This is a genomic window from Methylobacterium sp. D53M, from assembly GCF_053345625.1.
Genome location: NZ_JBKFAL010000006.1, coordinates 1 through 113,426, shown reverse-complemented (window position 1 = coordinate 113,426; position 113,426 = coordinate 1). Strand labels below are relative to the sequence as shown.

Here is a 113,426-nt window from a genome sequence, read left to right as displayed (position 1 = left end):
GCCGAGCCTTAGCAAGCCGTGTCACCGGAGCGCGGGATTCAACCTAGATTACGCCTCGTCGGCTCGCCGCGGCGGACGCCGCCGGCGCCCGCGCCTCAGCCGGCGACGAGCGCCCGCGCCCGGCGCAGCCACCGCAGGGACGCCTCGACCAGGGTCGGGCTGCGGTGCTTGAGGATCGCCGATTTCAGCAGCGTCCTCGGCACCTCCCAGAGCTGGACGGACCCGACCGGGAAATGCGCCACGTCGCCCGGCGTCAGGTGGTGGCGGCTGCCGTCGGCGTCGGTGACGAAGACCTCGCCGTCGAGGATGGTGATGATCTCGTCAGCGTGGTGGGTCCAGCGGAACGTGCTGGCCGTGGTGCGCCACAGGTAGACCTGCGCGCTGCCGTCATGGGTCTGCGAGACCTCCGCGACCTCGGTGACGGGGTCGCCGGAGACGACCCAGTCCGCCGGGATCGGCGCCGGGGCGAAGGCGGCGCCGCCGGACCGGACCGCCGTGCTGGCGACGGGACGACCCCGCTCGTGCAGCCGGATCTCCGCCGCGAGGCCGACCAGGGCGAGGCCGACGAGGAGGGCGGCGGCGGTGAGCGGCTTCTTCACGTTGGGCTCCCCACCCCGGCGCGGACGGTTCCGTCCGCGCATCCGCCACGATGGGTAGAGGCTCGGACTGCCCCGTTCCAGGCCGCCGCGCCGAACTTCGCGCGTTTAGCTTAACCCGGGCGCGCCGGATCCGGGGGCGCTCAGGCGGCGTCCGCCCGGCGCTCCGCGATCCAGCGCGTCGCGTCGGCCCGCGGGGCGACCACGTCGGTGTCGATGCGCAGCTGCGGGCTGTAGGCCGGATCCTCCGCGATGACGTCACCCCAGCGGCGCAGGAAGCGGGCGATCTGCGAGCCCGGCGCGAAGCTGGTCTGCCGCGAGGCGCTCTCGTGGTGCGCCAGCTCGGCGAAGGGCGTGTAGACGATGCGGTAGCCGAGCTGCCGCATCTTCAGGCACAGGTCGACGTCGTTGAAGTCGAGGGCGAAGCCCTCGTCGAAGCCGTTGACCGCCTCGAGCACCGCCTTGCGGGTGGCGAAGAGCGCCCCGGTCACCGCCGAGCAGTCGCGCTGCGTCAGGGCCCAGTCGCCGTAGGTCGGCTCGGCCGCGTCCCGGTTGTACCAGGGGTGGGCGAACACGTCGAAGATGCCGCCGGTCATGCCGGCATGCTGGATCTTGCCCGTGGGGAACAGCAGCCGGCCGCCGGCGCCGCCGACGCCGCGGTCCAGCGCGAAGGTCAGGAGCGCCTCGATCCAGCCGGGGCGGCGCACGACGAGGTCATCATTCATCAGGATGACGAGGTCGGTCTCGGCCGCGCGCCAGAGCGTGTTCATCTTGGCCGCGTAGTTGAACCGCTCGCCCGGAGCCCGGGTCGTCAGCAGGCGGGTCACGGTGAAGCGGTCGGAGCGGCCGCGGTAGATCGCGTCGTCGGCCACGTCGTCGCCGATCAGCACGCGGATCCTGTCGGCCGGGTAGGTGCTGCGGCCGAGACTGTCGAGCAGGTTGATCACGTGGGGCTTGGCGCCCTCCACGGCGCGGCCCTGGTCGTCCTTCGGGCGGCTCTGGTTGGTCGGCACGACCAGGGTCACGGCCGGCCGCGCGTCGAAGCTCCGGCGGATCTCCAGCGTGTCCGGGGTCAGCCCCGGGGCGGTGCGCAGCGGCATGCCGGAGGTCTCGAACCAGCGGTCGAGGGCGTGGGCGCGCGCCGTGCGCGTCGCCTTCGGGCGCTCCAGCGGCGAGGCGATCAGGGTCTGGGGGATCCGGTCGATGCCGATCCCCGCGGAGATCGCGCCGAGCAGGAAGCGGAACCACGCGGCGCTGCCGTGGCGCAGGCCGAAATCGGGGCTCAGGCCGGCTAGGGCCGAGACGCGGATCAGCAGCGGGAAGCCGATATAGTCGTCGGCCATCAGGAGGGCCGGGTTGAAGGCCGGCTTGCAGTGGACACTGCGGACCTGACCGGCGCCGTCCACCACGGCGTCGTCGCCGTAGAAGATGCCGATATCGGGCCGCTCCGCCAGCGCGCGCGTCAGGTGCGCCGCGAGGTCGGGGCGCAGCTCGGAGGCCGTGGGCGCGACGAAGATCGCCCGGCAGGCGGGGAACTGGCCGGAAGCGACCTGGGCGAGCCGGCGCTCGTCGAGGGGGCGGAACTGCCCGTCGAGGGGCAGCGGCAGGATCGCGTCCGGCCACGGGAGCGTGCCCCACGAGGCCGACGGGGCCGGAACCGGCTTCTTCTTCAACACGGGTCGCGTCTCCGGGGATTCAGGACCGTTCGGCGGCCAGGAGGCGGGTCAGGCTCGCCTCCATGGCCCGCGCCACCGCGCCGATGGACAGCCGCTCGCGGATGCGCGCCCGGGCGGCGGCGCCGATCCGGGCCGCGTCGCCGCCGGTCACCGCCCGGGCCGCGTCGTTGAGGGCCCGGGTCAGGTCCGCCTCGTCCACCTGGCCCCACTCGGCGCCGCGCAGGTACGGGCCGTAGGTCTGGTCGAGGGCCGTGACCTCGGCCTTCACGGGGAAGCCGCAGGTGGCGTCGAGGAAGTCGCGGCAGCCGCCGTAATCGGTGGCGACCACGACCTTGCCCATCTCCATCGCCTCGGCGATCGTCAGGCCGAAGCCCTCCGAGGAGTGCGACGACGCGTAGACCGCGCAGAGATCGAACAGCGCGCCGAGCTCGTTCTGAGAGAGCGGCTGGTCGATCACCACGACGTCGCCGGACGTGCCCACGAGGTCGAGGAGCTTCTTGCCCTCCTCGGGCAGGTCGAACACGTGCTTGGTCTTGAGCACGAGCTGCCAGCCGGCCTGCCCGAGACCCGCCGCCCGGAAGGCCCGGATCAGCGCGTGCGGATTCTTGCGGGCGAGGTAGCTGGAGCCGTCGAAGGCGTAGAGGATCACCCGCTTGGACGGGTCGATCGCGAAGGCCTTGCGCAGGTTCGCCTTGGCGGCAGCGCTCACCGGCTCGCCGGCCTCGTTCTCGACCACGTAGGGAACGACGTCGACCGGGATGTCGGTGATCTGCCGGAAGATCGCCGCGCAGAACTCCGTGGGCGCCCAGATCGCGTCGAGGCCGTCGACGGTCGGCAGCCAGCCCCCGGGCACGTGCGAGGTCTCCCAGACGAACAGCCCGATCTTCAGCCGCGCCTCTGCGGCGATCGCCCGCTGCCGGTCACTCATCAGCGAGTGCCAGCTGTCGCCGTTGAAATGCACCAGCGCGACGTCGGCGGGGCCCGAGAAGGTCCGGGCCTGCCACGCGGGCGCCACCCGTGCGTGGACGTGGAACGGCCGCTCCATCGGGTGGACGTTCAGCGCGAAGGGGGTCCGATGCAGGGCGCGGGCGTAGCTCCGGGCCGCGACGCCGAGGCCGTTGGCGTAGTTCATCGGCGAGACGTAGGCGACGCGCAGCGGCCGCTCCGGCGCCCGGGGCCGGCGCAGGTCAGCCCAGATCTTGGCGCCCGGATACGTGTAGGTCACGTCGAGCCGGTCGAGGTCGAAGCCGCGCTCGGCGATCGCCTCCCGCACCGCCGCCCCGCCGATCGCGGCGTGCTCGCCCAGCAGCGAGCGCTTCACGAACGGGAAGCCCTGGCTGAGCATGTTCTCCCAGTCGAACAGGGTGCGATTGTTGCGCGGGTCGTTGACCAGCGACATGTGCTTGTTCTGGGCCGAGAACAGGCTGCGCATGCCGAGCCCGGCCGCCCGCATCCGCTGCGAGAAGGTCAGCTCGTACTCGGTAATGACCGCGTTCTTGTCCGGCCAGTTCGCCACCGACAGGAGGAAGTGGTTGAACGCGTACGAGGACAGGCAGCGCCGCTTCAGGGCCAGGAAGAAGCTCTGGAGGTGGTGGCTGTAGTAGAAATTGTCGGCGAGGCCGATCACCGCCTCCGGGAAGGCGTCGATCTTGGCGAGCAGGCCGGCGAAGTCGTCGCGGTCGAGGGGCCCGACGAGGCTGTCGTTGGCGAGGTAGAGCGTCTCGGAATCGAGGAGGTCGGTGTCCTCCAGGAGGACATGCGCCCAGGCGGCGAAGTCGAAGCCGCTGTTCTCACGCAGGTAGACCGAGGCGCAGAGATCCAGGATCGCCTGCGGCACGGCGTTCTTGTGCTGGTCGGCGGCGATGATCAGGACGAGGTCGGTCCCGTTCTCCGCGAACGCCCGCAGGTACGGCTCGACGTGGCCGCGGATCCGCCCCTCGGGGCAGTGGGTGATGAACAGGGCGGTGCGGCCGTGCCGCCGGGGCTCGCGCTTCAGGCAGGAGAGGCGTGCGTCGGAGGCTTCCGGCACCGCGGCCCCGGGGACGCGGCGGGTCAGGCGGCCCGCCTCCAGGCCGGTCGTGACGTAGTCGATCAGCGGGTTGAGGCCGAGCGCCGCGACCTTCGGGTAGCGGGCGCGGTACCAGGGCGCGTCGAAGCGCGGCGACGGGCTCGTCGTGCGGCCCCCGTCGGCGAGGAAATGCGCCAGCGGGTTCTGCCCCGCTGCGCCGTCGGCCGCGTCGTCTTCAAGGTAGGTCTCGGTGTACCAGCGCGTGGCGAACCAGGGCCCCGGGTCGAGGTTCTCGGCGGCGCCGTGCTCCAGGTAATGGACCAGCGGGTTGAGGCTGTCGGCCCGCACCGCGGCGGACTGGGCCGCGTACCAGTCGGGATCGAACAGCGGGTGGGGCGCGTAGCGGCGGTAGCCGCCGGCCATCACGTAGTGCTCCAGGGGCTCGAGCCCGCTGGTCTCGGCCTCGGGGCAGCGCTCGCGGTAGAACGCGGCGTCGAACAGGCCCGACCGCCGGATCAGGTCGACGTGCCGCGACAGGCCGGCGAACTCCTCCGGGTTGCGCAGGTAGCCCTGCTTCCGGCCGGTCTCGAAGAAGTGGCTCAGCGCGTTGCCGCCGGCCGCGCGGGCATCCGGATAGCGCGACAGGTACCAGGCGGTGTCGAACTCAGGCGACGGGTCGGTGTCGCTGCGCGACAGGAAGTCGGAGAACGCCCGGGCGCGGTGCTCCGCGCCGCCGAGGTAGCGCGTCGCGTACCAGTCCGGATCGAACAGCGGGTTGGGGCGGATGCCCGCCGCGGCGCCGCGGTCGAGGTAGTGGAGCAGCGGGTTGGTGCCCTCGGCCCGGAGGCCCGGGACGGAATCGAGGTAGAGGTCGCCGTGGAAGAGCGGGTGCGGCCAGCGCCCCTCGCGCCCGCCGTGGACCGCGTAGTGCACCGCCGGATCGATCCCCTCGCCGACCACGTCGGGGTAGCGCCTCGCGTACCAGGCCGGGTCGAACAGGCCGGATTCCTTGACCACGCGGACGAGGTCCGCCTGGCGGGGTTCGGTGCGGCGGCGGCCCTTGAGGCGCCGGGTCAGCGGGCGCGCGAGGGACTGCGCCGCGCCGGCGAGGCCGGCCTTCTCCGACGATCCGACGACGAACACATCTCGAAGGCGCATGGTCAGGTCCGGATACGCGGGAAGCCCGCAAAGCTGCCCACGCCGCGATCCGCGAGAGACATCAGAGGGTTCGGCCGGTCCGGCGGTCGCGGGTGAGGATCGCCCCGGCTTGGGCGCCTTCCTAAAGGTCCGGGTCGCCCACGCCAAGAGCGGGGCGGGATCGGCGTCCGACCGATCGCGAGCGGCTCCGGTCTCGGCGAGGGCGTACGGACGTCGCGAACGCGGCCGCGAACGGGCGTGCGGCGATCCCGACCTTGCCAGCCCGGCACCTGAAGCCCCACACTTGCGGGATTGGCCGGCGGGTCCCGCGGGGCCCGGGCAGGAGATGGATATCGGCATGACGCAGGGGATCAGCCCGGCCACCACCCTGGACGACGGCATCGTGGCGACGGCGGAGAGCTGCCTCGCCGATGTCGGCGCGGCGCGGGAGGCGATTCACGGGGTGATCTTCGGCCAGGAGAAAGTGGTCGATCTCGCACTCGTGACCATCCTGGCCGGCGGCCACGGCCTGCTGGTCGGCCTGCCGGGCCTCGCCAAGACCAAGCTGGTCGAGACGCTGGGCACGGTGCTGGGCCTCGACGCGCGGCGCGTGCAGTTCACGCCAGACCTGATGCCCTCCGACATCCTCGGCACCGAGATCCTAGAGGAGGACGCCGAGCGCCGCCGGGCCTTCCGGTTCGTGCAGGGGCCGGTCTTCACTCAGCTCCTGATGGCCGACGAGATCAACCGCGCGAGCCCGCGCACACAGTCGGCGCTGCTGCAGGCCATGCAGGAGGGCCACGTTTCGGTGGCGGGCGCCCGCCACGACCTGCCGCGGCCGTTCCACGTGCTCGCCACCCAGAACCCGATCGAGCAGGAGGGCACCTATCCCCTGCCCGAGGCGCAGCTCGACCGCTTCCTCCTGGAGATCGACGTCGGCTACCCCGACCGCGCCGCCGAGCGGCGGATCCTGATCGAGACCACCGGCATGGACGAGGCGCGCCCGCGGGCCGTGATGTCCACCGAGCAGCTGCTCACCGCCCAGCGCCTCGTGCGCCGGCTGCCGGTGGGCGAGGCCGTGGTCGAGGCGATCCTCGACCTCGTGCGCGCCGCCCGGCCGGACAGCGGCGACGCCATCGTGAAGGACAAGCTCCTCTGGGGGCCCGGCCCCCGCGCCAGCCAGGCGCTGACGCTCGCAGCCCGCGCCCGGGCGCTGATCGAGGGCCGGGTCGCGCCGTCGGTGGCCGACGTGAAGGCGCTCGCCGAGCCGGTGCTCAAGCACCGGATGGCGCTGAGCTACACCGCCCGCGCCGACGGCGAGACCATCGAGGGCCTGATCGCCAAGCTCGCGGAGAAGCTCTGACTTTGGTCGCGACGAACGCCCTCGACGCCGGCAGGCGCACCCCCGGCCGGCGCGAGAGCGAGGGCGCGACCGCCCTCTCCGACAAGATGCCCCGCCTCGTCCTGGAGGCGCGCCGCGTGTCGAGCCTGCTGGCCCACGGCCTCCACGGCCGCCGCCGCGCCGGGCCGGGCGAGAGCTTCTGGCAGTTCCGCCCCTTCGTCACCGGCGAGGCCGCGGCCCGCGTCGACTGGCGCCGCTCGGCCCGGGACGACCGGCTCTACGTCCGCGAGCGCGAATGGGAGGCCGCCCACAACATCTGGCTGTGGATCGACCGCTCGGCCTCGATGGGCTTCGTGTCGGACCTCGCCTCGGCCCCGAAGATCGAGCGCGCGCTGATCCTGGGCCTCGCCCTGGCGGACGCCTTCGTGGAGGGCGGCGAGCGGGTGGGCCTGCTCGGCCTGACCCGCGCGAGCGCCTCCCGCGGGATCGTCGAGCGCCTGGCCCAGGCCCTCGTGGCCGACACGGCCGGCCTCACCCAGGACCTGCCGCCCCGGGCCAGCCCCGCCCGCTTCGACGAGGTGGTGCTGATCGGCGACTTCCTCACCGAGCCCGACCGGATCGCCGCCGCGGTGCAGGGTCTCGCCGGCCGCGGCAGCCGCGGCCACCTCCTCATGGTGGTGGACCCGATCGAGGAGACCTTCCCGTTCACCGGCCAGGCCGTCCTGCACGATCTCGAGGGCGGCCTCAGCCTCGACATCGGCGACGCCGACGCCTGGGGCGCGCGCTACCGCGCCCGGATCGCCGAGCACCGGGCGGCGCTCGCGTCCATCGCCCGCGGCCAGGGCTGGACGCTGACGATCCACCGCACGGACCGGCCGGCCAGCGAGGCGGCCCTGCGGCTCGCCACGTTGATCGCCGCCCGCGGCACGGAGTGAGGCCGCCATGCTGGGTCTGACCTTCGCGGCGCCGCTGGCGCTCGCCGCCCTGATCGGCCTGCCGGCCCTGTGGTTCCTGCTGCGGGTGACCCCGCCGCGCCCGCGCCGGATCAACTTCCCGCCGCTGAAGCTCGTCGCCGACCTGATCCCGCAGCGGCAGACCCCGGCGCGCACGCCGCCCTGGCTGCTGATCCTCCGGCTCCTGATCGCCGCCGCCCTGATCCTCGCGGTGGCCGGCCCGGTCTGGAACGCCGGCGGCGTGGGGGCCGGGGGCGGCCGCAGCGCGCTCCTCGTGCTCCTCGACAACGGCTTCCCGGCCGCCCACGACTGGCGCGACCGCCTGCGCGTCGCCACCGACGCGGTGGAGGGCGCCGCCCGGGACGGACGGCCCGTCGCGGTGATCGGCCTCGCCGACGCCCCCGCGGCCTTCGAGGCGAAGACGCCGGCCGCCGCCCTGGAGCGCCTGCGCGCCCTCGCGCCGCGCCCGATCCTCCCCGCCCGCGACGCGCATCTCGCGACGATCGAGACCTTCCTCGACAAGAACCGCGGCGCCGGGCTCGTCTGGATCAGCGACGGCGTCGCCGGCGCGGGCGACACGCGCTTCGCCAAGGGGCTCGCCGACCTCGCGGGCGACAGGGGCGCGGCCCTCACGGTGCTGCGGGCCGACAGGCCGCCGGCCCTCGCCCTCACCGCCACCGAGAACGCCGGCAAGCTCGTGACGCACGCCCTGCGGGCCGCGCCGAACGGGCGCGACGCCGGGGTGATCCGGGCGCTCGACCAGAAGGGCCTGCCGCTCGCCGAGCGCGACTTCGCTTTCGGAGCCGACGCCACCGAGGCGGACGCGGCCTTCGAGATGCCGGTGGAGCTGCGCAACAGCATCAGCCGGCTGGAGATCGCGGGCGAGCGCTCGGCCGGCGCCGTGGTGCTGCAGGACGAGCGCGGCAAGCGCCGCCGGGTCGGGCTCGTGTTCGGCGGCACCCTCGACCAGGCGCAGCCGCTCCTGGCGCCGACCTACTACCTGTCGCGGGCGCTCCAGCCCTTCGCGGACGTGCAGGAGCCCCGAGGCGCCAAGGGCACGGCGGACTCGATCAACCAGCTCCTCGACAATCAGGTCTCGGTCCTCGTGCTGGCCGATGTCGGCGCGCTCGACGAGAAGACCACCGCGCGGATCGAGAGCTTCGTGAAGGACGGCGGGATGCTGCTGCGCTTCGCCGGCCCGCGGCTCGCCGCCGGCAACGACCCGCTGGTGCCGGTGCGGCTGCGGCGGGGCGGCCGGACCCTCGGCGGCACACTCTCCTGGGACAGCCCCAAGACCCTGGCCCCGTTCCCGCTCGAGAGCCCCTTCGCGGGCCTGACGCCGCCGGCCGATATCGGCGTGCGCCGCCAGATCCTGGCCGAGCCGGACGGCGACCTGCCGAGCCGGACCTGGGCGTCGCTCCAGGACGGCACGCCGATCGTCACCGCGCAGAAGCGCGGCCAGGGCACGATCGTGCTGTTCCACGTCACCGCCGACACCACGTGGTCGAACCTGCCGCTCTCCGGCCTGTTCATCGACATGCTCCGGCGCGTCGTGGCGCTGGCCGGCGCCGCGGCGCCGGTCCAGGGGGACGCGACGCGGGCCGCCGCCCCGGTGCTCGCGCCGCGGGTGACCCTCGATGGCTTCGGCGCGCTGGGATCGCCGCCGGCCTCGGCCACCGCGGTGTCGGCCGACTACGCCGACCGGGCGAACCTCGAACATCCGCCGGGCTTCTACGGCCCGCCGGACGGAGGCATCAGCGTGAACGCCCTGAAACCGGATGACCAGCTGAAGCCCCTCGACACCGCCGCGCTCGAGGGCGCTCGGTTCGGGTCCCTCGCCGGCGCCGAGACCCTGGACCTGCGGCCGAGCCTGTTCACCCTGGCGCTGCTGCTGCTGGCGCTCGACACCCTGGCGGGGCTGTGGCTCGGCGGCTTCCTGCGCCGCGGCGGTCTGGCGGCCCGCCTGCGCGGCCGACCGGCCGTGCTGGCCCTCGCCGGCCTCGTCCTGCTCGCCGCCCTGCCGGCGCGCCCGGTCCGCGCGGAGGAGCCGCCGGCCAACCGGCCGAACGGCATCGAGTCGGCGCTGGTCACGCGTCTCGCCTACGTGATCACGGGCGACGCCGCCGTCGACGAGGCGAGCCGCACCGGCCTCACGGGCCTGACCCAGATGCTGGCCGCGCGCACCGCGCTGGAGCCGGGCGAGCCGGCCGGGATCGATCCGGCGAAGGACGAGCTGGCCTTCTACCCGCTGATCTACTGGCCGATCGCCCCGAACCGGCCGCAGCCCTCGGACGTCGCGATCCGCAAGATCGACGCGTTCATGCGCAACGGTGGCACGGTCCTGTTCGACACCCGCGACGCGCTCACCGCGCGGCCGGGCGGGCCGCCCACCCCGGAAGGAGCCTATCTCCGGAAGATGCTGGCGACGCTCGAGGTGCCGGAACTGGAGCCGGTGCCCCTCGACCACGTGCTGACCAAGGCCTTCTACCTCGTGGACAGCTTCCCCGGCCGCTACGCCACGGGCCAGACCTGGGTGGAGGCTTTGCCGCCGGCCGCGGAAGGCGCCGAGCGCCGCCCAGCCCGCGCCGGCGACGGCGTGAGCCCGATCATCATCACCGGCAACGACCTCGCCGCCGCCTGGGCGGTGGGGCGCCGGGGCGAGCCGCTCTACCCGGTCGTGGGCGGCGACCAGCGCCAGCGCGAGATGGCGTTCCGGGGCGGCGTGAACATCGTGATGTACACGCTCACCGGGAACTACAAGGCGGACCAGGTCCACGTGCCCGCGCTGCTGGAGCGGCTGGGGCAGTGATGGGTTCGGACACACGGCGCGCGGCCGCCTCCCCTCCCTCCTCTGCATGCCTGCAGATTCGAAGCGTGCGCGCGGCGCCGCGTCGGCAGGACGGGGCGCGGGTCCCCTCTCCCGTGCGGGAGAGGGACAGGGTGAGGGATCAAGTCTCCCCGGACGCAGCGCTCCCTCCCGGCACATCGACGGCGTGCTCGAGCCTGTACCTTCCCGACCCTCACCCCAGCCCTCTCCCGCGCGGGAGAAGGAGCCCGTCGCGCCTGCCCGCGCCGCCGCGTGAGCGTGGCGGTTCATGGAATGAGGCGCGGCGCAGTTTGACGGATCCGGAGCGCTCCGCCCCATGCTGAGCCTCAGCTTCACGCCCCTCCTGCCCTGGCCGGCCATCGCCGTCCTCGGAGCGATCGTCGCCGTCCTGGCGGTGTTCGCCGTTCTGGCCCGGGGCCGCACCGCGCTGCTGCGCGTCCTCGTCCTCGCCCTGGTTCTGGCGGCGCTCACCAACCCGGCGCTGGTGCGCGAGGACCGCGAGCCCGTGAAGGACGTCGCCGCCATCGTGGTCGACCGGTCCGGGTCCCAGCAGCTCGGCGACCGGCCGCAGATGACTGACGCGGTCCGCGCCGAGTTGCAGCGCCGGTTCGGTGCGCTCACCGATATCGAGCCCCGCTTCATCGACGTGCCCGATTCCAAGGACGGCGACGACGGCACCAAGCTGTTCACGGCCCTGAGCCAGGCGCTGACCGACGTCCCGCCGGAGCGCCTCGCCGGGATCGTGATGCTCACCGACGGCGTGGTGCACGACATCCCGTCCTCGCTGGCGCAGCTCGGCATCAAGGCGCCGCTCCACGTCCTCGTCACGGGACACCCGGACGAGCGCGACCGGCAGATCAAGCTCCTGGAAGCGCCGCGCTTCGGCATCGTCGGCAAGGACCTGACGATCCGCGCCGAGGTCATGGAGCGCGGCGGGACCGGCCACGCGGTCGTCACCGTGCGCCGCGACGGCGAGGAGATCGGCCGGCGGGACGTCGCCACCGACAAGCCGTTCTCCCTGAACCTGCGCATCGAGCACGGCGGCCCGAACGTGGTGGAGATCGAGGTCGAGCCGCTGCCGGGCGAGCTCACCACGGTCAACAACCGGGCGGTCCTGCCGATCGAGGGCATCCGCGAGAAGCTCCGGGTGCTGCTCGTCTCCGGCGAGCCGCACCAGGGCGAGCGCACGTGGCGCAACCTGCTGAAGTCCGACGCCAACGTCGACCTCGTCCACTTCACCATCCTGCGCCCCCCGGAGAAGCAGGACGGCACGCCGATCTCGGAACTCTCCCTGATCGCCTTCCCGACGCGCGAGCTGTTCGTCCAGAAGATCAAGGACTTCGACCTGATCATCTTCGACCGCTACGCCAACCAGAGCGTGCTGCCGCAGGCCTATTTCGACAACATCGTCCGCTACGTCCGCGAGGGCGGCGCCCTGCTGATCGCCGCCGGCCCCGAATTTGCCGGACCGGCCAGCCTCGCCCGCACGCGGCTCGCCGGCATCCTGCCCGGCGACCCCGACGGCCGGGTCGTCGAGAAGCCCTACAAGGCGACGCCGACGCAGGTCGGCCAGCGCCATCCGGTCACCCGCGCCCTGCCGGGCTCGGACGCGAACCCGCCCGCCTGGGGCGACTGGCTGCGCATCGTCGAGGCCCGGACCCGACCGGGGATCCAGCCGATCCTGTCGGGGGCCGAGGGCCTGCCGCTGCTGGCGCTGTCGCGCGAGGACAAGGGCCGCGTCGCCCTGCTCCTGTCCGATCACGCCTGGCTCTGGGCGCGGGGCTACCAAGAGGGCGGCCCCTATCTCGACCTGCTGCGCCGCCTCGGCCACTGGCTGATGAAGGAGCCAGCCCTGGAGGAGGAGGCGCTGCGCGCCCAGACCACCGGGCGCGGCCGCGAGGTGCGGGTCGAGCGCCAGACGATGGCGGATCAGGCCGAGCCGGTCACAGTGACGGGCCCCACCGGCAAGGTGACGACGCTGACGCTCAAGCCCCAGGAGCCCGGCCTGTTCACCGCGACCTTCGACGCGGAGACCCTGGGCCTGCACACCCTGCGGTCGGGCAACCTCGTGGCCTTCGTCAGCGTCGGGCCGGCCAACCCACGCGAGCTCGCCGACGTGTTCAGCGACACCGAGCGCCTGAAGGCCGCGGCCGACGGGTCGGGCGGCTCGGTCCGCCGGGTCGCCGAGTCGGGCGGCATCCAGGTGCCGCGCCTCGCGCTGGTGCGCGGCGGCCGCCTCGCCGGCAGCGACTGGATCGGATTCCGTCCGAGCGACAGCGCCAACATCCGCGGCGTCGAGGTCTACCCGCTGGCGCTCGGCTTGGCGGCGCTCGCCGCACTCGCCGCCGCCCTGCTCGCCATGTGGCTGGTCGAGGGCCGGCGGGGGCGGGCGGCGTGACGCGGACTTGCGGCTGGGCGCGCCTTCGGACCCGCGCGACCCTGTGCGTTCCCGCATGGTCGACGGGCGGCGGTCCGCGTCCTATGACCCCCTGACATGTCGAGAGAGTCCGCGTCCGGCGCGGGCTCGAACCAACGGAGACAGCCTGCCCGTGACAGCGCAGACCGTGACTGGACGCCTCCTCGCCGCGACACTCCTCGTCGCCTGCCTCCAGCTCGCCCCGGCCCGTGCGCAGGAACCGGCCGCGATGCCGTCGACGCCGCCTGCCGTGCCGGCCACCCTGCCGGCCGCAAACGGTCAGTGGACCCACGCGATCACGCTGATGGGCCAGCCGAAATACGGCCCGGACTTCAAGCATTTCGACTACGTCGACCCGGCAGCCCCCAAGGGCGGCATGGTCCGGTTCGGGGCCCAGGGCGGGTTCGACAATTTCAACATCGTCGTCGCCGGCCTGAAGGGCGACCTCGAGAACGGCATCCAGCAGATCTACGATCCGCTGATGACCGAGTCGTCGGACGAGCCGTTCACCTCCTACGGCCTGCTCGCCGAGGCGGTGCGGATCGCCCCCGATCTCGGTTCGGTCTCGTACCGGCTGCGCGAGAACGCCCGCTGGCACGACGGCAAGCCGATCACGCCCGAGGACGTGGTCTGGTCCTTCGACGTGCTGAAGGCCAACAGCCCGTTCTACGCCGCCTACTACCAGACCGTGGCCAAGGCCGAGGTGACCGGGCCGCACGAGGTGACCTTCACCTTCACCGAGACCGGCAACCGCGAGCTGCCGCAGGTGATCGGCCAGCTCCGCGTCCTGCCCAAGCACTGGTGGACCGCCAAGGATTCCAACGGCAAGGCGCGCAGCGTCACCGAGACGACCCTGGAGCCGCCGCTGGGCTCGGGCCCCTACCGCCTCGCGAAGTTCGAGCCGGGCCGCACCACCACCTACACCCGCGTGCCCGATTACTGGGGCAAGGACCTGCCGGTGAATGCCGGGCGCTACAACTTCGACACGGAGCGCTACGAGTATTTCCGCGACGGCACCGTGCTGGTCGAGGCGCTGAAGGGCGATCTCTACGATTTCCGGATCGAGAACATCGCCCGGAACTGGGCGACCGCCTACGAGGATTTCCCCGCCGTGAAGGAGGGCCGCCTGATCAAGGAGGCGTTCCCCGAGCGCGGCATGGGCATCATGCAGGCCTTCGCGTTCAACACGCGCCGGGACAAGTTCAAGGATCCGCGCGTCCGCCGGGCCTTCAACCTGGCGATGAACTACGAGGAGATGAACAAGGCGCTGTTCTACGGCCTCTACAAGCGCATCAACTCCTACTTCTTCGGCTCGGAGCTGGCCTCCTCGGGCCTGCCGGAGGGCGAGGAGAAGGCGATCCTCGAGAGCGTCAGGGACAAGGTCCCGGCCTCGGTCTTCACCACCCCCTACGCCAACCCGGTCAACGACGGCCCCGAGGCGGTGCGCAGGAACCTCCGCGAGGCCGTCGGCCTGCTGCGCGAGGCCGGCTACGAGCTGCGCGGCGGCAAGATGGTCAGCAAGGCCACCGGCGAGCCGCTGACCGTCGAGTTCCTGGAGTTCCAGAACACCTTCGAGCGGGTCATCCTGCCGTTCTCGGCGCAGCTGAAGCTGATCGGCATCGACGCCACCCTGCGGGTCATCGACCAGGCGCAGTACCAGAACCGCATCCGCAACTTCGACTTCGACGTCACCACGGCGTCGTGGGGCGAGTCGCTCTCGCCGGGCAACGAGCAGCGCGAGTACTGGGGCTCGGCCGCGGCCGACAAGCCCGGCTCGCGCAACCTGATCGGGATCAAGGATCCCGGCATCGACGCCCTGATCGAGACGGTGATCTTCGCCAAGGACCGGCACACCGTGATCGCGGCGACCCGGGCCCTGGACCGGGTGCTCCTCGCCCACGACTACGTCGTCCCGCAATGGTCCTCCGACCAGCAGCGGACGCTGCGCTGGAACCGGTTCGGCCACCCGGCGATCCTGCCGCTCTACGCCAGCTCGGGCTTCCCGACGACGTGGTGGTACGACGAGACGCTCGCCGCCAAGACCGGGGCGCCCCGTTGACGGGGGCGCCCGGGATGCCGACCCGGCGCGGGCTGGTCCTCGGGGCCGGCGCGCTCGCGGCGCTGCCGCCGTGGCGCCCGGTCCGGGCCGCCGACGCGCAGGAGCGCCACGGCCTGTCCAGCTTCGGCGAGCTGAAATACGGCCCGGACTTCGCGCATTTCGACTACGTGAACCCGATGGCGCCCCGCGGCGGGCGCTTCTCGGCGCAACTCGCCGCGACGACCGGCAACCAGTCGCTCAACACCTTCAACACGCTCAACGTCTACGTGCTGCGCGGCGACGGGGCCGCCGGCATGCCTCTGACCTTCGACAGCCTGATGGTCCGCGCCCTCGACGAGCCGGACGCCCTCTACGGGCTGGTGGCGCGCGCCGTCACGGTCAGCCCGGACGGCCTGACCTACACCTTCGCGCTGCGCCCGCAGGCGCGGTTCCACGACGGCTCGCCGCTGACCGCGCGGGACGCGGCCTTCAGCCTCAAGCTCCTGCGCGACAAGGGCCACCCCGAGATCGCCGAGGTGATCCGGCCCATGACCGACGCCCGGGCCGAGGGCGACGGGCGGCTCGTGGTGACCTTCGAGCCGGGCCGCGCCCGGGACCTGCCGCTGTTCGTCGCGCAGCTGCCGCTCTTCTCCGCCGCCTACTACGCCAGCCGGGACTTCGAGGCCTCGACCTTGGAGGCGCCGCTCGGCTCCGGTCCCTACCGGGTCGGCACCGTCGATCCGGGCCGGTCCATCGGCCTGGAGCGCGTCCCGGATTACTGGGCCGCCGAGCTGCCGGTGAATGTCGGCCAGAACAACTTCGACGCGATCCGCTACGAGTATTTCCGCGACCGCACCGTGGCGTTCGAGGCGTTCAAGAGCGGTGCCTTCACGTTCCGCGAGGAGTTCACCGCCCGGGTCTGGGCGACCGGCTACGACTTCCCGGCGATGACCGAGGGCCGCGTCGTCCGCGAGACGGTGCCGGACGCGCGGCCGAGCGGCACGCAGGGCTGGTGGATCAATATCCGCCGCGCGGCGTTCCGCGACCCGCGGGTGCGCGAGGCTATCGGCCTGTGCTTCGATTTCGAGTGGTCGAACCGCAACCTGATGTACGGCGCCTACGCGCGCACGGCCTCGTTCTTCGAGAATTCCGACCTCAAGGCGACCGGCAAGCCCTCGGCCGAGGAGCTCGCCCTGCTGGAGCCGTTCAAGGACCTGCCGCCCGAGGTGTTCGGCGAGGCCTGGGCGCCGCCGGTCTCCGACGGGTCCGGCCAGGACCGGGCGCTGCTGAAGCGCGCCGACGCGCTCCTGCGGGAGGCCGGCTGCACCCGCCAGGGCGGCAACCTGCTGCTGCCCGGCGGCCAGCCCCTGACCCTCGAGTTCCTCGACGAGGATCCGGTCTTCCAGGCGGTCACGCAGCCCTTCATCCGCAACCTGGGGCTGCTCGGCATCAAGGCGAGCCTGCGCACGGTCGACCCGTCTCAGTACCAGGCGCGGCTGAAGGATTTCGACTTCGACGTCACACCGCGCCGCTACAGCAGCGGGCTCACCCCCGGCGCGGAGCTGCGCGAGACCTACGGGTCCCGCTCCGCCGGGACCGCGGGCTCCAACAACCTGTCGGGGATCGCGAGCCCGGCGATCGACGCGCTGCTCACCGCCGTCGCCGACGCGACGTCGCGGGCGGACCTGACCACCGCCTGCCGGGCGCTGGACCGGGTCCTGCGGGCCGGGCGCTACTGGGTGCCGATGTGGTACGCCTCGACCCACCGCCTCGCCCTCTGGGACGTGTACGGCCGCCCGGCGACCCCGCCGAAATACGACCTCGGCGCCCCCGGGACGTGGTGGTTCGACGCCGACAAGGCCAAGCGGATCGGGCGGGACTGACGCCATGCTCGCCTACATCCTGCGCCGCATCGGCCTGATGATCCCGACCCTGTTCGGGATCATGCTGATCACCTTCACCATCGTGCAATTCGCCCCCGGCGGACCGGTGGAGCGGGTGCTGTCGCAGCTCCAGGGCCAGCGCGACGGGGCCATGTCCCGCGTCACCGGCGGCTCGGGCGACCTCGGCGGCGCCAGCCGGCCGTCGGGCGGCGGTGGCGACGCCAGTTCCCGCTACCGCGGCGCCCAGGGGTTGAGCCCGGAATTCATCGCCAAGCTCGAGAAGCAGTTCGGCTTCGACAAGCCGGCGCCCGAGCGCTTCGCCAAGATGCTCTGGGACTACGTCCGGTTCGATTTCGGCCGCAGCTACTTCCGCGACGTCACGGTCATCCAGCTGATCAAGGAGCGGCTGCCGGTCTCGATCTCGCTGGGCCTGTGGATGACGCTGCTGTCCTACGCGATCTCGATCCCGCTCGGCATCCGCAAGGCCGTGGCGGACGGCACGCGCTTCGACCGCGCGACCTCCTTCGTGGTGATCATCGGCTACGCGATCCCGGGCTTCATGTTCGGGCTGATGCTCATCATCCTGTTCGCCGGCGGCTCGTTCTACCAGTGGTTCCCGCTGCGCGGCCTGACCAGCGAGGGTTGGGAGAGCTTCTCGCCCTGGCACAAGGTGACCGATTACGCGTGGCACATGGTGCTGCCGCTGACCGCCCTGGTGATAGGCGCCTTCGCCACCTCGACCCTGCTGACCAAGAACTCGTTCCTCGACGAGATCCGCAAGCAGTACGTGCTGACCGCGCGGATGAAGGGGCTCTCCGAGCGGCGCGTGCTCTACGGGCACGTGTTCCGCAACGCGATGCTGATCGTGATCGCGGGCTTTCCGGGCGCCTTCATCTCTGCCTTCTTCACCGGCTCGCTGCTCATCGAGACGATCTTCTCCCTCGACGGCCTGGGCGAGCTGTCGTTCCGGGCTATCGTCGGGCGCGACTATCCGGTGGTATTCGCAACGCTCTACATCTTCTCGCTGCTCGGGCTCGCGGTGAACCTGCTGTCCGACCTGATCTACGTCTGGATTGACCCGCGGATCGATTTCTCGGCGCGGGCGACCTGACCGCGCGGCGCGCGGATCCTCAGGCCTCCGGGAGGCTCGCGGCGCCGGCCGGCACCGGCGGCTCGTCGCGCGGGGGGCCGGCCAGGCCCAGCAGCGCCGCGATGGCGTCGCCGTCCGGCGCGCCGAGGAGGTCCGCCAGGGTGTAGCGGTCGAGGACGGCGAGGAACGCCGCCAGGGCCTCGCCCAGCACCCGCCGGAGCCGGCACGGAGCCGTGATGGCGCAGGCGCCGCCGCCGAAACACTCTACCAGCGCCAGGTCGTCCTCGGTCTGGCGCACCACCGCACCGACGACGATCTCCTCCGGCGGCTTCGCCAGCCGAAGACCGCCGCCCCGGCCGCGGATCGTCCGGATCAGGCCGAGCCGACCCAGCTGGTGGACCACCTTGGTCAGGTGATTTTCCGAGATGCCGTAGGCGCGCGCGATCCCGGCGATCGAACTCTGCTCGGGCTCGTGGAGCCCGACGTAGATCAGCGTGCGCAACGCGTAATCCGTGTAGCGGGTCAGGCGCATCTCAACTCCAGAAGACGATCCCTGCCGTGGGGCGATGCGATGTCCGCCGCGGTCCGAGTCCGTACGCGCAGCCGCGGACCGGCACCACCGCTGGCAGGCGAACAGGCATCGTCCCTATAAGATGTATTTCCCTTGCATCTTTTCGAGGGGGCGCTAAAAGAAGCATGTCGTATGCACCTTTTGGGCTGTGCCATGCCCGCGCCCCTCTCCCCCGCCACCGTCGCTCTCATCAATGCCACCGTGCCGGCCCTGGAGGCCCACGGCCTCACCATCACGAAGCGCATGTACGAGCGCCTCTTCGAGAACGCCGAGATCCGCGACCTCTTCAACCAGTCCCATCACGGCGAGACCGGCTCTCAGCCGAAGGCCCTGGCCCAGGTCGTGCTCGCCTACGCCCGCAACATCGACAATCTCGGCGTCCTGGCGGGCGCGGTCGAGCGCATCGCGCAGAAGCACGTCGCCCTGAACATCCTGCCGGAGCACTACCCGCACGTGGCCGACGCCCTCCTCGGCGCGATCGGGGATGTCCTCGGCGAGGCCGCCACGCCGGAGATCGCCACGGCCTGGGGCGAGGCCTACTGGTTCCTGGCGGAACTGCTGATCGGCCGGGAGGCCGCGATCTACCGCGACCATGCCTCCAAGCCGGGCGGCTGGAACGGCTGGCGCGACTTCGTGGTCGACAGCGTGACCCAGGAGAGCGAGACGATCCGCTCCTTCGTCCTCGTGCCGGCCGACGGTGGCCCGGTGCTGCGGCATCGGCCGGGCCAGTATCTCGGCTTCCTCCTGGACCTGCCGGGCCGCGGCGTGCTGAAGCGGAACTACTCGGTGTCCTGCGCGCCGAGCGACCGGGCCTACCGCATCACCGTCAAGCGCGAGGCGGCGCCGGGCCGTCCGGCCGGGATCGCCTCGAACTGGCTGCACGACCACGCGCGGCCCGGCACCGTGCTGAAGGTCGCCGCACCGGCGAGCGACTTCAGCTTCGACGCCGAGAGCGACGCGCCCGTGGTGCTGGTCAGCGGCGGCGTCGGGCTGACCCCGATGATCAGCATGCTCGAGACCATCGCGGCGGACAGCCCGGACCGGCCGACCTGGTACGTCCACGGCGCCCTGTTCGGCCGCGTCCACGCCCTGCGCGACCACGCCCGGGCGCTCGCGGCGCGGGCCCGCGCCGCGACGCTCGTGACGTTCTACGCGGAGCCCGAAGCCGCGGACCGGCCGGGTGAGCACTACGACGTCCAGGGCCTGATCACGGCGGACTGGCTCGCGGAGCACACGCCACACGACCGCGCGACCTACTACCTGTGCGGTCCCAAGCCGTTCCTGCGGGATCTCGCCACCGGCCTGCTGCGCCGCGGCGTCCCGGCCGAGCGGGTGAAGTTCGAGTTCTTCGGCCCGGCCGACGAGCTCTTCGAGGAGCCCCGGCAGGCAGCCTAGGCGGCGCTCAGGGCGTCCCGCCGCGGAGCGGACGCGCGGCGCCGAGCACCCGCGCCACGGTCGTGCGCAGCGCCTGCGCGCTCCGGTAGCCCACGGCCGCCGCGACCGCCCGCGGCGGCCGCCCCTCGGCCGCGAGCGCCAGCGCCCGGATCACGCGGGCCCGCGCCCGCCAGTCGCCGAAGCTGAGACCGGTCTCCGCGCGGAACCCGCGCGTGAGCGTGCGCCGACTCGCGCCGGCACGGTCGGCCCAGGCGTCGAGATCGGCCTCCGAGGCCGGATCCTCGATCAGCGCGAGGCAGACGCGGCGCAGGCGCGGGTCGCGGGGGAGCGGCAGAGCGAGCGGCGTCGCGGGGGCCCGGCCGATCTCGTCGAGCACGAGGGCGGCGAGGTGGCCGCCGCGACCCGCCTCCGCGTAGAGCACCGGCTCCTCCGCCAGGGCGGTGAGCGCGGCGGCGAGGAGCCGCGACACCGCGATCACCCGGCAACTCGCCGGGAAGGACCGGACCGCGGCGGGATCGAGATAGGCGGAGCACATCGCGACAGCCCCGTGGGTCGCGACCGCGTGCGGCAGAAGCGGCGGGATCCAGAGGGCGTGCCCCTCGGGAACCACCCAGGTGCCGTCCTCCGCGAACGCCATCATCAGCCCGGACGTGGCGTAGAGCAGCTGCGCGCGGGGATGGAAGTGCCGTGCGAGGTGCATCCCGGCCGCGTAGGTCTTGGGCATCACCGCGACCGGGCGGGGCACGTCCTGATAGTCGGCCGCCTCGGTCGACCGCCCCGCGGCGCCGCGCGCCTCCGTCGAGATTGGCCCGTTCGCGTACATATCCGGCCCAACACCGCCATCGGGTCAGGCTATCAGGGTGCCGTCCCGGAGGATACGCCGCGATGGATTCCGAAACGCTGTCCCGCCGCACCCTGCGCTTCATCAACGTCGCGCACGCCCTCGACCATTTCGTGCTGCTGATCTACCCGACCGCGGTGATCGCCATCGCGGCCCAGACCGGGCTCGGCTACGGCGAGCTGATCGGGCTCGCCACCGGCGCCTTCGTGGCCTTCGGCCTGTGCTCGCTGCCGATGGGCTCGCTGGCCGACCGCTTCGGGCGGCGCAACATGCTGGCGGTGTTCTTCTTCGGCTACGGCCTGTCCTGCCTGGGCGTGGCGAGCGCCTCGACGCCGCTGGGCTTCGCCCTCTGGCTCTGCGTCCTCGGGCTCGCCTCGGCGATCTACCACCCGGTCGGCTCGGCCATGCTGGTCACCCATGCGCGCCGGCTCGGGCACGATCTCGGCATCAACGGCGTCTGGGGCAATCTCGGCGCGGCCTCGGCCTCCGGCCTGACCGCGCTGCTCGCCGCCACGGTCAGCTGGCGCGCGGCCTTCATCGTTCCCGGCCTCGTCTGCCTCGCCTGCGGGGCCGCCTTCGTGGCCCTGGTCCCGGGGGACGGCGACGCCGCGGGCCGGAAGGCCGGCGGCGCGGCGGTGATCCCGGTGACCCGGCCCTGGGCACTCATGGCGATGTTCGCCCTGTCGATCTTCGCGGGCGGCCTGACCTTCAACCTGACGACGATCAGCCTGCCCAAGGTGATCGACGAGGGCGTCGGGCAGGCGCTGCCCCTGGCGCTGACCGGCTCGATCGCCACCGGCGTCTTCCTGTTCGGCGCGCTGATGCAGCTCGCCATGGGCCGGCTGATCGACCGCTACAGCCTGCCGTCCCTGTTCGTGGCGCTCTCGGTGCTGCAGCCGCTCGGGCTCGGGATCGCGGCCGTCTCGACCGGCCTGCCGCTGCTCGCCGGGCTCGTCCTCGCCATGACGGCGATCTACGGGCAGGTGGTGATCAACGACGCGATGATCGCCCGCTACGTGCCGCCCGCCTACCGGGCCCGCGCCTACAGCGTGCGCTACTTCGTCGGCTTCACGGCGAGCGGCTTCGTGGTGCCGGCGATCGCCCTGCTGCACGACCGCGGCGGCTTCGCGCTGGTCCTCGGCGCCGCCTCCGCCTGCGGCGCGGTGATCTGGCTCGCGGCCCTGGGCTTCCTGAAGCTGACGCAGGGCGGCGCGCGGCCCGCGCTGGCCGCCGCCGAGTAGCGCGACGGTTTGCGGGTCCGGCCCGGCGCTGCTACGCGGCGCCCGTCCGACCCGCGAGCACCCCGTGACCGATCTGTCCCTCGTCATCCGGCCGGAGCGGCCGGAGGATGCCCCCGCCATCGAGCGCCTCCACGCCCGGGCCTTCGGGCCCGGCCGCTTCGCCCGCACCGCCTACCGCCTCCGCGAGGGCGCGGCCGAGCGGATCGACCTCGGCATCACCGCCTCGGTCGGCAGCTTCCTCGTCGGCTCGGTCCGGATGGGGCCGGTGCGGACCGGGGCGACGCCCTTCGTGATGCTCGGCCCCCTGGCGGTCGATCCGAGCTTCGAGGGTCGCGGCATCGGCGGCACCCTGACCCGCGCGGCGATCGAGGGGGCGCGGCGGGCGGGCGAGGGTCTGGTGATCCTCGTCGGCGACGCGCCCTACTACGCCCGTTTCGGGTTCACGCCGGTTCCGCCCGGGCGCCTGACCCTGCCGGGGCCGGTCGACCCGGCGCGCCTGCTGTGGCTGGAACTGGCCGAGAAGTTCCGTGCGGGCGTGTCGGGCCCGATCGAGGCGGTCAGGACCTGAAACGGGGCCCGACGGGCGTGCCTCAGCTCTCTGACGGTGATTTCGATCCGCACCGGGCTGGTCTTCTGCATGCGCGTGAATGGCTCAGCTCAACCCACACGCAGCCGCCGTCATTGCGAGCGGAGCGAAGCAATCCAGTCGCGCCACACTTACGGAGGGCACGCTGACCCTGGGTCGCTTCGCTGCGCTCGCGATGACGGAGGGGGCCGACGGGTCCGCCGAGCAGAGAGCGCCGCCAGGGCCGGCGCTCGACCGTTCGAAACCCCGCTCAGGCCCGCCGGAGCGCCAGCGCGGCGATCAGCCCGGCCGCGAGCAGCGCCAGCGCCACCGGCGTCGCCGAGGTCGCCGGCCACGCCGAGGCGGCGGCCGTGAACAGCGCCCCGAACGTCATCTGGGTGAAGCCGTAGAGGCTGGAGGCCGACCCGGCGGCGTGCGGGTCGACGTTCATCAGCCCCGCCACCGCGTTGGGGCTGAGCAGACCGACGCCCACCGCGTAGACGAAGAGCGGCACGATCAGGCTGACCACGCCGAGCATGCCGGTGCGGTCCACGACCAGCAGCGACAGCGCCGCCCCGATGCAGAGGAGATTGCCGCTCCGCGCCGCCTTGCGGATCGGCACCCGGGCGGCGAGCCGGCTCGCCAGGACGGCGCCGCCGACCATGCCGAACACGACGATCAGGCAGTCGAAGCCCACCTCCTGCGAGGAGCGCCCGAGCCGGTCCACGAGGAGGAACGGCGCCACCGCCAGGAACGCGTACAGGCTGGTGCCGCCGCAGGCCCCCGCCACCAGATAGGCCCGGAACACCGGGACCCGCACCAGCCGCAGGTAGCCGGACAGGACGGCGACAAAGCCCGGCAGCGCCACCTTGTGGCGGTTGGTCTCGGGCAGGGTGAAGACCACGAGCGCACCCAGCACGGCGACGAGGCCGGCCAGCACCACGAACACCGCGCGCCAGCCGAAGGCCTCGTTCACCACGCCGCCGATCGCCGGGGCCAGCGCGGGCGTGAGCGTCATCGCGGTGGTGAGGATCGCGAGCTTCCGGGCGGCGTCCTCGCGGGTCGAGACGTCGCGGACCATCGCCCGGCCGATCACCAGCGAGCCGCAGGCGCCGAGGGACTGCAGGACGCGGGCGACGAGCAGGACCCCGATATTCGGCGCGGGGATCGCGAGCAACAGGCCGGCGAGGTAGAGGCCGAGTCCCCCGATCAGGATCGGGCGCCGCCCGTACCGATCCGAGAGCGGCCCGTAGAGGAGCTGACCGCCCGCGAGCCCGATCAGGTAGACGGTGATCGTCAGCTGCGCGCCGGCGGCGTTGGTGCCGAGGTCGACGGCCGCCGCCGCCAGCGCCGGCACGAAGATGTGCAGCGCCACCGTTCCGGTCATGGTCACGGCGACGAGGAGCGGCAGGGGGGCCCGGCGCTCCGGCACGGCGGGACGTCGATCAGTCAAGGGGCCCTACGCGGTTCTCGATCCGGCCGGATGCCGGGGCGCAGCCCCCTTAGAGCAAGGGCCACGCCCGGAGCCATGCCGGCGGAACGCGCCAGGCACGCGAGGGGCGGGACCGTGCCCGGCCCCGCACCCGGCCGTGCCGCCTACTCCTTCGGCAGCGGCTGCGGGGTCGGCAGCGGCGCGTTCAGATCCTTGGTCGGGCCGCCGACCTCCAGATCCTTCGCCCGCTCGACGGCCTCGGGATTGGCCTTCGCGGCCGGCTCCTTGGCGGCCGGCGCCGTCGGCGCGGTCGGCTCGGCGGGGATCAGGCTCGAGGGCTGGCCCTGCTGGTCGCTATCGTGGGCGCTGGCCGGGGGAGCCGGCGCGTTGCGGTCGCTCGACTCGCCGGTCGTGCGCGGGCTGCCGGGCGACTTCGCCTCGACCGGCTTGGCGGTGCCGGTATCGGCGGGCTTGGCCGGGCTGTCCTTACCCTCGGACGCCTTGTTGGCGGCGGGCTTGTCGGCGGACGGCTTGTCGGCGGCGGGCTTGTCCTCGGGCTTGGCCGCGGCGGGCGCGGCCGCCGGCGCGGCGTCGGTCTTCTCGACGGCCGGCAGCGGCTTCGGCGATTCGGCGAGCGTCCGCAGGTAGGCGATGACGTTGGCCCGCTCCTGCGGCGCCGCGATGCCCGCGTAGGCCATCTTGGTGCCCTTCACGTAGGCCTTCGGGTTCGTCAGGAACTCGTCGAGGTCGGCGTAGGTCCAGGTGCCGCCCTTCTCCTTCATGGCCGCCGAGTAGTCGAAGCCCGCATGCGCGCCCTTCGGCCGCTCGACGATGCCGTACAGGTCGGGGCCGACCTTGTTCGGGCCGCCCTTCTCGAAGCTGTGGCAGGCGTGACAGGCCTTGGTGCCGGCCTCGCCCTTCTCGGCATTGGCGCTGGCGAGGCGGACGGCGATCGGCTCGACCTTGGCCTCGGGCGCCGCCGCGGCGGTCTCGGGCTGCGGCTCGGGCAGGTCGTAGCCGGCATTGCCCGCCGGCTTCGGGTGGTAGATCAATTCGGCGACGAAACCCGATCCGGCCGCGAACAGAAGGGCGCCGAGGACCGCACCCAGGACCTTGTTCACCTCGAACGAGTTCATGCTCTTCTCGCAACTCGGCCGTGCCGAACGCGCGCCTGACACGGGCGAGCGGGCTCGGACACCGGACATTGGAAGATTTCGAGGTTGCCTTAGCGGTTCCGGGCGGCTCCTGACAATGCCGCAGGGGCGTTCCGCGTCGCTCCGGCGCAGGATTGTTCCACCGAATTGTCCAGCTTGTCACCGGGTGGCACCTTTTCTCCACCGCGGCCCGGCCCGTTTCCGCAGGCCCGTTCCCGGGGGACGACAACCGGGGGCCGGCCTGTTAAGCAGCCGGCCGCCTCCCGTCGCGGCCGCTCGATCCGCGCATCCGGATCCGAATCTCGATGTCCGATCCCCTTGTCCTGATCCCGGCGCGCCTCGCCGCGACCCGCCTGCCGAACAAGCCGCTGGCCGACATCGCCGGCGAGGCCATGATCGTCCACGTTTGGCGCCGCGCCGTCGAGGCCGGGATCGGCCCGGTGGTGGTCGCCACCGACACGGCGGAGATCGCCCGCACGGTCGAGGCCGCGGGCGGCCTCGCGGTGATGACCCGGGCCGACCACCCGTCGGGCTCCGATCGCCTCGCCGAGGCCCTGGAGATCGTCGATCCGGAAGGCCGCCACGACGTGGTCGTCAACGTGCAGGGCGACCTGCCGACCATCGACCCGGCGATCATCGGCGCCTCCGTCGCGCCGCTCGCCGACCGCACCGTCGACATCGTCACCCTCTGCGCGCCGATCACCGATCCGCACGAGGCCGACAACCCCAACGTGGTCAAGCTCGTCGGCCACGCGGTCGGTCCCGGGCGCCTGCGCGCCCTCTACTTCACCCGCGCCCGCGCGCCCTGGGGCGACGGGCCCCTCTGGCACCATATCGGCCTGTACGCCTACCGGCGCACGGCGCTCAGCCGGTTCGTGGCCCTGCCGCCCGGCGAGCTGGAGGTGCGGGAGAAGCTGGAGCAGTTGCGGGCCCTCGAGGCCGGCATGCGCATCGATGCCGCCATCGTCGACGACCTGCCGCTGGGCGTCGACACCCCCGCCGACCTGGAACGGGCCCGCGCCCTGCTGCAGGGCCGGCGCCTGAACTGACCGACGAACGAATCCGCGCCGCCATGACCGACCGCACCATCGCCTACCAGGGTGAGCCCGGGGCCAACTCGCACATCATCTGCGCGGAGGCCTATCCGGACTGGACGCCGCTGCCCTGCCCGACCTTCGAGGACGCCTTCGCGGCGGTGACGGAGGGGCGCGCGCAGCGGGCGATGATCCCGATCGAGAACTCGATCGCGGGCCGCGTCGCCGACATCCACCACCTGATCCCGATCTCGCCGCTGCACATCGTGGCCGAGCACTTCCTGCCGATCCACTTCCAGCTGATGGTCCTGCCGGGCACGAAGCTCGAGGCGCTGAGGAGCGTCCACAGCCACGTCCACGCGCTGGGCCAGTGCCGCCGCATCATCCGCCGGCTGGGCCTGAAGGCCGTGGTCGCCGGCGACACCGCCGGGGCGGCCCGCGAGATCGCCGAGATCGGCGATCCGAGCCGGGCGGCCCTGGCGCCCGCGCTCGCCGCCGAGGTCTACGGCCTCGACATGCTGGAGCGCGACGTCGAGGACGAGGCGCACAACACCACCCGGTTCGTGGTGTTCTCCCCCGAGCCCGAGCCGGTCGCCCAGGGCGCCGAGCCCTGCGTGACGAGCTTCGTGTTCCGCGTCCGCAACATCCCGGCCGCCCTCTACAAGGCGCTCGGCGGCTTCGCGACCAACGGCGTCAACATGTCGAAGCTCGAGAGCTACATGGTCGACGGCGAGTTCACCGCCACGCAGTTCTACGCCGAGGTCGACGGCCATCCGGAGGATACGGGCCTCCGCCGCGCGCTGGACGAGCTCGGCTTCTTCTCGCGCGAGCTGCGGGTGATCGGGACCTACCCGGCCCACCCGTTCCGCGAGGCGGCGCGGCCGCCCGCGGAGTGATCCTCACTCCCGCCGCAGGATGCGGTCGGCGGCCAGATCCGACCAGAAGCCCGGCCGGAAATCCCGCTTGAGCGCCTCGGGATCGTAGACGGTCTCGACCCAGGTCAGGAAGTCGAGGCCCTGCGCCTCGCCCTCGACGCGGTAGCGGGCGAAGAACGCGTCGAGGATCCCGGTCTTGGCGAAGCGGAGATGGCCGTAGCGGGCGGAGAGCTGCCGGGCGGCCTCGGCCACCGGGCGGCCCTCGTGCAGGATCAGGTACAGGGCCGAGGCGAGGCCGGCCCGGTCGGCGCCGGACTTGCAGTGCATCACGGCCGGGTACTCGATGCCGGCGAAGAACGCCTTGGCGCCGAGGATGGTGGCGCGGTCCGGCGCCTCCCGCGAGCGGAGCACGAACTCGACGAGCTTGAGGCCGTGGCGCTCGCAGGCCTCGCGCTGCAGCGGCCAGGACCCGTGCTCGCGCCCGCCGCGCAGGGAGATGATCGTCCGCACGCCCTCGGCCCGGAAGCGGGCGAGCTGGTGGGGACCGGGCTGGGCCGAGCGCCAGACGGCGCCGGTGCCGACCCGGTGCCGGTTGAGGTAGGCGAGCCGGAACACGCCGTGGTCCATCAGCAGCATGCTGGCCCAGGCCATCAGCCGGTCGCCGGGGCCGGCGATCGGCCGCTCGAAGCGGGCGATCCGGGCCATGCGGCGCGCGTAGCGCGTCTCGGGCTTGAGGAAGCGGTTGAACAAGGCCGGGCTGCCGAGGGAACGAGCCCGGGCTCTACCAGCCACCCGGCGGCCCGGCAATTCGCGGGCCCGGCACTGGACCGGCACGCGGTCGACCACACACCGACGCGATCCGGCGCCGTTCTTGCCTTCACTCCGCCCGGATCGGCATCGAACCTGCGCGGACCGCGCGAGTTATCCGCCGGTCGGACGATGGGAGGCCCGAGGCCCATGAGCACGCGCACCACGAGCATCCGCCGGGCCCGCGAGGCCGACCTCGGCGGCTTGTCCAAGGTGTTCGACGCGTCGTGGCGCGAGGCCTATCGCGGCATCATCCCGGGCGTCGCCCTGGAGCGGCTGATCTCGACCCGGGACCGGGCGTGGTGGCGGGGCGCCCTGCGCCGCGGCCGGCCGATCGCGGTGGTCGAGACGGGCGAGCTCGTCGTCGGCTACGCGGCCTACGGGCGGACGCGCAGCCGGTCCCTCGGCACCGAGGCGGAGATCGACGAACTCTACCTGCTGCCGGAGTACCAGGGCGTCGGCCTGGGCCGGCGCCTGTTCCGGGCGGTGCGCAACGACCTCGCGGATCACGGCCTCGCGCGGCTCGGCGTGTGGAGCCTGGAGGACAACGCCCGCGCCAGCGCCTTCTACGAGGGGCTCGGCGGCGTCGCCGGCCCGCGGGTGCTGGACCGCGTGGCGGGCCTCCCGCTCCCGAAGGTCGGGTTTCTCTTCGGCTAACGTTTTCCAGCGCTCGTTGCCGGGCCGTACCATCGACTGATTTGCTTTGCCAGGCGGCGCCTCTAAGAGATCCGGGAAGCGGACGAGACCGCATTCCGGAAGCGACAGGCCATGAAGATCGACGCCATCCCGCTCGGCAAGAAGCCGCCGCACGACGTCAACGTGATCGTCGAGGTGCCGCTCGGCGGCGAGCCGATCAAGTACGAGATGGACAAGGAATCCGGCGCTCTGGTCGTCGACCGGTTCCTGTACACGCCGATGTTCTACCCGGGCAATTACGGCTTCATCCCCCACACGCTGTCGGGCGACGGGGACCCCTGCGACGTGCTGGTGGCCAACACCCGCGCGGTGCTGCCGGGCGCGATCATCAGCGCGCGTCCCGTGGGCGTGATGGTGATGCAGGACGAGGGCGGCGAGGACGAGAAGATCATCGCGGTGCCCTCGCGCCACCTGACCAAGCGCTACGACCGGGTCGAGAACTACACCGACCTGCCCGACATCACGATCCAGCAGATCCAGCACTTCTTCGAGCACTACAAGGATCTGGAGCCCGGCAAGTGGGTCAAGTTCGTCCGCTGGGGCGACAAGGAGGAGGCCCACCGGCTGATCGAGGAAGCGATCGAGCGCGGCAAGGCCAAGAAGTAAGGGTGTTGCGGCCGCTCCTCCGGGGAGCGGCCCGTACCCGTCAGCCGTCGATGCGGCGCAGCCCGGCCCGGTAGCGCCGGGCATTCTCCACGTAGCGGAGGGCGGCCTGCCGCAGACCCTCGATCGCGGCCTCGTCGAGGGTGCGCACGGCCTTGGCCGGCGCCCCGACGATCAGGCTGTGATCCGGGAACTCCTTGCCCTCGGTGACCAGCGCGTTGGCGCCAACGAGGCAGCCGCGGCCGATCCGGGCCCCGTTCAGAACCGTCGCACCCATGCCGACGAGGCTGCCGTCCCCGATGGTGCAGCCGTGCACGATCGCGCCGTGCCCGATCGTGACGTCGGTCCCGATCACGAGGGGGAAGCCGGGATCGACGTGCATGATCACGCCTTCCTGGACGTTGGTGCGGTCGCCGATGCGGATCGGCTCATTGTCGCCGCGCAGGGCCGCGCCGAACCAGATGCCGACATCGAGGCCGAGATGCACCCGGCCGATCACCTGCGCGTCGGGCGCGATCCAGACCCGGGCCGGGTCGGCGAGGTCGGGGACGTGCTCGTCGAGGGCGTAGAGCGGCATGGCGGCCTTTCACGGAGGAGCGGTGGTATCGGCCGCGCGGCGCGGCCGGGATCGCGACAGATGACGCGCGGCACGTGTCGCGGGAATGGTACGGCGCGTCCAGGCTGCCAATGCTAGGCTGGCTCGGCAAGCGGTCGTGACCCGGATCGGAGACAGAGATGGCACGCCTCCCGGCCCTCATCGGTCTGACGCTTCTCCTGCTGACGCAGGGGGCCGGGGCCGCGGACCTGCGGGGGCCGGCGGCGCCGGGCCGGTTCCGGGCGACGTGCGAGGATCTCGGGACCTTCTGCTTCGCCGACGCCTGCGGCGGCGATCAGATCGCGGCGGCCGAGGGCTGCCGGGCGCGCTGCCCGAGCGCGTCGATCGTCGAGGTCGTCCCGGCCGCCTGCCCGCTGCCGGACGGTCGGTCCGTGCCGATCCTCCGGCACCGCGGCTGAGAATCGGCCGCGATCGAGGGCCGGGAGAAATATCGGACGTCCGCGGCAACGAAACGCGGCACGCGGCATTGACCGTTTCGAACACGCGAACAACGGAGACGCGGACAGATGCTCGCGAACGCGCGCGATGCCCGCCGGCGCACGAAGCTGACCAGCGATCTCCGTCCGCCCGAAGCGGGAGCGAACGCCGATCCCGTCCTGTACGGCGTGGCCGCGGGTCTGGCGGCCCTGTTCCCGCCCGTGATGCTGCGCTCGGAGGCCGCGCTCGAGACGCACCGCGCCTCCGAGACCTCGCGGGCGCCGGACGCGACCGGCACCCGCTGAGGCTAGGACCGGTCGGCGCAGGCTCCCCTCAGGCCGCGAGCCGGACGAGGAGGAGGAGGGTCGCCAGGAGCGGCGCCGCCGCGGCGAGCCAGAGGGCGCCCGGATGGAAGCCCTCGGGTCCCGAGAAGCGCGCGGTCCGCGTCACCGCGGGACGCAGAGGATCCCCGCGTCCGATCCCGATCCCGACTGGCATCCGCGCACTCCTCGATACAGGAGGAGTGAGCGCCGACGTCCCTCAAGAGCGTCTGAATCGGCGGCCGTCGTCGTTCGGCGTGGTGAACCGGCCCTTAAAGGGCCCGGTCGAACTTCAGCTCGCCGTTCGGGCTCTTCAGAACGAGCTGCGAGCCGACCATGTCCCACGCGGCCGAGGTGCGCAGGGCGATGAAGAACGCCTGCTCGGCGGCCGCGAGGCCCTTGTCGCAGCTCTTCTTGGTGAGCGCGAGCGGGCCGACGGCGATGTGCTGCTCCTTGAGCGGGAAGGCGGTCGCCGCGAAGGTGTTGCAGCCGCCGTAGCCGCGCGCGCGGTACTGCTTGTCGATGATGAAGCTCGGCCGGTCGCCGCCCGTGAACGGCTTGCCGTTCAGGCTCACGGCGGTCCAGGTCGAGTCCAGCGGGAACATCTTCTCGCTGGCCTTGGTCCCCGGCACGTACTGGGGCTTTTTCTCCTCCTCGCCGCCCGGCCGGCGGTTGCCCCGGCCGAAGCCCGTGGGCGAGCCGCCCATCTGCGCCTGCGCCTGCGTCGCCGCGGTCAGGTCCATGGCCAGCACGGCACAGGCCAAGCTCGCGATCAGCACCCCTCTCATCGTCCAGTCCCCATGTCGCGCGCGCCGCGCGCAGGTCATCCCGGTCCGGAAGCGCCGCGCGGGCCGCGCGGTCCGGCCCCTCGCGTGGGCCGCTCCGAATCCTTGCGCCTTGCCGGATGCGACAGGATTTCAGCACAATTATGGTCGCGCTCGGCCGAAGACCGCCCGGAAACGATCCGGGACCGCGATCGTTGTTGATCAGTGCGAAGCAGGAGGATCACCTTGGCAGGATCGGACGAGGGCGCGCAGAGCGGGACCCGGGCGCTCGCCATGACCCCGGCGCAGTCGCGGGCGGCCCGCGGGCTGCTCGGCTGGTCGGAGGCCGATCTCGCCGGCAAGGTCGGCCTGGACGAGCGATTCGTGCGGGATTTCGAGGGCGGCTACAGCGACGCGCCCAGCGGCCAGGTCGAGGCCCTGCGCAGCGCCCTCAGCGCCGCCGGGGCGGTCTTCCGCGACGCGCCGACGCCCGGCGTCCATCTCGCGGCGGGCCGGGGCGTCGACGAGGGCACCCGCGCCGACGCGCTCACCACCGAGAACGATCGCTGACACCCGCCGGCCGGCCCGAACGCGCCGCTCATGGCGCGTTCATGCGCCGCGCCTGACAACCCGGGACGCCACAACCCGCGCACCGTCCGTGGAGCGTCCCGTGATCGATCCCGTCAGCAGCCCGTCGCGGTGCGACCGGCGCTTCCTCTTGGCCTCCGACCTCTCGGCCTCTGACCGGATCGGAGGCCGCTGATGCGCGCCGACGCCTTCCTCGCCGCCGCCGACGCGCTGCCCGTGGCGAGCCTCGACGCCCTCCTGGGCAGCCGGGGGCTCGTGGTGGTCGCGCCCCATCCCGACGACGAGAGCCTCGGATGCGGCGGGCTGATCGCCGCCGCCCGGGCGTCGGGACGGCCCGTGCATCTCGTCGTGGTCAGCGACGGCTGCGGGTCGCACACGCATTCCCGTCTCTACCCGCCCGAGAAACTGCGCGCCCTGCGCGAGGCGGAGACCCGGCGGGCCGTGGCGGTCCTCGGCCTCGGGCCCGAGGCCGTCACCTTCCTGCGCCTCCCGGACGCGCACGTCCCGAGCGACGGCCCCGAAGCCGAGGCCGCCGCGTCCGCGGTCGCCCGCGCGGCCGCGGCGATCGGGGCCGGCGCGGTCTTCGTCACGTGGCGCCACGATCCCCACTGCGACCACAAGGCGGCCGCGGCGCTCGTCGCCCTCGCGCGGCCGCAGATGCCGGGGGTCCGCGTCTACGAGTACCCCGTCTGGGGCTGGACCCTGCCGCCCGAGACCGAGGTCGGGCCGAGCCCCGCCGGCCTGCGCCTCGACGTCTCCGCCTATCGCGAGACCAAGGCGCGCGCCGTCGCCGCCCACGAATCGCAGACCACCGACCTGATCGCGGACGATCCCCAGGGCTTCCGGCTCGAGCCCGCCATGATCGACCGGCTCTGCGGTCCCTACGAGCGCTTCGTCGCGGTCCCCGCATGAGCCGCCGGACGCAGACCCTGCCGGAAGACTACTTCCTCGGCATGTACGCCAGCGACCCGGATCCCTGGCGCTTCACCTCGTCGTCCTACGAGCGCGACAAGTACGCGGCGACGCTGGCGGCCCTGCCGCGGGCGCGCTACCGGGCCGCGTTCGAGCCGGCCTGCTCCATCGGCGTCTTCACCCACGCCCTGTCCGAGCGCTGCGAGCGTCTGCTCGCTACGGATCTGGTCCCGGCCGCCCTGGAGGACGCCCGGGCGCGCTGCGCGGATCGCCCCCACGTCGAGATCCGGCAGGGCACGATGCCGGCGGACTGGCCCGAGGAGCGGTTCGACCTGATCGTCCTCTCCGAGTTCCTGTACTTCCTGGCCCCGGAGGATTTCGCCGCGCTCGTGCGCCGGGCCGGCGCGACGATTGCGCCCGGCGGCGACATCGTGCTGGTGCACTGGCTGGGCGAGACCGACTACCCGCTCTCGGGTGACGGCGCCGCCGAGGGCTTCATCCGGCTGTCGGCGCCCTTCGCACAGGTCCTGAGTCAGGCGCGGACGGACAAGTACCGCATCGACGTCCTGCGCGCCGGAACCGCCCCGTGAGCGTCGCGGTCATCACCCTCAACAAGGGCCGGCGCGCGCACCTGACCCGTCTGCTCGAAGGCCTCGGCCGCGGCGACCCGCCCGACCGCTGCGTCGTCGTCGAGATCGGCGACGACGCGGCGCCCTACCCGGCCCTGCCCTTCTCGGTGGAGCGCGTGCCGTTCCCGCGTGCCGGCCTGCCGCTCGCCGCGGCGCGCAATGCCGGGCGCCGGGCCGCCGGTGCCGACACGCTGATCTTCCTCGACGTGGACTGCATCCCCTCGGCGGAGCTCGTCGCGGGCCTGTCGCGGGCGGTGGCCGAGCGGGACGGCCTGATCTGCTGCGAGATCGGCTACCTGCCGGCCGGCGCGGTCGTGGACGGGTGGCGCGAGACGGATCTGGCGCGTCTCAGCGCGCCGCACCCGGTGCGGGCCTTCCCGCCCGCCGGCACGGTGGCGCCGGCCCCGCAGCCCGGCCTGTTCTGGTCCCTCGCCTTCGCGGTGCGGGCCGCGACCTACGACCGCCTCGGCGGCTTCGACGAGACCTTCTCGGGCTACGGCGCGGAGGACACCGACCTCGCCTTCCGGGCCGAGCGGGCCGGCGTGCCGATCCTGTTCCTCGGCGGCCCCCGGGCCTACCACCAGCATCATCCGGGCTACGACCCGCCGCTTCAGCATTTCCGCGACATCGTCGCCAACGCGGCGCGCTTCCACGACCGGCACGGGATCTGGCCGATGGACGGCTGGCTCGACGGGTTCGCCCGGCTCGGGCTGATCGCGGCGGACCGCTCCACCGGGATCGTGGTTCACCGGGACCCGACGCCGGGCGAGATGGCAGCGGCGCGGCTGCCCGACGATCGGCCGTTCTGACGGGACTTCGGGCCACGCGGCGCCGCCGTCCTCGCGAGCGCAGCGAGGCAACCCGGCAGGCGACACGCATGTCGCCGTAGCCGCGACCCTGGATTGCTTCGCTGCGCTCGCAAGGACGAGACGTTCCTCGCAGTGCGGAGGGCGGATCCCGGCCAGGGGGCCGGGATCCGCCCGCGCCGGAGCGGTCTTCAGCCCTTCATGGCGTTCGCCTTCTCGATCAGCGCCTCGGCCATGCGGATCGAGGCGATGTCGATGAGGCGGCCGTCCAGGGAGACGGCGCCGCGGCCGGCCTTGGCGGCCTCTTCCATGGCCTCGAGGATGCGGCGCGCCTTGGTGACCTCGGCCTCCGACGGGGTGAACACCTCGTTGGCGAGCTCGATCTGGCTCGGGTGGATCGCCCACTTGCCCTCGAAGCCGAGAGCGGCGCAGCGGCGGGCCGCCGAGCGGTAGCCGTCCGGATCCGAGAAGTCGCCGAACGGTCCGTCGATCGGGCGCAGGCCGTAGGCGCGGCAGGCCACCAGCATGCGGTTCTGGGCGAACAGCCACGGATCCTGCCAGTGGGTCTGGCGGTTGCCGGACTCGTCCTTGTCGGTCAGCACCGAGAAGTCGGGGTTCACGCCGCCGATGACGGTGGAGCGGGCGCGGGTCGAGGCGGCGTAGTCGGCGACGCCGAACGACATCGCCTCCAGGCGCTTCGACGACTGGGCGATCGCCTCGACGTTGGCCATGCCGAGGGCCGTCTCGATCAGCACCTCGAAGCCGATCTGCTTCTCGCGCTTCTTGGCCTGCTCGATCTGCGTGACCAGCACGTCGATGGCGTAGACGTCGGCCGGCACGCCGACCTTGGGGATCAGCACCATGTCGAGCCGCGGGCAGGCTTCGACGATGTCTACCACGTCGCGGTACATGTAGTGGGTGTCGAGACCGTTGATGCGGATCATCATGGTCTTGTTGCCCCAATCCAGGTCGTTCAGCGCCTGGATGATGTTGGTGCGGGCCTTCTCCTTGTCGTCCGGGGCGACCGCGTCCTCGAGATCGAGGAAGATCACGTCCGCCGCCGAGGAGGCCGACTTCTCCATGAAGGTCGGGTTGGAGCCGGGCACGGCGAGTTCGGAGCGGTGCAGGCGCGGCTTGGCCTGCTGGATCAGGGTGAAGCTCATCTTGGGTTCTCTCTCCTGGTGACGGTTCTGGTGCCGTTGCGGGATGCGGTCCCGTTCATCGGCGGCAAATGGCGCGCGCGTGGATCGCTGACAGGGCGCGGCTGCACGAATGGACCGGGTCCCCGGTACGGGATCGCGGCACGGGTCCCGTCTCCCGCGCGGGAGAGGGAGCCCGCTGGACCCTCCCCTATCCGGTCGCCCCGAAGCCGACCGCGATGCAGTTGATGGACAGGAGCAGGGCCGACTTCACCGCCTCGCGCCGGTCCTCGTCGGTCTCGGCGCGATAGCGGGCGAGCAGCTCGACCTGCTCGCGGCTGACCTGGTTGATCGTCGGGAGCCGGCCCTTCAGGCGGTCCCGGAACAGGGGGAAGCGCTCGGCCAGCTCCGTGCCGCCGCTCACCCGCAGCACCATCTCGCGGGTGAGCGCGTACTCGGCCTCGATCATCGAGAAGATCCGGTCCCGCACGCCCGCGTCCTGGACGAGGCCCGCGTAGGCGCGGGCGATGTCGAGATCGACCATCATCAGCGTCTTCTCGACCTCGTCGAGGACGAGGCGGAGGATGCGGGACTCGTTGAACAGCCGCTTGAGGGTCGCCTCGCCGTCGCGGCCGCGCACGTCGATGAAGCTCGCCAGCCCCGAGCCGACGCCGTACCAGCCGGTGATCACGTGCCGGTTCTGCGACCACGCGAACACCCAGGGGATCGCGCGGAGGTCCGAGAGCGCGCGCGCGCCGAAGCGGCGGGCCGGACGCGAGCCGATGTTGAGAAGGGAGATCTCGTCCAGCGGGCTCGCCGCCTGGAAGTAATCGACCAAGCCGTCGGTCTGGAGCAGCTGGACGTAGGCCGCCCGCGAGGCCCCGGCGAGCGCCTCGAGGGCGTCGTCGTGGCCGGGGCCCGCCCGCTCGCCGTCGCCGGCGAGCGCGTGCTCGAACACCGAGGCCGCCAGCAGCTCCATCTGGTAGGCGGCCGTGCCGCGGTTGGCGTACTTGAACGAGACGACCTCGCCCTGCTCGGTGGTCCGGAACCGGCCGCGGATGGAGCCCGGCGGCTGGGCCATGATGCCCTTCTGGGTCGGCACGCCGCCGCGGCTCACCGAGCCGCCGCGCCCGTGGAAGAAGGCGATCCCGACGCCGAGCTCCTCGCCGAGCCGGGTCAGCTTGCTCTGCGCCTTGTAGAGCTCCCAGTTGGCGGCGACGAAGCCGCCGTCCTTGTTGGAGTCGGAGTAGCCGATCATCACCTCCTGCACGCCGCCCTGCCAGCGGGTGGAGCGGCGGACCACCGGCACGTTGAGCAGCGCCCGCATGATCGCCGGGGCGGCGCGCAGGTCGTCGATGGTCTCGAACAGGGGCACGATCGGCAGGGGGCAGATCTCCGTCCCGGCGGCGTCGAGGAACACCCCCGCCTCCTTGGCCAGCAGGTACGCGCCGAGCACGTCCTCCACCGAGCGGGTCATCGACAGCACGAAGGCGCCGAACGCCTCGCGATCGAGGGCCTCGCGCATCTCGGCGACGAGGGCGAAGGTGGCCAGCGTCTCGCGGGCGGCGTCGGGCAGGTCCTCGAAGGACCGCTCGGGATCGCGCGGCCGGGCGAGCTCCGTGTCGAGCCACTGGCGCCACGCGGCCGAGCCGAGGGCCGGCGGCTCGCCGTCGCCGTGGCGCTGGCGCCAGAGGGCGTGGAGCGTGTCGGTGGTCCGGGTGGTGTTCTCGCGCAGGTCGAGGCGGACCGTCGAGAAGCGGAAGATCTCGACCATGCGCCGGACCGGACGCACGAGGTCCCGCGCCAGTGCCCCGCACTTGGCCTCGGTCAGGCCGCGCTCCAGGGTGCGCAGGTCCTCGATCAGCCCGTCCGCGCTCGCGTAGTCGGGGCCGGACGGGTGCTCGCCCTCGTTGCGGGCGATCGTCGCCTCGATCTTGCGCAGGACGCAGGAGAGGTACTGGCGATAGGGCTCGCCCGGGTTGCGCCGGGTGATGGCGCGGGCCTGGCCGCTCTCGGCGAGATTCCGGTCGAGCTCCGCGCGGAAGCTCTCGGGCAGCGGCAGCGAGCGCTCGGTGAGCGAGAGGGTCCGCCCCAGCTCGCGGACGCCGTCGCGGTAGCGCGTGAGCGAGGCGAGCGCGTTCCGGTGCAGAGTCTGCCGGGTGACGGCCGCCGTGACGTAGGGATTGCCGTCCCGGTCGCCGCCGATCCAGGAGCCGAACTGGAAGAACGGCGGCACCCTGAACTCCGTGCCCGGATAGGTCTCGGCCAGCGCCTCGTGGAGGGTCTCCAGGGTCTCGGGCAGCATCTCGAACAGGGTCTCGTCGAAGAAGTGCAGCCCCCAGGCCACCTCGCGCTCGACGGTGGCCTTCTCCAGGTGCAGCTCGCCGGTCATCCAGACCAGTTCGATCTGGTCGCGCAGCTCGTTCATGAGCCCGTTGCGCTCACGGTCGGTCCAGCGCGGCATCTCCAGCTCGCGCAGGACGAGGTAGATCCGGCGGAACTTCTCCAGCACCGTCACCCGCTTGCCCTCGGTCGGGTGGGCGGTGAGCGTCGGGCGGATGCGCAGGTCGCTCAGCAGCGCCTGGATCTTCTCCGGCGGCACCCCCTGCTTGCGCGCGTCGGAAAAAACCTTGGCGAAGGAGCCGCCGAGCGCGGCCCGCCCCTCCGTGCGCTCCACGTGCCGGCGTCGGCGCATCGCGGCGTTCTGCTCGGCGATGGAGATCAGCTGGAACCAGATGCCCTGCACCTGCAGCGCGCGCGCCAGCATCTGCGGCGAGAAACGCGAGATGTCGGCCGTCCCGTGCAGGACCGCCTCGAGGTCGGGGTCGTGCCGGCGGGCGACGTCGAGCAGCGCCTGGAACAGGATGTCCAGCGCCTGCTCCGACGACGTGCCGACGATCACCGGCGGCGCGAAGGCCGTGGCATCGACGAGACCGGGGGTTGCGTGAAGGGTGCGGGTCATGGAGCCACCTCGTGGCGCACGGTCTTTCTCGAGGATGTTCAGCGCGATGCGCCGTCACCTCCGCGAGGGAGGCGCGCATCGGCCGGTGCCCAGCGCGACGCGCGCCCTCTCCCGCTCGGGAGAGAGGACCCGCGCCGCGTTCCGGGACGTAAGGCGGCCCGGCCGCGCTACGCGGCCCGGGCCAGCACGTCGGCCACCGTCTGCCCGAAGGAGCCCGGATCCGGCGCCACCGTCAGCCCGTAGGAGCGCATGATCTCGGCCTTCTCGGCGGCGCTGTCGCCGGCCGCCGAGATGATCGCGCCGGCATGGCCCATGCGGCGACCCTTCGGGGCGGTCAGCCCGGCCACGAAGCCGATCACCGGCTTCGACATGTTCTCGCGGATCCAGGCCGAGGCCTCGGCCTCCTGCGGGCCGCCGATCTCGCCGATCATCAGGACCGCGTCGGTGTCCGGGTCGGTCTCGAACAGGGCGAGGTGGTCGAGGAAGGACGAGCCATTGATCGGGTCGCCGCCGATGCCCACCGAGGTCGAGATCCCGAGCCCGAGTTCCTTGAGTTGCGAGGCGGCCTCGTAGCCCAGCGTCCCGGAGCGGGAGATCACCCCGACATTGCCCGGAAGGTAGATGTGGCCGGGCATGATGCCGAGCATCGCCTTGCCGGGCGAGATGATGCCGGCGCAGTTCGGGCCGACCACCATGGTCCGCTTCTCTTTCGGGTAGCGGTACAGGTAGCGCTTCACCCGCATCATGTCCTGGGCCGGGATGCCGTCGGTGATCGAGCAGACCAGCCGCAGGCCGGCATCGGCCGCCTCCATGATGGCGTCCGCCGCGAAGGGGGGCGCCACGAAGGTGATCGACGTGGTGGCGCCGGTCGCCGCCACCGCCTCCTTGACGGTGTTGAACACCGGCAGGCCGAGATGGGTGCGCCCGCCCTTGCCCGGGGTGACGCCGCCGACGACGTTCGTGCCGTAATCCAGCATCTCCTTGGCGTGGAAGGTGCCCTTGTCGCCCGTGATGCCCTGGACGATGATCGGGGTGGTCTCGTCGATGAGGATGCTCATGGCGCGGTCTCCCCTCTCAGTGCTGCGTCTTGGCGGCGGAGCAGGCGTCGACCGCCTTCTTGGCCGCCTCAGCCAGCGTGTCGGCGGTGATGAGATCGAGGCCGCTCTCGGCCAGGATCTTCTTGCCGGCCTCGACGTTCGTGCCGGCGAGCCGGACCACGAGCGGCACGTCGATCTTCACCTCGCGGGCGGCCTGGACGACGCCCTCGGCGACCCAGTCGCAGCGGTTGATGCCGGCGAAGATGTTGACCAGGATCGCCTTCACGTTGCGGTCCGAGAGCACGAGCCGGAAGGCCGTGGCGACCCGCTCCGGAGACGCGCCGCCGCCGACGTCCAGAAAGTTCGCCGGCTCGCCGCCCGCGTGCTTGATCATGTCCATGGTGGCCATGGCGAGGCCCGCGCCGTTGACGATGCAGCCGATCTCGCCCTCGAGGCCGATGTAGCTGAGGTTGTGCTCGGCGGCCTGCGCCTCGCGGGGATCGCCCTGGGACGGGTCGTGCATGTCGGCGATGCCCGGCCGGCGGAACATCGCGTTGTCGTCGAAGCTCATCTTGGCGTCGAGCGCCAGCACCCGGTCGTCCTTGGTCACGACGAGCGGGTTGATCTCCAGCATGGTGCCGTCGCAGTCGCGGAACGCCCGGTAGGCGTTCATGATCGTCTTCACCGCGGCCGAGACCTGCTTGATGTTGAGCCCGAGCTGGAAGGCGATCTCCCGCGCCTGGAACTGCTGCAGGCCGACCGCCGGCTCGACCACCACCTGGATGAGGGAGTCCGGCTCCTTGGCGGCGATCTCCTCGATGTCCATGCCGCCGCGCTGGCTGGCGATGACCCGCACGCGCTCGGCCTTCCGGTCCAGCACGTAGCCGAGGTAGAGCTCGCGCTCGAACGGGTCGGCGGTCTCGACGTAGACCCGCTGCACCGGCTTGCCCTCGGGGCCGGTCTGGTGCGTGACGAGGCGCTTGCCGAGGAGGTCCTTGGCGGCGTCGCGGACCTCGTTGTAGGTCCGGCACAGCTTGATGCCGCCGGCCTTGCCGCGGGCGCCGGCGTGGATCTGCGCCTTCACGGCCCAGAACGAGCCGCCGAGCTCGGTGGCCGCGTAGACCGCCTGGTCCGGGCTGAAGGCGATCGCGCCTTTCGGGACGGCCACGCCGAAGCTCGCGAGCAGCTCCTTGGCCTGATACTCGTGGACGTCCATTCGGCGCCTCCTCCGCGGTTCGTTGCCGCCGTTGACGCCCTCTACTTTAGTTGAGTCGAAAGATTACGCCCGTCAAATTTTTTAAGCTCCTGATTGACCGCGACTTTTTCGCGGTCGCAACACAGATCGTATTTCATATTGCAACGCAGCATACAGGAAAACAGCGAGGCCGGGAGCACGATGCACCCGGCCTCGACTGTTGAATCGCTACAAAGTACGTCGGAACGCTTCGTTCAGGACGCTCTGTCCGTCATCGCGAGCGCAGCGAAGCGACCCAGGGCAGCGCGACGCCTGCGAGGGTGGCGCCGACTGGATTGCTTCACTCGCTCGCAGAGACGGCGGCGTCGACGGCGCCGACCGGACACGCTGTGACGCGTGGTGGTGACCCAAGTCGCCGGTTCAGTTCACCTTGTCCTTGACGACCGCGTAGACCTTCTCGGTGAGTGCGCCGGCCTCGCCGAGCAGATCCTCCAGCTCCTTCAGCCGCTCCTCGGCGAACGCGCGGTCCTCGAGGCCCTTGGCGTTCACGTAGACGTTCAGCGCCGCGCTGCGCAGGCCGGCATAGGCGGAGAGCACCGCCACGCCGGCATCCGACACGACGTTGAGGTTGCCCTTGTCGGCGGTGATGGCCGCGAGGTCGATCACCGCGCGGCAGGCCCGGCAGCAGGCGAGCGGCACGTCGCAGGCGGTCTTGAGCGCCGCCTGGATCTTCTCGGCGCGGGCCGCCTTCTCGTCGTCGGTGGCCTTGGGCAGGCCGTAGGCGCCCATGACGGCGTCGAAGGCCTGGACGTCCTCGCCGATCATGCCGGTGAGCACGACCCGCAGGCCCTCGGACTTGGCCAGGACCTCCTTCAGCTCGGCCTCGACCTCGACGTACTTCTTCTTGCCGATGGTGAGGTTGCAGACCATCGACACCAGGGCCGCGCCCATGGCGCCGGAGATCGCCGCCGCGCCGCCGCCCCCGGGGGTGGGGGCAGCGCTCGCCAGCTCCGTCAGGAATTTCTCGATGCTGTCGGTCTCGGGGCGATGCGTCTCGGTCACCGGCGCCTCCTCAGGCCATCGTCTTGGCGAGGGCGTAGATCTCCTCGGCGTCGAGCACCTTGTCGGTGCTCTCGAAGAGCTGGCCGACGCAGGCCCGGTGCAGCTTGAGCTTCAGGCCGCCGATGCCCAGCGCCCCGAAGGCCTGCTTGCCGTTGCGCTCCTTGCCCTTGTCCATCACGTCGATGCCGCCGATGCCCGTCGGGGGCTGGGCGTTGTAGTCGGCGACGAACTCGATCGACGATTCCTGCGCCCAGGCGGCTTCCGGCAGCAGCTCGACGCCGATGGCGCCGGCCGTGAACACGAGGTTCGTGCCCTTCACCAGAGCGACGCGGGAGGCCTCGTCGGGGGTCGCGGCGGCCTTCACGTTGACCTTGAAGCGCGTGTTGATCTGGTCCGCGGCGGCCTGGGTCTTGTCGAGGGCGCGGCCCGCGATCGTCACCTCGGCGCCCTCGCCGGCGAGCAGAGCGGCCGAGCGCATGCCGACCGGACCGGTGCCCGCCAGCACGACGGCCTTCTTGCCCTGGAGCGAGCCGGCGGCCTTGGCCACCAGCGCGACGCCCGCGGCGGCAGTGGTGTTGGAGCCGTTGGAATCGAGCATCACCGAGACCCGGAACGGGCCGAAGAAGCGCTTCTTGACGGCGGTGAACAGCGCCTCGCCCGCCGCCATGCTGCCGCCGCCGACGAAGATCGCCGTCGACTTCTTCTCGGAGCCGCCGCGGGTGTAGATCGTGCCGTCGACCAGGGCGCCGACATTGTCGGGATTCACGCCGCCGTAGCCAGTGATGTGGTCGGCGCCGCCGTCGTAGCCAACGACCGTGTCGAACACGTTCGGCACGGCATCGGTGTCGAACAGGAACAGCAGCTTCTTCGTCATTTTCCTGGGACCTTTCCGTCGCGCCCGTGGGGCGCCGGCGCTGATGTTGGTTGGGTCGGTGCGTGGACGCATCCCCCTCTCCTCCCCCTTGCGGGGAGGAGCCGGAGGTGGGGGTTGGTGCAGAATTGAGCGGAGCAGTGCCTCCTGCACCACCCCCACCCCTGGCCCCTCCCCCCAAAGGGGAGGGGAACGCCCGTCGCAGATCTTGAGCTTAGGCTTCCACCACGTTCTGCGGCTTGCCCGCCACGAAGGCCTCGACGTTGTCGACGAGCTGATCGGCCAGGATCTGCATCGCCTCCTTGCTCGCCCAGGCGACGTGCGGCGTGACGATCAGGTTCGGCAGGTCGGCCTCGCACAGGATGTTGCCGTCCTTGGGCGGCTCCTGCGCCACCACGTCGAACCCGGCGCCCGCGATGGTGCCGTCCTTGAGCGCCTCGAGAAGGGCCGCCTCGTCCACGAGCCCGCCGCGGGCCGTGTTGATGAGGATGGCACTCTTCTTCATCTTCTTGAGCTCGGCGGCGCCGATCATCCCCTTGGTGTCGGGGGTCAGCGGCACGTGCAGCGTGATCACGTCGGACTGCGTCAGGATCGTCTCGAAATCGACCAGCCCGTCCTGCGGGAACACGTCGTAGGCGATGACCTTCATGCCCAGCGCCTCGGCGCGCTTGGCGATCGACTTGCCCAGCGCCCCGTAGCCGACGATGCCGAGCGTCGAGCCGGCGATGTCGTAGATCGGGTAGTCGAAGTAGCAGAACTGCTTGGACTTCGCCCAGTCGCCGCGCCGCACCGAGTTGGCGTAGGGCACGATCGCCCGGCGCAGGGCGAACATCAGCCCGACCACGTGCTCCGGCACGGTGTTGAACGCGTAGTTGCGGATGTTGACGACCGTGACCCCCTGGGCCTTGGCCTGGGCCTTGTCGACCACGTCGGTGCCGGTGGCGGCGACCGCGATCAGCCTCAGGTCGGGGAGCTGCTTCAGCGTCTCGGCCCGCATCGGGACCTTGTTGATCAGCGCGATCTCCGCGCCCTGGAGGCGGGAGACGATCTCCTCCGGCGTCCAGGTCGACTCGTGCTCGACGTATTCGTGGGGGAAATTGAACGGTCGGACCCTGGCATCGAGGGATTCACGATCCAGGAACACGATCTTCTTGGTCATAGGACCCCTCTCGTACGACGGGCGGTTTCCTCGATAGTCTTGTTCTTACTTGCGCGTCGGGGCGGGCCCGGCAACCCGGTCCCGCCCCGATCGCGGGCGCAAATCACGCCTTATGCAGCGGATTCTCGCGCAGGTAGCTGGAGGCGGCGGCGACGCCCGAGCCCGGCGTGACCTTGATGCCGCAATCGAGCATGGCCATCTCGGCGCCCGCGATGGCGCCCAGCAGCGACAGCTCGTTCAGGTCGCCCAGGTGGCCGATGCGGAACACCTTGCCGGCGACTTTCGACAGGCCGGCGCCGAGCGAGAGGTTGTAGCGCTCGTAGGCGTGGGTGATCACCTTGGCGGCGTCGGCGCCCTCCGGCACCACGATCGCCGTGACCGTGTCGGAGTTCCACTTCGGCTCCTTGGCGCAGGGCTTGAGGCCCCAGGCCGCGACCGCCTGGCGGGTCGCCTCGGCGAGGACGTGGTGGCGGTGGTAGACGTTCTCCAGCCCCTCCTCCTTCACGATCTCCAGGGCCTCGCGGAGGCCGTAGAGCAGCGGCAGGACGGGGGTGTAGGGGAAGTAGCCGGTGGCGTTGGCGGCCAGCTGGTCCTTCCAGGCGAAGTAGGCGTGGCCGAGCCGGTCGTTGCGGCCGGTGCCGCCCTCGGCGATCTTGAGCGCCTTCGGGCTGATGCAGATCAGGCCGAGGCCGGCCGGCAGCATGAAGCCCTTCTGCGAGCCCGCGATGGCGCAGTCGACGCCCCACTCGTCCATGTAGAACGGCAGCGAGCCGATCGACGAGATGCCGTCCACGAACAGCAGGGCCGGGTGGCCGGCGGCGTCGATCGCCTTGCGCACCGCGCCAATGTCGCTGGTGACGCCCGTGGCGGTCTCGTTGTGGACGACCATCACGGCCTTGATGGCGTGATCCTTGTCGGCGCGCAGCGCCTCCTCGATCTTCTGCGGATCGGCGCCGGCGCCCCACTCCTCGTCCTGGACGATCACGTCGAGGCCGAGGCGCTGGGCCATGTCGACCCAGAGGTGGCTGAACTGGCCGTAGCGGGCAGTGAGCACCTTGTCGCCGCGGCAGAGGGTGTTGGACAGGGCCGATTCCCAGATGCCGGTGCCCGAGGACGGGAACAGGATGACCGTCCCGTTGGTCGAGCCGAACACCATCTTGGAGTCCTGCAGGAGCGGCTTCACCAGCTCGGGGAAGCTCGGCGAGCGGTGATCCTCCGACGGCACGTGCATGGCGCGCAGGACGCGCTCCGGGATGTTGGTGGGGCCCGGGATGAAGAGGTGGTTGCGACCGGGGCGCCGGGTTGCGGCCATGATGTTTCCTCCGAAAAGTCCATTGCGCGCGGGCGTGAACCCGCGCCGGGTTGTCCAAGCGTCCTCAGGGAGTCGGTCCGGCGCCGTCGAGAGCGGCTCGCGCCGCACCCCCTCGAACGCCATCCTCTGCCGTGATCGGGGGGTCTCCGCGGAGCGGCAGGCGGCCTCACGCCGCTCGCGTCGCGGCGCGCCCCCGCGCGCCGGTCGCCTCCGAATTGCCGTCCCGTCCAACGGCTCCAGGGCCGTCCTCGCCGCCTTCCTGTCAAGGTCCGGCCGTGCTCGTGCCGAGCGGCCGGTTCTTGGTATTATGAGGCGGTGAAGCTCGAAAGGAAAACCGGAAAAACTTCCGGAACTTGCCAAAAAAATTTTTTGTGCGGCGCAACGAAGTCGCACTCCGGTTGAGAGGCTTCGCGGCACCGCACACCGAAGTCTTTCCGCCCCGTCGGAACCCGCGTCATCAAACTGAGATCGGATCGCGCTCTGGATCCCGGCACCGTACAGCCGCCGGGAGAGGATGCCGTGGCCGAGGTTGAGGAGATGCCGGTCCGCGTGCGGACGCTGTTCCTGTCCGACCTGCATCTCGGCACGCGCGGCTGCCAGGCCGGCCTGCTGCTGTCGTTCCTGAAGGACTACGACGCCGACACGATCTACCTCGTCGGCGACATCGTGGACGGCTGGCAGCTGCGCTCGGGCTGGTACTGGCCGCAGGAGCACAACGACGTGGTGCAGAAGCTCCTGCGCAAGGTCCGCAAGGGCGCGCGGATCGTCTACCTGCCCGGCAACCACGACGAGTTCCTGCGCGACTATGTGGGCACGAGCTTCGGCGGCATCGAGCTCGCCGAGACCGCGATCCACGAGGCGGCCGACGGCAAGCGCTACCTCGTCATCCACGGCGACCAGTTCGACATGGTCGTGCGCCACTCGCCGTGGCTCGCCCATCTGGGCGACGGCGCCTACACGCTGGCGCTCTCCCTCAACACGCTGATCAACAAGGTGCGGCGGCGGCTCGGCCTGTCCTACTGGTCGCTGTCGGCCTGGGCGAAGCTGCGCGTGAAGAACGCCGTGAGCTTCATCGGCCGCTTCGAGACGATCCTGGCCGAGGAGGCCCGCCGCCAGGGCGCCGACGGGGTGATCTGCGGCCACATCCACCACGCCGCGGACCGGCCGATCGGCGACCTGCGCTACCTCAACACCGGCGACTGGGTGGAATCCTGCACCGGGCTCGTGGAGCACTACGACGGCCGCATCGAGGTGCTGCACTACCCGAGCCTCCTGCGGGCGCGGGAGGCCGAGGTCGTGCCGCAGCCCCTGCCGGGCCGGCGCGCGGTGGCGTGAGGGCGGCGCCGTGAAGCTCCTGATCGCCAGCGACGCGTGGCACCCCCAGGTGAACGGCGTCGTGCGCTCCCTCGAGCAGATGGTCCGGCGCGCGCCGGAGCACGGCTTCGCCACGACGCTGCTGTCCGTGGCGGATTTCCGCTCGCTGCCGCTGCCGGGCTACCCGGAGATCCGCCTCGCCTATGCCGGGCGCGAGCGGGTGGCGGCGCGCTGGCGGGCCGAGCGGCCGAGCCACGTGCACATCGCCACGGAGGGACCGGTCGGCCTCGCGGCGCGCCGGCACTGCCTCGCGCACGACCTGCCCTTCACGACGAGCTACCACACGCGCTTCCCGGAATACCTCGCCGCCCGCGCCCCGGTGCCGGAGGCGTGGTCCTACGCGTACCTGCGCCGGTTCCACGGCGCCGCCCGCGGGACGATGGTCAGCACCGCCTCGCTCCAGGGCGAGCTCGCGGCGCGGGGTTTCGGCCGGCTGATGCGCTGGACCCGGGGCGTGGACACGGAGCGGTTCCGGCCGGCCGAGCCCGGGACGCCCCGGCCGGCGGAACTGGCCGGCCTGCCGGGGCCGCTGTTCCTCTACGTCGGGCGGCTGGCGGTGGAGAAGAACGTCGCGGCCTTCCTCGCCCTCGACCTGCCCGGCACCAAGGTGGTGGTCGGCGACGGCCCGGACCGCGCGCGGCTGCAGGCGCTCGCCCCGGCGGCGCACTTCCTCGGCACCCGCACCGGCGCGGACCTCTCGGCGGTCTACGCGGCCTGCGACGTCTTCGTCTTCCCGAGCCTCACCGACACGTTCGGCATCGTCCTCCTGGAGGCCCTGGCCAGCGGGCTCCCGGTGGCGGCCTTCCCGGTTCCGGGTCCCAACGACGTCGTCGGCGGCACGCGGGTCGGCGTGCTCGACCCGGATCTGCGGGTCGCCGCGCTGGCGGCCCTGCGCCTGTCCCGCGCCGAGTGCCGGGCCGAGGCCCTGCGCTGCGGCTGGGACGTGAGCGCGCGGCAGTTCTTCGGCAACATCGTCGAGGCGCATGGCGGCGCCCGGAGCACCCGCGACGCCGCCTGACGCGTGACGGCGTCCGCGCGGAATGGCAGGAGGGCGCGATGCCGCCCGCCAAGCCGCCAGCCAAGCCGCCCGCCAAGCCGCCAGCCGGATCGCCCGCCCGACCGACCGGGTCCGTCAGAGCCCGCCCCCCGGTCGCCGGACCGTTCGACCCCGCCCGGGCCGCCGCGTATCCGGCGGCGATCGGCTGCGACGAGGTCGGGCGCGGCGCGCTCTGCGGACCCGTGGTGGTGGCCGCGGTCTGGTTCGATCCGGCGGCGATCCCGGCCGACCTGCTCGCGGCCCTCGACGACAGCAAGCGCGTCCCCGAGCCCGTGCGCGACCGGCTGGCCCCCCTGATCCGCGCCCACGCGCGGGTCGCGGTGGCGGCGGGGTCGCGCGCCCTGATCGACCGGATCAACATCCGCGGCGCGACCCTCGACGCCATGGCGCGGGCGGTGGCGCGGCTCGGCCTCGCCGCGCCCGTGCTGGTCGACGGGCGCGACGCCCTGCCGGGCTTGCCCGGCCGCGCCGTCGTCGGCGGCGACCACTTGGTGCCCCAGATCGCCGCCGCGTCGATCGTCGCCAAGGTGCTCCGGGACCAGCTGATGCGGCGGCTCGCCCGGCGCCATCCCGGCTACGGCTGGGAGCGCAACGTCGGCTACGGGACGGCCGTCCACCGCGCCGGCCTGACGCAGCTCGGGCGCAGCCCCCACCACCGGCTCAGCTTCACCCGTTGTTTCGACTGAGCCGGGCGACGGGTCACGCGGCCCGGACGCCCGTGAGGAAGCGCTCGACCTCCGCGGCGAGCTCCTCCGACTGACGCGTGAGCGCGGTGGCGGCCGTCAGCACGTGGTCGGCCGCGCGGCCGGTCCGGTCGGCCGCCTGCGCCACGCCGGCGATGTTGCCGGTGACCTCCTGCGTGCCGGCATTGGCCTGGGCGACGTTGCGGACGATCTCCTGCGTCGCCGCCCCCTGCTGCTCCACCGCGGCCGCGATGGCGGCGGCCACGGCGTCGATCTCCCCGATCCGGCCGGTGATCGTCCCGATCGCCCGCACCGCCTGACCGGTCACGGTCCGGATCTCGCCGATCTGCCGGCCGACCTCGTCGGTGGCCCGACCGGTCTGGGCGGCCAGTTCCTTGACCTCGGTTGCGACGACCGCGAAGCCGCGCCCGGCCTCGCCGGCCCGCGCCGCCTCGATCGTGGCGTTGAGCGCCAGCAGGTTCGTCTGCGCGGCGATGCGGGCGATCAGCTCGACGACGGCGTCGACCCGGGCGACGGACGCGTTCAGCGCCGCCACCAGGGCGGCCGTCTGGTCGGCCTCGCCGACCGCGCTCCGGGCCAGCTCGGACGAGCCCTGGACCTGCCGCCCGATCTCCTGGACGGAGGTGCCGAGTTCCTCCACCGCGGCGGCCACCGTCCTGACGCCGGCGGACGCCTCCTCGGCGGCCGCGGCCACGGTATCGGACTGGCTGGCCGTCTCCTGGGCTGTGGTGGTCATCTCCCAGGCCGTGGTCTGCAGTTCGGCCGCGGCGGCGGAGACCTGCCCGACGATGCCGGCCACCGCCGCCTCGAAGGTCTGCGCCATCGTGTGCGTCATGGTCCGGCGCTGCGCCTCCGCGGCGCGCGCCGCCTCGTCCGCCTCTGCCTCCAGGGCGCGGGTGCGGACGAGGTTGTCCCGGAAGACCTCCACGGCCGCCGCCATCGCGCCGATCTCGTCCCGCCGCCCGCGGGCCGGGATCTCCACGGCGACGTCGCCGGAGGCGAGCGCCCGCATCGCCTGGATCATGGCCCGGAGCGGCCCGAGCACGCGGCGGACGACGACGACGGCGCCGGCACCGGCGAGCAGCACCGATGCGGCCAGGAACAGGCCGGTGTGCAGCAGCGTCGCCCCCGCCTCAGCGAAGAGTGCCTGCGCGCGGGCCACCATCGCGTTCAGCGCCGCCTCGGCGAGGTCGGCGATGGTGTTGACCTCCCGCGTGTTGCGGTCGCGCAGGTCCTGGATCGCGACGCCCGGCGGCTGGCCCCGGCTCAGGGCCGCCCGCAAGGCCTGCCGCCGCGCCGCGACCTCGCCCTCGAAGTTGCTGCTGCCCGCCCTCACGAAGGCGTCCTGGACCGCCCGCGGCAGCGTGTCGTCCATGTGATCGACGAGATTCGCCCAGCTCGCCGCGACGCGGCCGCGCTCCTCGGCCTCCGCGAGGCGCTCCTCCTCGGACCAGCCCGTGCCCCGCGTCACGGCCGTCTCGGCCCGCGCCACGTTGCCGCCGATCGCGACCCGCGTGATCCAGGCGGCGCGCTTGATGTCCAGGGCGCGGGCCAGCGCCGCGTCCCGGCGCGGGATCGTGACGTCGACGGCCCCGCTGGTCACCGTGAGGGCGTCGAGCAGATCCCGGAAGGCGGTCGCGGCGACCTCCGCGGTCGCGGCGTCGCGCTCCGCGACCGGGACCGCGAGGGCCGCGTCGATCCGCGACGTCAGGCCGGTGACGGCCTCGTACGCCCGTCGGAGCGGATCGACCGTCTTCGCCACCGCGGCGGTGTCGACCGCGCGCACCAGCCTCAGGAGCGCTTCCAGACGATCGATCCGGGTCGCGCGCTGTCAGGCGATCAGGGCCGCGTCGGCGGGCGGGATCCTGCCCGCGGCGATCAGCGCCTGCAGGGTCCGCCCCCGCTCGAGGCGCACGGCGAGCAGGATCTCGAGGAGGATCCGGCTGCCTTCCGTGAGCGCGACGACGCGGCGGCTCTCCCGCTCCTGCGCCCCGGCCTCCAGCGCCGTCCGGGCGCCCGCGGCCAGCAGCATGGCGCTGAGTGAGAACAGGATCGCGCACAGGATCGTGCCGATGGACGGACGCGGAAGACGCAGCATGAGGGTCGGGATCTCTCTTCGCGGTGCGTCGAGGCGCGCGGCCCGCCGCCGGGCTGCCCGGTTCGAGCAGGGCGGCCGGTCGGCCTCGGTCGACGGAAAGGCTGAGCGACGCGACAGGCACCCCGACGCGGCGCCGGCCCGGATCGCTCGAAGGGCGCGGCGAGGGCGCGGCGAGTCCTGGGGCCCACCGGCGCTCCCGGTCCGGTCATCGGACCGGGAGTTCGCCCGGTCGGCATCGGAGGTCGAAACCCCGACACGCTACCGTCTCAAGGAAGGACGACAGTCGCGACCGGCAGAACCGAGCCGGGCCGCGGGGCGCGGCTCGCCCGCGACCGGATCACGGCGCACAGCGTCCATTGGCGGGATCTGCGGACACGGACGCCGGACAAAATCGCGCTCTTACGCACAGAACGACCCTCAATATAGAACTGAAATTCGATAACTCAATCAAACCTGGTCAAAATCTCGCAACAAACCTCGCGATCTCAGGCATTTGAACCACAATGGCACAGATGTCAATCTTACGTTCTGCGATTTTCCTCACGCCTTAGACATCCGATCATCGACTTTGGGAGCAACATTTGAGCTGTTTTCAATCTTTGGGATTATCTTTTTACGCCATTTCTGGCCAAAATGACTGGAATTTTCGCTGAACCGTACTGTGGGACAGGTCCGCCGCGTCGCGCGCGCCGCCGCGTCGGTCGCGTGTCAGAACAGCGCCAGCTGCGCGCCGGGCTTCCGGAAGGCGTCGCGATTCAGCGCGATGCGCCCGAAGGCGAAACCGAGACGCGTGCCGGCGAGCCGGACCCGCTGGCCGATCATCGCCGCGTAGGCGCCCTCCCCGCGGAAGCGGTGGCCGAAGCGCGGGTCGTTCTCGCGCCCGCCCCGGGCTTCCCGCAGGAGTGCGAAGGCCCGCGCCCTGCGTTCGGGATAGTGCTCGGTGAACCAGTCCGCCACGAGGTCCGCGACTTCGCCCGGGAGGCGCAGCAGCGCGTGGCCGATCCGGCTCGCCCCGTGCGCGCGCGCTTCGGCCAGGATCGATTCGATCTCGTGGTCCGTCAGGCCGGGGATGATCGGCGAGACGTTGACCATGACGGGCACGCCCGCCGCGCTCAGGCCCCGCATCGCCGCGAGCCGCTTGCCCGGCCGCGGCGCCCGCGGGTCGAGGCGGCGGGCGAGGTCCGGATCCAGCGTCGGCAGCGAGATCGCCGCCAGCACGAGGTTCTCCGCCGCCATCTCGGCCAGGAGGTCGAGGTCGCGCAGCACGAGGTCCGACTTGGTGGTGATGCTGACGGGGTGGCGGGCCTCCCGCAGCACCTCCAGAACTGCGCGGGTGAGCCGGTGCTCCCGCTCGACCGGCTGGTAGGGATCCGTGGCGGTGCCGAGGGCGATCGTGTCGGGCCTGTAGCCCGGCGCGGCGATCTCGCGGGCGAGGAGCCGGGCGGCGTCCGGCTTGGTGAAGATCCGCGACTCGAAGTCGAGCCCCGGCGACAGGCCGAGCCAGGCATGGGTCGGGCGCGCGTAGCAGTAGATGCAGCCGTGCTCGCAGCCCCGGTACGGGTTGATCGACCGGTCGAACGGGATGTCGGGCGAGCTGTTGTGCGCGATGATCCGGGCGGCCCGCTCCGGCGTGACCTGCGTGCGCAGGGGTGCCGGAGCGTCCGCCGTCCAGGTCTCGTCGTGGAACGCCTCGCGCCGGGCGGATTCGTACCGGCCCGTCGGGTTGGCCGTCGCGCCGCGCCCGCGCCGGGCGGCCGGTTCCGCGACGCTCGGCCCGAGTCGCGGCGCGGCCCCGGATGCGGTCCCGTCGCGCGTGTCCCCCATGACGACTCGCCTCCCTCACGCATCCATGTGAGAACATAGAGCGAACGCGACGGCGAAGGGCGCCTTTTTTTCAGGCAAATGCGGCTCTGCAGCCCGTCCGGGCGACGGCGCGTCGCCGCGCGGGCCGCGGGGCAGTTTACGGCGCCGCAGAATCGTCTATGCGCGCGCTCATGCTCTCCGCCGTGACCTATCTGGCCGAACCGGCCGATCCGGACGCGATCGATCGCCTGGCCGACACGCTCAGCGTGCTCGTCTCCGGCGTGGCCGGCGGCCTCGTCGGCGACGCGGTGATCGTCGCGGGCCGCGAGAGCGAGGCCGTGGCGGCCGTCGCGGAGGCCACGGGCGCGACCCTCGTGCTGCACCGGGGCGGCAATCCCTACGCGGCCGGCGCCGCCGCGGCCCGGCGGGACTGGATCCTGTGCCTGGAGGCCGGCGACGTCCCGGCCGAGGGCTGGATCCGCACCCTCGACCGCTTCGTCGGGACCGCGCGGCCGGACACGGCGCTCGGCCGCCTGCACCGCCCGGCCGGGCGCTGGCTCGGCCGGCTCGTCAGACGGGCGGAGACCGTCGTCGGCGCCCGGCAGGCCCGGGCCGGCGACGTCGTCCGGCGCGAGGCCCTGCGTGCCGAGGGCGCGTTCACGGGTCGCCTCAAGGTCAGGCCGCTGATCGCTCGGATCGAGCGCGCCTGACCGGAAAGATCTTGCTCGGGAGAATCTTGCTCGGAAGAATCTTGCGTCCGCTCACGTTGTTGTCGGTCGATCCGCCTCTACAACTCTGAAAGCGCGGCAGGATCGTCGCCGTCTCCGGACATGATGACGCGCGCTGAGCCACCCCGATCTGGAAGGATGGTGCCATGGATTCGTCGGGCCTGATGGGGCGCAAGTCGGTCGAGGACATCGTCGAGAGCGGCGAGGGCGAGCAGCAGCTCTCGAAGTCGCTGGGCGCCCTCTCGATCACCGCGATGGGCATCGGGGCGATCATCGGCGCCGGCATCTTCGTCCTGACCGGCACGGCCGCGGCCCAGTATGCCGGGCCGGGGATCATGCTGTCCTTCGTGCTCGGCGGCATCGCCTGCGCCTTCGTCGGCCTCTGCTACTCGGAGATGGCCGCGCTGATCCCGGTCGCCGGATCGAGCTACACCTACACCTACGCGACGCTCGGCGAGTTCTTCGCGTGGCTGATCGGCTGGGACCTGATCCTCGAATACGCCATGGGCGCCGCCACCGTGGCGGTCGGCTGGTCGGGCTACGTGACCAGCATCCTGAAGAGCGTCGGCATCGTGATCCCGGCGCAGTTCGCCAACGCGCCGGGCACGCCGATCGAGGGCGGCGGGACCGCGCTGCTCAACCTGCCGGCGGTCCTGATCGTGGCGCTGATCACGATCCTGCTGATGCGGGGCACGAAGGAATCGGCGCTCTTCAACAACATCATGGTCGCGGTGAAGCTCACCGTCGTGGTCGCCTTCATCGCCCTGGGCTGGGGCCACGTGAACGCCGCGAACTGGAGCCCGCTCATCCCGGACAACGACGGGACCTTCGGACATTTCGGCTACAGCGGCGTCCTGCGCGGCGCGGGCGTGGTGTTCTTCGCCTTCATCGGCTTCGACGCGGTCTCCACCGCCGCCCAGGAGGCGCGCAAGCCCCAGAAGGACATGCCCATCGGCATCCTGGGCTCGCTCGCGGTCTGCACGATCCTGTACGTGCTGGTCGCAGCCGTGCTCACCGGTCTCGTGCCCTACAAGGACCTCAACGTCCCGGACCCGATCGCCAAGGGCGTCGACGTGATCGGCATCGGCTGGTTCGCGCTCTTGATCAAGCTCGGGGCGCTGACCGGGCTGACGACGGTGATCCTCGTCCTGCTCTACGGCCAGAGCCGAATCTTCTTCACCATGGCGCAGGACGGCCTGCTGCCGAAGATGTTCTCCCACGTCCACCCGACCTACCAGACGCCGTATCGCAGCCAGGCGATGATCGGGGCCGCGGTCGCCGTGGTGGCGGCCCTGGTGCCGATCCACATCCTCGGCGAGATGGTGAGCATCGGCACGCTGGCCGCCTTCATCCTCGTCTGCGGCTCGGTGCTCTACCTCCGGCGGGCCGAGCGCACCATGAAGCGGCCGTTCCGGGCGCCCGCCGTGCCGGTCGTGCCGATCCTCGGCATCCTGTCCTGCCTGCTCCTGATGATCGGCCTGCCCCTCGACACGTGGCTGCGGCTGGTGATCTGGATGGCGATCGGCCTCGTCGTGTACTTCTTCTACGGCCGCAAGCACTCGGTCCTGCGCCGCAAGGAGGGGAACCTCGCGTAGCGCGCGGCCTCACACCGTGAGGCTCGCGCCGCGCCGCAGGTGCTCGTCGAGGCGCGGCATGATCTCCACGAAGTTGCAGGGCCGGTGCCGGTAATCGAGCTGCTGGGCCAGGATCCCGTCCCAGGCGTCGCGGCAGGCGCCGGGCGAGCCCGGCAGCACGAACACGTAGGTCGCCCGCGCGACCCCCGCGGTGGCGCGGGACTGCAGGGTCGAGGTGCCGATCTTGTCGTACGAGATACGGTGGAACACGGCCGAGAAGCCGTCCATGCGCTTCTCGAACAGCGGCTCCAGCGCCTCGGGGGTGACGTCGCGGCCGGTGAAGCCGGTCCCGCCGGTGGTGATCACCACGTCGACGCCGGGGTCGCGCAGCCACGCCTCCACCCGCGCGCGGATCGCCGGGACCTCGTCCGGAACGATCGCGCGGGCCGCCAGGATGTGCCCCGCCGCGGTGAGGCGCTGGGTCAGGGTGTCGCCCGACCGGTCGTCCTCCGGGCGGCGCGTGTCGGAGACGGTCAGGACCGCGATGTTCAGGGGGATGAAGCGGCGGGCGTCGGTCTGATCGGCCATCGTGCGGGCTCTCCGGGGCGGGAGACCGATATGGGCCCGGCGGGACCGCTTGTCGCCCCCGGGCCGCGCGCGCGCGCCTCTTGCGGCCCGCCGCGAAGTCGGCTGTGCTCGCGCGCGTCCGTCGGAGACCGCTGACCCATGCACATGTACGGCAACTGGCGCTCGGCCGCCGCCTTCCGGGTGCGGATCGCCCTGAAGCTGAAGGGCATCGCCTACGAGGAGACCTTCATCGACCTCGACGCGGGCGACCAGCACGAGCCGGCGTTCCGGAAGATCAACCCGCAGGGCGCGGTGCCGGCGCTGTTCGACGGCGACGGGCCGCCGCTCACCCAGTCGCTGGCGATCCTCGACTACCTGGAGGAGACCCGGGGCGGCGTCCGCCTGCTGCCCGAGGAGCCCCGGGCGCGGGCCAGGGCCCGCTCGCTGGCGCAGGTGGTCGCGTGCGACACCCACCCGCTCTACGTGCCCCGGGTGCGCACCTTCCTGATGGAGCATTACGGCCTGCCCCGGGAGCGCATGCTGGATTTCCTGCGCAACGCCTTCGAGACCGGCCTCCGGACCCTGGAGACGCGCCTCGCCACCGAGCCGGGGACGGGCCGGTTCTGCCAGGGCGATTCGGTGAGCCACGCCGACCTCTGCCTCGTCAGCCTCTGGGTCGGGACGGGCATCTTCGGCATCGACACGGCGGCCTACCCGACGGTCGCGCGAATCGCCGAGGCCTGCCTCGCCCTGCCGGCGGTCGCGGAGGCACACCCGCTGCGCCAGCCAGGCGCCCCGCCGGCGTGACCGGGCTCCGCGCGCCGCCCGTCCGGTGCGCGACGTCGCACTCGTGACCGGGGGTCGCGGCCGGCGATGTGGTATTCGGCAACCCAGGCCGTGTAAGGAGGCCGGCGACTGATCCCGGTCCGGGAGGAGAAAGAGTGTCGATGGCATCCGTCGAGAACGAGTCGGGCCTTCATCGCGTCGTGGTGGTCGGCGGCGGCGCCGCCGGACTGCAGCTGGTCACGAAGCTCGGCGACAAGCTCGGGCGCGGCAAGCGCGCGCACGTCACCCTCGTGGACCGCGCCCGGACGCATATCTGGAAGCCGCTGCTCCACGAGGTGGCGGCCGGCAGCCTCGACGTCGGCCACCACGCGGTGGATTACCTGCACCACGCCCACATGCACGGCTTCCGCTACCGGATCGGGCGGATGACCGGGCTCGACCGGGAGGCGCGCACGATCCAGCTCGCCGCGAGCTACGACGCGGAAGGGCGCGAGGTCACGCCCGAGCGCGCCGTCCCCTACGACACGCTGGTGATGGCGGTGGGCTCCACCACCAACGATTTCGGCACGCCGGGCGTCGCCGAGCACGCCATCGCTCTCGACACCCAGGACCAGGCGGTGCGCTTCCACCAGCGCCTCGTGAACGCCTCGCTGCGGGCGCACACGCAGGCCGGCCCGGTCCGGCCCGGCCAGCTCCACGTCACGGTGATCGGCGCGGGCGCGACCGGGACGGAACTCGCCGCCGAGCTCCACCGGACCCTGCGCCACGTCGTCTCGACCGGGCTCGACAAGATCGACCCGGGCAAGGACATCCGCATCACCCTGGTCGAGGCCGCCGACCGGATCCTGCCGGCGGTGCCGCAGCGCCTCTCGGCCGAGGTGATGCAGCTCCTCAGCAAGATCGGCGTCGACGTGCGCGTGAAGGCGCGGGTCACCGAGGTGCGCGCCGACGGCGTGCAGCTCGCCGACGGCACCTTCATCCCGTCCGAGCTGGTCGTCTGGGCGGCGGGCGTGAAGGCGCCGCCCTTCCTGCAGGGCATCGGCGGCCTGGAGACGACGCGGACCAACCAGCTGGTGGTGACGCCGACGCTGCAGACCACCCGCGACCCCGACATCTTCGCCATCGGCGACTGCGCCTACCTGGTCGAGGCCGGCTCCGACACGCCGGTGCCGCCGCGCGCGCAGGCGGCCCACCAGCAGGCGAGCCACCTGATCGCCCAGATCCCGGCCAAGATCGACGGCAAGCCGCTGAAGCCGTTCCGGTACAAGGATTTCGGCTCGCTGGTCTCGCTGGGCGAGTACTCGACCGTGGGCAGCCTGATGGGGTTCGTGCGCGGCAAGAACATGCTCATCGCCGGTCTGTTCGCCCGGATGATGTACCGCTCGCTCTACAAGATGCACGAGCGGGCGCTGCACGGCACGGCCAAGACCGCCCTCGACACCCTGGCCCGCGCGCTGACCCGGCGCACCGAGCCGCGGGTGAAGCTGCACTGACCGTCGCCGTACGACCCGAGGACGGGCGCCCGGATCGACCGGGCGCGACACAGGAAGGAACCGCCATGATCCTGGTAAGCGTGATGTACCCGGCCGGCCCGAGCTTCGACATGGGCTACTACCTCGGCCACCACATGCCGCTGGTGCGCGAGCGCTGGTCGTCCCTCGGCCTCCACGACGCGAAGGTCGTCAAGGGCGCCGGCACGCCGGACGGCGGCGCCGCCCCGTTCCAGGTGATGGCCCTCCTGACCTTCGAGTCGGTCGACGCCTTCAAGAAGGCCGTCGCCGCCCACGGCGAGGAGATCTTCGCCGACATCCCGAACTTCACTGCGGCGCAGGCCCAGGTGCAGATCAACGACTTCGCGGAAAACCCGTGATCGACATCGTCAAGGCAGTGCAGGAGGCCGATCCGAGCCTCGGCACCTACGTGGTCGTGCTGCGCACCGACGCCCGGGCCCTCGACGGCCCGGAGCGGTTCACCCCGGAGGCGCAGGCCTGGATCGCCGAGAAGGCGCCCAGCGGCCGGCTCGCCCGGGTGCGCGTCCTGCTCGCCCCCTATCCGGGGGCGGAGCCGGCCGCGCGCGAGGTCACCGTGGCGGCCTTCGCCGACGCGCGGGAGCTCGCCGCCTTCGCGACGACCTGGACCGGCGACCCGCTGCCGGAGGAGCCGGGGGACTCTCTTCCCGATTGACGGCTCCGGGGCCGCCGTCTCTGCGAGCGGAGTAGGCGATCCAGGGCAGCGCGGCGCTCACCGGCGGCGCGCCGACCCTGGGTCACTTCGCTCCGCCCGCGACGACGGAAACGATCCTCGATACCGCGCGCGGACTCACGCCGCGCGCAGCTGCCGGATGGCGCGGAGCGCGGTCGCCCGCTGGATCTCCAGGCGCCGGATCAGCGGCATCAGGTCGGCGCCCGCGTGGGCGGCGGCCTCGACCTCCCGGCACAGACTCGACAGGCCGACAAAGCCCAGCAGCCCGGCCGCCGCCACCAGGGCGTGCGCGTCGTGGGCGATCTGCAGGCGGTCGGTCTCGCTCGGCCGGAACCGCTCGGACAGCTCGTTCGCCAGGAGATCGAGCAGCGCCCCGACGCGATCGGTGCCGAAGCTCGCCTCCATCTCTGTCAGGACCGCCGCGTCGAGCACGGCCGAATCGACCTGCGGCAGGCGGCGCGGCACCTCGGCCCGCGCCGGCCGCCGCGCGCCCGGCGCCGTCCAGCGGCTGATCGTGGCGAAGAGGTCGGCCCGCCGGAACGGCTTGCCCACATGGTCGTCCATCCCGGCCTCGCGCAGCTCCTCGATCTGCGACGGCAGGACGTTGGCGGTCATGGCGACGATCGGGATGTCGCAGGCGGGCGGCGCGAGGGCGCGGATGCGGCGCGTGGCCGTGAGCCCGTCGACGCGGGGCATCTGGACGTCCATCAGCACGAGATCGTAGGCCCGGCCGGCCGCGACGGACGACCCGACCGCCGTGATCGCCTCGGCGCCGTCCCCGGCCACGTCCACCGCGTAGCCCTGGGATTCGAGCACCGCGCAGGCGAGTTCCTGGTTGAGCGGCACGTCCTCGACGAGGAGCAGCCGCAGCGGCGCGCCCGGGACCTCGCCGGCCGCCGGAGCCGCGGCCGGGGGCGGCCGCGACGGCCCACCCGCGTCGGCCGCGGCGCCCGGGGCCGCGGTGTCCCGCTCGCCGCGGGGCAGCACCAGCCGGAACCAGAAGGTCGAGCCCGCCCCCTCGCGGCTCTCGACCCCGATCTCGCCGCCCATCAGCGACACGAGGTGCCGGGAGATCGCCAGCCCGAGGCCGGTGCCGCCGAAGCGCCGGCTGATCGAGCCGTCGACCTGGCTGAACCGCTTGAACAGCCGGTCCTGCTGCGCCGGCGCGATGCCGATGCCGGTATCGACCACGGAGAACCGGACCGCGTCGCCGGGGCGCCCGTCGGGGGCGACGCCGTCGCCCTCCCGCTCCGCGGTCACCGTGACCGAGCCCTCGGGCGTGAACTTCACGGCGTTGTTCAGCAGGTTGAGCAGCACCTGTCGCAGGCGCCCGGCATCGCCGACCACGAAGGTCGGCAGGGCCGGGTCGATCCGGGCCTCGATGGCGAGTCCGCTGCGGAGCGCGCTGCCCCGCACGATCGAGACCGTGCTGTCGACGGTCGAGGCCAGCGGGAAGGTGACCGGATCGAGGGTCAGCTCGCCGGCCTCGATCTTCGAGAAGTCGAGGATGTCGTTGACGACCGTGAGCAGGGCCGCGCCGGAACTCTGGATCAGCTCGAGGCGCCGCCGGTCCTCGTTCTGGATCGCGTCGCCGTCGAGGAGCAGCTCGGCGTAGCCCAGGATGCCGTTCAGCGGGGTGCGGATCTCGTGGCTCATGGCGGCCAGGAACTCGCTCTTGGCCGCGCTCGCCCGCTCCGCCTCGGTGCGGGCCGCCTCGGCGTCGCGCGTGGCGGTGCGCAGGGCCGCCTCGACCGCCTTGCGCTCGGTGATGTCGAGGTGGAGGCCGACCATCCGCTGGGGCTGCCCGTCGGCGCCGCCGAGCGTCCGGCCCCGGGCGTAGAGCCAGCGCGCGCCGACCCGGAACTCGGCCGCGTAGGGGGTGCCGGACTCGACCGCCCGCCGGATCTCGTTCCAGACATCGGAGACGTCGTCCGGATCGATCAGCGCCGTCCACGCGGAGGCCGAGATCGTGTGGGCGCCGCCGGTCTCCGGCAGGCCGTGCATCCGCGCGCTCTCCGGGCTGAGGACGGCGAGCCCCGTGCGCATGTCCCAGTCCCAGGTGCCGGCCTCCGCAGCGTCGAGGGCGATGTCGAGCAGGCCGCTCGCCTCCTCGACGGCGAGCCGCGCCGTGACGATGTCGTCGACGTCGAGGGCGGTCCCGAGCCACTCCGCCACCGCGCCGTCCGCCGGGTCGAGGCGGATCGGGATCAGCGAGAGCTTGTGCCACCGGTAGACGCCGTCCTGGCGCCGGATCCGCCACTGGCCGCTGTAGCCCGTGCCGGTCTCGACCGCCCGGATCCAGGCCGCCTCCATGGCGGCGGCATCCTCGGGGTGGTTCCGGACGAGGCGCTCCGCGCGCTCGGGCCCGATCGGCCCGTAATAGGACTGGAACTGCGCGTTGGCGTAGGTCGCCTGACCGTCCCCGACCCGCATGGTCCAGACCAGGAGCGGCAGCGCCTCGGCGAGGCCCCGGTAGCGCAGCTCGCTGCGGCGAACCTCGTCCTCGGCGCGCCGGCGCTCGGTCACGTCGATCAGGACGCCGAACAGGCCGGCGCCCGCCCCCTCCCCCCGGGCCATGCCGCGCACGACCACGTCGCGCAGCGCGCCGTCCGGCCGCAGCAGCCGGGCCTCGAAATCGAACCGGCCCCCGCGGGCGATCGCGTCGGCGACGATCGCCTCGAGCCGGGCGCGGTCGTCAGGATGGTAGATCTGCGAGAAGGCGTCGAGGTGCGGCGGCGGGGTTGCCGGGTCGCGGCCCGCGATGGCGTAGAGGCTCGCCGACCAGACCGGCTGCCCGTCCGCGAGCTCCACGCGCCAGTTCCCGACGCTGGCGAGCTGCTCGGCCATGGTGAGCTGGTGGTTCGCCGCCTCCTGGGCGCGGGCCCGGGCGTTGATCTCCCGGTGCTGCTCGCGGATCAGCGCCTCGCGGATCGCCGCCTGCGCGATCTCCCGGTCGCGCCGCGCGTTGGCCTCCGTGAGGCGCAGATGCGCCACGACGATCTCGGCGAGGTCGCGGAAGGCGGCCGCGTCCTCGGGCGAGAAGTCGGAGCGGGGCTCGGGATCGGCGAGGCAGAGGGTTCCGACCCGCAGGCCCGGCTGGAGGCTCAGGGCGATGCCCGCGTAGAACCGGATCCCGTCCGGCGCCGCGGCCACGGGCAGGTCGCGGAAGCGCGCGTCGAGCCGCGCGTCGGGGACGACCACGAGGGCGTCGCTGCGGATCGTGTGCTGGCAGAAGCTCTCGTCCCGCCGCATCGTGGTCGGCACCCCGGCACAGGGCGTCTTCAGCCACTGGTGCGTGTCGCCCAGGAAGGCCACGAACGCGCTGCGCACGCCGAACAGGCGCCGGGCGGTCCGGCAGACGGCCTCGAAATGCGGTTCCGGCGGTGTCCCGAGGATCGCCAGGGCCTCGAGGGCCGCGAGCCGGTCGCGCTCGTTGTCCGGCTGTGTGCTCACGTACCGTCTCCGGGTGCCGATCGGCCGCGACCGAGCGATGCCGCGCCTAGCGCCGCGTTTCAAGCGCGCCCGCCTGCGGCCGCGTGCCCATGCGCAACCGCGCGGCCTCCAGCGCCCAGACCATGCCCAGCATCATGTAGACGTGGCGCCACTTCTCGATGTCGATCTGGACGGCCTGCAGGAAGAACATCAGCAGCGCCGGCCAGACGATCTGGGCGTGCGCCCGGACCGGCGACGGCCGCGCCAGGAGCCGGAAGCCGACGAGGCCGGTCGCCACCACGAGGCCGATGAACACGGCCCCGCCGAGCCAGCCGCCGTTGGCGAAGGAGCCGATGTAGGAATTGTGCGGTTCGAGCCCGAAGATCAGCCGCCAGTGCATCGGCCCCATCCCGAACGGCCGCTCCAGCAGCATGGCGAAGCCGCGGATCTGGTTGCCGAAGCGGCCGGTCTCGCCCTGGTCGTAATCCTGGGTCAGGGCCGCCCGGGTCTCGAACATCTTGTGGACGTGGTCGACCGAGAGCAGCCCGATCACCGCGACGGTGCCGAGAACGATGGTCGCCAGGGTCAGGAGCACGATGCGGCGGCGCAGGCGCGGGGAGTCGCTGCCGGCGTAGACCGATCCCACCATCAGCAGCACCGCGACGGCGCTCCCGCCCCAGGACCCGCGCGAGAACGACAGGAAGATGCCGGCCACGATGATCAGCAGGCCGGCGAGGGACACGAGCGGCCGGCGCGTGGAGCCGGTGAGCAGGCCGTGCATCAGGTAGAGCGCGCCGAGCGTCAGGAACGAGCCGAAGACGTTCGGGTCCTGGAACGTGCCCGAGGCCCGGTCGTACTTGTAGAACAGGTCCTCGATCCCGAGCCATTGCAGGTAGCCGACGATGCCCAGCGCCGCCGAGAACACGCAGCTCGCCGTGTAGGCCTTGAGCGCCAGCTCCATCCGGGCGTGCGTGTCGTCCGCGAAGAACATGGCGAAGAAGATGCAGGTGATCGAGAGATAGACCAGCTGCACCGTCCAGGTGACCGGGAACTCCTCGTTCAGGTAGGGCAGCAGCGCGGTGACGATGCCCGCGAGGTAGACGAGCAGGAGCGCCACCAGGGGCACCGCCCCGCGGTGCAGCCGGACGCCGAGGCACAGCCAGAGCAGGATCGTGGGGATCGCGACCGCGTCGTAGGGCGAGGTCTCCGAGAAGGCGAAGCAGGCGAAGAAGACGAACGCCGCGAACAGCGCCTTGGCCAGCCCCTCGACGGCCGCGATGAGCGGGATTCCGCCCGCCGACCCGGACGGGACCGGGCCTGCGGGCGCTGCGGTGTGGGCCATGGATACGCGGGCTCCGCGGGCCGGTTACGCGGGCCCGCGCCGTCCGTGATGCCACGGAAACGTTGAGAATCGCCTTCCCGGCGCGGGGCGCCGGGGAGGCGGCGCCCGTTCAAGCGCGGCAGGCCTCGAACCCCTCCTTGATCGCCGCCGGATCGAGGTTGCGGCCGATGAACACCACCCGCGAGACCCGCTCCTCGTCCTTGCCCCAGTCGCCCTGCACGTCGCCGTCGAGGATCATGTGCACGCCCTGGAAGACGAAGCGCTTCGGCTCGTCGGGGAAGGCCACGATCCCCTTGCACCGCAGGATGTCCGGACCCTGCGACTGGGTGAGGTTCGAGATCCACGGCATGAACTTGTCCGGGTCGACCGCGCCCTCGATCTTGGCCGAGATCGAGCGGATGTCGGAATCGTGATGGTGGTGGTGCCCCGCCTCGAGGAAGTCGGGCTCGACGTCGAGGATGCGGTCGAGGTCGAAGGCGTTGCGCTCGAGGACCGCGTCGAGGGGCACGGCGCAGTTCTGCGTGCGGTGGAGCTTGGCCAGCGGGTTGATCGTGCGGATCTCGGCCTCGACGCGGTCGAGGTCGGCCGGGGAGACGAGGTCGCTCTTGTTGAGCAGGATCACGTCCGCGAAGGCGATCTGGTTCTTCGCCTCCGGCGCGTCCTTCAGGCGGTCGGACAGCCACTTGGCGTCGGCCACCGTCACCACGGCGTCGAGGCGGGCGGCCTCGCCGACATCCTGGTCGACGAAGAAGGTCTGCGCCACGGGGGCCGGGTCGGCGAGGCCGGTCGTCTCGACGATGATCGCGTCGAACTTGCCCCGGCGCTTCACCAGCCCGTCCATGATCCGGATCAGGTCGCCGCGCACCGTGCAGCAGACGCAGCCGTTGTTCATCTCGAACACCTCCTCGTCCGCGCCGACGACGAGGTCGTTGTCGATGCCGATCTCGCCGAACTCGTTGACGATCACGGCGTAGCGCTTGCCGTGGTTCTCGGTGAGGATCCGGTTGAGGAGCGTGGTCTTGCCCGCGCCGAGGTAGCCGGTGAGCACGGTGACCGGGATCTTGCCGGCGGCGGAACCGGGAGCGGCCGGGGCGGAAGCGTTGCTCGTATCGGACATGACGGCTTCTTCGGTGACGGGTGCGGGATCGCGCGGGCCTGGACCCGCGAGCGTTGTCATATTGTAACAAATCCCGTCAAAGGAAGACGGGGCCACACGGTTTCGCGACCGGGGCGCCGGATCGATTGCCTGTCGGACAAGCTTTGCTCTAGGCACGCCGTACCGCCCGAATCTTCCCGCGGCGCGCCATAGAAAAGCACCAGCGACCGCATTGATGTAGGCGTCGTCCGGGCACGTATCGTACTCTCGTCACCCAGCCCGGACTCTCGGTCCGGACCTAGAAGATCATCCGCATGGACGCCCGAAATCCGCTGGACCAGGACGAGGCCGTCGCCGTCCCCGCGCGCGGGCGCCGGTGGCCCGGCCTGCTGATCGCCGCCGTCCTGCTCGCGGCCGCCCTGGGCGCCGCCATCGCGTTTCCCGACCGGACCCGCGAGGCCGCCGCGCACCTCGTCGCGGCCGTGACCGGGCTGGTCGCCCCGGGCAACCCCGACCCGGGCATCGACGTGGAGAAGGCCGGCCCGGTGGAGCGGGTGTTCCGGCCCTCCAAGGAGCAGCGCGCCGCCTTCGAGATCCTGCCGGTCGCCAACCTCGTGTTCCGGCCCGAGGGCTCGGCCGAGGGACGGATCGCCCTCAACGAGGACGACAACGTCCCGGTGGTCTCGCCCTATGCCGGCCGGGTGACGAAGGTCCTGGTCCGGGCCGGCGACGACGTGAAGGCCGGCGACGTGCTGCTGACGCTCGAGGCCACCGACATGGTCCAGGCGCAGAACGACTATCAGGCGGCCGTGAACAACCTCCAGAAGCAGCAGGCGCTCCTGAAGCTCGACCAGACCATCGCGCAGCGCCAGCAGGAGCTGTTCCAGGCCCGCGCGACGGCGCTGAAGGACTACCAGTCGGCCCAGAACGACGTCATCGCCGCCCAGAGCGACCTGAAGACCGCCGAGGGCGCCCTCGACGCGGTGCGGAGCCGCCTGCGCCTGCTCGGCAAGACGGACGCCGAGATCGCCGCTTTCGAGAAGAACGGCACGATGAGCGCCGAGACGCAGATCCGGGCGCCGATCGCCGGCACGATCGTCCAGCGCAAGGTCGGCATCGGGCAGTACCTCTCGGCCTCCAGCGACCCGGTCTTCGTGATCGGCAACCTGTCGACGGTCTGGCTCGTGGCCAACGTCCGCGAGAGCGAGATCCCCAAGATCCGCATCGGCCAGGAGGTCGAGGCGAAGGTGGCGGGCTTCGGCGCGCGGGTGTTCAAGGCCCGGGTGAACTACATGGCCTCCAGCCTCGACCCGGCGACGCGGCGCCTCGCGGTGCGCAGCGAGGTCGACAACCCGGACCGCGTACTGCGCCCGGAGATGTTCGCCACCTACACGATCATCACCGGCAAGGGTGAGCCGAGCCCGAGCGTGCCGGTGGCCGCCATCGTGTACGAGGGCGACCGCACCCACGTCTGGGTGGCGCGGCCCGACGGCGCCGTGGAGGCGCGCGACATCAAGCTCGGCCTGATCAACGGCGACAACGCCCAGGTCGTCCAGGGCCTGAGCGCGGGCGAGCAGGTCGTCACCCGCGGCGCCCTGTTCATCGACCGGGCGGCCACCGGCGACAAGGCGTCCTGAGCGGGGATCCGATGAACGCCCTGATCGCCTTCTCGCTGCGCCAGCGCGTGCTGGTGGTGCTGCTGTTCGTCGTGATGCTCGGCGTCGGCTACGGCGCCTACACGCAGCTCAACATCGAGGCCTACCCGGATCCGGTCCCGCCGCTCGTCGACGTGATCACCCAGAATCCGGGCCAGTCGGCCGACGAGATCGAGCGCTACATCACCATCCCCCTGGAGGTGGCGCTCGCCGGCATCCCGAACGCCCAGGTGGTCCGGACGATCTCGCTGTTCGGCCTCTCGGACGTGAAGGTCCAGTTCAACTACGAGTACACGTACGAGCAGGCGCTGCAGCGGGTGCTCAACCGCCTGTCGCAGGCGCCGACCCTGCCCAACGGCGCCACGCCGCAGATCTCGCCGACGAGCCCTGTGGGCGAGATCATGCGCTACAAGCTCGTCGGCCCGGCGGGCTACTCGCCCATGGACATGAAGACCCTGCAGGACTGGGTGCTGCAGCGCCGATTCAAGGCGATCCCCGGCGTCGTCGACGTCACGGCCTTCGGCGGCAAGGCCAAGGAGTACGAGGTCGCGGTCGACCTGAACCGCCTCCAGGCCCAGGGCCTGACCCTGGTGCAGCTGACCAACGCGCTGAACAACGCCTCGATCAACGTCGGCGGCCAGACGCTGAACGTCGGGCAGCAATCGGCGGTGGTGCGCGGCATCGGCCTGATCCGCGACATGGACGACATTCGCGACACGATGATCAGCCTCGTCAACGGCACCCCGGTGCTCGTTCGGGACGTGGCGGAGGTGCGCGTGTCGAACGCCCCGCGCCTCGGCATCGTCGGGCACGACAACCAGCCCGACATCGTCGAGGGCATCGTGCTCATGACCCGCGGCGGCAAGAGCCTGCCGACGCTGGAGCGGGTCGAGGCCGAGATCGACAAGATCAACAGCTCCACGATCCTGCCGCCCGACGTGAAGATCGAGCGGATCTACGACCGCTCGGGCCTGATCCACACCACCACCCACACGGTGATGCACAACCTCGTCTTCGGCGTGGTGCTGGTGTTCGTGGTGCAGTGGCTGTTCCTCGGCTCGCTCACGAGCGCGATCATCGTGGCGGCCACGATCCCGTTCGCGCTCGGCTTCGCGATCCTGATCCTCGTGGTGCGCGGCGACTCGGCCAACCTGCTGTCGCTCGGCGCGATCGATTTCGGCCTGATCGTCGACGCGACCGTGATCATGGTGGAGAACGTCTTCCGCCACATCGCCGAGCCCGATCACGTGAAGGGCGAGGATCCGCCCGACGGCCTCACCGGGCGGCTCGGCACGATCGCGATCGCCGGGCGCGAGGTGAACCGGGCGATCTTCTTCTCGGCGACGATCATCATCGTCGGCTTCCTGCCGCTGTTCACGATGACCGGCGTCGAGGGCCACATCTTCGGCCCGATGGCCAAGACCTACGCGTACGCGCTGCTCGGCGGCCTGCTGGCGACCTTCACCGTCTCGCCCGCGCTCTCGGCCCTGATGCTGCCGAAGAAGCTCGAGGAGCGCGACACCCTGATCGTGCGGGTGCTGCGCGTCGGCCACGAGGCGGCCCTGCGCTTCGGCCTGCGCAACCGGATCCTGGCGGTCGCCGTGATGCTGGCGGTGCTGCTGGTCTCGGGCCTCACGGCCCGCAATCTCGGCCTCGAGTTCCTGCCGCGCCTCGAGGAGGGCAACCTCTACGTGCGCGGCACGATGCCGTCCTCGATCTCGCTGGAGGCCGGCAACGGCTACGTCCAGCGCATGCGCAAGATCTTCCAGGAGGTTCCGGAGGTCACCACCGTCCTGTCGCACCAGGGCCGCCCGAACGACGGCACCGACGCCACCGGCTTCTTCAACGTCGAGATCCTGGCGCCGCTCAAGCCGATCGACCAGTGGCGCAAGGGCCTCGACAAGGAGACCCTGATCCAGGACCTCAGCAAGAAACTGGAGGCCGAATTCCCCGGTATCGAGTTCAACTTCTCGCAGTATATCGAGGACAACGTCCAGGAGGCGGCCTCGGGCGTGAAGGGCGAGAACTCGGTCAAGATCTACGGCAACGACCTCGCGCAGCTCACCAAGACCGCCAACGCCGTCAAGGCCGCGCTCGCCACCGTCCCGGGCGTCACCGACCTGTCGGTGTTCGAATCCCTCGGCCAGCCGACGGTGCGGATCGACGTCGACCGCCACAAGGCCGCCCGCTACGGCCTCTCGATCGGCGACGTGAACACCACGATCCAGGCGGCGATCGGCGGCCAGACCGCGGGCGACCTCTACGAGTACGGCTCCGATCGCCACTTCCCGATGCGGGTGCGGCTCGCCAAGGAGTACCGCTCCTCGCTCGCCGGCATCCGCAACATCGCGGTCGGCGCCCAGAACCCCAACGGCGGCGTGATCCAGGTGCCGCTCTCCGAGATCGCCGACGTCGACCTCGTCTCCGGCGCCTCGTTCATCTACCGCGAGGACCAGCAGCGCTACATCCCGGTGAAGTTCTCGGTGCGCGGCCGCGACCTCGGCAGCGCCGTGCTCGAGGCCCAGCGCAAGGTCGCCGACGCGGTCGACCTCCCGCCGGGCTACCGGCTGGAATGGGTCGGCCAGTTCACCAACCTCAAGGAGGCGGCCGCCCGCCTCAGCCTCGTGGTGCCGATCACGCTGCTGCTGATCGCGCTGCTCCTCTACATCAACTTCTCATCGGTGGCCGACATGCTGCTGACCCTGTCGGTCATCCCGATGGCGATGATCGGCGGCATTTTCGCCCTGGCGCTGACCGGCACGCCGTTCTCGATCTCGGCGGCGATCGGCTTCATCGCGCTGTTCGGGATCTCGACCATGGAGGGCGTGATCCTGCTCGCCTACTACAACCAGCTGCTCGACGAGGGTTGGAAGCGGCAGGAGGCGGTCTGGCACGCCGCCGTGGTCCGCATGCGCCCGGTGATGATGACCTGCGTGGCGGCCTGCGTCGGCCTGCTGCCGGCCGCGGTCTCCACCGGCATCGGCTCGCAGGTGCAGAAGCCGCTGGCGCTCGTGGTGGTGGGCGGCATCATCCTGGCGCCGAACCTGATCCTCGTGATCGTCCCGGTGCTGATCTCGCTGTTCTCCCGCCGCCGCCCGAACCCGGACGCCCGGGCGCGGCCCGCGCACCGGGCCGCCGCGTGAGCCGGCTCACGACCCCGCGGGCCGGCGCGCGGCCCGTTGCAGGGGGGCCACAACGGCCACACCGCGCGCGCCGCCCGGGGATGGTCGGATTGACTTGGCAGCGGGTCGCGCCGCTCTACCGAGGTGAGGTTTTCGGGGGCGGGATGGTGAGCTTTGCGCCGAGACGGTGCGGACGGGCGACCGCGTGGCTGGCGGCCTCCCTGGGCCTGTCGGCCTGCGCGGTCGGCCCGAACTTCGTGGCGCCCGAGGCTCCGCCGGTCGGCCGCTACACCAAGGAACCGCTGCAGAATCCCTCCGCGGCCGACAACATCCGGACCCGGCAGGGCGGCTCGGCCGACCAGAGCTTCGTGTCCGGCGCCGACATCCCGGGCGAGTGGTGGAGGCTGTTCCACTCGAAGGCCCTGAACCGCGTCGTCGAGCAGGCGCTCGCCAACAACCCGACGCTGGAGGCCGCGCAGGCCTCCCTGCGGGTGGCGCAGCAGAACGTGCTGGCCCAGAAGGGCACCCTCTACCCGAGCCTGACCGCGACGCCGCAGGTCCAGGGGGCGCTGGCGCCCGGCCTCGACCTGCAATCGCCCCTCAACAATCAGAGCCGGTACCTCTACAGCCTGTCCACGCCGCAGGCGGTGGTCTCGTACAATCCCGACGTGTTCGGCGGGAATCGCCGGCAGATCGAGTCGCTGGAGGCCACCACCGAGAACCAGCGCTTCCAGCTGGAGGCGGCCTACCTGAGCCTGACCGCCAACGTCGTCGCCGCCGCGATCCAGGAAGCGTCCTTGCGGGCGCAGATCGACGCGACCCGCAAGGTGATCCAGGCGCAGACCGAGGTCCTGCAGCTCTACAACAAGCAGCTCTCGCTGGGTCAGATCGCCGGGGCCGACGTGGTGCAGCAGCAGGCCGCGCTGGCGCTGTCGCAGCAGCTCCTGCCGCCGCTGGAGAAGGCGCTCGCTCAGCAGCGCAACCTGCTGACCGCCCTGGCGGGGCGCCTGCCCTCCGACGAGGTCTCCGAGACCTTCGACCTCGCCGCCCTGCGCCTGCCGACTCGGCTCCCGGTGAGCCTGCCCTCGCGGCTCGTGCAGCAGCGCCCCGACGTGAAGGCGGCGGAGGCCCTGGTGCAGCAGGCGAGCGCCAATGTCGGCGTCGCGGTGGCGAACCGCCTGCCGCAGTTCAGCCTGACCGCCACGGGCGGCTCCAGCGCCACGCGGATCGCCCAGATCGCCAACCCGGGGGCGGCGTTCTTCACGATCATCGGGCAGGCGACGGCGCCGATCTTCGATGCCGGCACCCTGTTCCGGCGCCAGCGGGCCGCCGAGGAATCGCTGACGGAGGCGCAGGCGCAGTACAAGGCGACGGTGATCACCGCCTTCCAGAACGTCGCGGACGCGCTGCGCGCGCTCCAGGCCGACGCCAAGGCCGTGGCCGCCGCCGACGCCGCGGTGAGCGCCACGAACCAGAGCCTCGCGCTGATCCGCAAGCAGTACACGGCCGGGGCGATCACCTCCTCGCAGGTGCTGATCGCCCAGCAGGGTTACCTCTCGGCGCTGGTGACCTCGGCGGCGGCGCGCGCGACCCAGTACGCCGACACCGCCGCGCTGTTCGTGGCCCTCGGCGGCGGCTGGTGGAACCGCGCCGACGTGGCGCCGCCCCCACCCGAGAAGGACCCGCTGAAGTTCCTCTGACGGGGCCGCCTCAGGTGTACATCGCGATGGCGTCCTGCAGCATCTGGTCGGTGGTGCTCATGACCTTGGTGTTGGCCGTGTAGGCCTGCTGGGTCTCGATCATCTTCGAGAACTGATCCGAGATCCCGGCATTCGACTGCTCCACCGAGCCGGCCGTGATGGTCGCGCCGTTGAGGCCGTAGCTCGGCGTACCGGACTGGCCGGTGGCCACGTAGGTGCCGCCATCGAGCGAGGCGAGGTTGTCCTGCATGCCGAACTGCGCCAGCTGCAGCGTGCCGAGGGCCAGGGTGCTGCCGTCCGCGGCCGTGCCCGTGAGGGTGCCGGCGGGCGAGACCGCGAGGCTCGCCAGGGTGCTCGCCCCGGTCGGAACCTGGACGGGGGTTGTCGCCGAGGGGCCGGCGAACAGGTAGTAGCCCGCGCCGTTGGAGAGGTAGCCGCTGGCGTCCGGCGCGAAGTCGCCGCGCCGCGTGTAGCCGGTGTCGCCGGCGAAGGCCGGGCTGTCCGGCGTCCCGGTGTTCTTCTTGACGACGAAGTAGCCGTTGCCCGAGATCGCGAGGTTGGTCGCCACACCGGTCGACTGCATCGTGCCCTGGATGTTGAGGCTGTTGCGCGTGCTCGGCAGCACGCCGCCGGTCAGCTGCGTGCCGTCCCGGGTCTCGGCCAGCATGTCGGCGAACCGCGTCTCGGTGGACTTGAAGCCCACCGTCTGGGTGTTGGCGATGTTCCCCGAGATGTTGTTCAGGGCTAGCGACTGCGCCGAGGCGCCGGAAATCGAGTTCGAGAGCGCGGTGTAAAGGCCCATCGGGGTCTCCGTTCGCCGGAGCGGCACGGTCCCCGATCCGACGGAGGCCGATAAGGACCCACTATGGTTAACCGACGGTGTGTGACCGCGTGTTGCTGAGCCGGCCCGCGCCGCGCGCGCCATGCCGGCGGACCCGTCACGCCCCGAGGACGCTCAGCACGATCTCCCGCCGGTGCGGCCGGTCGCGGTGCTCGATCAGGTAGATCCCCTGCCACGTGCCGAGCGCCAGCGCCCCGCCGACCAGCGGGATGGCCAGGGCCGAATCGGTGACCAGGGTGCGGATATGGGCCGGCATGTCGTCGGGCCCCTCGGCGCCGTGGACGTAGCCGGCGTGGCGCGGCGCGAAGCCGTCGAGCGCGGTCATCAGGTCGGTCTGGACGTCGGGATCGGCATTCTCCTGGATGGTGAGCGAGGCCGAGGTGTGCCGGCAGAACACCGTGACGAGACCGTCCCGGACGCCGCTGCCGCGCACGAACTGCGCCACCGCGGCGGTGAAATCCGTGAAGCCCGGACCCGGGGTCGCGATGGTGAGGCGCGCGCTGGCGTGGCGCTCCACCGGACCGGAGGCCAGCGCCTCGACCGACCCGATCCTGCCGTGTCCCTGCCTCATGCGGTCTTCTCCATCAGGGCCGCGCCCGGCGCGATCTCGCGCTCGCCGCGGGCGAGGATCCGTTCCAGCACGTCGATCCGGTCGGCCTCCGCGGGCGGCTTGTCCCAGCGGATGCGGCTGACCCGGGGGAAGCGCATCGCCACCCCCGACTTGTGCCGGGTCGAGCGCTGCACGCCTTCGAAGGCGATCTCGAGCACGAGCCCGGCCTCACGGCCGTGGGCGACCTCGCGCACCGGGCCGAAGCGCTTGGTGGTGTTGTTGCGGACGTAGCGGTCGAGCTTGGCGAGCTCGGCGTCGGTGAAGCCGTGATAGGCCTTGCCCACCGGCACCAGCTCGTCGCCGCCCTCGGGGACCTCCCGCCAGACGCCGAACGTGTAGTCCGAGTAGAAGGACGAGCGCTTCCCGTGCCCGCGCTGGGCATACATCATCACGGCGTCGACGATGTGCGGCTCGCGCTTCCACTTCCACCACGGCCCCTTGGGGCGTCCCGGCAGGTAGGGGCTGTTGAGGCGCTTGAGCATCACGCCCTCGATGGCGTCGGCATCCGCGCCGGCGCCCACCGAGGCCGGGTCCGCACGGGCGGCCGCCAGGGCCTCCCAGTCCGCGAAGGGCACGAGCGGCGAAATGTCGATCCGCGCGTGGTCGAGGCGCGTGACCAGCGCCTCCAGCTTCTGCCGCCGCTCCGCGAAGGGTTCTGCCCGAAGGTCGTCGCCCTCCAGGGTGAGGAGGTCGTAGGCCCGCACGTGGGCCGGGAACTCCTCCAGGAGCTTGCCCGTCACGGCCTTCCGGTTCAGGCGCTGCTGCAGCACGTTGAAGCTCTGCACCCGCCGCTCGCGGAGGATCAGCAGCTCGCCGTCGAGGGCGCCCGCGAAGGTGATGGCTTCGGCGAGGTCCGGGAACGCCCCGGTGATGTCCTCGCCGGTGCGGGAGTAGACCTTCCCGACCTGCTGGCCGCTCCGGTCAAGGCCGCCGACGAGCTGGACGCGGATGCCGTCCCACTTCCACTCGGCCGAGAACGCCCCGGCCTCCAGCTTCTCGAGGTCGGCCTCCTCCTCGATCGGGTGCGACAGCATCGGCGGCCGGAACGGCGCGGGGTTCAGCGTCTCGGGCCGCTCGGCCCGGCCCTCGACCCAGGCGAACAGGGTCTCGAAGGGTGGGGTCAGCCCGTGCCAGACCTCCTCGACGGCGTCGGCGTCGTAGTTGCCCAGCGCGCCCACCGCCGTCTTGGCGAGCCGCGCCGAGACGCCGACCCGCAGGTTGCCGGTGACCAGCTTCAGGAGCGCCCAGCGCCCGGTCTCGTCGAGGGCGTCGAGCCAGTCGGCGAGATGGCGGGGCAGATCGCGCTTGGGGATGGTCGCGAGGGTTTCCACAACCTCGGCCAGGGTCGGGACATGCGGCGGCGGGTTGTTGTGGCCGGGGCCCGGTTTCCGCGGCGCCTCCGCCGGTCCCGGCCAGATCAGCGCCGTCGTCTCCGCGAGGTCGCCCACGTAATTGTGCGACAGCCGGAACAGCACCGGGTCGATCCGCTCCTCGACCAGTCCCCGGATCAGGGCCGGCTTGGCCTCGCGGAAGCTCAGCGTGCCGGTCATGGCGCCGAGCGCGTAGCCGCGCTCGGGATCGGGCGTGCGCGCGAAGTAGTCCTGGAGCATGCGCAGCTTGGCGTTGCGGCGCGGCTCGTAGGCGAGGCGGTCGAGCAGGTGGGCGAAGTCGTTCACGCCGCCGCCTCCGCCCCGGAGCCCGCCTCCGAGGTCTCCTCGACCTCGCCGTCATCGCCGTAGCCGAGCAGGTGGAGCGGCTTCGCCCGGATCCCCTGGGTCCCGCACCAGTGGACCAGCGCGTCCTCTTGGCCGTGCGTCACCCAGACCTCCCCGGCGCCGGTGTCGCGGATGGTGCGGCACAGGTCCGGCCAGTCGGAATGGTCGGAGATCACTAGCGGCAGCTCGACGCCCTTCTGGCGGGCGCGGGCGCGCACCCGCATCCAGCCCGAGGCGAAGCAGGTCACCGGGTCGGGGAACTTGCGGGACCACAGATCCTGGATCGACGAGGGCGGGCAGAGCACGATCGCCCCGTGCAGGTCCTTCCGCTCGGCGGCCACGACCTTGGGCGTGTCGCCGAGCGGCACGCCCTCCTCCTTGTAGAGCGTCGTCAGCTTCTCCATGGCGCCGTGCAGGTGGATCGGGCGGTCCCAGCCCTCCTCGCGCAGGAGCGCCATCACCCGCTGCGCCTTGCCGAGCGCGTAGGCGCCCACGATGTGAGCGCGCTCCGGGAACAGCTTCACCGATTCGAGGAGCTTGCGGACCTCGCCCCGCGTGTCGGGATGAGTGAAGACCGGCAGTCCGAAGGTCGCCTCGGTGATGAACACGTCGCAGGGCACGACCTCGAAGGGCAGGCACGTCGGGTCCGGCGCGCGCTTGTAGTCGCCCGACACCACGACGCGGACGCCGTCCCGCTCGATGGCGATCTGCGCCGACCCGAGGACGTGGCCGGCCGGGGCGAAGCGCACGGTCACGTCGCCGACGCGGAGCGCCGCGCCGAGCTGCGCCTCCTGCCGCTGGCGGCAGAAATCCGCGCCGTAGCGCACCGCCATGATCCGCAGGGTCTCGGGCGTCGCCAGCACCTGGCCGTGGCCCGCGCGGGCGTGGTCGGCATGCCCGTGCGTGATCAGCGCGCGCTCCACGGGCCAGGTCGGATCGACGTGGAAGCGTCCGAGGGGGCAGTAGAGACCCTCGCGGGTCAGGGTGAGGAGATCGCTGGCGCGTATCGGCATCGGGTCCGTGCTGCCGGTGGAGTCCGCCGGTGGCCCCGGTATATAGGCGCCCCCGACCCGGCAGACGCATGGCCTCGCAGCTCAGTTCCGGCGACCTCCTCGCCGATCGCCGCTACCGCTACGCCGAGGCCTGCCTCGCCGACGGCGACCACGCGGCCGCCGCCGACCTCGCCGAGCAGGTCCTGGAACGCGCCCCGCGCTACGCGCCGGCCTGGCTCCTGCTGGGCCGGGCGCGCGCGGGTCTGGCCGCCGCCGGCCCCGATCCGGCCCTGCGCGACGCGGCGGCGCAGGCCTATGCCCGCGCCCTCGCCATCGATCCCGAGGACAGGCTGGGCGTGCGCGCGCACCTCGCCCGCCTGGGCGGCGGCGACACCCTCCCGGTCCTGTCGCCGGCCTATGTCCGCGCCCTGTTCGACGGCTACGCGCCGCGCTTCGAGCGCCACCTCGTGGACGGCCTCGGCTATGTCGGCCCGCAACTCGTCCGCGACGCCCTGCCGTGTATTCCGGAGCGCTTCGCGGTCGGTCTCGATCTCGGCTGCGGCACGGGGCTGATGGGCGAGGTCGTGCGCGACCGGGTCGACCATCTCACCGGAATCGACCTCTCCCCCGGGATGCTGGCGCTGGCGCGGGCCAAGACGGCGCGGGGTCGGCCGCTCTACGAGCGCCTCGTCGAGGGCGACATCGGCGCCGCCCTGACCGACCTGCCGGAGGCGTCGGCCGACCTCTGCCTCGCCGCGGACGTCCTGATCTACGTCGCGGATCTCGCGACGTTCCTGGCGCGGGTGGGGCGGGTCCTGCGGCCGGGCGGGCTCGGTGCCGTCACGGTGCAATCCCACGACGGCCCCGGTTCCGTCCTGGGCGAGGACGGCCGCTACGCCCACGCGGAGGCCCACATCGCGGCGACGGCAGCCGCGTCCAGATTGGAGCTGCTGACGACGAGACCGGCGGAAGTCCGTCGCGAGGGCGGACGGCCGGTGCCGGGGCGCGTCGTTGTGTTGCGGCGCACATCGGCATGAAACCGCTCCGCTATTCGTCCATTGTCAGTCGACCGCGACTAGGCGCGGCGGCTCGATCGGGGGATCAGCATGGCGGAATACGGAAGTCGGACAGGTGGTGCAGCACCGGAGCGGAAACCTGAGCCACCGGCCGACAAGTCGTTTCCCGCCGATCCGCGAACCCGCATCCCTTTCGCGATCGCCCTCGCGGCGCTCGCGGGCTGCGCTGACTCCATCGGCTTTCTGGAATTCTCGCAGCTCTTCATGTCGTTCATGTCGGGCAACACCACCCGCTTCGGCGTGGCGGTGGCCAACGCCGACTGGGAGAACGTCAGCCGCGTCGCCAGCACGATCTGCATGTTCTGCTTCGGCGCCTTCCTGGGAACGCTGATCGCCGCCTGGGTCGGGCGCTGGCGCCTCGCCGTCCTGCTGACGCTCCAGGCCCTGCTGCTCGCCGGAGGCCTGCTGATGCCCTGGGGTACCTTCGCGTATCCGCTCCACGCCTACCCGATCGTCCTGGCGCTGGGCCTCCAGAACGCGACGCTGCAGGACGAGGGCGGCCGCTCCCTGGCGCTCACCTACGTCACGGGCGCCGTGGTGCGTTTCGGCACGGGCTGCGCCAACCTGCTGCTCGGCACGGTGGCGCCGTCCTTCTGGATCCAGGCACCGCTCTGGGCCGGGCTGAGCACCGGCGCGGTCGTGGGCGGCCTGCTCGACATGCGCTACGGCGAGTCGGCCTTCCTGTTCCCGGCGGCCCTGGCCGCCATCCTGGCGATGATCGCGATCGTCCTGACCATCGCCAAGCCGGGCAGCACCCTGGTGGCGGGCTCCTCCCCGGCGCCCGACGCCAGCCCGAAGGCCGAGGTCATCGACGCGATCCACTGAGACCCGGCCGCGGCGGCGGGATCGGGGTCAGCCGTCCGAATCCCGGACGCTGCCCCGGCCCTGCTTGATCGCGGCGCGGCTCTTCTTCGCGCCGATGCGCCGCTCCTGCGAGCCCCGGGTCGGCTTCGTGGGCCGGCGGATCGGCGGCGGCGGCTTGGCCGCCTCCGCCACCAGATCGACGAGCCGCTGCAGCACGTCGGCCCGGTTGCGCTCTTGCGTCCGGTGCCGCTGCCCGGCGAGGACGAGAACGCCGTCCTTGGTCATCCGCCGCCCGGCGAGCCGCACGAGATTGGTCCGCACCCGCTCGTCGAGGGCGGGCGAGGCCAGCGCCGCCCAGCGCAGCTGGACCGCGGTCTCGACCTTGTTGACGTTCTGTCCGCCGGCGCCCGAGGCGCGCATGAAGGACAGCTCGATCTCGTCCTCGTCGATGGCGATGCGCGGCGTCACCCGCAGGGGCATGGCACCCTCCCAGGCCGCACGCCGACGGCGCGCCGCGCGCCCGCGTCGGGTGCGCAGCCCACGGGCGGGCGGATGCGGATCGGCGGCCCCGTCACCATATCTGTCTCGTGCCTCCCGTCCCGTACACCGCGCCCCGTCGGAGCGATCCCGCCCTCGTCCTACGCGGAGCCCCGATTCAGGCCGCCTCGGCCGGCGTGCGGGCGCGGAGCGCGAGGGCGTGCAGCCCCCGCTTGAACGCGTCGTCGAGCAGCGCGTTCACCAAGCGGTGCCGCTCGACGCGGCTCTTGCCCTCGAACGCCGACGCGACGATGTCGAGCCGGTAATGGGTCTCGCCCCCCGGCCGCGCTCCGGCGTGGCCGGCATGCAGATGCGACTCGTCGATCACGTCGAGCCGCGCCGGCGCGAGTTGCTCCCGCAGCCGCGCCTCCATCCAGTCCCGCAGGGTGCCGCCCGCGCCCGCACCGTCCGTCATCGTGCCCTCGCGTCGTGTCCGTGGGCGCCGTCAAGCCCGATCCCGCGCATGCGTCATCAGGCCCGGTGCCCTTGTGTCTCAGGTCCGCCCCCTCATAATCGGCCCGTCATGGATCTCAACTCGCGCCTGTTCGACAGCATCCGGATCAAGCCGACCTGCGACGAGCCGAAGCCCGCCGCGGAAGCCGGCTGCGAGAGCCCCGGCTGCACCCATCCGGGCCTGTACCGGGCGCCGAAGGGGCGGAAGGCGGAGGGTCAGTACTGGCGCTTCTGCATCGACCATGTCCGCGCCTACAACGCCACCTACAATTACTTCGATGGCATGAACGACGCCGCCGTTCAGGCCTACCAGAAGGACGCGATCATCGGTCATCGCCCAACCTGGGCGATGGGCGTGAACCGGACCGGCGAGGCCAAGCCGGCGGACGAGCCGGTTCGGGACTGGGCCTACGTCGATCCCCTCGGCATCCTGCGCGGCGAGGGCGTCGGCGACGCGCGCCGGCGTGCCCGCCAGCCCGAGGAGCCGCGCAAGCCCAAGCACTCGGCGACGGTGCGCCGCGCCCTCGACGTGATGGGCCTCGAGGAGGGCGCGGACGCGGCCGCCATCAAGGCGCAGTACAAGGTGCTGGTGAAGCGCTTCCACCCGGACGCCAACGGCGGCGACCGCTCCTTCGAGGAGCGCCTGCGCGACATCATCCGCGCCCACGACGTGCTCCGCGCGGCCGGTCTCTGCTGAGCGGCACGAACGATGCACGCCGGTTCGCACCCAGGATAGGGCAAACCGCGCGGGGCGGCCCTATATGGGATCCATGCCGGTCGGTGGCGCGCGAGCGCGCCGCCGTCTAAGGATGGCTCCGCCCCGCCGCGGAGGCCCGGCTCGACGTCCTTCCGCGCGGATGCTTCACTGTTTGGGAGTGGAGCGCCCGCGCCTCACGAGGTTCCGAATGCTCTCTGACGCTACGCCCGCCGCGCTGCCCGACCGCACCGTCTCCGTCCGCGATGTCTTCGGCATCGACCTCGACCTCAAGGTGCCGGCCTTCGCCGAGCCCGAGGAGCACGTGCCGGATGTCGACCCGGACTACATCTTCGACCGGGAGACGACGCTCGCGATCCTGGCCGGCTTCGCCCGCAACCGCCGCGTGATGGTCACCGGCTATCACGGCACCGGCAAGTCGACCCATATCGAGCAGGTCGCCGCCCGGCTGAACTGGCCGTGCATCCGGATCAACCTCGACAGCCACGTCTCGCGCATCGACCTCGTCGGCAAGGACGCCATCGTCCTGCAGGACGGCAAGCAGGTCACCGCCTTCCAGGACGGCATCCTGCCCTGGGCGCTGCAGAACAACGTCGCGCTCGTGTTCGACGAGTACGACGCCGGCCGCCCGGACGTGATGTTCGTGATCCAGCGCGTGCTGGAGCTCTCGGGGCGGCTGACGCTCCTCGACCAGAAGCGCGTGATCCGCCCGCACCCGGCCTTCCGGCTGTTCGCCACCGCCAATACGGTGGGCCTCGGCGACACGTCGGGCCTCTATCACGGCACGCAGCAGATCAACCAGGGCCAGATGGATCGCTGGTCGATCGTCACCACGCTGAACTACCTGCCGCACGACCGCGAGGTCGACATCGTGCTCTCGAAGGCGACGCATTACCGGGGCGACCAGGGCCGCGACATCGTCAACCGGATGGTGCGCGTGGCGGATCTTACCCGCAACGCCTTCATGAACGGCGACCTCTCCACCGTCATGAGCCCGCGCACGGTGATCACCTGGGCCGAGAACGCCGACATCTTCAAGGATATCGGCTTCGCCTTCCGGGTGACGTTCCTCAACAAGTGCGACGAGCTGGAGCGGACGCTGGTGGCCGAGTTCTATCAGCGCGCCTTCGGCAAGGAGCTGCCCGAGAGCGCGGTGAACGTCGCGCTGAGCTGACCCGCATGGAGGACGCGATGGCGCATCCGGCCCCGACGCGCGAGGACGCCCCGGCGACTGCGCACGCGCGGGGACGGACTCGCCACGCGGACGATCTCTACACCTGGGTTCAGGAGCAGGTGGCACTGCTCCGCGCCGGCCGGGTGGACGCGCTCGACCTCGACAACATCGCCGAGGAGCTGAGCGATGTGGGTTCGGAGCAGTACGATAAGCTCGAGAGCGCGATCGAGGTGCTTCTCGCCCACGCCCTCAAATGGGATCACCAGCCCGAGCGGCGCAGCCGAAGCTGGTCGCTGACGATTGCGGAACAGCGCGTACGGATCGACAGGCAGGTGCGCAAAAATTCAGGTCTCAAGCCGCGCATCGCCGAAGCCGCCAGCGAAGGCTACCGGATCGGTCGGATCCGAGCCGCTCGCGAGATGAAGCGATCGCCCGAAACCCTGCCCGCGGACTGTCCCTACAGCTGGGACGAGATCCTGAACCGCCCCTTCGCGTTCGAGGACGACCGGTAGCGCTGATGTCTATCTCCAACCGCAAGCCCGGCGAGCGCCGCGAACCCGTGGCCGAGCCCCTGAAGCGCTCGGTGGCCGGGTGCCTGCGCGCCATCGCCCGGCGCTCCGAGGTCGAGGTCACCTACGCGACCGACCGGCCGGCGCTCACCGGCGACAAGGCCCGCCTACCTGAGCCCCCGCGCAAGCTCTCGGCGCAGGACGTCGCGGTGCTGCGCGGCAACGCCGACGCCATGGCGCTGCGGCTGGGCTGCCACGACGTGGCCGTCCACCGCCGTCTCGCCCCCGAGAACGCACCCGCGCGCGCCGTGTACGACGCGGTCGAGCAGGCCCGGGTCGAGGCGATCGGGTCGCGCCGGATGGCGGGCGTGGCCAGCAACATCTCGGCGATGCTGGAGGACCGCTACCATCGCGGCGGCAAGTACGAGTCCATCACCGACCGGGCCGACGCTCCGATGGAGGATGCCGTCGCCCTGATGGTGCGCGAGCGCCTGACCGGCCAGAAGCCGCCCGAGGCCGCGACCAAGATCGTCGAGCTGTGGCGCGAGCATATCGAGGCCAAGGCCGGCCCGAACCTCGACGGGCTGCTCGGCTCGATCGAGGATCAGCGCAAGTTCGCCCGCTCGGTGCGCGACCTCCTCACCTCCCTCGACATGTCGGACGAGACGCCGTTCGACGCGGAGGACGACGAGAACGACGACGAGAACGACGCCCAGGACGACGAGCAGAGCCCCAGCGAGGGCGATTCGGAGGAGAAGAGCCAGGGCGAGCGCGCCGAGATCGAGACCTCCGAGGAGGCCTCCGACGAGATCGAGGAGGGCGCCCAGGAATCCGCCGACGCACCGTCCGGTGAGTTGCCCGAGGAGGCCGAGGACGCGGAGTCGGAGGAGGCCTCGGAGGCCTCGCGCCCGCCGCAGCGGCAGGGCAACGAGGCGCGCGGGCCCGAGTACAAAGTGTTTAATCCGCGGTTCGACGAGGTCATCCACGCCGAGGAGCTGTGCGACGCCGACGAGCTGTCGCGCCTGCGCTCCTACCTCGACAAGCAGCTCTCGCACCTGCAGGGCGTGGTCGGCCGCCTCGCCAACCGGCTCCAGCGCCGCCTCCTCGCCCAGCAGAACCGCGCCTGGGAGTTCGACCTGGAGGAGGGTCAGCTCGACCCGGCGCGGCTCGTGCGCGTGGTCATCGACCCGTACCAGCCGCTCTCCTTCAAGCAGGAGAAGGATACCAACTTCCGCGACACGGTTGTCACGCTGCTCCTCGACAATTCGGGCTCGATGCGCGGCCGGCCGATCACCGTGGCGGCGACCTGCGCCGACATCCTGGCGCGGACGCTGGAGCGCTGCGGCGTGAAGGTGGAGATCCTGGGCTTCACCACCCGTGCCTGGAAGGGTGGCCAGAGCCGCGAGGCGTGGCTCGCCGCCGGCAAGCCGCCGAATCCCGGCCGCCTGAACGACCTGCGCCACATCGTCTACAAGTCGGCCGACGCGCCCTGGCGGCGCGCGCGGAAGAACCTCGGGCTGATGATGCGCGAGGGGCTGCTCAAGGAGAACATCGACGGCGAGGCCCTGGACTGGGCGCACAAGCGCCTGCTCGGACGGCCGGAGCAGCGCAAGATCCTGATGGTGATCTCCGACGGCGCGCCGGTGGACGATTCGACCCTGTCGGTGAATGCCGGCAACTACCTGGAGCGGCACCTGCGCTGGATGATCGAGGAGATCGAGACGCGCTCGCCGGTGGAACTGCTGGCCATTGGCATCGGCCACGACGTGACCCGGTACTATCGCCGCGCCGTGACGATCATCGACGCCGAGGAGCTCGGCGGGGCGATGACCGAGAAGCTCGCCGAGCTGTTCGAGGAGGACGGCGCGGCGCCAACGGGGCGGATGCTGCGTGCAGCGGGCGGGCGGCGGTAATCACGCCCCGCGCTGCCGCGCGCAACAGACGATCCGCGTCGAGGAAGCCGGCAGATCCGGACCGAACCTCGACACGGTTCATGTTCGCAACTTGGACGGCGAAGCCCCCTCCGTCATCACGAGCGCAGCGAAGTGACCTAGGGCAGCGCGGGGCTTGTCCACGTGGCGCCGCCTGGATTGCTTCGCTCCGCTCGCAAAGACGGCGCCGGGGCATCGGCCGGACATTGACGGCAGCCTGCGGCCGAGCTCTGGATTGCTTGGAGTGGCATGCCAGCCGCAAACAAGCGGAAACCGCCGCGGCCTCGACGGCCACGGCGGTTCAAACCGTCCGATAGGGGCGTGAAGCCCGACGACTCAGGCCGCGGCGGCCGGGGTCTCGGCGAGCTTCTTGTGGATCTCGCGCTTCAGGAGGCGGGCAGTCTGCGACAGGTCACCCTCGCCGGCCTTGATCAGGAAGGCGTCGAGGCCGCCGCGGTGCTCCACCGAGCGCAGGGCGTGCGCCGTGACCCGCAGGCGGACGCGCTTGCCCAGCGCGTCGGACTGGAGTGTGACGTTGCACAGGTTCGGCAGGAACCGGCACTTGGTCTTGCGGTTCGAGTGGCTCACGAGGTGGCCGACCTGAACGGCCTTGCCGGTGAGTTCGCAGCGGCGCGCCATGATAAAAAACGATCCCGTCTCGTTCCGCCCGGTGAAGACCCGATCGCGGCCGGCGCGATCATCGTCGCAGCGGGCGGCGCCCATTGCGTGTTCCAGGTCCGGCGGAGTCCTGTTGAAGGCGCGAGCCTATAGGCGACGAAGGCGCGGTGCGTCAAGGTGCCGGCGGGGTTCAGCATCGCGCCGGACGACCAACGGTCTGTTAACCACGATGCCGGGATATAGCCTTCTTCCACCTGCAGGAAGGCGCCTCTCCCCGCTCCGTGCGTCGCAGAGGACGTCGGCGAGCGGGTGTGTTCGAGAGGGTGCGTTCGAGCGAGTGTCTTGGCCCGCCCGCCCTGGGATGCGATCCGGATCATGAGCGCCACGCCAATCCGTCGAATGATCAAGCCGTCGAAGAAGCACGCTGCCGGGCGCCTCGCGGGCAGCCTCCTCGCGGTCGCGGCCTTCGCGACCCCGACCGATGCCGGCGCGCGGACGTCGCGGGCCAAGCGGGCCGCGCCCGCCGCCGCGACCGTGGCGGTCGATTACGGCATCAACCTCGCCGGTCTCCCGATCGGCACGGCGCGCCTCGCCGGCTCCTTCGACCGCGACCGCTACCTGATGGACGTGTCGGCCGTGCTCACCGGCCTCGTCGGCGCGATCACCGGCGGCAAGGGCTCCGCCCGGGCCTCCGGAAGCTTCTCGGCCGCGCCGCAGCCCGGCGCCTTCGCCATCGCGACGCAGACGGCGAGCTCCGGCATCGCGGTGCGCATGGCCCTGGCGCGCGGCAACGTCGTCCAGGCCGAGATCACGCCGCCGCTCGTCGACATGCAGGACCGCGTGCCGGTCACCCCGGCCAACAAGCGCGGCATCATCGACCCGGTGAGCGCGCTGCTGATGCCGACCCAGGGGCGCGGCGAGCCCCTCGACCCGGAGAATTGCAACCGGACCCTGCCGGTCTTCGACGGCGCCACCCGCTTCAACGTGGTGCTGAGCTACGCCGAGACCCGCCCGGTGCAGAAGCCCGGCTATGCGGGGCAAGTCCTCGTATGCAACGCCCGCTACCAGGCGGTCGCCGGCCACCGGCCGGACCGGCCGGGCGTCAAGTTCATGGAGGAGAACCGCGAGATGTCGGTCTGGCTCGCCCCCGTCGAGGGGACGCGCGTCCTGATCCCGCTGCGCATCTCGGTGCTCACCACGATCGGCACCAACATCATCGAGGCCACGCGCTGGAGCCAGAGCGGCACGCCGACGACCACCGGCACGGCCGGCAACAGTACGACCACCGGCACGGCCGGCAACAGTGTCGCGCAGGCGAGCCTGTCCGGGCAGTAGCGGCGCCGCAGAGGGCTGCGCAGGGAGCGTTTGACCGGCGGCCGGTTTCCCGGCACCTCGGCGCGGCGCGGCAGCCGCGCGGGGAGGTCAGCAGTGCCGAAGGGCTACATCATCGTCCGGATGACGGTCACCGACCCGGACACCTACAAGGACTACGCCGCCATGGCCTCCGAGGCGATGCGCAAGTACGGCTGCAAGCCGCTGGTGCGCGGCGGCCGCTGCGAGGCGCTGGAGGGCGAGGGCCGTCCGCGCAACGTCGTGCTGGAATTCGAGTCCTACGAGGCGGCGCGCACCTACTACTTCTCGCCCGAGTACCAGGCTGCCGTAGCCAAGCGCCGGCCCGCGGGCATCGGCGAGGTGGTGCTCGTCGAGGGCGTCGACTGATCGCCGGCCCGGTCACAACCGGACCTGACGCGGCCCGCGCCTTCCGCGCCCAAGCCGCGAAATGACCCGGCAAGGGCGCGGGGACGGACAGAGTCGCGCGCCCGCGGTGCCCCGCATTCCGTGCCGGCGGGCGCGATCGCGGCGGGGACCGCGGCCGCGCGGGTGGAGGGAATCTTCACGTTCCCGGCGATAATGCCCGGATGTGCTCGCCTGCCCTCCGAATCGCCCTCGCCCTCGCCCTGGTCGCGCTCGCGGGGCCGGCCGCGGCGCAGTCCCTCAGTGCCGGGTCCGCCGATCCGGGGTGCGGCGGTGACGCCTTCTCGTCGGCCGAGGTCGTCGAGAACAGGCCGCCCCGCCGCGGCCCCCTCGTCGCGACACCCGACACGCTCTGCGCCGACCTCGCGCCGCAGCCGGGCGCGACGACGACGCAGATCGACGTCTACCCGATGATCACGCCGCAGATTGGACCTGGCGGCGGCGGCATCCCATATGGGGGAGGACCGTACCGGCCCTAGCGTTCCTGACGCGGCCGGCCGGTCGAACCCGCCTCCCCGCCCGCGCCGCGACGGCGCCGCGACGGCCTTCCCGCTCGAAGGAACCGCCGACCATCGACGCGCTGCTCCGCCCCACGCCCAGCCGCTCGCTGTCCCGCGAGGCCCGCGCCCGCGGCGTCACCGCGGTCCTCGGGCCGACCAACACCGGCAAGACGCATCTCGCCATCGAGCGGATGCTCGCCCACCCGACCGGCATGATCGGGCTGCCCCTGCGGCTGCTCGCCCGCGAGGTCTACCTGCGCGTCGTCGCGAAGGTCGGCCCCGAGAAGGTCGCCCTCGTCACCGGCGAGGAGAAGATCAAGCCGGACCGGCCGCGCTATTGGATCTGCACCATCGAGGCGATGCCGCGTGACCTCGACGTGGCGTACGTCGCCATCGACGAGATCCAGCTCGCCGCCGACATGGATCGCGGCCACGTCTTCACCGACCGCCTGCTCTACGTGCGCGGCCGGGAGGAGACCCTGCTGATCGGCTCCTCGACCATGCTGCCGCTGGTCCAGGACCTCATTCCCAACGTCCACACGACGACCCGGCCGCGGCTCTCGCAACTCACCTTCGCGGGAGAGAAGCGGCTGTCGCGCCTGCCCCGGCGCACCGCCATCGTGGCATTCTCGGCCGAGGAGGTCTACGCGATCGCCGAGCTGATCCGCCGCCAGCGCGGGGGCGCCGCGGTGGTGCTGGGCGCACTCTCGCCGCGGACCCGCAATGCCCAGGTCGAGATGTACCAGGCGGGCGACGTCGACTACCTCGTGGCCACCGACGCGGTCGGGATGGGCCTCAACCTCGACGTCGATCACGTCGCGTTCGCGGCCAACTGGAAGTACGACGGCACCCGCTTCCGCAAGCTCACCCCCGCCGAGATGGGCCAGATCGCGGGGCGCGCCGGCCGCCACCTCGCGGACGGTACCTTCGGCTCGACCGGACGCTGCCCGCCCTTCGAGGCCGAGTTGGTGGAGCGGCTGGAGAGCCACGACTTCGATCCCCTGCGCATCCTGCAGTGGCGCAATCCGGATCTCAGCTTCGGCAGCCTGGAGGGCCTGCAGGCGAGCCTCGACGAGCACCCGCGCGAATCGGGCCTGACGCGCGCGCCCATGGGGGAGGACCAGCAGGCCCTCGAGATCCTCATGAAGGAGGACGACATCCGCGACATGGCGCGGAGCGCCGCTACGGTGCGCCGCCTGTGGGACGTCTGCGGCGTGCCGGATTACCGCAAGGTCCACCCGCAGGTGCACGCCGACCTCGTGGCGCAGCTCTACCGATTCCTCATGAAGGGCATGGCGGGCCGCATCCCCGACACGTGGTTCGCCGAGCAGGTCGCGATGATCGACCGGACCGACGGCGACATCGACACGCTGTCCCGCCGGATTGCCCAGGGACGCACCTGGACCTTCGTGGCGAACCGTCCCGACTGGCTGCGCGACCCAGAACATTGGCAGGGCGAGACTCGTCGGGTAGAGGACAGGCTGTCCGACGCCCTGCACGAACGCCTCGCGAGCCGCTTCGTCGACCGGCGCACAAGCGTCCTGATGCGGCGCCTGAGAGAGAACACGATGCTCGAAGCCCAGATCACCGCCGACGGTGACGTCACCGTCGAGGGTCAGCATGTCGGCCACCTTCACGGATTCCTGTTCGTTCCCGATGCCAGCGCCGAGGGGCACGAGGCCAAAACCCTGAGGAGCGCCGCCGAGAAGGCGCTCGCCGGGGAGATCGAGTCCCGGGCCGAGCGGTTTTCGGCAACGGCCGATTCGACCCTCGTGCTCTCGCACGACGGCACGATCCGCTGGACCGGCGCGCCCGTCGCCAAGCTCACCCCCGGCGAGAAGCTGTTCGCCCCGCAGATCCGTCTGCTGGCGGACGACAGCCTGACCGGCGCGCATCGCGAGAAGGTCGAGGCGCGCCTCGACGCGTGGTTGAAGGCCTACATCGTGCGGCTGCTCGGGCCGTTGATGGAGATCGAGACCGCGGCCGACCTCACCGGCCTCGCCAAGGGGATCGGCTACCAAGTCGTCGAGGCGCTCGGCGTGCTGGAGCGCTCGAAGGTGGCGCACGAGATGCGCAGCCTCGACCAGGAGGGCCGCGGCGCCCTGCGCCGCCACGGCGTCCGGTTCGGCGCCTACCACATCTTCCTGCCGGCGCTGCTGAAGCCGGCGCCCCGCACGCTCGCGGCCCAGCTCTGGGCCCTGCGCAACGGCGGCCTCGACCAGCGCGGCCTCGACGAGATCGCGCATCTCGCCGGCTCCGGCCGCACCTCGATCAAGGTCGACCGCGAGATCGCCAAGGGACTCTACCGCGCGGCCGGCTTCCGGGTCAGCGGAGAGCGGGCGGTGCGCGTCGACATCCTGGAGCGGCTCGCCGACCTGATCCGCCCGGCGATCGCCTACCGGCCCGGCACCACCCCGGGCGCCCCGCCGGACGGCACCGCCGACGGCGACAGCTTCGTGGCCACCGTCGGCATGACCTCGCTGGTCGGCTGCTCGGGCGAGGATTTCGCCTCGATCCTGAAGTCGCTCGGCTACAATTCCGAGGCGCGCCCCGGCCCGGCCATCACGGTGCCGCTCGTCCCCGCTGCCGCCACCGCGCCGGCGGCGCCGACCGCCGCCGAGGCTTCCTCCGAGGAGGCTGTCGCCGCGCAGGCTGATGCCGCCGAGCCGGTCGGCGACGAGGCCCCGGCCGCCGAGGGTGTCGAGACCACCGCCGATCACGCTGACGCGGCCGAGGAAGCCCCGGCCGCCCTCGAGGCGGAGCCCGCCGAGGGCGAGACTGCGGACGAGTCGGCCGGCACGCCGGTCGACGCGGCCACCGAGGCGCCCGCGACCGAGGCGCTCGCGACCGAGACATCTGCGACCGAGTCGCCCCACGCCGAGGCGGAGCAGCCGGCCGAGGCGGACGCCGCGCCGGCGGCCGAACCCATCGCCGAGGAGACCGCGCCCGACGCGGCCGCCGAGGCGAAGCCCGACGCGGCCGAGACGGCCGAGGCCGTTGGTGCCGAGGGCGAGGGCGCAGCCGAGATCCCGCAGATCGAGGTCTGGCGCCTGCAGCGCCACCAGCGCCCGGCCCACCAGCGCCCGCAGAACCGTCCCCGCGGGGCTGGTCGGGGGCGCGACGGCGGCCAGCAGGGCCAGCATGCGGGACAGGGGCGTCCCGACGGTGGCCGGCCGGAGCAGCGCCGGGCCGAGGGCGACGGTGGCCCGCGCCCCGGCCGGGACCGCGGCCCGCGCCGCGACCGCTTCGAGGGCGGCCGTCCGGAACGCCGCGACGACCAGCGCGGCGCCGAGCAGCGGCATTCCGGCCCGCGGCCCGACCAGCGGCCGCCGCGGCGCGAGCGGGCGCCCGATCCGGACTCGCCCTTCGCCAAGCTCGCGGCCCTGAAGGCGCAGCTCGAGGCCGGCGACGGCGGGAAGCGCTGATCCGCGGCGGATGCGCGAGGACCGGCAGCGCCTCGACAAGTGGCTGTGGTTCGCGCGCTTCGCGCGGACCCGGTCGCTCGCGGCGCGGCTGGCCTCCGACGGCTTCGTGCGGGTGAACGGCAGCCGGGCCGAGAACCCCGCGAAGGCCATCGGCATCGGTGACGTGGTCACGGTGGCGGCGCCCCACGCGACCCTGGCCGTGCGGATCCTCGGTCTCGGCCTGCGCCGCGGCCCGGCGTCGGAGGCGCGGCTCCTCTACGACGACCTGTCGGGCGGCACCCTGTCGGTCGAGGACGGTCCGGACGGGCCGTCCGAGTGATGAGGTCGCGCCACAGCGGCCGCGCGAGCGACCCGACGCGAACCCTTGCGGCGCCCGCACGCTTGTCAGTCTGGGAGGCAGCGTCTAGAGCCGTGGGCCTCCGGGATCCGTCCCCGTGTCGGGTCTCACCGGCGTTCCCCTCGCAGCACCCTCCGGGCGCGCGGGCCGTCTCCAGGCTCCGCCCGGGCCAAGTCGAGTTTTAGGACGAAGACATCCGATGACCTACGTCGTCACCGACAATTGCATCAAGTGCAAGTACACGGACTGCGTCGAGGTCTGTCCGGTGGACTGCTTCTACGAAGGCGAGAACATGCTCGTCATCCATCCGGACGAGTGCATCGATTGCGGCGTCTGCGAGCCGGAATGCCCCGCCGAGGCGATCAAGCCCGACACCGAGTCGAATCTCGACACGTGGCTGAAGCTGAACGCCGACTACGCCAAGTCCTGGCCCAACATCACGCAGAAGAAGGAAGCGCCGGCCGACGCCAAGGATTGGGACGGCAAGAGCGGGAAGCTCGAGGCGCATTTCTCGCCCAACCCCGGCTCGGGCGACTGACCCCGCGCCGGCCCCGCAGGTTCTGACGCCGGCCCGCGGCCCGCTTCCCAGATTGCGGGAAGATCTGTCGGGCCCCTGCCGCCGCTGAACCCCGCGGCGGGGCTGCGTCATACGAGGGCCTGATACGCGGCCAGGTCATTCCTGTCCCGCCGCACCAGTGTAAAACTCTTTGGCGCCGCGCTTGGTCCGCGCGTGCGTCTTCAGGGATGCTTTGATCTGCGCGCCGGATTGTGGTAGACAATCCGCCTGCCGTCGCTCGCGCCTGACGTGCTCCCTCCGGCTGAAACGCCTTCGCTTTTCGTGGGTTAGGAGTAGTACGCGCTCGACCGCTGGAGGCGACTTCGGCGGGCGGGCCAGGCGTTCGCACGGCCGCGCCGGGGAACGCCCGGATTCGTGCGCTCGGCGCCGGGTCCGGGAGCGGCGAGGCAGACCGGGTGTCCCGCCCGGAAGAACACGGTTTCGCGCGGCGCCGAACGCTGCGCGCCAGTGGAGGCCCTTCTCGCATGACCACAGCCAAGAAGACGACGACCGCAGGCCGGCAGGGCTTCAAGACCGGCGAGGCTGTCGTGTATCCGGCCCACGGCGTCGGTCGCATCACCGCGATCGAGGAGCAGGAGATCGCCGGCTACAAGCTTGAGCTGTTCGTCGTATCGTTCGAGAAGGACAAGATGGTCCTGCGCGTCCCCACCGCGAAGGCCAACAGCGTGGGCATGCGCAAGCTCGCCGAGCCGGAGCTGGTTAAGAAGGCGCTCGACCTGCTGACCGGCCGCGCCCGGATCAAGCGCACCATGTGGTCGCGCCGCGCGCAGGAATACGAGGCCAAGATCAACTCGGGCGACCTGCTCGCCGTCACCGAAGTCGTGCGCGACCTCTTCCGGTCCGAGGCTCAGCCGGAGCAGTCCTACTCCGAGCGCCAGCTCTACGAGGCCGCCCTGGACCGGATCGTGCGCGAGATCTCGTCGGTGAACCGCATCACCGAGACCGAGGCCCTGAAGCTGATCGAGCAGAGCCTCGCCAAGTCGCCCCGTCGGGCGAAGAACGAGGCGGAGCCCGAGGCCGAGGCCGACGGTGACAGCGAGGGCGACGACATTCAGGAGGAGGCCGCCTGAGGCGCGCTTCCCCCCGCGGACGACATCTAACCCGGCCCCTGTGGCCGGGTTTTTTGTGCCCGGACCGGTCCGAACCGGCGCGCCGGCCCGGTCGTTTCGGGACATCCGGGCTGGACGGCGCGCGGCCGGATCCCATGTGATCGGAACAGAACACGATTTCGTGGCCGCCCGGTTGTCGCATTGTGGTGCATCGGGACGGAACTTTCGCGTTTTGCCTTCCGTTGTCGGTTGCCTGGCGTCGCCTCCCGGTGGCGCCTGCGCGTCGGGCTATCGGCTCGACGCCGCAACAGCACTCGACAACAAGAGGCAGGCGGATGGCTGAGATCGCGGGAATTCGACGGCAGTTCATACGGACTGCCATGGAGGCACCCTTCCTAGCCCGGGAAGAAGAGCGCGGCCTCGCCGTCCGCTGGAAGGACGAGCGCGACGAGCGGGCCCTCCACCGTCTGATCTCCGCCCATATGCGCCTCGTCATCGCCCTGGCGGGGCGTTTTCGTCACTACGGCCTGCCCATGGCCGACCTCGTCCAGGAAGGGCATGTCGGCCTGATGGAGGCCGCAGCCCGGTTCGAGCCCGAGCGGGACGTCCGCTTCTCGACCTACGCGACGTGGTGGATCCGCGCGTCGATCCAGGATTACATCCTGCGCAACTGGTCGATCGTGCGGGGCGGCACCTCCTCGGCGCAGAAGGCTCTGTTCTTCAACCTGCGGCGGCTTCGCGCCCGGCTTATGCAATCCACCGAGGAGCATGTCGGCGACGAGATCCACCGCCGCATCGCCAGCGCCATCGGCGTGTCGCGGGACGACGTCGCCCTGATGGACGCGCGCCTGTCCGGTCCCGACATGTCGCTCAACGCCCCGGTGGGCGAGGACAGCGACGCCTCCTCGGAGCGGATGGACTTCCTCGTCGACGGCGCCGACCTGCCGGATGAGACCGTGAGCGCCACGGTCGACGGCGAGCGTCGGTTGAGCTGGCTCCAGCAGGCCCTGACCGTGCTGTCGGAGCGCGAGCTGCGCATCCTGCGCGAGCGCCGCCTCGCCGAGGATCAGGCAACCCTGGAGGCCCTGGGCCAGCGGCTCGGCATCTCCAAGGAGCGCGTCCGCCAGATCGAGAACCGGGCCCTGGAGAAGCTGCGCCGCGCCCTGGCCGACCGCTTCCCCGCCGCCACCGGCAGCCCGCATATCGGCTGAGCCCACGGGAGCGACACCGACGCGAAGCCCGGCCCCGAGGCCGGGTTTTCGCGTTTCAGAGGGCCCCGCGTCCCATACCCCGGATTGCCGCGCGGCGATCCGGGGTATGGGACGGCAGTCGGCGCGGCGTCGTCGGGCGGCACCGCAACGCGCGGGGGCGGCCGCGATCGGGTCCTATAGCGGGTCGACTCGGGTTTCGGTCGCGCGGCCGGTTCAGGCTCCCTGAGCGGCGGTGCTCCGCCGCTCCCGCCGGCGACTGCGCCGGCCGGGCTCCGGCGTCGCGTCGAGCCAGATCACCAGCGCGAGGGCGATGAGCGCCGGCAGGCCGAGAGCCAGGAAGGCGCCGGTCCAGCCGAACATCCCGTAGGACAGGCCGCCGTACCAGCCCGACAGGGCGCCGCCGACGCCCTGCACGGCGTTGACGCTGCCGATGGCCGTCTGGGTCCGGCCGGATCCCCAGGTCAGGTCGGCGACGATGACCGGCACCGCCACCCCGACGATGCCGGAGGCGACGCCGTCCAGCACCTCGGCGGCGATCAGCCAGACCGGATCGTCGATGAGGCCGGACAGGAGCGCCCGCACCGGCAGGACCGCGAAAGCGACCATCAGCAGTTGGCGGCGGCCGCGCTTGTCGGCGAGCGATCCGGCGAACAGCGCCACCGGGACCATCACCAGCTGGGCCACCATGACGTAGCGGGCCGTCCAGGTCGTAGCGTCGGCCGCGGTCGCGACCAGCTTCTGGCCGAGCAGCGAGAGCATGCCGCCGTTCCCGAGATTGAACAGGGTCAGCGCCACGGTCAGCACCAGCAGGCGACGATTTCCCAGGACCTGTCGGAGGCCGCTGCGCTCCGGCTCGTCCGAGTCGTCCTCCTTCCAGCCGACGGCGCGGCGGCGGCTCCACGCCTTGGCCGGCATCGTCGCCGTCGCGGCGATCGCCGCCAGCGCCATGCCGCCGAGAACCCAGAAGGCGATCGCCGGGCCGAAATAGCCGGTGCCGAGACTGATGGCGCCCGCGGCGATCAGGATACCGACGTGATTGAAGGCCTGGTTGCGCCCCTGCTGCGCGGGGAACCGGTCCTTGCCGACGATACCCAGGGTCAGCGCCGCGACGGCCGGCAGCAGCAGGGTGCCGCCGGCCGCTGCGAAGAGCTGCGCGCACAGCACCGCCGGGAAGCTGCGGGCCGGCAGGAGCAGCAGCGTCCCCACCAGGATCGCCCCGCAGGCCAGCGCGATCAGCAGGCGCGGGCGCGGGAACCGGTCGACCAGGGCGCCGAACGGTCCGCTCAGGAACAGCGTGCCGATGCCAACCAGCGTGATGACGAACCCGACCCGCGCGGGGCTCCACGAGGCCGATTCTGCCAGCCAGGTCCCGAGAAAGGGTCCGAGGCCGCCCTGGATGTCCCCGATGAACAGGTTGATCAGGGCGAGGTTTGCGGTGGGGGCCATGCGATCCTGGAGCCGTTTCGGGCCCCGGACCTGTACTCCCCCCCCGGAACGGTCAAGCCCGGATCGCCGCCATCATCGCCGCACCGCTCCAGCGGCAGACTCGCTGCACCGGCCTCACGGCTCCGGCGGGCCGTACTGCATCAACCCGTCCCCGAACGACCAGTTCTCCGGGTTGACCTCGACGAGGTTGATGAAGACGTCCCCCGGCGCCACGCCGGGATCGCGGGCGAGGTTGCGGGTCACGGCGGCGTAGAGGGCGCGCTTCTGCGCGGTGCCGCGCGTCGCGTTGGCGGTGATCTGGACGATCACGAGGCGGTCGCTGCGCCGGATCCCGAGATAGTCGGGACCGTAGACGAAGTCCGACGCGTCGTGCTGGTGCACCAGGGCGAACAGGTCGCCCTCCGGCACCGCGAAGGTCTCGCGCATGGCGTCGTAGACACCCGCGACGAGGGCGGCTCTGTAGGATTCGGTCGTCCCGGCACGCAGGGAGATGCGGGTCAGAGGCATGGTCTCACTCCTCGATCGGTCCGAGATCAGCGGCCGCGCGCCGCGGCGAGGCCGGGCGCGGCGAGGTGGACGATCGCGGTTCCGGACAGCCCGGCGGCCGGCTCGGCGCGGAGGGTGAAGCGGGTGAGGCGCCATCCGTCGGGATCGAGCCCGGCCACGGTGGCGAGGACGTCGCGCCCGGCCGCGATGTCGTGCCCGCGTCCCCGCTCGTCGTCGCGCAGGGCGGCGAGATCCTCCGCCGGCCCGACGATACGCGTCTCCTCCGAGAGGGCGCCCGCGGCGTCGCCCGGCCCGAACGCGGCGGCGACCGCCAGCCACGTCTCGATGCGCGGCCGGCCGAAGCTCGCAATCACGGCGCCGAACCCGGCCCCGGCCAGGAACGCGGCGGCGGCGCCGGCATCCTGCCACAGATAGAGAGAGCTGTAGGCGTTGGCGGCGGCCCCGCGAGCCCGGTCCTCGACCGTGAAGGCCTTGAAGACGAGGCCTGGCACGGCGTCCCAGGCCGGTGCGCGGGTGGCGACGCGCGCGCGGATCCTGTCCATGGCGTAGTCGGCCGGCAGACGATGCCGGTAGCGGGTGATCAGCATGGGGCACTCCCGAAGAGGCCCACAGGCTTGCACGCCGCCTCGATAACGGCGACATATCGGCACCGATATCTACGATAAGGGTGCGTTATGGTCGCCGACCGTCCCCTCGACCTCGAAGGCGTCCTGGCCTTCGTGCGCGTGGTCGATCTCGGCAGCTTCACCCGTGCCGCCGAGGCGCTCGCCACGTCGCAGGCGGCGATCAGCCTGCGGCTGAAGCGGCTCGAGGACCGGCTCGGCACGCGCCTCCTAGACCGGACCCCGCGGCACGTCGACCTGACGCGCCAGGGCGCCCTGTTCCTGCCGGCCGCTCGGCGCCTCCTGGACGCCCATGACAGCGCCGTGGCCGACGCGGCGACGGCGCAGCCCGCCCGGCTCAGCCTCGGGATCAGCGACCACGTCGCCGGCCCCGACCTCCCGGTGCTGCTGCGGTGCCTGGGCCTGGATCGGGCCGGGCTGATCACGGAGGTGCGGATCGTCCCGTCGCGCGACCTCGCGGCCGCGTTCGGATCCTCCGGCGAGGGCGGCTACGACGCGGTGATCTTCCGGACGGAGGACGAGGCCGGCCACGGCGGCGCGGTCCTGGCGGAGGAGCGGCTGGGCTGGTTCGCCGCACCGGATTTCCCGGCGCCCCGGCCGGGCGAGACGCTGCGGCTGGCGGGACTCGCGGGTCCGTGCACGGTCCGGGGCGCCGCGACGCGGGTTCTCGACGCGGCCGGGCTCCCCTGGACCGAGGTTTTCGTCGGCGGCGGCGTGCTGGCGGTGGGGGCGGCCGTGATGGCGGGGCTGGCGGTGGCGGCCCTGGCGCCGAGCACGGCCCCGGCCGGCGCCGTGGAGGTCGGCGGCCGGTTCGGGCTACCCGAACTGCCGCGCACCTTCGTGGTCCTGCGCGCCCGCCGCCTGGCCGGGCGCCCCGCCGAGGCGCTGCGCGCCCTGGCGGCGGCCTATCGCGGTCCCGGCGGCCGCTGACCGGCCGCCGGCTCGTCCGGTCCTCAGGAGGCGAGCGGGCCCTGGGCGCCCTGCTGCTCCATCACCTTCTGCCGGTAGAGGCCGACGAAATCGATCGGGTCGATGTACAGCGGCGGGAAGCCGCCGTTGCGCACCGCCTCGGCCACGATCTGGCGGGCAAAGGGGAAGAGCAGGCGCGGGCACTCGATCATCACCGCCGGATGGATCTGGTCGGCCGGGATGTTGAGGAGCCGGAACACGCCGGCATAGGTCACCTCGAAGGCGAACAGCACCTCGTTCTGGATCTTGGCGTCGCCCTCGAGCTTCAGCTCGACCTCGAAATCGGTCTCGGAGAGCTGCTGCGCGTTGACGTTCACCTGGATGTTGATCTGCGGCCCCTGGCCCTCCTTGGGCTGGAGCGAGCGCGGTGCGTTCGGATTCTCGAAGGAGAGGTCCTTCGTGTACTGCGCCAGGGCGTTGATGGTCGGCGCATCGCCCTGCGGCATGCCGCCGCCGTTGCCGTTCGCTGCCGGGGAATCGGCCATGCGGATCATCCTTCTCGATCGACCGGCAGGGCCGGCGCGGGTTGTTGTCGCGGCGGGAGCGGCTGGATCACGCCGCGGAACTGCCCAAACGGCAGGGCCGCTAACACGCGGACCGGGCCTGGACAAGCGAGCGGGCGCGGCGCTGGCGCCGGCGGCCCCCACGACCCATATCGACCGGATCGCAATTGACGCGTGGGTTCGATCGTCCGGCCGACACAACCGGCTCGCTCCCGACGCGTTGGTCGGATATGAGTCGGCCAGACCTCTGCGCGCTTAGCCGGCGCCGCACCGCGCGCGACCTGAGCAAGGGGCACAGGGTCTCGCCGCGGCCACCATCGGATCGGTGATGCAGGACAGTTTCGACGTTACGACGATCATCTTCCTCGCGCTGGCCGTCTTCGTGATCTGGCGTCTGCGCTCGGTGCTCGGTCAGAAGACGGGGGCCGAGCGCTCGCCGTTCAAGCCGGTCGACCGCAGCCGGACTGAGCCACAGGCGCGCTCCGACGGCGACAACGTCGTTCGCCTGCCCGGCGCCGACCGGGTCCAGGCCGCGCCGCAGCCCGCCGCCGCCCCGCGGGACTGGCGCGGGATCGCCGAGCCGGGATCCGAGGTCGCGCGCGGCCTGGAGGCCTGCATCCAGGCGGAGCCCAGCTTCGACCCCCGCGCCTTCATCGAGGGCGCCAAGTCGGCCTACGAAGCCATCATGATCGCCTTCGCCAAGGGCGACCGGAAGACCCTGCGCGGCCTCCTCTCGAAAGAGGTCGGCGAGGCGTTCGAGCGGGCGATCGCGGAGCGCGAGCGCAACCGGCAGACGCTCGAGACCACCTTCGTGTCGATCGACAAGGCCGAGATTGTCGCCGTCGAGGTGCGCAACCGCGTGGCGCACGTCACCGTCCGCTTCCTGTCGAACTTGATCACCGCCACCCGCGACGCCGACGGCAAGGTGGTGGACGGCAGCGCCGAGACGGTGGTCGAGGTGCCGGATGTCTGGACCTTCGCCCGCACGCTCGGCTCGCGGGACCCGAACTGGCAGCTCGTGGCCACCGAGGCCGGCGCCTGAGTCCGTGACCGGCGTTCCGTGACGATCTTGCCGTGCCGATGTCCCGCGCCCGGTCCGGAGCAGTCCCGGCCGCCCTCCTCGCGTCCCTCCTGAGTCAGGCCGTGTCCGCCGCGCCGACGGCGGTCGGCGGCGCGGTGCTGACCCCCGTGGCCGCGGCCGACCTGCCGGGCTTCCCCGGTGCGGAAACGGAGGCGGCGCTCGACGCCTTCCGCCGCGTCTGCGCGGCCCCGCCGCCCGCCCTGCCCCAGCCCGACGGCGTCGTGGGAGATCCGGCCGCCCTCGCCGAGGCCTGCGCGGCCGCCGCCGGCCCCGTGCCCGACGCCGCCGCCTTCTTCCGCGAGCGGTTCGAGGCGTTCCGCGTCGCGCGGACCGGCGCGGACCGGCCCGGCTTCCTGACCGGCTATTTCGAGCCGGAACTCACCGGCTCCCTGGAGCCCGGCCCGGATTTCCCGACGCCGGTCCTGGCCCGCCCCGACGACCTGATCTCCCTCGGCCCCGGCGAGACCCGCCCGGGGCTCGACCCGGGCCTGCGCGCCGCCCGCGCCACCGCGGACGGCTTCGCCCCCTACCCCGACCGCGCCGCGATCGACGACGGCGCCCTCGGCGCGCGGGCGAAGCCGATCCTGTGGCTGCGCGACGCGGTCGACCTGCTGGTCCTGCAGGTCCAGGGTTCCGGGCGCGTCCGGCTGCCGGACGGGCGCGCGGTGCGGGTGCTCTACGACGGCCGCAACGGCCGCCCCTACACGGCGGTGGCCAAGCTGATCGTCCAGGAGGGCCACCTGCCCCTGGAGGGCCTGACGCTCGCCCGCTGGACCGGCTGGCTGCGCGCCCATCCCGAGACCGCCAAGCGCCTGATCCGCGCCAACGCCTCCTACATCTTCTTCCGCCTCGCTCCGGTCGCGGATCCGGCCCTCGGGCCGCCGGGCGCCGCGAACGCCCCGCTCAGCCCGGGCCGCAGCCTGGCGGTGGATTCGAACCTCTGGCGGTACGGCCTGCCGTTCTGGCTCGCCGGCCCCCTCCCCGGCGCGACTCCAGGTGAGGCCGGGCGCCTCGTCATCGCCGCCGATACCGGCTCGGCGATCGTCGGCCCCGCCCGCGGCGACCTCTTCGTCGGTACCGGTGCGGAGGCCGGCGTGGCCGCCGGCAACCTCCGCGACGCGATCGGCTTCGTGGTCCTGCTGCCGCGCCGCGCGGCGGTGCCCGGAGCCGCGCCGTGAGAGCCCCGCGCCGCGGGCGTCGCCTCACCGCGGTAGAGACCCGCCTCTGGGACGCGATCGCCAAGCTGGTCACGCCGCTTCCGGGCCGCGCCGCCCCGGTGCCCGAGACGCCTCCGCCGCCGGGCCCGACCGCCACCATGCCGGCCCTCTCGGCGCCGATCCTGAAGCCCAGCGCGCCGCCGGCCGCCAAGAGGCCGCGGGCGAAGCACCCGCCGAAGCCGGCCCCTGAGCCGGCGCGCCCGGCCACCGCCGCTCCCTACCAGGCGCCGCCCCAGCGGCATGCGCCGAGTGCCGGGCTGGAGCGGAACGCCAAGCTCGGCCTGCGCCGGGGGCGGCTCGCGATCGAGGCGCGGATCGACCTGCACGGGATGGTGCAGGCCGAGGCCCACGCCGCGCTGACGGGCTTCCTGCTCCGCGCCCGGGCCGCCGGGCATTCCTACGTGCTGGTCGTCACCGGCAAGGGCGGCCCGGGCCACGCGGACGCCTTCTCCGAGCGGGGCGTCCTCCGCCGCAGCGTGCCGCACTGGCTGCGGGGGCCGGATCTGCGCGGCATCGTCCTCGGCTTCGAGGAGGCCGCCCGCCACCACGGCGGCGGCGGCGCCCTCTACGTGCGCCTGCGCCGGCGGTAGGGCGGGTCCGAGCGCGGGACGCGCGGCAACCCGTCCGGATCCCCGCGGTTGCGGCGAGGTCCGATACCGATGATATCCGGGACGGCGCACGGGGCGCCGCGGACGCAGAAATCGCGAGAGAGATGCCGGAGCTTCCCGAGGTCGAGACCGTGCGGCGGGGATTGGCGCCCGCCCTGGTCGGCGCGCGGTTCAGCCGCGTCACCCTGCGCCGGCCCAACCTGCGCTTCCCGTTCCCCGAGCGCTTCGCCGCCCGCCTCGAGGGGCGGACCGTCACGGGCCTCGCGCGCCGGGCGAAGTACCTCACAGCCGCCCTCGACTCGGGCGAGACGCTGGTCATGCATCTCGGCATGAGCGGGCGGTTCGACGTGGCTCTGCCCGACGGCAGCAACCTGTCCCCAGGAGACTTCTACCTCGAGGGCGCCCAGGGCACGCCCCGGCACGACCACGTGGTCATGGCGATGAGCACCGGCGCCACGGTGACCTACAACGACGCCCGCCGCTTCGGCTTCATGGATCTGGTCCCGAGCGCGGAGCTCGCGGCCTGCCGCCACTTCGCCCGGATGGGCGTGGAGCCCCTCGACGGGCTGACCGGGGCTGTGATCGCGCAGCTCTTCCGCCACAAGATCGCGCCGCTGAAGGCCGCCCTGCTCGACCAGCGCCTGATCGCGGGCCTCGGCAACATCTACGTGTGCGAGGCGCTGCACCGGGCGCGCCTGCATCCGGAGGCGCCGGCCGGGAGCCTCGCCCGGCCGGACGGGCGCCCGACGCCCAAAGCCAATGCCCTGGCCAAGGCGATCGTGCAGGTCCTCGAGGAGGCCGTGAAGGCCGGCGGCTCGACCCTGCGCGACTACGCCCACACGGACGGCAGCGCGGGCGCGTTCCAGCACGCCTTCCGGGTCTACGACCGGGTCGGCCTGCCCTGCAGCCGGCCCGGATGCGACGGCGCGATCACCCGCATCGTGCAGGCGAACCGCTCGACCTTCTACTGCGCCACCTGCCAGCCCCCGGGCTGAGCGCGCCGATCGGCGCCTATCGCGCCGCGGAACGGCAATTTCGCCACAAACCCGACTAGGGTTACGCCCCTCGACGTGCGCACCCGGTTGCGGGCAGCCGATCCCGGCCCGCGACGCGTGACGGGTCGCGCGGGCCCAGACAGGATCCCGATGTTCTTCCGCCGCTCAAAGACGCCCGCGCCCGAGACCGCCGCGCAGGATCCGACGGACGAGCCCGCCCTGCCGCAGCGGCTGTCGCCGCGCTCGCCCGGCGAGGCGATCAAGCCGACCGTCGCGCCCCCGCCGCCGGAGAAGCCCGAGCGCGAGCGGAGCGGCCTCGTGGGCCTGGTCAGCGGCGCCCTGACCTTCGCGGTCGTCATCGCCATCGCGGCGATGATCGGGATCACGCTGTTCCAGCGGCAGGTGCGCGAGCCGGGACCGCTCCCGGCCGACAAGGTCGTGGTCATCCCGACCCACAGCGGGACGGCCGAGATCGCCGAGACCCTGAAGCGCGAGGGCGTGATCGACCATACCGGCCTGTTCGAGTTCGCCGCCCGCTTCGGCGGCCGGCCGGCGCTGCGGGCCGGCGAGTACGTCTTCAAGGCGCACGCGAGCATCTCCGACGCGCTCGACACGATCGCCACAGGCCGGCAGGTCCAGCACGCCATCACCTTCCCGGAGGGCCTGACCTCCGAGCAGATCGTCACCCGCCTCAACGACAACGACGTGCTCGCCGGCGAGATCAACGAGATTCCCCCGGAAGGCTCGCTCCTGCCGGACACCTACAAGTTCGAGCGCGGCGCCACCCGGCAGCAGATCGTCAACCTGATGAAGGCCAAGCAGCGCGAGGTCCTGAACCAGATCTGGCTGCGGCGCAGCGCCGACGTGCCGGTGCGGACCCCGGCCGAGATGGTGACCCTCGCCTCCATCGTCGAGAAGGAGACCGGCCGCGCCGACGAGCGGCCCCGGGTGGCCGGCGTCTTCATCAACCGCCTCAACAAGCGGATGAAGCTGCAATCCGACCCCACGATCGTCTACGGGCTCGTGGGCGGGCGCGGCACCCTCGGCCGCGGGATCCTGCGCTCCGAGATCGACCGGCCGACCCCCTACAACACCTACGTGATCGAGGGCCTGCCGCCGGGGCCGATCGCCAATCCCGGCCGCGCCGCCCTGGAGGCGGTGGCCAACCCCTCCCGGACCAAGGACCTGTACTTCGTCGCGGACGGCACCGGCGGCCACGCCTTCGCCGATTCCCTCGAGGCGCACCAGCGCAACGTCGCCCGCTGGCGGGCGGTCGAGAAGAGCCGGCAGGCGCCGCCGGACGCCGTCGACAAGGTCGAGCCGGGCCCGGACTCGGCGACGCCGGGCCGCGCCTCGGCCTACGCGCCGGGCGGCGCCCCCGCGGGGAACGGGATCAACACCAACGCGGCCTTCGCCCTGGATACCGGCGCGCCGGGCACGCGCGCCTTCGACGCCTCCGAGGGCACCCGCCTCGATCCCCTCAAGAACCGCAGCTACGATCTGGGCTCGCCCAAGACGGTCCCGACCCTGAGCGAGCCGGCACCGGCGCCGCGCGGCCGCCGCTAGGCAGCCGCGCCGGTCCGCGGCGCCGGCTTCGGCGCCGTCGGGGCCACCCTCAATGCGCCCGCGGGTTCCGCGGGCGCCGCGGCGCCTCTGGCGGCTCGCCCGACAGCGAGGCCGCGATCTGCCGTCCCAGCTCGTAGAGCAGCGCTTCGAGCAGCGGCTGCACCCGCCTCGCCTCCCCGGGTCCGAGATCGCCGACCAGCTCCCACAGGCGCATCGCGTAATCGGCCATCCGCTCGACGGCGGTCCCCGGCTCGGTCGGAGCCCCGAGAAAACCGACCGGCGGCTCGTACGGGCCGTCGACTCGGCTGTCGGTGATGTCGATCACGATGCCCCGACCGTAGATGTGCCCGTCCGCGCGGCGCTCGAACCGGCCCCGCGCCAGGACCCAGCGCACGACGCCCGGCGCGGGCACGATGCGGTGCTCCCAGGCGAAGAGACCGCCCTCCTCGCGGACGCGACGGCGCTCGCTCTGGTCCCGGGCGAGGTCCTCCGGGTGGAAGAGCGCGGAGAGCTGCTCCCAGGTGATGCCGTCCGCCGCCTCGGCCTCGGTCAGGCCGAAGATCCGCGCCATCGTCGCGTCCCCGCGCACGCATCCCGTGTGCGGCGCATCCTCCCAGATGCCGACGCCCAGCGCGGACATCCCGAACGGCGTGAGCGCGGTCCTCCCCAATACTGATCGCGGCATGCGCCATCCGAGTTCATGTGCAGACGAGCGGGATTTCGAGCACACCTTCACTGCGGAATGCAACGTCGGCCGCGCGACACGAAAGTGAAAACGTGACCACCGCGACCGCGCGGGCGACGGCGGACGGGGACCGCGTCGCGGGCGGGCGGCCCTACCGGTCCCAACAGCGTGCCGGGTGCCGCTCGACTGCACGGCGCCGCCCGAGATGGCCGGGCGCGCGGCGCGTCCGACGCGCGCCCGACGCGCCTCGCGACGCGGCGACGGCGGCGACCGGCCTCTTCCCACCGGAGTGATCCGTGCTACAGGCCCCGATCTTCACGGGGACGGGGGTCGGCGTGACCCAGATCGCGAGCATGACCGGTTTCGCCCGGACGGCGGGCAGTGCCGGACCGGTGCACTGGGCCTGGGAGGTCCGCAGCGTCAACGGGCGCGGCCTCGACGTGCGCACCCGCGTGCCGGCCGGCTATGACGGGCTCGGCGAGACCGCGCGCACCGCGCTCCAGAAGACACTCACCCGCGGGCAGTGCCAGCTGACGCTGACCCTCACCAAGCCGGAGACGACCGCGCGGGTGCGGATCAACGAGACGCTCCTGGCGAGCCTCGCCCAGGCGGTGGCCCGGGTGCCGGTCCCCGAGGGCGTGGCCCCCGCCACGATGGACGGGCTGCTCGGCGTGCGCGGCGTGATCGAGGTCGAGGACGAGGCGGCCGACACCGACACCCTCGCCCGGGACCTGGCCGCGGGCGTGGTCCAGCTGGTCGCGGATCTCGTGGAGGCGCGCCGCGCCGAGGGGCGCCAGCTCGAGCAGGTCGTCACCGCTCAGGTCGACCGGATCGCCGCGCTGACCCAGGCGGCCGAGGAGAACCCGGCCCGCCAGCCCGAGGCCGTGCGGGCACGGCTGGAGGCGGCCGTCGCGGCCCTCGGCGGCAGCGGCCTCGACCCGGACCGCCTGCACCAGGAGGCGATGCTGCTCGCCGGCAAGGCGGATGTCCGCGAGGAGCTGGACCGGCTCCGCGCCCACGTGGCGAGCGCCCGGGACCTGCTGGCGGCCGGTGGCGCGATCGGCCGGCGGCTGGACTTCCTGGCCCAGGAATTCGGCCGCGAGGCCAACACCCTGTGCGCCAAGGCCAACGATATCAGCCTGTCGCGGATCGGACTCGACCTGAAGGCCGTGGTCGAGCAGTTCCGCGAGCAGGTGCAGAACATCGAATGATGCCGGGCACGATGCTGGGCACGATGCCGGATCGGGACGTGAGGATACGGATGCGAAACGTCGGGGAGCCACGCGCATGACCGAGCCGGCCGGGAGCGTCTCCGACTCGATCGCGCGGCGCGGGTTGATCCTGATCCTCTCCTCGCCCTCGGGCGCGGGGAAGACTACCCTGACGCGGGCGATCGCGCAGGATCCGAGCTGGGCGCTCGACCTGTCGATCTCGGTGACCACGCGGGGGCGGCGTCCCTCGGAGATCGACGGGCGGCACTACCACTTCATCGATCGCGAGGCGTTCGACGACCTCCGCGAGCGCGACGACCTGCTCGAATGGGCCGAGGTGCACGGCAATTTCTACGGCACGCCCCGTCGGCCGGTGGAGAAGGTGCTGGGCTCCGGCCGGGACATGATCTTCGACATCGACTACCAGGGCACGCGGCAGGTGCGCTCCAAGCTCGCCCAGGACGTCGTGACGGTCTTCATCCTGCCGCCCAGCATGGCCGAGCTGCGCCAGCGCCTGGAACGCCGGGCGGAGGATTCCGCCGAGACGATCGAGAAGCGTCTCGCCAACGCCCGGACCGAGATCCAGCGCTGGGTCGAGTACGACTACGTCATCGTCAACGACGATCTGCAGAACGCCTTCCGGGCCCTCCAGGGGATCCTGGCTGCCGAGCGTCTCCGGCGGGCGCGCCGCACCGGACTCGCCCCCTTCGTCGAGGGCCTGCTGGCCGAGACGCCGTGATCCGGCCCTGGAGCGCTCTCCGCCGAAGTGGATACCGGTCCGGCGCAAGAGAGCGTGTCAAGACATAGGCTTGGAGCCGTGCTCGGTTGCAGCGCGATCGGGCACGGCTCTAGCGGCGGATCAGCACGACGCCGCCGATCAGGAGCGCGATCCCCAGGAGGCGCGGCAGGTCGACGGGCCGCTGCGCGAGGCCGAGCAGGCCGGCGTGGTCGAACAGCACCGAGGCGACCATCTGGCCCGTGACGAGGAGCGCGAAGAAGGTCGCGGCGCCGAGCTTCGGGACCAGCAGGATGGCGAGGCCGATGAACACCGCGCCGAACAGGCCGCCGCTCCAGGTCCACCACGGGATGCGCTCCGCCACGCTGGCCGTCGGCACCGGGTCGCGCAAGGCGGCGGCGAGGAGCGCCATGCAGGCGAGCCCGACCGCGTAGCTGGAGACGCCGGCCCAGGACGCGGAGTCGAGGCCCGTGCGGAGATTCGCGTTCAGGACCTGCTGCAAGACGAGGCCGGCGCCCGCCAGCACGGCGAGCAGGGCGGAGAGCGCGAAGGCGAGCATTGCGGGACGGGCCTCGGGGTCGGGACGGCGGGCGGCATTGACAACCGTCCCGGCCGATGCCGTCAAATGCCGCGCTGACCCGCGTCCATGCAGTTTCGGCATGATGAACCCCGCACATCTCGACCTCTTCCGCGCCGTGATGCGCCACGGCGGCATGACGCGGGCCGCCGAGGTCCTGGGCATCGGGCAGCCCCATATCAGCCGCGCCATCGCGCAGCTGGAGGAGGCCCTCGGCTTCGCGCTGTTCGTGCGCGGGCACGGCAACGCGTTCCCGACCCCGGAGGGCGAGGCCTTCGCCCAGGAGGTCGCGCAGACCTACGCGGGCCTCGATCACCTGCAGCAGGCCGCGCGCCGGATCCGCGAGCGCGGCACCGGCGGATTGCGCGTCGCCTGCCAGCCCTCCCTGGCCGCCGGATTGCTGCCGCGCGCCATTCGCCGCCTCGACGCGGAATGCCCGGATCTGCGCATCTCGGTCCACGTCCCCAGCCCAGACACGATCTGGTCGTGGACCGCCTCGGGCCAGTGTGACCTCGGCCTGGCCCGGCCGCGCTCCGGCCATGCCGGGGTGAGCGCCGAGCCGTTCCTGCGGGTCGCGGCCGTGTGCGCGCTGCCCCGCGGGCACGCCCTGGCCCGCCGGCGCGTCGTCACGGCGGCGGATCTCGCCGGGGTGCCGCTGATCGCGGCCGGGTCGGGCCCCGTGCAGGCGGCCACCGAGGCGGCCTTCGCGAGCGCCGGCGCGACGCCGCGCTTCGCCCTGATGGCCGAGTACACGGCGGCCCGCTGCGGGCTCGTCGCCGAGGGACTCGGCGCCGCCATCGTCGATCCGGTCCCGGCACGGGCGCTCGGCGGGCTGCCCATCGTGCTGCGGCCGTTCCGGCCCGAGATTCTCATCGAGACGCTGCTGCTCCGGCCGGCGGGCCGGCCACCGGGGCGGCTCGTCGAGCGGCTGATGCTCTATCTGGCGGCGGAGCGCGACGCCCTCGCCGCCGCCTGAGCGGCTCAGGCGGCGGCCGGCAGCTCCGGGACCGGGCAGAGCCACGCGCGCATCGCCGCGAAGGTCGACACGGCCGCGCCGGTGAGCGCGGCCTCCGCGGCCGGGTCGTCGCCGAACGCGTCCAGGCGCGTGCGGAAGGCGGCCCACATCGCCCCCGCGGCGGGCCCGTGCGCCCGGTAATAGGCGAGCCCCGCGTCGGAGAAGCCGTGCAGGCCGGCGATGTGGCGGCCGATCAGCTGCCCGCCGAGGGTCGATCCCTCCAGCACGTAGAGCGCGCCCGTGGCGGCGGCCGGCCCGCGGAGAACCGGAGCGGCCGGTCTCGGGAGCGCCGCGACCGCGCCGGGCTGGAGGCCGAGATGGACGAGGTCGGCCGCGAGGAGCGCGAGTCGGCGGCGCGGCGCCAGGAACGGCTCGTCGGCGAGCCCGGACCCGATGGCCGATTCCCAGACCGCGTGGAAGCCGTAGAGGCGTCCCAGCAGCTCCCGGTAGCCGCCGAGCGTCGCCACCCGCGCCTGCCAGTCGAGGGACGCCTCCAGCGCCCGGTGGGCCGGATCGGTCGCGGCGCGCAGCCGCGCGTGCAGGCCGTCGCGGGATCTCACGCGGTGATCGTGAAGCAGGCGCCGGGAGTGTTGGCGACGGTGAGCTTGGCGTTGATCTGGTCGAGCATCGCCCGGATCAGCTTCATGCCCAGGCCGGAGCCCTTGCTCCGCGCCTTGGCGTCCGCCCAGTCGTCGGGCAGGCCGGCCCCGTCGTCGCAGACGCGCAGCTGGATCTCGCCGGGGCCGGAGGCCGAGACGCTGACCTCGACGCGGCCGATGCCCGCCGGGTTGGCCGCGTATTTGAAGGCGTTGGTGACGAGTTCCGTGGCGATCAGCGAGAGCGCCACGGCCTTGCGGTAGGGCACCATCAGGCCGGGCTCCGCCGACAGGTCGACCGCGTGCCCGTCGCCGGCCAGCCCCGCGAGGTCGTTGCACAGGCTCTCGATGGTCTGGCCGAGATCGACCTCGTCGAACCGATCCGCCTGGTACAGGCTGTCGTGCACCCGCGCGACGCTCATCACCCGCGCGGAGGTGTCGGCGAAGGCCTGCCGGGCCTCGCCGTCGGCGATCTGGCGCCGCTGCATCTGCAGGAAGGCCGAGACGATCTGCAGGGAGTTCTTGACCCGGTGGTCGATCTCCCGCGTGAGCAGGTCCTTCTGCTCGAGCAGACGCTCCTTCTCGGCGAGCAGGCCGGTGAGCTCGTCGATCTTGCGCCGCTGGCGCAGCACCACGCCCTCGACCGCCTCGGCCAGGGAGCCGGCGAGCTGGACCTGCCATTCCGCGAACGGCGCGGCGAAGCCGGTGCGCTCCTCGACCCAGCGCTCGAACGAGCGGCGGGGCAGCACCGCCACGGGACCGCTTCCGGCGAGCACGGGCTTGCGCGGGTCGCCGCCCCACGTGACCGTGCTGGGCACCTCGGGCCGGAACCAAACCAGCAAGTTCTCGCGCGAATCGTCCACGAAGGCCGCGAGCAGGCCGCTGGCGATCTCGCGATGCGGCCCGGCCTCCGGAAAATCGGCGCCGAAGCTGTCGCTGCTGTAGACGACCTCGCCCTCCGGCACGCGCGCCCGCAGCCAGCTGGCGATCACCGCCACCATCCCGGCCGGCGGGGTCCGGCCGATCAGCGTGACCCGCTCGCCCGAGACGATGCCGGCGCCGGTGGCGCTGAACAGGTCGAGCAGCGTCGTCGTCCCGGCCGTCAGGGCGGCCACGAAGTCGTCGGATCGCGTCAGGCCGCGCACGAGGCGCCCCTCGACGTCGAGATGCGCCTGCCGCTCGGCCCAGAGGCGGCGCGACTCGATCTCCTGCACCCGCATGGCGAAGGCGTCCGTGAGCACCGTGGCGGCCGCGCGCGTCTCAGGCGTGACGTAGTGCGGGCGGCGGTGATGGCCGATCATCAGGCCCCACAGTCGCCCCTCAACCATGATCGAGATCGACATGGACCCGTTCACGCCGAGGTTGCGCTGGTACTCCAGGTGGATCGGCGAGAGCGTGCGATGCTGGGCGAAGGTCAGGTCGATCGGACCGTTGCCGGCGCCAGGAGCCGAGACCAGCCCGACCGGGACGCTGTCACGGTCGATGACGAAGCGGCTCTTGGCCTTGGTGTAGAGGGCCCGGGCCTGGGCGGGAATGTCGGAGGCGGGGAAACGCAGGCCCAGCAGGCTGCGCGACCAGCCCGGCACCTTGTCCTCGGCCACGGCCTCGCCGTTCCAGTCCGGGTCGAAGCGGTAGACCAGCACCGCCTCGAAGCCGGTCAGGGCCCGGATCTCGAGAGCCGCGATCCGGGCGGCCTCGGCCAGGGTCCCGGCCTCGCGCAGGCGACCGACGGCCAGCTCGGTATCGACCTGGCTCGCCGTGGCGAAATCGTCGGCCGAGTCCGGCTCGAGCTCCATCTCGACGATGACGCGGCCGGCATGAGCGTGGACGACGGCGTGATAGGCGCCGCGATCCGGGAAGGTCAGGGTCCGGCGGATGGAGGCGCCGTCCTCGAGGGTCCCGCTCGCGAGCCGCGCGCGGATCGCCGCGACGACCTCCGCCGGTAGCACGTCCGCCAGGGGCCGGCCCGCCAGCGGCGGCTCGATCGGGTCGATGATCTCGCCGACATTGGCCGAGTAGGCCGCGACCAGGAGGGTTCCGGCATCGGCCGCGAGCATCACGGCGTTGGGCTGGATCGAGCCCGGGATGTGGATCGGCTCGCGCTCGCAGAGGCTGGCATCCACCGGCTCGGCGCGCACCCGCCGGCCGATCGCCGCCATCACGGCCTCGCGCGACAGGTCGGCGCCGAGGCTCTCGACCGGATCGATGGTCAGCCACGTCACCGGGCGCGTGCCGCCGATCTGGCCGTGACGCATGTGGATCCGCGCCCGGAGCGGCTGCGGTAGCCGGCCGAAGACGTAGTCGAAGGTCTCGTTCAGGGCGCCGCGGCGCGCACCCGCGAGGAACCGGCCGCGGAAGCTCGGCACGTTGGTGCCCGGCATCACGTCGCGGAAATAGTCGCGCCCGAGGACGGCCTCGCGCGACAGCCCGGAGATCGCGCTCGCGCCCTCGCTGAAGGCCACGACGGTGCCGGCCGCATCGAGCCCGATCACGCCCTGGTCCAGGCGGTCGAGCGCGTCCGGCGCGATGACGTCGAGATCGACGTCCGTATCGGGGGCCTGGCTGGGCGGCATCAGGAGCGAAACCGGCTCATTCAGACCGGTATGGCGACCGAAATGGCCGAGCGCAATGCTAGTGATGTCAGCAAGATCAACGCCTCAGCTTCTGTGTATGATCTTAGACATAATACTGATAAGCCCTTCTTCAACCGTAGGATGGTATACCGGGCGATCATGCACGGCCTGGGCCGTCTGCTTGTCGGCGACGGCGTACGTGAGCAGGTGCGCGAGGTGTTCCACGGCCGGCCCGAGCATCTCGCCCCCGAGCAGTCGCCCGGACCGATCGGCCCAGATCCGCATGCCGCCGCGGTTCAGTCCCTCCACGCGGGCGCGCCCCTGGTCGGAGAAATCCAGGGCGCCGACGATCCGTCGATCGTCCTCCGGGTCGTAGGGCGCGCCGATCACCGCCGCCTGGGGATGGGTGAAGACCATCGCGAGGCTCGTCCACGGCTCCGGCGTCGCGACCGGGCGGCCCGCCACGAGGGCGGCCGCGTTGGCGCCCGCGACCGTGCCCTGGCGGCTCGCCTCGTGCAGCACCGGTCGCCAGCCGTCGACGTCGCCGGCGATCAGGATCGGTGCCCCGGCGCAGACGAGGCTGCGCCGGTCGAAGTCCGGCACGCCCGTCTCGCCGATTCGAAGGCCGGTCGCCTCCAGCCCGAGGGGCTCCAGGTTCGGAGAACGGCCGGTGGCGGCCAGCACCCGCGCCGCCCGCGTGACCTGGTCGCGACCGTGGCGGTCGACCCAGCCGAGACGCACGCCGTCGCTGTCCGCAACGGCGTCCCGAACCTCGGCGCCGAGGTGAAGATCCATCTCCGAAGCGAAGATCGCGGCGGCCTGCCGGGCGAGGTCGGGCTCGGTCAGGCCGGCGACGGTGTCGCCCGCGTCGATGACCGTGACGGCGACGCCGAGCCGGGCCATGGCCTGGGCGATCTCGATCCCGACGGCACCGGCCCCGAGAACGGCCAGCGAGGCCGGGAGATCGGGGATCTCGAAGAGCGTGTCGGTGGTGAGGACGTCCGCCCCGAGGCCCCGCAGGGGCTCCGGGACGATCGGGCTCGAGCCCGTGGCGATGACCGCGGCCCGGAAGCGGATCCGGATCGCGTCGTCGATCAGCAGGGTGCGGTCGCTCTCGAACCGCGCCGTGCCGCCGAGGCGCTCGTCTTCGGGGAAATCGTCGAGACCTTCGAGGACGCTGCCGACGAACCGGTCGCGCTCTTCGCGGAGGCGCCGCAGCACGGCGGGCCCGTCCACCGCGACGTCCGGAACCCGGATGCCGAACAGGTCGGCGGTGCGGGCCGCGTGGGCGGCGGTGCCCGCGGCAATTAGGAGTTTTGAGGGCATGCAGCCGACCCGCGCGCAGGTCGTGCCGCCGGGGCCGCGCTCGATCAGGACCGACCGCGCCCCCGCCGCCGTCGCGGCGCGATGGGCCGCGATTCCGGCGGTCCCGGAACCGATCACCGCCACGTCGTAGTCGAGTTCACGCATCAGCATTCCGGACCGTCCGCCGGGGCCAAAGCGTCACGGCCCAGGTTCGTTCCGCCTGCGCGCTCTCGTCTCAGCCCGGCCTGGACCGGCCGGGGCTCCGCGCGCTCCGGCGGCGCGGAGCCGGCGTGTCAGGCGCTGCGGCCAGGGGCCGTGCCGCCGAGATGGAACACCCGGTGCGGGACCAACTCGCCGCGCTCCACGTCGCCCACGGCGACCAGGATCCCGGCGCAGGTCGCGAAGGCCTTGCCCTCCACCGGGGCGTCGCGGCCCCGCAGGATGACCGACTGCCCCCGCATCAGGCGCAGGCCCAGATCGCGCGACACCGCGACCTCCGGGATGGCGTCGAGGGCCGTCTCCACCGGTCGCAGGTAGGCGAGGGCCGCCTCGGGGCTGCCGTCGGTCAGGGCCGAGACCGGGCAGGCCTCGGCTTCCGAGAACGGTCCGACGCGGGTCCGGCGCAGGGCGGCCACGTGGCCGTAGCAGCCGAGCATCCGGCCGAGATCGCGGGCCAGCGCCCGCACGTAGGTGCCCTTGCCGCACTCGGCCTCGATCACGGTCCGCTCGCCGTCGTGCTCGACGATGGCGAGCCGGTCGATCTGCACCGGCCGGGCGACCAGTTCCACGGTCTCGCCCTCGCGGGCGAGGTCGTAGGCGCGCTCGCCCTGGATCTTGATGGCCGAGTAGCGCGGCGGCACCTGCTCGATCGCGCCCACGAAGGCCGGCAGCGCCGCCTCGACCGCCGTCCGGTCCGGGCGGGCGTCGCTCGTCGCGACGGGACGCCCCTCGGCATCGTCGGTGTCGGTCTCGATGCCCCACTGGACGGTGAACCGGTAGGCCTTGCGGCCGTCCATCACGAACGGGACGGTCTTGGTCGCCTCGCCGAGGGCGATCGGCAGGATGCCGGAGGCCAGCGGGTCGAGGGTGCCGGCGTGGCCGGCCTTCTTGGCGTTGAAGGCGCGCTTCACCACCGCGACCGCGTGGGTCGAGGTCATGCCGACATGCTTGTCGAGGATCACCCAGCCCGAGACGTCCCGGCGCTTCGGCCGGTCCGGACGCGGCCCGCGCTGCGGACGGCGCCCCTCCGGCCCGCGGCGCTCAGCGCTCGGCGGGGGAGCCTGGCGCTCGGCCGGCGGAAAATCTTCCATGGAAACCGTCATGTCCGCGTGTCCCCCGGGGTCGATGCCCCGTCCCTTTCTGCTTGGTATCGGGACTCAATGCCCCGTCCCGGTCTCCGGTTCGTCGTCCTCGGGCCCGGACTCGAGGTCGCGCTGGACCCGCTCGTCCCGCAGCAGCCGGTCGATGCGCGCGGCCTCGTCGAAGGTCTCGTCCCGCCGGAACCGCAGTTCCGGCGCGAATTTCAGGTTCACCCGCCGGGCCACCTCCTGGCGCAGCACCTTCCGGTGGCGCTCCAGGGCGGCGATCACCGGCGCCTCGTCGAGGCCGCCGAGCGGCATCACGTAGGCCGTGGCGAGCTTCAGGTCCGGCGACATCCGCACCTCCGGCACGGTCACGACATGCGTGCCGAGCACCGGATCCTGGATATCGCCGCGCTGGAGCACCTCGGCCAGCGCGTGGCGCACGAGTTCGGCCACGCGCTGCTGGCGCTGCGAGGGGCCGGTGGAGGTCGGTTTCTGGGCCATTCTGTCTCGGGCCGGCCCGCCGGAGCGGACGGCGCACGTCCTGAAAAAAGAAAAGACGGCCGCGGCAGGTGCCGCGGCCGCCCTGTCCGGATGAGTCCGGAGCGTCAGAGGGTGCGGCGGATCTCCTCGACCCGGTAGCACTCGATCACGTCGCCCGCGCGCATGTTCTCGAAGTTCTCGAAGGCCATGCCGCACTCCTGACCGGAGGTGACTTCCTTCGCGTCGTCCTTGAAGCGCTTGAGCGTCTTGAGCTTGCCCTCGTGGATCACGACGCTGTCGCGGATGAGGCGGACATGCGCGCCGCGCTCCACGATGCCGTCGGTGACGCGGCAACCCGCGACCTTGCCGACCTTGGAGACCTCGAAGACCTCCTGAATCGTCGCCTCGCCCAGGCGCTCCTCGCGGAGCGTCGGCGGCAGCATCCCCGACAGCGTGGCTTTGATGTCGTCCACGAGGTCGTAGATGATGTTGTAGTAGCGGATCTCGATGCCCGCCCGCTCGGCAGCCTCGCGGGCCTCCTTGTGGGCGCGCACGTTGAAGCCGATGACGACGGCCTTCGACGCCTGCGCCAGGGTGATGTCCGACTCGGTGATGCCGCCGACGCCGGCCAGGAGGATGCGGGCCGCGACCTCGTCGTTGCCGAGCTTCTCCAGGGCGCCCGAGATCGCCTCGACCGAGCCCTGCACGTCGCCCTTGATGACGACCGGCAGCTCCTTGCGGCCGGCGCCTTCCTTGAGGTCGCGCATCATGTCGACCAGCGAGCGGTTGGCACCGCCGGTCCGCGCGTTCTGGCGCTCCCGCTTCTGGCGGGCGCGGTACTCGGTGACCTCGCGGGCGCGGGCCTCGTTCGGCACCACGATCACGCGGTCGCCGGCATCCGGCGTGCCGTTGAAGCCCAGCACCTCCACCGGCACCGACGGCCCGGCGTACTGCACGTTCTCGCCGAGATCGTCGATCAGGGCGCGCACGCGGCCCCACTCGGCGCCCGCGACGACGATGTCGCCGGTGAACAGGGTGCCGCGCTGGACCAGGACCGTGGCCACGGGGCCGCGGCCGCGGTCGAGCTGGGCCTCGATGACCGTGCCCTCGCCGTCGCGCTTCTCGTTCGCGCGCAGGTTCATGATCTCGGCCTGGATCTGGATGCCCTCCAGGAGCTGCGGCAGGCCGGCGCCGGTCTTGGCCGAGACCTCGAACTCGAGGGTCTCACCGCCCATCGACTCGACCTGGATGTCGTGCTGCAGCAGCTCCGTGCGGACCCGCTCCGGCTTGGCATCCGGCTTGTCGATCTTGTTGACCGCGATGATCATCGGGACACCGGCCGCCTTGGCGTGCTGGATGGCCTCGATGGTCTGGGGCATGACGCCATCGTCGGCCGCCACCACGATCACCACGATGTCGGTGACCTTGGCGCCGCGGGCGCGCATCGACGTGAACGCCGCGTGGCCCGGGGTGTCGATGAAGGTGATCATGTCACCGGAGGGCGACGCGACCTGGTAGGCGCCGATGTGCTGGGTGATGCCGCCGGCCTCGCCCTCGACCACATTCTCCTTGCGGATCGCGTCGAGCAGCGACGTCTTGCCGTGGTCGACGTGGCCCATGATGGTGACCACCGGCGGACGGGGATCGAGATCCTCCTCCAGATCCGGCTCGTCGGAGGAGAGGCCCTCCTCGACGTCGGACTCGGCGACGCGGCGCACCGTGTGGCCGAGTTCCTCGGCGATGAGCTGGGCGGTGTCCGAGTCGATCACGTCGGTGATCTTGTGGATCTGGCCCTGCTTCATCAGCAGACGGATCACGTCCACGGCCCGCTCCGACATGCGGTTGGCGAGTTCCTGGATGGTGATCGTCTCGGGGATCGTCACCTCGCGGGACAGCTTCTCCTTCTGCTCCACGTGGCCGCGGCCGCTCATGCGCTGCTGGCGGCGGCGGAACGAGGCGACCGAGCGCGTGCGCTCGTCCTCGCCCGAGGTCGCGTTGGCGATGGTCAGGCGGCCTCGGTTGCGGTCGCCGCCCGGGGATTTCGGGGTCTTCGGCGGCGCGATGATCTTGAGCGGCATGCCGGGACGGCGGATCACCCGCTTGGTCTCGGACTCGTCCTCGTTGGTCTGGGCACCGCGACCGGCGGGGCGCGCCGCGGCCCCCGCGCCGGCAGGACGCGCGGCGGTCGCCGGCGTCGCGCTCTTCTCGGGCTCGGGCACCGGAGCCGGACGGGCCATGAAGTTGAGGTCGCGCGGCTTGCGCGAGTCGGCCGTGATGGTCTTGCGCGGCTCGCCCGTGGAGGGGCGCGGCGTCAGCGGCGGGCGCGGAGCGGCCGGAGCCGCGGCGGAGGCAGCTGGGCGCGCGGCGGCCGGACGGGCCGCCTCGGGCTGA

At 72.1% G+C, this 113,426-nt stretch carries 98 protein-coding genes and 1 pseudogene; 55 read left to right on the top strand and 44 right to left on the bottom strand.

Features of this window, described 5'->3' with window-relative positions:
- Positions 1-95: 95 nt before the first annotated feature.
- The 3 genes from ACLBYG_RS12275 to ACLBYG_RS12265 all read right to left on the bottom strand — a co-directional run bounded on the left by ACLBYG_RS12275 (position 96) and on the right by ACLBYG_RS12265 (position 5,438).
- On the bottom strand, positions 96-599 hold the full coding sequence (locus ACLBYG_RS12275; protein ID WP_020092621.1) for a cupin domain-containing protein: 504 nt from the start codon (positions 597-599) through the stop codon (positions 96-98).
- A gap of 140 nt (positions 600-739) precedes the next feature.
- On the bottom strand, positions 740-2,272 hold the full coding sequence (locus tag ACLBYG_RS12270) for a glycosyltransferase family 2 protein (RefSeq protein ID WP_447681630.1): 1,533 nt from the start codon (positions 2,270-2,272) through the stop codon (positions 740-742).
- A 19-nt stretch (positions 2,273-2,291) separates the two neighbouring features.
- Positions 2,292-5,438 carry a rhamnan synthesis F family protein gene (locus tag ACLBYG_RS12265; RefSeq protein ID WP_447681629.1) on the bottom strand — a complete coding sequence of 1,049 codons (3,147 nt, stop codon included), beginning with the start codon at positions 5,436-5,438 and terminating at the stop codon, positions 2,292-2,294.
- Between the two features lie 337 nt (positions 5,439-5,775).
- Here ACLBYG_RS12265 and ACLBYG_RS12260 point away from each other — a divergent pair, with 337 nt between their 5' ends.
- From ACLBYG_RS12260 to ACLBYG_RS12230, 7 genes are all read left to right on the top strand, one after another.
- Positions 5,776-6,780, top strand: a complete 1,005-nt coding sequence (locus tag ACLBYG_RS12260; protein ID WP_447681628.1) for an AAA family ATPase — start codon at positions 5,776-5,778, stop codon at positions 6,778-6,780.
- A gap of 2 nt (positions 6,781-6,782) precedes the next feature.
- Positions 6,783-7,694, top strand: coding sequence for a DUF58 domain-containing protein (locus ACLBYG_RS12255; protein WP_447681627.1), 912 nt, complete (start codon positions 6,783-6,785; stop codon positions 7,692-7,694).
- A gap of 7 nt (positions 7,695-7,701) precedes the next feature.
- Positions 7,702-10,521, top strand: a complete 2,820-nt coding sequence (locus ACLBYG_RS12250) for a DUF4159 domain-containing protein (RefSeq protein ID WP_447681626.1) — start codon at positions 7,702-7,704, stop codon at positions 10,519-10,521.
- 334 nt (positions 10,522-10,855) lie between these two features.
- Positions 10,856-12,937, top strand: coding sequence for a hypothetical protein (locus ACLBYG_RS12245; RefSeq protein ID WP_447681625.1), 2,082 nt, complete (start codon positions 10,856-10,858; stop codon positions 12,935-12,937).
- Between the two features lie 151 nt (positions 12,938-13,088).
- Complete coding sequence (locus tag ACLBYG_RS12240) at positions 13,089-15,014, top strand: extracellular solute-binding protein (protein WP_447681624.1); 1,926 nt, start codon at positions 13,089-13,091, stop codon at positions 15,012-15,014.
- Between the two features lie 14 nt (positions 15,015-15,028).
- Positions 15,029-16,876: an extracellular solute-binding protein gene (locus ACLBYG_RS12235; RefSeq protein WP_447681623.1), complete on the top strand. Its 1,848-nt coding sequence runs from the start codon at positions 15,029-15,031 to the stop codon at positions 16,874-16,876.
- Positions 16,877-16,880: 4 nt separating this feature from the next.
- The gene (locus ACLBYG_RS12230) at positions 16,881-17,987 is read left to right on the top strand and encodes a microcin C ABC transporter permease YejB (protein WP_132367173.1); all 1,107 of its coding nucleotides are present in this window, start codon (positions 16,881-16,883) and stop codon (positions 17,985-17,987) included.
- Positions 17,988-18,006: 19 nt separating this feature from the next.
- Here the strand turns inward: ACLBYG_RS12230 and ACLBYG_RS12225 are convergent, their stop codons facing one another.
- Positions 18,007-18,498 carry an Rrf2 family transcriptional regulator gene (locus ACLBYG_RS12225; protein WP_020092631.1) on the bottom strand — a complete coding sequence of 164 codons (492 nt, stop codon included), beginning with the start codon at positions 18,496-18,498 and terminating at the stop codon, positions 18,007-18,009.
- Between the two features lie 192 nt (positions 18,499-18,690).
- Here ACLBYG_RS12225 and hmpA point away from each other — a divergent pair, with 192 nt between their 5' ends.
- Positions 18,691-19,932: an NO-inducible flavohemoprotein gene (gene hmpA, locus ACLBYG_RS12220; protein ID WP_447681622.1), complete on the top strand. Its 1,242-nt coding sequence runs from the start codon at positions 18,691-18,693 to the stop codon at positions 19,930-19,932.
- A gap of 7 nt (positions 19,933-19,939) precedes the next feature.
- On the opposite strand, the gene ACLBYG_RS12215 is transcribed toward hmpA, so the two are convergent.
- Positions 19,940-20,755, bottom strand: a complete 816-nt coding sequence (locus ACLBYG_RS12215; RefSeq protein WP_447681621.1) for a helix-turn-helix domain-containing protein — start codon at positions 20,753-20,755, stop codon at positions 19,940-19,942.
- A gap of 62 nt (positions 20,756-20,817) precedes the next feature.
- Here ACLBYG_RS12215 and ACLBYG_RS12210 point away from each other — a divergent pair, with 62 nt between their 5' ends.
- Both ACLBYG_RS12210 and ACLBYG_RS12205 read left to right on the top strand, forming a co-directional pair.
- Positions 20,818-22,014, top strand: a complete 1,197-nt coding sequence (locus ACLBYG_RS12210) for an MFS transporter (RefSeq protein ID WP_447681620.1) — start codon at positions 20,818-20,820, stop codon at positions 22,012-22,014.
- 64 nt (positions 22,015-22,078) lie between these two features.
- Positions 22,079-22,582, top strand: coding sequence for a GNAT family N-acetyltransferase (locus ACLBYG_RS12205; RefSeq protein ID WP_447681619.1), 504 nt, complete (start codon positions 22,079-22,081; stop codon positions 22,580-22,582).
- A 268-nt stretch (positions 22,583-22,850) separates the two neighbouring features.
- On the opposite strand, the gene ACLBYG_RS12200 is transcribed toward ACLBYG_RS12205, so the two are convergent.
- The gene (locus ACLBYG_RS12200; RefSeq protein ID WP_447681697.1) at positions 22,851-24,011 is read right to left on the bottom strand and encodes a multidrug effflux MFS transporter; all 1,161 of its coding nucleotides are present in this window, start codon (positions 24,009-24,011) and stop codon (positions 22,851-22,853) included.
- Between the two features lie 164 nt (positions 24,012-24,175).
- Complete coding sequence (locus tag ACLBYG_RS12195; protein ID WP_091926163.1) at positions 24,176-25,147, bottom strand: c-type cytochrome; 972 nt, start codon at positions 25,145-25,147, stop codon at positions 24,176-24,178.
- 323 nt (positions 25,148-25,470) lie between these two features.
- Here ACLBYG_RS12195 and ACLBYG_RS12190 point away from each other — a divergent pair, with 323 nt between their 5' ends.
- Together ACLBYG_RS12190 and ACLBYG_RS12185 are read left to right on the top strand one after the other, a co-directional pair.
- Positions 25,471-26,214, top strand: a complete 744-nt coding sequence (locus tag ACLBYG_RS12190; protein ID WP_020092638.1) for a 3-deoxy-manno-octulosonate cytidylyltransferase — start codon at positions 25,471-25,473, stop codon at positions 26,212-26,214.
- A 23-nt stretch (positions 26,215-26,237) separates the two neighbouring features.
- Positions 26,238-27,095, top strand: coding sequence for a prephenate dehydratase (locus ACLBYG_RS12185; protein WP_447681618.1), 858 nt, complete (start codon positions 26,238-26,240; stop codon positions 27,093-27,095).
- Positions 27,096-27,098: 3 nt separating this feature from the next.
- On the opposite strand, the gene ACLBYG_RS12180 is transcribed toward ACLBYG_RS12185, so the two are convergent.
- Positions 27,099-27,824: a tyrosine-protein phosphatase gene (locus tag ACLBYG_RS12180; protein ID WP_020092640.1), complete on the bottom strand. Its 726-nt coding sequence runs from the start codon at positions 27,822-27,824 to the stop codon at positions 27,099-27,101.
- A 207-nt stretch (positions 27,825-28,031) separates the two neighbouring features.
- On the opposite strand from ACLBYG_RS12180, the gene ACLBYG_RS12175 reads away from it, so the two are divergent.
- Both ACLBYG_RS12175 and ppa read left to right on the top strand, forming a co-directional pair.
- Positions 28,032-28,538: a GNAT family N-acetyltransferase gene (locus ACLBYG_RS12175; RefSeq protein ID WP_056525909.1), complete on the top strand. Its 507-nt coding sequence runs from the start codon at positions 28,032-28,034 to the stop codon at positions 28,536-28,538.
- A 111-nt stretch (positions 28,539-28,649) separates the two neighbouring features.
- Complete coding sequence (ppa, locus tag ACLBYG_RS12170) at positions 28,650-29,183, top strand: inorganic diphosphatase (protein ID WP_020092642.1); 534 nt, start codon at positions 28,650-28,652, stop codon at positions 29,181-29,183.
- 40 nt (positions 29,184-29,223) lie between these two features.
- On the opposite strand, the gene ACLBYG_RS12165 is transcribed toward ppa, so the two are convergent.
- Positions 29,224-29,757, bottom strand: a complete 534-nt coding sequence (locus ACLBYG_RS12165) for a gamma carbonic anhydrase family protein (RefSeq protein WP_020092643.1) — start codon at positions 29,755-29,757, stop codon at positions 29,224-29,226.
- A 158-nt stretch (positions 29,758-29,915) separates the two neighbouring features.
- On the opposite strand from ACLBYG_RS12165, the gene ACLBYG_RS12160 reads away from it, so the two are divergent.
- On the top strand, positions 29,916-30,194 hold the full coding sequence (locus ACLBYG_RS12160; protein ID WP_447681617.1) for a hypothetical protein: 279 nt from the start codon (positions 29,916-29,918) through the stop codon (positions 30,192-30,194).
- 108 nt (positions 30,195-30,302) lie between these two features.
- Positions 30,303-30,518: a hypothetical protein gene (locus tag ACLBYG_RS12155; RefSeq protein WP_447681616.1), complete on the top strand. Its 216-nt coding sequence runs from the start codon at positions 30,303-30,305 to the stop codon at positions 30,516-30,518.
- 28 nt (positions 30,519-30,546) lie between these two features.
- Here ACLBYG_RS12155 and ACLBYG_RS12150 read toward each other — a convergent pair whose 3' ends face one another.
- Both ACLBYG_RS12150 and ACLBYG_RS12145 read right to left on the bottom strand, forming a co-directional pair.
- Complete coding sequence (locus ACLBYG_RS12150; RefSeq protein ID WP_170862923.1) at positions 30,547-30,711, bottom strand: hypothetical protein; 165 nt, start codon at positions 30,709-30,711, stop codon at positions 30,547-30,549.
- 94 nt (positions 30,712-30,805) lie between these two features.
- Complete coding sequence (locus tag ACLBYG_RS12145; protein WP_056525903.1) at positions 30,806-31,321, bottom strand: META domain-containing protein; 516 nt, start codon at positions 31,319-31,321, stop codon at positions 30,806-30,808.
- Positions 31,322-31,543: 222 nt separating this feature from the next.
- Between ACLBYG_RS12145 and ACLBYG_RS12140 the strand changes: the two genes are divergently transcribed.
- The 4 genes from ACLBYG_RS12140 to ACLBYG_RS12125 all read left to right on the top strand — a co-directional run bounded on the left by ACLBYG_RS12140 (position 31,544) and on the right by ACLBYG_RS12125 (position 34,235).
- Entirely contained in the window at positions 31,544-31,867 is a 324-nt protein-coding gene (locus ACLBYG_RS12140) for an XRE family transcriptional regulator (RefSeq protein ID WP_020092648.1), read from the top strand.
- A gap of 192 nt (positions 31,868-32,059) precedes the next feature.
- A complete protein-coding gene (locus ACLBYG_RS12135) occupies positions 32,060-32,797 on the top strand; it encodes a PIG-L deacetylase family protein (RefSeq protein ID WP_447681615.1) in 738 nt (245 codons plus the stop codon).
- Complete coding sequence (locus ACLBYG_RS12130; RefSeq protein ID WP_056525897.1) at positions 32,794-33,387, top strand: SAM-dependent methyltransferase; 594 nt, start codon at positions 32,794-32,796, stop codon at positions 33,385-33,387. The genes ACLBYG_RS12135 and ACLBYG_RS12130 overlap by 4 nt, the downstream gene beginning before the upstream one ends.
- Positions 33,384-34,235, top strand: a complete 852-nt coding sequence (locus ACLBYG_RS12125; protein WP_447681614.1) for a glycosyltransferase family 2 protein — start codon at positions 33,384-33,386, stop codon at positions 34,233-34,235. The genes ACLBYG_RS12130 and ACLBYG_RS12125 overlap by 4 nt, the downstream gene beginning before the upstream one ends.
- A 188-nt stretch (positions 34,236-34,423) precedes the next feature.
- On the opposite strand, the gene ACLBYG_RS12120 is transcribed toward ACLBYG_RS12125, so the two are convergent.
- The 8 genes from ACLBYG_RS12120 to ACLBYG_RS12085 form a co-directional block, all read right to left on the bottom strand.
- Entirely contained in the window at positions 34,424-35,395 is a 972-nt protein-coding gene (locus ACLBYG_RS12120) for an HpcH/HpaI aldolase/citrate lyase family protein (protein WP_447681613.1), read from the bottom strand.
- Positions 35,396-35,582: 187 nt separating this feature from the next.
- On the bottom strand, positions 35,583-38,333 hold the full coding sequence (locus ACLBYG_RS12115) for a phosphoenolpyruvate carboxylase (protein WP_447681612.1): 2,751 nt from the start codon (positions 38,331-38,333) through the stop codon (positions 35,583-35,585).
- 167 nt (positions 38,334-38,500) lie between these two features.
- Positions 38,501-39,391, bottom strand: coding sequence for a succinate--CoA ligase subunit alpha (gene sucD, locus ACLBYG_RS12110; protein WP_010687110.1), 891 nt, complete (start codon positions 39,389-39,391; stop codon positions 38,501-38,503).
- Positions 39,392-39,407: 16 nt separating this feature from the next.
- Positions 39,408-40,586, bottom strand: coding sequence for a malate--CoA ligase subunit beta (locus ACLBYG_RS12105; protein WP_020092653.1), 1,179 nt, complete (start codon positions 40,584-40,586; stop codon positions 39,408-39,410).
- 399 nt (positions 40,587-40,985) lie between these two features.
- Positions 40,986-41,627: a methenyltetrahydrofolate cyclohydrolase gene (gene fchA / locus ACLBYG_RS12100; protein ID WP_100251382.1), complete on the bottom strand. Its 642-nt coding sequence runs from the start codon at positions 41,625-41,627 to the stop codon at positions 40,986-40,988.
- A gap of 10 nt (positions 41,628-41,637) precedes the next feature.
- Positions 41,638-42,501, bottom strand: a complete 864-nt coding sequence (locus tag ACLBYG_RS12095; protein WP_042673897.1) for an NADP-dependent methylenetetrahydromethanopterin/methylenetetrahydrofolate dehydrogenase — start codon at positions 42,499-42,501, stop codon at positions 41,638-41,640.
- Between the two features lie 211 nt (positions 42,502-42,712).
- The gene (locus ACLBYG_RS12090; protein WP_447681611.1) at positions 42,713-43,657 is read right to left on the bottom strand and encodes a D-2-hydroxyacid dehydrogenase; all 945 of its coding nucleotides are present in this window, start codon (positions 43,655-43,657) and stop codon (positions 42,713-42,715) included.
- Positions 43,658-43,760: 103 nt separating this feature from the next.
- Positions 43,761-44,969 carry an aminotransferase class V-fold PLP-dependent enzyme gene (locus tag ACLBYG_RS12085; RefSeq protein WP_447681610.1) on the bottom strand — a complete coding sequence of 403 codons (1,209 nt, stop codon included), beginning with the start codon at positions 44,967-44,969 and terminating at the stop codon, positions 43,761-43,763.
- Positions 44,970-45,506: 537 nt separating this feature from the next.
- On the opposite strand from ACLBYG_RS12085, the gene ACLBYG_RS12080 reads away from it, so the two are divergent.
- From ACLBYG_RS12080 to ACLBYG_RS12070, 3 genes are read left to right on the top strand one after another with little or no spacing between them, the layout of a single operon-like run.
- Positions 45,507-46,304: a UDP-2,3-diacylglucosamine diphosphatase gene (locus ACLBYG_RS12080; protein WP_376738913.1), complete on the top strand. Its 798-nt coding sequence runs from the start codon at positions 45,507-45,509 to the stop codon at positions 46,302-46,304.
- Between the two features lie 10 nt (positions 46,305-46,314).
- Positions 46,315-47,361 (top strand): glycosyltransferase family 4 protein, encoded by a 1,047-nt coding sequence (locus ACLBYG_RS12075; protein ID WP_447681609.1) that lies wholly within the window; start codon positions 46,315-46,317, stop codon positions 47,359-47,361.
- A 38-nt stretch (positions 47,362-47,399) separates the two neighbouring features.
- Positions 47,400-48,086 carry a ribonuclease HII gene (locus ACLBYG_RS12070; RefSeq protein ID WP_447681608.1) on the top strand — a complete coding sequence of 229 codons (687 nt, stop codon included), beginning with the start codon at positions 47,400-47,402 and terminating at the stop codon, positions 48,084-48,086.
- A 13-nt stretch (positions 48,087-48,099) separates the two neighbouring features.
- Here the strand turns inward: ACLBYG_RS12070 and ACLBYG_RS12065 are convergent.
- Positions 48,100-50,202, bottom strand: a pseudogene (locus tag ACLBYG_RS12065) (methyl-accepting chemotaxis protein).
- Between the two features lie 708 nt (positions 50,203-50,910).
- Positions 50,911-52,026, bottom strand: coding sequence for a PA0069 family radical SAM protein (locus ACLBYG_RS12060; protein ID WP_447681607.1), 1,116 nt, complete (start codon positions 52,024-52,026; stop codon positions 50,911-50,913).
- A gap of 158 nt (positions 52,027-52,184) precedes the next feature.
- Here ACLBYG_RS12060 and ACLBYG_RS12055 point away from each other — a divergent pair, with 158 nt between their 5' ends.
- Positions 52,185-52,715 (top strand): hypothetical protein, encoded by a 531-nt coding sequence (locus ACLBYG_RS12055; protein WP_447681606.1) that lies wholly within the window; start codon positions 52,185-52,187, stop codon positions 52,713-52,715.
- A 164-nt stretch (positions 52,716-52,879) separates the two neighbouring features.
- Positions 52,880-54,328 carry an amino acid permease gene (locus tag ACLBYG_RS12050; RefSeq protein WP_447681605.1) on the top strand — a complete coding sequence of 483 codons (1,449 nt, stop codon included), beginning with the start codon at positions 52,880-52,882 and terminating at the stop codon, positions 54,326-54,328.
- A 9-nt stretch (positions 54,329-54,337) separates the two neighbouring features.
- Here the strand turns inward: ACLBYG_RS12050 and moaB are convergent, their stop codons facing one another.
- The gene (gene moaB / locus ACLBYG_RS12045; protein WP_447681604.1) at positions 54,338-54,895 is read right to left on the bottom strand and encodes a molybdenum cofactor biosynthesis protein B; all 558 of its coding nucleotides are present in this window, start codon (positions 54,893-54,895) and stop codon (positions 54,338-54,340) included.
- A gap of 138 nt (positions 54,896-55,033) precedes the next feature.
- Here moaB and maiA point away from each other — a divergent pair, with 138 nt between their 5' ends.
- The 4 genes from maiA (at position 55,034) to ACLBYG_RS12025 (ending at position 57,844) form a co-directional block, all read left to right on the top strand.
- Positions 55,034-55,681, top strand: a complete 648-nt coding sequence (maiA, locus tag ACLBYG_RS12040) for a maleylacetoacetate isomerase (protein ID WP_091679640.1) — start codon at positions 55,034-55,036, stop codon at positions 55,679-55,681.
- A 140-nt stretch (positions 55,682-55,821) separates the two neighbouring features.
- Complete coding sequence (locus ACLBYG_RS12035; protein ID WP_091679643.1) at positions 55,822-57,153, top strand: NAD(P)/FAD-dependent oxidoreductase; 1,332 nt, start codon at positions 55,822-55,824, stop codon at positions 57,151-57,153.
- A 65-nt stretch (positions 57,154-57,218) separates the two neighbouring features.
- Positions 57,219-57,530 (top strand): EthD family reductase, encoded by a 312-nt coding sequence (locus tag ACLBYG_RS12030; RefSeq protein WP_020092668.1) that lies wholly within the window; start codon positions 57,219-57,221, stop codon positions 57,528-57,530.
- Positions 57,527-57,844: a hypothetical protein gene (locus ACLBYG_RS12025; RefSeq protein WP_020092669.1), complete on the top strand. Its 318-nt coding sequence runs from the start codon at positions 57,527-57,529 to the stop codon at positions 57,842-57,844. The genes ACLBYG_RS12030 and ACLBYG_RS12025 overlap by 4 nt, the downstream gene beginning before the upstream one ends.
- Before the next feature lie 135 nt (positions 57,845-57,979).
- On the opposite strand, the gene ACLBYG_RS12020 is transcribed toward ACLBYG_RS12025, so the two are convergent.
- The 3 genes from ACLBYG_RS12020 to ACLBYG_RS12010 form a co-directional block, all read right to left on the bottom strand.
- Positions 57,980-61,315 (bottom strand): ATP-binding protein, encoded by a 3,336-nt coding sequence (locus ACLBYG_RS12020; RefSeq protein ID WP_447681603.1) that lies wholly within the window; start codon positions 61,313-61,315, stop codon positions 57,980-57,982.
- A 46-nt stretch (positions 61,316-61,361) separates the two neighbouring features.
- Positions 61,362-62,636, bottom strand: coding sequence for an O-antigen ligase family protein (locus ACLBYG_RS12015; protein WP_447681602.1), 1,275 nt, complete (start codon positions 62,634-62,636; stop codon positions 61,362-61,364).
- Between the two features lie 109 nt (positions 62,637-62,745).
- Positions 62,746-63,753, bottom strand: coding sequence for a CobW family GTP-binding protein (locus ACLBYG_RS12010; RefSeq protein ID WP_427508632.1), 1,008 nt, complete (start codon positions 63,751-63,753; stop codon positions 62,746-62,748).
- A 293-nt stretch (positions 63,754-64,046) separates the two neighbouring features.
- Between ACLBYG_RS12010 and ACLBYG_RS12005 the strand changes: the two genes are divergently transcribed.
- The 3 genes from ACLBYG_RS12005 (at position 64,047) to ACLBYG_RS11995 (ending at position 70,209) form a co-directional block, all read left to right on the top strand.
- Positions 64,047-65,369 carry an efflux RND transporter periplasmic adaptor subunit gene (locus ACLBYG_RS12005; RefSeq protein ID WP_447681601.1) on the top strand — a complete coding sequence of 441 codons (1,323 nt, stop codon included), beginning with the start codon at positions 64,047-64,049 and terminating at the stop codon, positions 65,367-65,369.
- 11 nt (positions 65,370-65,380) lie between these two features.
- Entirely contained in the window at positions 65,381-68,530 is a 3,150-nt protein-coding gene (locus ACLBYG_RS12000) for an efflux RND transporter permease subunit (RefSeq protein WP_091976736.1), read from the top strand.
- Between the two features lie 143 nt (positions 68,531-68,673).
- Positions 68,674-70,209, top strand: coding sequence for an efflux transporter outer membrane subunit (locus ACLBYG_RS11995; RefSeq protein ID WP_331297820.1), 1,536 nt, complete (start codon positions 68,674-68,676; stop codon positions 70,207-70,209).
- A 10-nt stretch (positions 70,210-70,219) separates the two neighbouring features.
- Here ACLBYG_RS11995 and ACLBYG_RS11990 read toward each other — a convergent pair whose 3' ends face one another.
- From ACLBYG_RS11990 to ACLBYG_RS11975, 4 genes are all read right to left on the bottom strand, one after another.
- Positions 70,220-71,011 (bottom strand): flagellar hook basal-body protein, encoded by a 792-nt coding sequence (locus ACLBYG_RS11990; RefSeq protein WP_056525841.1) that lies wholly within the window; start codon positions 71,009-71,011, stop codon positions 70,220-70,222.
- A 136-nt stretch (positions 71,012-71,147) separates the two neighbouring features.
- On the bottom strand, positions 71,148-71,621 hold the full coding sequence (locus ACLBYG_RS11985) for a secondary thiamine-phosphate synthase enzyme YjbQ (RefSeq protein ID WP_447681600.1): 474 nt from the start codon (positions 71,619-71,621) through the stop codon (positions 71,148-71,150).
- Positions 71,618-73,336 (bottom strand): cisplatin damage response ATP-dependent DNA ligase, encoded by a 1,719-nt coding sequence (locus ACLBYG_RS11980; RefSeq protein WP_447681599.1) that lies wholly within the window; start codon positions 73,334-73,336, stop codon positions 71,618-71,620. Before ACLBYG_RS11980 ends, ACLBYG_RS11985 begins: the two co-directional genes overlap by 4 nt.
- Positions 73,333-74,388 carry a ligase-associated DNA damage response exonuclease gene (locus ACLBYG_RS11975; RefSeq protein ID WP_447681598.1) on the bottom strand — a complete coding sequence of 352 codons (1,056 nt, stop codon included), beginning with the start codon at positions 74,386-74,388 and terminating at the stop codon, positions 73,333-73,335. Before ACLBYG_RS11975 ends, ACLBYG_RS11980 begins: the two co-directional genes overlap by 4 nt.
- 68 nt (positions 74,389-74,456) lie before the next feature.
- Here ACLBYG_RS11975 and ACLBYG_RS11970 point away from each other — a divergent pair, with 68 nt between their 5' ends.
- Positions 74,457-75,404 carry a class I SAM-dependent DNA methyltransferase gene (locus tag ACLBYG_RS11970; RefSeq protein WP_447681597.1) on the top strand — a complete coding sequence of 316 codons (948 nt, stop codon included), beginning with the start codon at positions 74,457-74,459 and terminating at the stop codon, positions 75,402-75,404.
- 69 nt (positions 75,405-75,473) lie between these two features.
- Positions 75,474-76,268, top strand: a complete 795-nt coding sequence (locus ACLBYG_RS11965; RefSeq protein ID WP_056525824.1) for a YoaK family protein — start codon at positions 75,474-75,476, stop codon at positions 76,266-76,268.
- A 27-nt stretch (positions 76,269-76,295) separates the two neighbouring features.
- On the opposite strand, the gene arfB is transcribed toward ACLBYG_RS11965, so the two are convergent.
- Together arfB and ACLBYG_RS11955 are read right to left on the bottom strand one after the other, a co-directional pair.
- A complete protein-coding gene (gene arfB, locus ACLBYG_RS11960) occupies positions 76,296-76,727 on the bottom strand; it encodes an alternative ribosome rescue aminoacyl-tRNA hydrolase ArfB (protein ID WP_447681596.1) in 432 nt (143 codons plus the stop codon).
- 175 nt (positions 76,728-76,902) lie between these two features.
- A complete protein-coding gene (locus ACLBYG_RS11955; RefSeq protein WP_020092683.1) occupies positions 76,903-77,199 on the bottom strand; it encodes a BolA family protein in 297 nt (98 codons plus the stop codon).
- 108 nt (positions 77,200-77,307) lie between these two features.
- Here ACLBYG_RS11955 and ACLBYG_RS11950 point away from each other — a divergent pair, with 108 nt between their 5' ends.
- The 4 genes from ACLBYG_RS11950 to cobT all read left to right on the top strand — a co-directional run bounded on the left by ACLBYG_RS11950 (position 77,308) and on the right by cobT (position 81,548).
- A complete protein-coding gene (locus ACLBYG_RS11950) occupies positions 77,308-77,934 on the top strand; it encodes a J domain-containing protein (RefSeq protein WP_020092684.1) in 627 nt (208 codons plus the stop codon).
- A 208-nt stretch (positions 77,935-78,142) separates the two neighbouring features.
- Complete coding sequence (cobS, locus tag ACLBYG_RS11945) at positions 78,143-79,126, top strand: cobaltochelatase subunit CobS (RefSeq protein ID WP_012320633.1); 984 nt, start codon at positions 78,143-78,145, stop codon at positions 79,124-79,126.
- A 5-nt stretch (positions 79,127-79,131) separates the two neighbouring features.
- A complete protein-coding gene (locus ACLBYG_RS11940; RefSeq protein ID WP_354455547.1) occupies positions 79,132-79,638 on the top strand; it encodes a DUF29 domain-containing protein in 507 nt (168 codons plus the stop codon).
- A 5-nt stretch (positions 79,639-79,643) separates the two neighbouring features.
- Positions 79,644-81,548, top strand: coding sequence for a cobaltochelatase subunit CobT (cobT, locus tag ACLBYG_RS11935; RefSeq protein WP_447681595.1), 1,905 nt, complete (start codon positions 79,644-79,646; stop codon positions 81,546-81,548).
- A gap of 354 nt (positions 81,549-81,902) precedes the next feature.
- On the opposite strand, the gene rpmB is transcribed toward cobT, so the two are convergent.
- Positions 81,903-82,205 carry a 50S ribosomal protein L28 gene (gene rpmB / locus ACLBYG_RS11930; protein ID WP_012320636.1) on the bottom strand — a complete coding sequence of 101 codons (303 nt, stop codon included), beginning with the start codon at positions 82,203-82,205 and terminating at the stop codon, positions 81,903-81,905.
- A gap of 378 nt (positions 82,206-82,583) precedes the next feature.
- Between rpmB and ACLBYG_RS11925 the strand changes: the two genes are divergently transcribed.
- The 8 genes from ACLBYG_RS11925 to ACLBYG_RS11890 all read left to right on the top strand — a co-directional run bounded on the left by ACLBYG_RS11925 (position 82,584) and on the right by ACLBYG_RS11890 (position 91,038).
- Positions 82,584-83,519: a DUF3108 domain-containing protein gene (locus ACLBYG_RS11925; RefSeq protein ID WP_447681696.1), complete on the top strand. Its 936-nt coding sequence runs from the start codon at positions 82,584-82,586 to the stop codon at positions 83,517-83,519.
- Positions 83,520-83,612: 93 nt separating this feature from the next.
- Positions 83,613-83,903, top strand: a complete 291-nt coding sequence (locus ACLBYG_RS11920; RefSeq protein ID WP_020092689.1) for a DUF1330 domain-containing protein — start codon at positions 83,613-83,615, stop codon at positions 83,901-83,903.
- Positions 83,904-84,103: 200 nt separating this feature from the next.
- Positions 84,104-84,418, top strand: coding sequence for a hypothetical protein (locus ACLBYG_RS11915; protein ID WP_447681594.1), 315 nt, complete (start codon positions 84,104-84,106; stop codon positions 84,416-84,418).
- A 101-nt stretch (positions 84,419-84,519) separates the two neighbouring features.
- Complete coding sequence (locus tag ACLBYG_RS11910; protein ID WP_447681695.1) at positions 84,520-87,864, top strand: helicase-related protein; 3,345 nt, start codon at positions 84,520-84,522, stop codon at positions 87,862-87,864.
- Between the two features lie 10 nt (positions 87,865-87,874).
- Positions 87,875-88,183: an RNA-binding S4 domain-containing protein gene (locus tag ACLBYG_RS11905; protein ID WP_447681593.1), complete on the top strand. Its 309-nt coding sequence runs from the start codon at positions 87,875-87,877 to the stop codon at positions 88,181-88,183.
- Positions 88,184-88,400: 217 nt separating this feature from the next.
- A complete protein-coding gene (gene fdxA, locus ACLBYG_RS11900; RefSeq protein ID WP_020092693.1) occupies positions 88,401-88,739 on the top strand; it encodes a ferredoxin FdxA in 339 nt (112 codons plus the stop codon).
- Between the two features lie 503 nt (positions 88,740-89,242).
- Positions 89,243-89,848: a CarD family transcriptional regulator gene (locus tag ACLBYG_RS11895; RefSeq protein ID WP_020092694.1), complete on the top strand. Its 606-nt coding sequence runs from the start codon at positions 89,243-89,245 to the stop codon at positions 89,846-89,848.
- A gap of 314 nt (positions 89,849-90,162) precedes the next feature.
- On the top strand, positions 90,163-91,038 hold the full coding sequence (locus tag ACLBYG_RS11890; RefSeq protein ID WP_012320644.1) for an RNA polymerase factor sigma-32: 876 nt from the start codon (positions 90,163-90,165) through the stop codon (positions 91,036-91,038).
- Positions 91,039-91,251: 213 nt separating this feature from the next.
- Here ACLBYG_RS11890 and ACLBYG_RS11885 read toward each other — a convergent pair whose 3' ends face one another.
- The 3 genes from ACLBYG_RS11885 to ACLBYG_RS11875 form a co-directional block, all read right to left on the bottom strand.
- A complete protein-coding gene (locus ACLBYG_RS11885) occupies positions 91,252-92,484 on the bottom strand; it encodes an MFS transporter (RefSeq protein WP_020092696.1) in 1,233 nt (410 codons plus the stop codon).
- Between the two features lie 114 nt (positions 92,485-92,598).
- Positions 92,599-92,991: a tautomerase family protein gene (locus tag ACLBYG_RS11880; protein WP_447681592.1), complete on the bottom strand. Its 393-nt coding sequence runs from the start codon at positions 92,989-92,991 to the stop codon at positions 92,599-92,601.
- Positions 92,992-93,017: 26 nt separating this feature from the next.
- Entirely contained in the window at positions 93,018-93,578 is a 561-nt protein-coding gene (locus ACLBYG_RS11875) for a DUF4865 family protein (RefSeq protein WP_447681591.1), read from the bottom strand.
- A gap of 87 nt (positions 93,579-93,665) precedes the next feature.
- On the opposite strand from ACLBYG_RS11875, the gene ACLBYG_RS11870 reads away from it, so the two are divergent.
- Positions 93,666-94,544, top strand: a complete 879-nt coding sequence (locus ACLBYG_RS11870; protein ID WP_447681590.1) for a LysR family transcriptional regulator — start codon at positions 93,666-93,668, stop codon at positions 94,542-94,544.
- A gap of 23 nt (positions 94,545-94,567) precedes the next feature.
- On the opposite strand, the gene secB is transcribed toward ACLBYG_RS11870, so the two are convergent.
- Positions 94,568-95,068, bottom strand: coding sequence for a protein-export chaperone SecB (secB, locus tag ACLBYG_RS11865; protein WP_026604852.1), 501 nt, complete (start codon positions 95,066-95,068; stop codon positions 94,568-94,570).
- Positions 95,069-95,414: 346 nt separating this feature from the next.
- Between secB and ACLBYG_RS11860 the strand changes: the two genes are divergently transcribed.
- The 5 genes from ACLBYG_RS11860 (at position 95,415) to mltG (ending at position 100,553) form a co-directional block, all read left to right on the top strand.
- Entirely contained in the window at positions 95,415-96,128 is a 714-nt protein-coding gene (locus ACLBYG_RS11860; protein ID WP_020092701.1) for a Tim44/TimA family putative adaptor protein, read from the top strand.
- A gap of 38 nt (positions 96,129-96,166) precedes the next feature.
- Entirely contained in the window at positions 96,167-97,345 is a 1,179-nt protein-coding gene (gene mltA / locus ACLBYG_RS11855) for a murein transglycosylase A (RefSeq protein ID WP_447681694.1), read from the top strand.
- Positions 97,342-97,974 (top strand): Smr/MutS family protein, encoded by a 633-nt coding sequence (locus ACLBYG_RS11850; protein WP_447681589.1) that lies wholly within the window; start codon positions 97,342-97,344, stop codon positions 97,972-97,974. The genes mltA and ACLBYG_RS11850 overlap by 4 nt, the downstream gene beginning before the upstream one ends.
- A gap of 122 nt (positions 97,975-98,096) precedes the next feature.
- Complete coding sequence (gene mutM, locus ACLBYG_RS11845; protein WP_447681588.1) at positions 98,097-98,987, top strand: bifunctional DNA-formamidopyrimidine glycosylase/DNA-(apurinic or apyrimidinic site) lyase; 891 nt, start codon at positions 98,097-98,099, stop codon at positions 98,985-98,987.
- Between the two features lie 150 nt (positions 98,988-99,137).
- Positions 99,138-100,553 (top strand): endolytic transglycosylase MltG, encoded by a 1,416-nt coding sequence (mltG, locus tag ACLBYG_RS11840; protein WP_447681587.1) that lies wholly within the window; start codon positions 99,138-99,140, stop codon positions 100,551-100,553.
- A gap of 49 nt (positions 100,554-100,602) precedes the next feature.
- On the opposite strand, the gene ACLBYG_RS11835 is transcribed toward mltG, so the two are convergent.
- The gene (locus ACLBYG_RS11835; RefSeq protein WP_447681586.1) at positions 100,603-101,124 is read right to left on the bottom strand and encodes a PAS domain-containing protein; all 522 of its coding nucleotides are present in this window, start codon (positions 101,122-101,124) and stop codon (positions 100,603-100,605) included.
- 467 nt (positions 101,125-101,591) lie between these two features.
- On the opposite strand from ACLBYG_RS11835, the gene ACLBYG_RS11830 reads away from it, so the two are divergent.
- Together ACLBYG_RS11830 and gmk are read left to right on the top strand one after the other, a co-directional pair.
- Positions 101,592-102,449: a YicC/YloC family endoribonuclease gene (locus ACLBYG_RS11830; protein WP_056526155.1), complete on the top strand. Its 858-nt coding sequence runs from the start codon at positions 101,592-101,594 to the stop codon at positions 102,447-102,449.
- 76 nt (positions 102,450-102,525) lie between these two features.
- Entirely contained in the window at positions 102,526-103,188 is a 663-nt protein-coding gene (gene gmk, locus ACLBYG_RS11825) for a guanylate kinase (RefSeq protein ID WP_056525786.1), read from the top strand.
- 109 nt (positions 103,189-103,297) lie between these two features.
- Here gmk and ACLBYG_RS11820 read toward each other — a convergent pair whose 3' ends face one another.
- Positions 103,298-103,744 carry a DMT family transporter gene (locus ACLBYG_RS11820; RefSeq protein ID WP_447681585.1) on the bottom strand — a complete coding sequence of 149 codons (447 nt, stop codon included), beginning with the start codon at positions 103,742-103,744 and terminating at the stop codon, positions 103,298-103,300.
- A gap of 100 nt (positions 103,745-103,844) precedes the next feature.
- Between ACLBYG_RS11820 and ACLBYG_RS11815 the strand changes: the two genes are divergently transcribed.
- The gene (locus tag ACLBYG_RS11815) at positions 103,845-104,738 is read left to right on the top strand and encodes a LysR family transcriptional regulator (RefSeq protein ID WP_447681584.1); all 894 of its coding nucleotides are present in this window, start codon (positions 103,845-103,847) and stop codon (positions 104,736-104,738) included.
- A gap of 5 nt (positions 104,739-104,743) precedes the next feature.
- Here ACLBYG_RS11815 and ACLBYG_RS11810 read toward each other — a convergent pair whose 3' ends face one another.
- The 6 genes from ACLBYG_RS11810 to infB all read right to left on the bottom strand — a co-directional run.
- Positions 104,744-105,337, bottom strand: coding sequence for a biliverdin-producing heme oxygenase (locus ACLBYG_RS11810; protein ID WP_091679708.1), 594 nt, complete (start codon positions 105,335-105,337; stop codon positions 104,744-104,746).
- Complete coding sequence (locus tag ACLBYG_RS11805; protein WP_447681583.1) at positions 105,334-107,946, bottom strand: histidine kinase dimerization/phosphoacceptor domain -containing protein; 2,613 nt, start codon at positions 107,944-107,946, stop codon at positions 105,334-105,336. The genes ACLBYG_RS11810 and ACLBYG_RS11805 overlap by 4 nt, the downstream gene beginning before the upstream one ends.
- 84 nt (positions 107,947-108,030) lie before the next feature.
- Positions 108,031-109,416: a dihydrolipoyl dehydrogenase gene (locus ACLBYG_RS11800; RefSeq protein WP_447681693.1), complete on the bottom strand. Its 1,386-nt coding sequence runs from the start codon at positions 109,414-109,416 to the stop codon at positions 108,031-108,033.
- A gap of 128 nt (positions 109,417-109,544) precedes the next feature.
- Entirely contained in the window at positions 109,545-110,561 is a 1,017-nt protein-coding gene (truB, locus tag ACLBYG_RS11795) for a tRNA pseudouridine(55) synthase TruB (protein WP_020092714.1), read from the bottom strand.
- A 66-nt stretch (positions 110,562-110,627) separates the two neighbouring features.
- Positions 110,628-111,056 carry a 30S ribosome-binding factor RbfA gene (rbfA, locus tag ACLBYG_RS11790; protein WP_020092715.1) on the bottom strand — a complete coding sequence of 143 codons (429 nt, stop codon included), beginning with the start codon at positions 111,054-111,056 and terminating at the stop codon, positions 110,628-110,630.
- A gap of 104 nt (positions 111,057-111,160) precedes the next feature.
- On the bottom strand, positions 111,161-113,426 hold a 2,266-nt coding region (gene infB / locus ACLBYG_RS11785), incomplete at its 5' end, for a translation initiation factor IF-2 (RefSeq protein WP_447681582.1).

Coding starts and splice junctions, on each gene's coding strand:
- ACLBYG_RS12265 (WP_447681629.1), bottom strand. CDS start 5,438: ATGCGCCTTCGAGATGTGTTCGTCGTCGGATCGTCGGAGAAGGCCGGC.
- ACLBYG_RS12260 (WP_447681628.1), top strand. CDS start 5,776: ATGACGCAGGGGATCAGCCCGGCCACCACCCTGGACGACGGCATCGTG.
- ACLBYG_RS12250 (WP_447681626.1), top strand. CDS start 7,702: ATGCTGGGTCTGACCTTCGCGGCGCCGCTGGCGCTCGCCGCCCTGATC.
- ACLBYG_RS12245 (WP_447681625.1), top strand. CDS start 10,856: ATGCTGAGCCTCAGCTTCACGCCCCTCCTGCCCTGGCCGGCCATCGCC.
- ACLBYG_RS12235 (WP_447681623.1), top strand. CDS start 15,029: ATGCCGACCCGGCGCGGGCTGGTCCTCGGGGCCGGCGCGCTCGCGGCG.
- ACLBYG_RS12230 (WP_132367173.1), top strand. CDS start 16,881: ATGCTCGCCTACATCCTGCGCCGCATCGGCCTGATGATCCCGACCCTG.
- ACLBYG_RS12225 (WP_020092631.1), bottom strand. CDS start 18,498: ATGCGCCTGACCCGCTACACGGATTACGCGTTGCGCACGCTGATCTAC.
- hmpA (WP_447681622.1), top strand. CDS start 18,691: ATGCCCGCGCCCCTCTCCCCCGCCACCGTCGCTCTCATCAATGCCACC.
- ACLBYG_RS12215 (WP_447681621.1), bottom strand. CDS start 20,755: ATGTACGCGAACGGGCCAATCTCGACGGAGGCGCGCGGCGCCGCGGGG.
- ACLBYG_RS12210 (WP_447681620.1), top strand. CDS start 20,818: ATGGATTCCGAAACGCTGTCCCGCCGCACCCTGCGCTTCATCAACGTC.
- ACLBYG_RS12195 (WP_091926163.1), bottom strand. CDS start 25,147: ATGAACTCGTTCGAGGTGAACAAGGTCCTGGGTGCGGTCCTCGGCGCC.
- ACLBYG_RS12190 (WP_020092638.1), top strand. CDS start 25,471: ATGTCCGATCCCCTTGTCCTGATCCCGGCGCGCCTCGCCGCGACCCGC.
- ACLBYG_RS12185 (WP_447681618.1), top strand. CDS start 26,238: ATGACCGACCGCACCATCGCCTACCAGGGTGAGCCCGGGGCCAACTCG.
- ACLBYG_RS12175 (WP_056525909.1), top strand. CDS start 28,032: ATGAGCACGCGCACCACGAGCATCCGCCGGGCCCGCGAGGCCGACCTC.
- ppa (WP_020092642.1), top strand. CDS start 28,650: ATGAAGATCGACGCCATCCCGCTCGGCAAGAAGCCGCCGCACGACGTC.
- ACLBYG_RS12165 (WP_020092643.1), bottom strand. CDS start 29,757: ATGCCGCTCTACGCCCTCGACGAGCACGTCCCCGACCTCGCCGACCCG.
- ACLBYG_RS12160 (WP_447681617.1), top strand. CDS start 29,916: ATGGCACGCCTCCCGGCCCTCATCGGTCTGACGCTTCTCCTGCTGACG.
- ACLBYG_RS12155 (WP_447681616.1), top strand. CDS start 30,303: ATGCTCGCGAACGCGCGCGATGCCCGCCGGCGCACGAAGCTGACCAGC.
- ACLBYG_RS12150 (WP_170862923.1), bottom strand. CDS start 30,711: ATGCCAGTCGGGATCGGGATCGGACGCGGGGATCCTCTGCGTCCCGCG.
- ACLBYG_RS12145 (WP_056525903.1), bottom strand. CDS start 31,321: ATGAGAGGGGTGCTGATCGCGAGCTTGGCCTGTGCCGTGCTGGCCATG.
- ACLBYG_RS12135 (WP_447681615.1), top strand. CDS start 32,060: ATGCGCGCCGACGCCTTCCTCGCCGCCGCCGACGCGCTGCCCGTGGCG.
- ACLBYG_RS12130 (WP_056525897.1), top strand. CDS start 32,794: ATGAGCCGCCGGACGCAGACCCTGCCGGAAGACTACTTCCTCGGCATG.
- ACLBYG_RS12120 (WP_447681613.1), bottom strand. CDS start 35,395: ATGAGCTTCACCCTGATCCAGCAGGCCAAGCCGCGCCTGCACCGCTCC.
- ACLBYG_RS12115 (WP_447681612.1), bottom strand. CDS start 38,333: ATGACCCGCACCCTTCACGCAACCCCCGGTCTCGTCGATGCCACGGCC.
- sucD (WP_010687110.1), bottom strand. CDS start 39,391: ATGAGCATCCTCATCGACGAGACCACCCCGATCATCGTCCAGGGCATC.
- ACLBYG_RS12105 (WP_020092653.1), bottom strand. CDS start 40,586: ATGGACGTCCACGAGTATCAGGCCAAGGAGCTGCTCGCGAGCTTCGGC.
- ACLBYG_RS12095 (WP_042673897.1), bottom strand. CDS start 42,501: ATGACGAAGAAGCTGCTGTTCCTGTTCGACACCGATGCCGTGCCGAAC.
- ACLBYG_RS12090 (WP_447681611.1), bottom strand. CDS start 43,657: ATGACCAAGAAGATCGTGTTCCTGGATCGTGAATCCCTCGATGCCAGG.
- ACLBYG_RS12085 (WP_447681610.1), bottom strand. CDS start 44,969: ATGGCCGCAACCCGGCGCCCCGGTCGCAACCACCTCTTCATCCCGGGC.
- ACLBYG_RS12080 (WP_376738913.1), top strand. CDS start 45,507: ATGCCGGTCCGCGTGCGGACGCTGTTCCTGTCCGACCTGCATCTCGGC.
- ACLBYG_RS12070 (WP_447681608.1), top strand. CDS start 47,400: ATGCCGCCCGCCAAGCCGCCAGCCAAGCCGCCCGCCAAGCCGCCAGCC.
- ACLBYG_RS12060 (WP_447681607.1), bottom strand. CDS start 52,026: ATGGGGGACACGCGCGACGGGACCGCATCCGGGGCCGCGCCGCGACTC.
- ACLBYG_RS12055 (WP_447681606.1), top strand. CDS start 52,185: ATGCGCGCGCTCATGCTCTCCGCCGTGACCTATCTGGCCGAACCGGCC.
- ACLBYG_RS12050 (WP_447681605.1), top strand. CDS start 52,880: ATGGATTCGTCGGGCCTGATGGGGCGCAAGTCGGTCGAGGACATCGTC.
- moaB (WP_447681604.1), bottom strand. CDS start 54,895: ATGGCCGATCAGACCGACGCCCGCCGCTTCATCCCCCTGAACATCGCG.
- maiA (WP_091679640.1), top strand. CDS start 55,034: ATGCACATGTACGGCAACTGGCGCTCGGCCGCCGCCTTCCGGGTGCGG.
- ACLBYG_RS12035 (WP_091679643.1), top strand. CDS start 55,822: ATGGCATCCGTCGAGAACGAGTCGGGCCTTCATCGCGTCGTGGTGGTC.
- ACLBYG_RS12030 (WP_020092668.1), top strand. CDS start 57,219: ATGATCCTGGTAAGCGTGATGTACCCGGCCGGCCCGAGCTTCGACATG.
- ACLBYG_RS12015 (WP_447681602.1), bottom strand. CDS start 62,636: ATGGCCCACACCGCAGCGCCCGCAGGCCCGGTCCCGTCCGGGTCGGCG.
- ACLBYG_RS12010 (WP_427508632.1), bottom strand. CDS start 63,753: ATGTCCGATACGAGCAACGCTTCCGCCCCGGCCGCTCCCGGTTCCGCC.
- ACLBYG_RS12005 (WP_447681601.1), top strand. CDS start 64,047: ATGGACGCCCGAAATCCGCTGGACCAGGACGAGGCCGTCGCCGTCCCC.
- ACLBYG_RS12000 (WP_091976736.1), top strand. CDS start 65,381: ATGAACGCCCTGATCGCCTTCTCGCTGCGCCAGCGCGTGCTGGTGGTG.
- ACLBYG_RS11995 (WP_331297820.1), top strand. CDS start 68,674: ATGGTGAGCTTTGCGCCGAGACGGTGCGGACGGGCGACCGCGTGGCTG.
- ACLBYG_RS11990 (WP_056525841.1), bottom strand. CDS start 71,011: ATGGGCCTTTACACCGCGCTCTCGAACTCGATTTCCGGCGCCTCGGCG.
- ACLBYG_RS11985 (WP_447681600.1), bottom strand. CDS start 71,621: ATGAGGCAGGGACACGGCAGGATCGGGTCGGTCGAGGCGCTGGCCTCC.
- ACLBYG_RS11975 (WP_447681598.1), bottom strand. CDS start 74,388: ATGCCGATACGCGCCAGCGATCTCCTCACCCTGACCCGCGAGGGTCTC.
- ACLBYG_RS11970 (WP_447681597.1), top strand. CDS start 74,457: ATGGCCTCGCAGCTCAGTTCCGGCGACCTCCTCGCCGATCGCCGCTAC.
- ACLBYG_RS11965 (WP_056525824.1), top strand. CDS start 75,474: ATGGCGGAATACGGAAGTCGGACAGGTGGTGCAGCACCGGAGCGGAAA.
- arfB (WP_447681596.1), bottom strand. CDS start 76,727: ATGCCCCTGCGGGTGACGCCGCGCATCGCCATCGACGAGGACGAGATC.
- ACLBYG_RS11955 (WP_020092683.1), bottom strand. CDS start 77,199: ATGACGGACGGTGCGGGCGCGGGCGGCACCCTGCGGGACTGGATGGAG.
- ACLBYG_RS11950 (WP_020092684.1), top strand. CDS start 77,308: ATGGATCTCAACTCGCGCCTGTTCGACAGCATCCGGATCAAGCCGACC.
- cobS (WP_012320633.1), top strand. CDS start 78,143: ATGCTCTCTGACGCTACGCCCGCCGCGCTGCCCGACCGCACCGTCTCC.
- ACLBYG_RS11940 (WP_354455547.1), top strand. CDS start 79,132: ATGGAGGACGCGATGGCGCATCCGGCCCCGACGCGCGAGGACGCCCCG.
- cobT (WP_447681595.1), top strand. CDS start 79,644: ATGTCTATCTCCAACCGCAAGCCCGGCGAGCGCCGCGAACCCGTGGCC.
- rpmB (WP_012320636.1), bottom strand. CDS start 82,205: ATGGCGCGCCGCTGCGAACTCACCGGCAAGGCCGTTCAGGTCGGCCAC.
- ACLBYG_RS11925 (WP_447681696.1), top strand. CDS start 82,584: ATGATCAAGCCGTCGAAGAAGCACGCTGCCGGGCGCCTCGCGGGCAGC.
- ACLBYG_RS11915 (WP_447681594.1), top strand. CDS start 84,104: ATGTGCTCGCCTGCCCTCCGAATCGCCCTCGCCCTCGCCCTGGTCGCG.
- ACLBYG_RS11905 (WP_447681593.1), top strand. CDS start 87,875: ATGCGCGAGGACCGGCAGCGCCTCGACAAGTGGCTGTGGTTCGCGCGC.
- fdxA (WP_020092693.1), top strand. CDS start 88,401: ATGACCTACGTCGTCACCGACAATTGCATCAAGTGCAAGTACACGGAC.
- ACLBYG_RS11895 (WP_020092694.1), top strand. CDS start 89,243: ATGACCACAGCCAAGAAGACGACGACCGCAGGCCGGCAGGGCTTCAAG.
- ACLBYG_RS11890 (WP_012320644.1), top strand. CDS start 90,163: ATGGCTGAGATCGCGGGAATTCGACGGCAGTTCATACGGACTGCCATG.
- ACLBYG_RS11885 (WP_020092696.1), bottom strand. CDS start 92,484: ATGGCCCCCACCGCAAACCTCGCCCTGATCAACCTGTTCATCGGGGAC.
- ACLBYG_RS11880 (WP_447681592.1), bottom strand. CDS start 92,991: ATGCCTCTGACCCGCATCTCCCTGCGTGCCGGGACGACCGAATCCTAC.
- ACLBYG_RS11875 (WP_447681591.1), bottom strand. CDS start 93,578: ATGCTGATCACCCGCTACCGGCATCGTCTGCCGGCCGACTACGCCATG.
- ACLBYG_RS11870 (WP_447681590.1), top strand. CDS start 93,666: ATGGTCGCCGACCGTCCCCTCGACCTCGAAGGCGTCCTGGCCTTCGTG.
- secB (WP_026604852.1), bottom strand. CDS start 95,068: ATGGCCGATTCCCCGGCAGCGAACGGCAACGGCGGCGGCATGCCGCAG.
- ACLBYG_RS11860 (WP_020092701.1), top strand. CDS start 95,415: ATGCAGGACAGTTTCGACGTTACGACGATCATCTTCCTCGCGCTGGCC.
- mltA (WP_447681694.1), top strand. CDS start 96,167: ATGTCCCGCGCCCGGTCCGGAGCAGTCCCGGCCGCCCTCCTCGCGTCC.
- mutM (WP_447681588.1), top strand. CDS start 98,097: ATGCCGGAGCTTCCCGAGGTCGAGACCGTGCGGCGGGGATTGGCGCCC.
- mltG (WP_447681587.1), top strand. CDS start 99,138: ATGTTCTTCCGCCGCTCAAAGACGCCCGCGCCCGAGACCGCCGCGCAG.
- ACLBYG_RS11835 (WP_447681586.1), bottom strand. CDS start 101,124: ATGGCGCGGATCTTCGGCCTGACCGAGGCCGAGGCGGCGGACGGCATC.
- ACLBYG_RS11830 (WP_056526155.1), top strand. CDS start 101,592: ATGACCGGTTTCGCCCGGACGGCGGGCAGTGCCGGACCGGTGCACTGG.
- gmk (WP_056525786.1), top strand. CDS start 102,526: ATGACCGAGCCGGCCGGGAGCGTCTCCGACTCGATCGCGCGGCGCGGG.
- ACLBYG_RS11820 (WP_447681585.1), bottom strand. CDS start 103,744: ATGCTCGCCTTCGCGCTCTCCGCCCTGCTCGCCGTGCTGGCGGGCGCC.
- ACLBYG_RS11815 (WP_447681584.1), top strand. CDS start 103,845: ATGATGAACCCCGCACATCTCGACCTCTTCCGCGCCGTGATGCGCCAC.
- ACLBYG_RS11805 (WP_447681583.1), bottom strand. CDS start 107,946: ATGCCGCCCAGCCAGGCCCCCGATACGGACGTCGATCTCGACGTCATC.
- ACLBYG_RS11800 (WP_447681693.1), bottom strand. CDS start 109,416: ATGCGTGAACTCGACTACGACGTGGCGGTGATCGGTTCCGGGACCGCC.
- truB (WP_020092714.1), bottom strand. CDS start 110,561: ATGGAAGATTTTCCGCCGGCCGAGCGCCAGGCTCCCCCGCCGAGCGCT.
- rbfA (WP_020092715.1), bottom strand. CDS start 111,056: ATGGCCCAGAAACCGACCTCCACCGGCCCCTCGCAGCGCCAGCAGCGC.